The 115343-nt window shown below is 30.2% G+C and carries 90 protein-coding genes and 2 riboswitches (1 of these 92 running past the window's edge); of the genes, 67 read left to right on the plus strand and 23 right to left on the minus strand.

What is annotated here, in order from left to right:
- Together dnaA and dnaN are read left to right on the plus strand one after the other, a co-directional pair.
- Positions 1–1347, plus strand: a complete 1347-nt coding sequence (gene dnaA, locus CXP39_RS00005; protein WP_027048300.1) for a chromosomal replication initiator protein DnaA — start codon at positions 1–3, stop codon at positions 1345–1347.
- Between the two features lie 220 nt (positions 1348–1567).
- On the plus strand, positions 1568–2695 hold the full coding sequence (gene dnaN / locus CXP39_RS00010) for a DNA polymerase III subunit beta (RefSeq protein WP_027048301.1): 1128 nt from the start codon (positions 1568–1570) through the stop codon (positions 2693–2695).
- A gap of 47 nt (positions 2696–2742) precedes the next feature.
- Here the strand turns inward: dnaN and CXP39_RS00015 are convergent, their stop codons facing one another.
- Positions 2743–3711, minus strand: coding sequence for a rod shape-determining protein (locus CXP39_RS00015; RefSeq protein WP_027048302.1), 969 nt, complete (start codon positions 3709–3711; stop codon positions 2743–2745).
- Between the two features lie 74 nt (positions 3712–3785).
- Here CXP39_RS00015 and rnmV point away from each other — a divergent pair, with 74 nt between their 5' ends.
- Positions 3786–4325: a ribonuclease M5 gene (rnmV, locus tag CXP39_RS00020; RefSeq protein WP_027048303.1), complete on the plus strand. Its 540-nt coding sequence runs from the start codon at positions 3786–3788 to the stop codon at positions 4323–4325.
- A 1-nt stretch (position 4326) separates the two neighbouring features.
- Positions 4327–5133 carry a 16S rRNA (adenine(1518)-N(6)/adenine(1519)-N(6))-dimethyltransferase RsmA gene (gene rsmA / locus CXP39_RS00025; RefSeq protein WP_036256378.1) on the plus strand — a complete coding sequence of 269 codons (807 nt, stop codon included), beginning with the start codon at positions 4327–4329 and terminating at the stop codon, positions 5131–5133.
- A 280-nt stretch (positions 5134–5413) separates the two neighbouring features.
- On the opposite strand, the gene CXP39_RS00030 is transcribed toward rsmA, so the two are convergent.
- Entirely contained in the window at positions 5414–6787 is a 1374-nt protein-coding gene (locus tag CXP39_RS00030) for an alanine--tRNA ligase-related protein (protein ID WP_027048305.1), read from the minus strand.
- A 110-nt stretch (positions 6788–6897) separates the two neighbouring features.
- Between CXP39_RS00030 and CXP39_RS00035 the strand changes: the two genes are divergently transcribed.
- From CXP39_RS00035 to mnmE, 22 genes are all read left to right on the plus strand, one after another.
- Positions 6898–7647 (plus strand): MurR/RpiR family transcriptional regulator, encoded by a 750-nt coding sequence (locus tag CXP39_RS00035; protein ID WP_027048306.1) that lies wholly within the window; start codon positions 6898–6900, stop codon positions 7645–7647.
- A gap of 184 nt (positions 7648–7831) precedes the next feature.
- A complete protein-coding gene (gene gyrB, locus CXP39_RS00040) occupies positions 7832–9736 on the plus strand; it encodes a DNA topoisomerase (ATP-hydrolyzing) subunit B (protein ID WP_027048307.1) in 1905 nt (634 codons plus the stop codon).
- 26 nt (positions 9737–9762) lie between these two features.
- Positions 9763–10338, plus strand: a complete 576-nt coding sequence (locus CXP39_RS00045) for a nucleoside 2-deoxyribosyltransferase (protein WP_027048308.1) — start codon at positions 9763–9765, stop codon at positions 10336–10338.
- A 39-nt stretch (positions 10339–10377) separates the two neighbouring features.
- A complete protein-coding gene (gene gyrA / locus CXP39_RS00050; protein ID WP_027048309.1) occupies positions 10378–12858 on the plus strand; it encodes a DNA gyrase subunit A in 2481 nt (826 codons plus the stop codon).
- Between the two features lie 390 nt (positions 12859–13248).
- Positions 13249–14667, plus strand: coding sequence for a glycoside hydrolase family 1 protein (locus tag CXP39_RS00055; protein WP_027048310.1), 1419 nt, complete (start codon positions 13249–13251; stop codon positions 14665–14667).
- Positions 14668–14871: 204 nt separating this feature from the next.
- Positions 14872–15639 (plus strand): MurR/RpiR family transcriptional regulator, encoded by a 768-nt coding sequence (locus tag CXP39_RS00060; RefSeq protein ID WP_027048311.1) that lies wholly within the window; start codon positions 14872–14874, stop codon positions 15637–15639.
- A 104-nt stretch (positions 15640–15743) separates the two neighbouring features.
- Positions 15744–18467: a PTS glucose transporter subunit IIA gene (locus CXP39_RS00065; protein WP_027048312.1), complete on the plus strand. Its 2724-nt coding sequence runs from the start codon at positions 15744–15746 to the stop codon at positions 18465–18467.
- A gap of 52 nt (positions 18468–18519) precedes the next feature.
- Positions 18520–19386, plus strand: a complete 867-nt coding sequence (locus CXP39_RS00070; RefSeq protein ID WP_027048313.1) for an ROK family protein — start codon at positions 18520–18522, stop codon at positions 19384–19386.
- 195 nt (positions 19387–19581) lie between these two features.
- Positions 19582–21552 (plus strand): ABC transporter ATP-binding protein, encoded by a 1971-nt coding sequence (locus CXP39_RS00075; protein ID WP_245856633.1) that lies wholly within the window; start codon positions 19582–19584, stop codon positions 21550–21552.
- A 265-nt stretch (positions 21553–21817) separates the two neighbouring features.
- Positions 21818–23647, plus strand: coding sequence for an ABC transporter ATP-binding protein (locus CXP39_RS00080; protein ID WP_084497577.1), 1830 nt, complete (start codon positions 21818–21820; stop codon positions 23645–23647).
- Positions 23648–23828: 181 nt separating this feature from the next.
- Entirely contained in the window at positions 23829–24602 is a 774-nt protein-coding gene (locus CXP39_RS00085; protein ID WP_027048316.1) for a MurR/RpiR family transcriptional regulator, read from the plus strand.
- 85 nt (positions 24603–24687) lie between these two features.
- Positions 24688–26877 (plus strand): PTS transporter subunit EIIC, encoded by a 2190-nt coding sequence (locus tag CXP39_RS00090; RefSeq protein ID WP_027048317.1) that lies wholly within the window; start codon positions 24688–24690, stop codon positions 26875–26877.
- A 5-nt stretch (positions 26878–26882) separates the two neighbouring features.
- Positions 26883–28283 (plus strand): glycoside hydrolase family 1 protein, encoded by a 1401-nt coding sequence (locus CXP39_RS00095; protein ID WP_027048318.1) that lies wholly within the window; start codon positions 26883–26885, stop codon positions 28281–28283.
- Positions 28284–28725: 442 nt separating this feature from the next.
- Positions 28726–30567, plus strand: a complete 1842-nt coding sequence (locus CXP39_RS00100; RefSeq protein ID WP_036256383.1) for an ABC transporter ATP-binding protein — start codon at positions 28726–28728, stop codon at positions 30565–30567.
- A 15-nt stretch (positions 30568–30582) separates the two neighbouring features.
- Complete coding sequence (locus CXP39_RS00105; protein ID WP_245856634.1) at positions 30583–32400, plus strand: ABC transporter ATP-binding protein; 1818 nt, start codon at positions 30583–30585, stop codon at positions 32398–32400.
- A 103-nt stretch (positions 32401–32503) separates the two neighbouring features.
- Positions 32504–33259: a MurR/RpiR family transcriptional regulator gene (locus CXP39_RS00110; RefSeq protein ID WP_027048320.1), complete on the plus strand. Its 756-nt coding sequence runs from the start codon at positions 32504–32506 to the stop codon at positions 33257–33259.
- A gap of 106 nt (positions 33260–33365) precedes the next feature.
- Positions 33366–34988 (plus strand): PTS transporter subunit EIIC, encoded by a 1623-nt coding sequence (locus tag CXP39_RS00115; RefSeq protein WP_036256385.1) that lies wholly within the window; start codon positions 33366–33368, stop codon positions 34986–34988.
- A complete protein-coding gene (locus tag CXP39_RS00120) occupies positions 34988–35482 on the plus strand; it encodes a protein-tyrosine phosphatase family protein (RefSeq protein ID WP_027048322.1) in 495 nt (164 codons plus the stop codon). Before CXP39_RS00115 ends, CXP39_RS00120 begins: the two co-directional genes overlap by 1 nt.
- Positions 35482–36237 carry a hypothetical protein gene (locus CXP39_RS00125; RefSeq protein ID WP_027048323.1) on the plus strand — a complete coding sequence of 252 codons (756 nt, stop codon included), beginning with the start codon at positions 35482–35484 and terminating at the stop codon, positions 36235–36237. The genes CXP39_RS00120 and CXP39_RS00125 overlap by 1 nt, the downstream gene beginning before the upstream one ends.
- Position 36238: 1 nt before the next feature.
- Complete coding sequence (locus CXP39_RS00130; protein ID WP_027048324.1) at positions 36239–36445, plus strand: hypothetical protein; 207 nt, start codon at positions 36239–36241, stop codon at positions 36443–36445.
- 82 nt (positions 36446–36527) lie between these two features.
- Entirely contained in the window at positions 36528–37793 is a 1266-nt protein-coding gene (gene serS, locus CXP39_RS00135) for a serine--tRNA ligase (protein WP_027048325.1), read from the plus strand.
- Positions 37794–37841: 48 nt separating this feature from the next.
- Positions 37842–39200, plus strand: coding sequence for a tRNA uridine-5-carboxymethylaminomethyl(34) synthesis GTPase MnmE (gene mnmE, locus CXP39_RS00140; protein WP_027048326.1), 1359 nt, complete (start codon positions 37842–37844; stop codon positions 39198–39200).
- Positions 39201–39303: 103 nt separating this feature from the next.
- On the opposite strand, the gene CXP39_RS00145 is transcribed toward mnmE, so the two are convergent.
- Positions 39304–39906 carry an FMN-dependent NADH-azoreductase gene (locus CXP39_RS00145; protein ID WP_027048327.1) on the minus strand — a complete coding sequence of 201 codons (603 nt, stop codon included), beginning with the start codon at positions 39904–39906 and terminating at the stop codon, positions 39304–39306.
- An 83-nt stretch (positions 39907–39989) separates the two neighbouring features.
- On the opposite strand from CXP39_RS00145, the gene CXP39_RS00150 reads away from it, so the two are divergent.
- The 6 genes from CXP39_RS00150 (at position 39990) to CXP39_RS00175 (ending at position 47078) form a co-directional block, all read left to right on the plus strand.
- Complete coding sequence (locus CXP39_RS00150; protein ID WP_027048328.1) at positions 39990–40790, plus strand: TatD family hydrolase; 801 nt, start codon at positions 39990–39992, stop codon at positions 40788–40790.
- A 71-nt stretch (positions 40791–40861) separates the two neighbouring features.
- On the plus strand, positions 40862–43774 hold the full coding sequence (locus tag CXP39_RS00155) for a cation-translocating P-type ATPase (RefSeq protein WP_051591883.1): 2913 nt from the start codon (positions 40862–40864) through the stop codon (positions 43772–43774).
- Positions 43775–43856: 82 nt separating this feature from the next.
- Complete coding sequence (locus tag CXP39_RS00160; protein ID WP_027048329.1) at positions 43857–44666, plus strand: TatD family hydrolase; 810 nt, start codon at positions 43857–43859, stop codon at positions 44664–44666.
- 41 nt (positions 44667–44707) lie between these two features.
- A riboswitch (TPP riboswitch) is annotated at positions 44708–44799 on the plus strand.
- A 24-nt stretch (positions 44800–44823) separates the two neighbouring features.
- Positions 44824–45714 carry an energy-coupled thiamine transporter ThiT gene (locus tag CXP39_RS00165; RefSeq protein WP_027048330.1) on the plus strand — a complete coding sequence of 297 codons (891 nt, stop codon included), beginning with the start codon at positions 44824–44826 and terminating at the stop codon, positions 45712–45714.
- Positions 45715–45893: 179 nt separating this feature from the next.
- A complete protein-coding gene (locus CXP39_RS04005; RefSeq protein ID WP_027048331.1) occupies positions 45894–46343 on the plus strand; it encodes a hypothetical protein in 450 nt (149 codons plus the stop codon).
- A 78-nt stretch (positions 46344–46421) separates the two neighbouring features.
- On the plus strand, positions 46422–47078 hold the full coding sequence (locus CXP39_RS00175) for a PD-(D/E)XK nuclease family protein (protein ID WP_027048332.1): 657 nt from the start codon (positions 46422–46424) through the stop codon (positions 47076–47078).
- 30 nt (positions 47079–47108) lie between these two features.
- Here CXP39_RS00175 and CXP39_RS00180 read toward each other — a convergent pair whose 3' ends face one another.
- The 7 genes from CXP39_RS00180 to CXP39_RS00210 form a co-directional block, all read right to left on the minus strand.
- Entirely contained in the window at positions 47109–48554 is a 1446-nt protein-coding gene (locus tag CXP39_RS00180; RefSeq protein WP_027048333.1) for an amino acid permease, read from the minus strand.
- A 25-nt stretch (positions 48555–48579) separates the two neighbouring features.
- A complete protein-coding gene (ald, locus tag CXP39_RS00185; RefSeq protein WP_027048334.1) occupies positions 48580–49689 on the minus strand; it encodes an alanine dehydrogenase in 1110 nt (369 codons plus the stop codon).
- A gap of 15 nt (positions 49690–49704) precedes the next feature.
- Positions 49705–50079 carry a Rid family detoxifying hydrolase gene (locus CXP39_RS00190; protein WP_027048335.1) on the minus strand — a complete coding sequence of 125 codons (375 nt, stop codon included), beginning with the start codon at positions 50077–50079 and terminating at the stop codon, positions 49705–49707.
- A 3-nt stretch (positions 50080–50082) separates the two neighbouring features.
- Positions 50083–51324 carry a threonine ammonia-lyase gene (ilvA, locus tag CXP39_RS00195; protein WP_027048336.1) on the minus strand — a complete coding sequence of 414 codons (1242 nt, stop codon included), beginning with the start codon at positions 51322–51324 and terminating at the stop codon, positions 50083–50085.
- Between the two features lie 155 nt (positions 51325–51479).
- Positions 51480–52406: an HU family DNA-binding protein gene (locus CXP39_RS00200; RefSeq protein WP_027048337.1), complete on the minus strand. Its 927-nt coding sequence runs from the start codon at positions 52404–52406 to the stop codon at positions 51480–51482.
- A gap of 1 nt (position 52407) precedes the next feature.
- Complete coding sequence (locus CXP39_RS00205) at positions 52408–56148, minus strand: hypothetical protein (RefSeq protein ID WP_027048338.1); 3741 nt, start codon at positions 56146–56148, stop codon at positions 52408–52410.
- Between the two features lie 154 nt (positions 56149–56302).
- On the minus strand, positions 56303–57838 hold the full coding sequence (locus tag CXP39_RS00210; RefSeq protein WP_027048339.1) for an ABC-F family ATP-binding cassette domain-containing protein: 1536 nt from the start codon (positions 57836–57838) through the stop codon (positions 56303–56305).
- A 164-nt stretch (positions 57839–58002) separates the two neighbouring features.
- Here CXP39_RS00210 and CXP39_RS00215 point away from each other — a divergent pair, with 164 nt between their 5' ends.
- The 6 genes from CXP39_RS00215 to metG all read left to right on the plus strand — a co-directional run bounded on the left by CXP39_RS00215 (position 58003) and on the right by metG (position 64077).
- Positions 58003–59895: an MATE family efflux transporter gene (locus tag CXP39_RS00215; protein WP_027048340.1), complete on the plus strand. Its 1893-nt coding sequence runs from the start codon at positions 58003–58005 to the stop codon at positions 59893–59895.
- Positions 59896–59927: 32 nt separating this feature from the next.
- On the plus strand, positions 59928–60404 hold the full coding sequence (locus CXP39_RS00220) for a hypothetical protein (protein WP_027048341.1): 477 nt from the start codon (positions 59928–59930) through the stop codon (positions 60402–60404).
- 126 nt (positions 60405–60530) lie between these two features.
- A complete protein-coding gene (locus CXP39_RS00225; protein WP_027048342.1) occupies positions 60531–61565 on the plus strand; it encodes a ribose-phosphate diphosphokinase in 1035 nt (344 codons plus the stop codon).
- Positions 61566–61567: 2 nt separating this feature from the next.
- A complete protein-coding gene (gene pth / locus CXP39_RS00230) occupies positions 61568–62140 on the plus strand; it encodes an aminoacyl-tRNA hydrolase (RefSeq protein WP_027048343.1) in 573 nt (190 codons plus the stop codon).
- 107 nt (positions 62141–62247) lie between these two features.
- Positions 62248–62484, plus strand: coding sequence for a hypothetical protein (locus CXP39_RS00235; RefSeq protein WP_027048344.1), 237 nt, complete (start codon positions 62248–62250; stop codon positions 62482–62484).
- Positions 62485–62550: 66 nt separating this feature from the next.
- Entirely contained in the window at positions 62551–64077 is a 1527-nt protein-coding gene (gene metG / locus CXP39_RS00240; RefSeq protein WP_027048345.1) for a methionine--tRNA ligase, read from the plus strand.
- 44 nt (positions 64078–64121) lie between these two features.
- Here metG and CXP39_RS00245 read toward each other — a convergent pair whose 3' ends face one another.
- On the minus strand, positions 64122–64619 hold the full coding sequence (locus CXP39_RS00245; protein ID WP_027048346.1) for an isochorismatase family protein: 498 nt from the start codon (positions 64617–64619) through the stop codon (positions 64122–64124).
- Positions 64620–64754: 135 nt separating this feature from the next.
- On the opposite strand from CXP39_RS00245, the gene mnmG reads away from it, so the two are divergent.
- Complete coding sequence (gene mnmG, locus CXP39_RS00250) at positions 64755–66638, plus strand: tRNA uridine-5-carboxymethylaminomethyl(34) synthesis enzyme MnmG (RefSeq protein WP_027048347.1); 1884 nt, start codon at positions 64755–64757, stop codon at positions 66636–66638.
- Between the two features lie 35 nt (positions 66639–66673).
- Here the strand turns inward: mnmG and CXP39_RS00255 are convergent, their stop codons facing one another.
- The 8 genes from CXP39_RS00255 to CXP39_RS00290 are packed head-to-tail and all read right to left on the minus strand — an operon-like array spanning position 66674 to position 76133.
- Positions 66674–67861 (minus strand): acetate/propionate family kinase, encoded by a 1188-nt coding sequence (locus CXP39_RS00255; RefSeq protein WP_027048348.1) that lies wholly within the window; start codon positions 67859–67861, stop codon positions 66674–66676.
- On the minus strand, positions 67861–68832 hold the full coding sequence (gene pta, locus CXP39_RS00260) for a phosphate acetyltransferase (RefSeq protein WP_027048349.1): 972 nt from the start codon (positions 68830–68832) through the stop codon (positions 67861–67863). The genes CXP39_RS00255 and pta overlap by 1 nt, the downstream gene beginning before the upstream one ends.
- 9 nt (positions 68833–68841) lie before the next feature.
- Positions 68842–70299 (minus strand): dihydrolipoyl dehydrogenase, encoded by a 1458-nt coding sequence (gene lpdA, locus CXP39_RS00265; protein ID WP_084497579.1) that lies wholly within the window; start codon positions 70297–70299, stop codon positions 68842–68844.
- A gap of 21 nt (positions 70300–70320) precedes the next feature.
- Complete coding sequence (locus CXP39_RS00270) at positions 70321–71631, minus strand: dihydrolipoamide acetyltransferase family protein (protein ID WP_027048350.1); 1311 nt, start codon at positions 71629–71631, stop codon at positions 70321–70323.
- Between the two features lie 20 nt (positions 71632–71651).
- On the minus strand, positions 71652–72635 hold the full coding sequence (locus CXP39_RS00275) for an alpha-ketoacid dehydrogenase subunit beta (protein ID WP_027048351.1): 984 nt from the start codon (positions 72633–72635) through the stop codon (positions 71652–71654).
- A gap of 2 nt (positions 72636–72637) precedes the next feature.
- Positions 72638–73747 carry a thiamine pyrophosphate-dependent dehydrogenase E1 component subunit alpha gene (locus CXP39_RS00280; RefSeq protein WP_027048352.1) on the minus strand — a complete coding sequence of 370 codons (1110 nt, stop codon included), beginning with the start codon at positions 73745–73747 and terminating at the stop codon, positions 72638–72640.
- 20 nt (positions 73748–73767) lie between these two features.
- A complete protein-coding gene (gene lplA / locus CXP39_RS00285; protein WP_027048353.1) occupies positions 73768–74763 on the minus strand; it encodes a lipoate--protein ligase in 996 nt (331 codons plus the stop codon).
- Complete coding sequence (locus CXP39_RS00290; RefSeq protein ID WP_027048354.1) at positions 74763–76133, minus strand: FAD-dependent oxidoreductase; 1371 nt, start codon at positions 76131–76133, stop codon at positions 74763–74765. The genes lplA and CXP39_RS00290 overlap by 1 nt, the downstream gene beginning before the upstream one ends.
- Positions 76134–76331: 198 nt before the next feature.
- Here CXP39_RS00290 and CXP39_RS00295 point away from each other — a divergent pair, with 198 nt between their 5' ends.
- The 18 genes from CXP39_RS00295 to CXP39_RS00380 all read left to right on the plus strand — a co-directional run bounded on the left by CXP39_RS00295 (position 76332) and on the right by CXP39_RS00380 (position 99743).
- Positions 76332–76856 (plus strand): GNAT family N-acetyltransferase, encoded by a 525-nt coding sequence (locus CXP39_RS00295; protein ID WP_027048355.1) that lies wholly within the window; start codon positions 76332–76334, stop codon positions 76854–76856.
- A gap of 67 nt (positions 76857–76923) precedes the next feature.
- Positions 76924–77018, plus strand: a riboswitch (purine riboswitch).
- A gap of 61 nt (positions 77019–77079) precedes the next feature.
- Positions 77080–78378, plus strand: coding sequence for an adenylosuccinate synthase (locus tag CXP39_RS00300; RefSeq protein ID WP_027048356.1), 1299 nt, complete (start codon positions 77080–77082; stop codon positions 78376–78378).
- Positions 78371–79663 carry an adenylosuccinate lyase gene (gene purB, locus CXP39_RS00305; protein ID WP_027048357.1) on the plus strand — a complete coding sequence of 431 codons (1293 nt, stop codon included), beginning with the start codon at positions 78371–78373 and terminating at the stop codon, positions 79661–79663. Before CXP39_RS00300 ends, purB begins: the two co-directional genes overlap by 8 nt.
- A gap of 74 nt (positions 79664–79737) precedes the next feature.
- The gene (locus tag CXP39_RS00310) at positions 79738–80733 is read left to right on the plus strand and encodes an HU family DNA-binding protein (RefSeq protein WP_051591884.1); all 996 of its coding nucleotides are present in this window, start codon (positions 79738–79740) and stop codon (positions 80731–80733) included.
- 133 nt (positions 80734–80866) lie between these two features.
- Positions 80867–81622, plus strand: coding sequence for a polysaccharide deacetylase family protein (locus CXP39_RS00315; RefSeq protein WP_101305110.1), 756 nt, complete (start codon positions 80867–80869; stop codon positions 81620–81622).
- 402 nt (positions 81623–82024) lie between these two features.
- Positions 82025–84697: an HAD-IC family P-type ATPase gene (locus tag CXP39_RS00320; RefSeq protein ID WP_027048360.1), complete on the plus strand. Its 2673-nt coding sequence runs from the start codon at positions 82025–82027 to the stop codon at positions 84695–84697.
- Between the two features lie 90 nt (positions 84698–84787).
- The gene (locus CXP39_RS00325; protein WP_051591885.1) at positions 84788–86365 is read left to right on the plus strand and encodes an APC family permease; all 1578 of its coding nucleotides are present in this window, start codon (positions 84788–84790) and stop codon (positions 86363–86365) included.
- A gap of 79 nt (positions 86366–86444) precedes the next feature.
- Complete coding sequence (pgsA, locus tag CXP39_RS00330) at positions 86445–87104, plus strand: CDP-diacylglycerol--glycerol-3-phosphate 3-phosphatidyltransferase (protein ID WP_027048361.1); 660 nt, start codon at positions 86445–86447, stop codon at positions 87102–87104.
- Positions 87105–87141: 37 nt separating this feature from the next.
- Complete coding sequence (rsmG, locus tag CXP39_RS00335) at positions 87142–87840, plus strand: 16S rRNA (guanine(527)-N(7))-methyltransferase RsmG (protein WP_027048362.1); 699 nt, start codon at positions 87142–87144, stop codon at positions 87838–87840.
- The gene (locus tag CXP39_RS00340) at positions 87841–88041 is read left to right on the plus strand and encodes a DUF951 domain-containing protein (RefSeq protein ID WP_027048363.1); all 201 of its coding nucleotides are present in this window, start codon (positions 87841–87843) and stop codon (positions 88039–88041) included.
- Positions 88042–88044: 3 nt separating this feature from the next.
- Positions 88045–89139 carry a redox-regulated ATPase YchF gene (gene ychF / locus CXP39_RS00345; protein ID WP_027048364.1) on the plus strand — a complete coding sequence of 365 codons (1095 nt, stop codon included), beginning with the start codon at positions 88045–88047 and terminating at the stop codon, positions 89137–89139.
- A gap of 60 nt (positions 89140–89199) precedes the next feature.
- A complete protein-coding gene (locus CXP39_RS00350; protein ID WP_245856635.1) occupies positions 89200–89886 on the plus strand; it encodes a M48 family metallopeptidase in 687 nt (228 codons plus the stop codon).
- A gap of 150 nt (positions 89887–90036) precedes the next feature.
- On the plus strand, positions 90037–91686 hold the full coding sequence (locus CXP39_RS00355) for an APC family permease (RefSeq protein ID WP_027048366.1): 1650 nt from the start codon (positions 90037–90039) through the stop codon (positions 91684–91686).
- Positions 91687–91716: 30 nt separating this feature from the next.
- On the plus strand, positions 91717–93294 hold the full coding sequence (locus CXP39_RS00360; protein WP_027048367.1) for an amino acid permease: 1578 nt from the start codon (positions 91717–91719) through the stop codon (positions 93292–93294).
- A 503-nt stretch (positions 93295–93797) separates the two neighbouring features.
- Positions 93798–94610: an ABC transporter ATP-binding protein gene (locus CXP39_RS00365; RefSeq protein WP_051591886.1), complete on the plus strand. Its 813-nt coding sequence runs from the start codon at positions 93798–93800 to the stop codon at positions 94608–94610.
- The gene (locus CXP39_RS00370) at positions 94591–96534 is read left to right on the plus strand and encodes an ABC-2 transporter permease (protein ID WP_027048368.1); all 1944 of its coding nucleotides are present in this window, start codon (positions 94591–94593) and stop codon (positions 96532–96534) included. Before CXP39_RS00365 ends, CXP39_RS00370 begins: the two co-directional genes overlap by 20 nt.
- 220 nt (positions 96535–96754) lie before the next feature.
- Positions 96755–98293: a PTS transporter subunit EIIB gene (locus tag CXP39_RS00375; protein ID WP_027048369.1), complete on the plus strand. Its 1539-nt coding sequence runs from the start codon at positions 96755–96757 to the stop codon at positions 98291–98293.
- A gap of 25 nt (positions 98294–98318) precedes the next feature.
- Positions 98319–99743 (plus strand): glycoside hydrolase family 32 protein, encoded by a 1425-nt coding sequence (locus CXP39_RS00380; protein ID WP_169733718.1) that lies wholly within the window; start codon positions 98319–98321, stop codon positions 99741–99743.
- A 35-nt stretch (positions 99744–99778) separates the two neighbouring features.
- Here the strand turns inward: CXP39_RS00380 and CXP39_RS00385 are convergent, their stop codons facing one another.
- Complete coding sequence (locus CXP39_RS00385; protein WP_027048371.1) at positions 99779–101728, minus strand: type IA DNA topoisomerase; 1950 nt, start codon at positions 101726–101728, stop codon at positions 99779–99781.
- Positions 101729–101908: 180 nt separating this feature from the next.
- Here CXP39_RS00385 and CXP39_RS00390 point away from each other — a divergent pair, with 180 nt between their 5' ends.
- From CXP39_RS00390 to CXP39_RS00415, 7 genes are all read left to right on the plus strand, one after another.
- Positions 101909–103666, plus strand: a complete 1758-nt coding sequence (locus CXP39_RS00390; RefSeq protein WP_051591887.1) for a YfcC family protein — start codon at positions 101909–101911, stop codon at positions 103664–103666.
- 61 nt (positions 103667–103727) lie between these two features.
- Positions 103728–104651, plus strand: coding sequence for a ribokinase (gene rbsK / locus CXP39_RS00395; protein WP_027048373.1), 924 nt, complete (start codon positions 103728–103730; stop codon positions 104649–104651).
- 38 nt (positions 104652–104689) lie between these two features.
- The gene (gene gltX / locus CXP39_RS00400) at positions 104690–106144 is read left to right on the plus strand and encodes a glutamate--tRNA ligase (protein ID WP_027048374.1); all 1455 of its coding nucleotides are present in this window, start codon (positions 104690–104692) and stop codon (positions 106142–106144) included.
- 77 nt (positions 106145–106221) lie between these two features.
- The gene (locus tag CXP39_RS00405) at positions 106222–107430 is read left to right on the plus strand and encodes an HD domain-containing protein (RefSeq protein ID WP_027048375.1); all 1209 of its coding nucleotides are present in this window, start codon (positions 106222–106224) and stop codon (positions 107428–107430) included.
- 28 nt (positions 107431–107458) lie between these two features.
- On the plus strand, positions 107459–107857 hold the full coding sequence (gene rpoE, locus CXP39_RS03945; RefSeq protein WP_036256386.1) for a DNA-directed RNA polymerase subunit delta: 399 nt from the start codon (positions 107459–107461) through the stop codon (positions 107855–107857).
- A gap of 53 nt (positions 107858–107910) precedes the next feature.
- Entirely contained in the window at positions 107911–109515 is a 1605-nt protein-coding gene (locus CXP39_RS00410) for a CTP synthase (RefSeq protein ID WP_027048377.1), read from the plus strand.
- Positions 109516–109732: 217 nt separating this feature from the next.
- Positions 109733–110077 carry a hypothetical protein gene (locus tag CXP39_RS00415; protein WP_027048378.1) on the plus strand — a complete coding sequence of 115 codons (345 nt, stop codon included), beginning with the start codon at positions 109733–109735 and terminating at the stop codon, positions 110075–110077.
- Positions 110078–110176: 99 nt separating this feature from the next.
- On the opposite strand, the gene CXP39_RS00420 is transcribed toward CXP39_RS00415, so the two are convergent.
- The 3 genes from CXP39_RS00420 to CXP39_RS00430 form a co-directional block, all read right to left on the minus strand.
- Positions 110177–111646, minus strand: a complete 1470-nt coding sequence (locus CXP39_RS00420; protein ID WP_036256387.1) for an MFS transporter — start codon at positions 111644–111646, stop codon at positions 110177–110179.
- An 11-nt stretch (positions 111647–111657) separates the two neighbouring features.
- Entirely contained in the window at positions 111658–112353 is a 696-nt protein-coding gene (locus CXP39_RS00425; RefSeq protein WP_027048380.1) for a glycerophosphodiester phosphodiesterase, read from the minus strand.
- A 207-nt stretch (positions 112354–112560) separates the two neighbouring features.
- Complete coding sequence (locus tag CXP39_RS00430) at positions 112561–113391, minus strand: aldo/keto reductase (protein WP_027048381.1); 831 nt, start codon at positions 113389–113391, stop codon at positions 112561–112563.
- 131 nt (positions 113392–113522) lie between these two features.
- Between CXP39_RS00430 and fba the strand changes: the two genes are divergently transcribed.
- From fba to CXP39_RS00445, 3 genes are all read left to right on the plus strand, one after another.
- Positions 113523–114422: a class II fructose-1,6-bisphosphate aldolase gene (fba, locus tag CXP39_RS00435; RefSeq protein WP_027048382.1), complete on the plus strand. Its 900-nt coding sequence runs from the start codon at positions 113523–113525 to the stop codon at positions 114420–114422.
- A gap of 135 nt (positions 114423–114557) precedes the next feature.
- Complete coding sequence (gene rpmE / locus CXP39_RS00440) at positions 114558–114839, plus strand: 50S ribosomal protein L31 (protein WP_027048383.1); 282 nt, start codon at positions 114558–114560, stop codon at positions 114837–114839.
- 99 nt (positions 114840–114938) lie between these two features.
- A protein-coding gene (locus CXP39_RS00445) for a hypothetical protein (protein ID WP_027048384.1) crosses the window boundary here: on the plus strand, positions 114939–115343 show its 5' end (the start). 1473 nt of this gene lie beyond the right edge of the window; the window shows 405 of its 1878 coding nt (coding positions 1–405); its start codon is at positions 114939–114941; its stop codon lies off the right edge, out of view.

Genomic DNA, 115343 nt, shown 5'->3' on the forward strand with positions numbered 1-115343 from the left:
ATGAATGAAACTGAATTATGATTGAAAATTAAAGAATCGCTTTCAACAAGTGAAATTGTCGATGAAGAAGTTTATAACGATTACATTACAACTGCTAAGTTAATTAAAAACGATCAAGACGAATATAACTTAATTGTAAAATCACAGTTTGCTATTAGAGTTATTACTCCTTTAAAAGATGTCATTGTCAAAGCAATCAAAAAACATTTGGGTCATTTGGTAATTTTTAATTTTATTACTGCAGCTCAATATAAAGAAAATCAAAAACAACTTAAAGAAGTTGTCGCATCAAAACCTGTTTCACCATTTGCTACTAAAAAATACTCTGCGATGTTTGAAAATTTTATTGAGGGTGAAAGCAATAAGCAAGCATTTCTTGCCTCAAAAATGATTGCTCATAATCCTGGAAAGCAGTACATTCCTTTATTTATTTATGGTGATTCGGGACTTGGAAAAACTCATTTATTGCAGGCTATTTATAATGAAGTAACTGACAAAAAACCTGAGTTAAAAACTTTGTTTTTGACTAGCGAATCATTAATTAAGCGTGTTGTTGATGTATTGTATAAAGATCACGATGCAATTGAATCTTTTAAAGAGGAACTAATGTCATATGATGTTCTTTTAATTGATGATATTCAATTTTTGGCAAAAAAGGAAAAAACAAATGAAATTTTCTTTACAATTTTTAATCATTTTATTGAAAATAATAAGCAATTGGTTTTTTCAAGTGATAAGTCTCCCGATAATTTAAATGGTTTTGATAAGCGAATTATTACTCGTTTCGATATGGGATTAACAACTTCAATTAAAACTTTGGATTTTGAAACAGCAGTTTTAATAACTAAAGCAGAAATTAAAATTCAAGGAATTAGGCAGTCAATTTCTTATGAAGCTTTAAATTATTTGGCAACTTATTATGCCGATGATGTTCGTAAAATTAAGGGATCAATTTCTAAAATTAGTTTCTGAGGAATTCAAAATGAAGTTGTTAAAGAAATAGATATGGATGTTATATCAACACTGTTCAAAGATGTCTCAACAGCAAATTTGGGAATTTTGAATGTTAAAAAAGTTAAGGAAATTGTTGGTGAAAAGTATGGTGTTTCTGTTAAATCAATTGATGGTAAAGCTCGAACAGCAAATATTGCCAATGCTCGCCATTTATCAATGTATTTAGTTAAAAATATTTTAAATCACTCATTGTCACAAATCGGAACTGAGTTTGGAGGCAAAGATCATACAACAGTAATTAATGCTGTTAATAAAATTGAAAATTTAATGAATACTGATAAAAATTTCAAATTGGTTGTTGAAGTTTTGAAAACTAAAATCTTATCGAAATAAGATTTTAGTTTTTTTTTTTTTTTTGTGGGCAAAACTTTTTAAAATTTTCATTAACTGCCTTACTCATATTTTGTTATCCACATATCCACATCATAATACTAATAAAGTATAGTAATGTAATAAGAAATAGCGCATAGGTCTTGCTACTAAAACTTGAGATTTGCATAAAATGTCCTTAATATTTGTGAGATAATATTTTTAATAAAGCGGAGTATACAAAATGAAATTTTCAATTAATAGAGCAATCTTACTAGAAGAAATTTATAAAGCCAATAAAATTTTGGATCTCAAAAACCCAAACCCAACAATCGGGGGAATTTTTTTAGAATTGACAATGGATAAATTGACTATAATTTCAACAAATACTGTTTTGTCTTTTAAAAGTGTTTTAACAAATAATAATGCAGATTTGGATATAAATGAGCCAGGTAAAATTTTAATTAAGGGACGCTATGTAATTGAAATGTTAAGAAGATTAGATGATCAGTATGTGAATTTTACAGCTGTAGAAAATTCGGAGTTACGAATTTCAACAACGTCTTCAGAGTTTAACATTAACATTTTGGATGCCGAAGATTATCCAAGTTTAGGTTTTAGAGAAAAAGGAACAATTTTAGAACTTGATGGTCAAGAATTTAAGCGCACATTGGCACAAACTTTAATTTCAATTGATGAATGAAGCAAAAAATTATCGTTATCAGGGTTGAATGTTCATGTAACTAACGAAAGTGTAATTTTTTCGGCAACGGATTTGTTTAGAATTAGTCAAAAAACAATTAGTCTAACTGATAAAGAAACTGAAGAAATTAATATAACAATTCCATATAAGACTCTTTTGGAATTGCCCAAGTTATTGGAGAATGCTGAAAAATTAAAAATTGTTATTTCAGAGGGGTATGTAACATTTGTAATTAATAATGTTTTATTTCAGTCAAATTTAATTGATGGGCAGTTTCCAAATGTAAGTGCAGCATTTCCACAAGAATTTTCAGCGGTTATTTTTGTTGAGTCTAAAAAACTTTTGAAAACCTTAAACAGAGCAGATTTACCAAATGATGATGGGTTGCCACAAATTATCAATTTGCGAATTGAAGATGATAGTATTTATGTTAAATCAACCGTATCTGAAGTTGGGAATTACGAAGAAGAGTTTAAAGATTTTAAACTTGAAGGAACAGGAAATTTGGTTATTAGTTTTAATTCTAAATTTTTACTAGAAGCTTTAAAAACTTTTGATAACGAACCAATTAAACTACAATTTGTTAATCCAACAAGACCTGTTGTAATTAGTAAGCAAAGAAATGATAAATTAAAGCAAGTTGTTTTACCAACATATTTAGGAAATTAAAAAAATACAAGTTTTTATCAACTTGTATTTTTTAATCTTGATACCAGTTATTGAATCTTTTTATACTTTAAAGCCCCATCAATAACGGCATATCCACGATTTTTAGCTGTTTTAACTGGAACATCAAAGAAGTCAGCGAAGAAATCCTTAACCCCAATAATTCCTGCCAATTCACCGGTTATTTTAATCCCATTTTTAATAATACTTGTACGAATGTACATTGGACAACTTTCCAATACCGTTGTCACCAATGCCTTATAACTTGTAAAAATTTGGGTAAAAATTTTCTTAAACTCCGAATCATTAACAGTAACAGTACGACGTTCGTTTGTAATCATATCTCTTCCATTAAGGATTAATTCTAAATCATCACGTAGTTTAATAACTGAGCCAAGTGATCATTTAATTTTCTCAATAATCTCTTGTTCTACGACTAGACCAAAATTTTCTTTCAGAATTTGAATAAGCAAATCATCTAAATGTTTTTCCGCAAAAGTTGTCTGTTTATATGCCAAAATTTCTCGTTCTGCAATTACAGCTACAGTTGCCTTAAAATAATCAATATCCAAAATTATAGTTCCATATTCATCATCAATATCAGTATTTGCACCAACAGCTGCAAGGAAAATCTTTGGAACAAATTCAACGGAATCATATTTAAAATTATCAATAATGTTTAAAATAATTTTTTGAATTTGCTCATTTTCAATTGTTGGGGCAGATATAATCAACTCCGCTCCTTGAAAATGAACCTTAAAATTATCCAAAATAACTTTAACCATGTCCTTAAAAATTTCCAAATTTTGTACTTCATCGTTTTCTAAAGGTGCTACAACACGTAAAGGTTTGTCAACTCTGTCTATCATTTTTTTAGCATCTTTACCTAATACAACAACTTCGGTTGTTAAATCATTTCAGCATACTAATGATAAATCATCATAAAGCGTTCCGCTTTCGCTGGAAATAATTCTTGTGTATTCACCACCAAAAACAATTCCAATTCTTTTATTACTCATAATTTACCCCTTTAATTGTTATATTTATAATAATAATTTATCATTTTTATAAGTACTTAAAAAGGAAATGCGATATGAATGAACAAAAAATCAAACAAATAATCATAGTTGAAGGCAAATCCGATACTCAGAAACTTAAAAAGATTTATGGCGAGAATTTGAAAACAATTGAGACTCAAGGATTAAGTTTGAGCAAAGAGACGTTAGAATTTATTAAAAAAGTAAATGACGAAATTGGTGTTATTATTTTTACAGACCCTGATGGTCCGGGCAAAAAAATCCGTGAGCGTATAATTAATTTTTTAGATGGAAAAGTTGTAAATGCCTTTATTACCAAAGAAAATATTGAATTTAATAGTAAAAAAATTGGAGTTGCAGAAGCAAATGAAGTAGCTATTAAAAAAGCACTTGAGGACCTAGTAATTTTCGACAAGACAAAAGAGTCTTTAACTTGAAAACAATATTTAGATAATGATTTTTATTTAAAAGAAAATCGCAGTATTATTTGCAAAAAAAATGGCTGAAATCAACAAATTAGTTCAAAAACTTTATTTAAGTGATTAAATTGAATTAATTTGAATGTAGAAGATATTAAGGCGATATTAGGAGAATAAAATGGAAATACAGGCAAAGAAAAAATTCGGTCAAAATTTTATTAGTGATGAGAATTTAATTAATAAAATAATTGCGACATTAGGAAATAACCAAGATCAATTAATTATTGAAATTGGACCAGGAACTGGGGCATTAACAAAAAAGTTAGTTGAAAAATTTTCTAAAGTAATTGCAATAGAAATTGATTCAGACATGGAGCCAATTTTAAAAAATAAAATTCAAAATGATAATTTTATTTTTTTCTTGTCTGATGTTCTTGAAGTTGATTTTGAGGAACTAATTAAATCTTATCGAACTTCGCCGCAACAAAAAGTTTCAATTATTTCTAATATGCCATATTACATTACAAGTGAAATTTTATTTAAGACGTTTAAATTGCATAGCTATTTGGAAAAAGCGGTTTTTATGATGCAAAAAGAAGTTGCAGTACGGGTTTGTGCAAATAAGGGAGAAAATAACTACAATAATTTATCAATTGCTGCAGAGTTTTTTGCAGACAAAAAGTATGAATTTACAGTTAGTAAAGGAATGTTCAGACCAATTCCAAAAGTTGACTCGGCCATTATTTCATTAACGTTCAAAAATGAGAAAAATGATCTAGTAAAAGACAACGAAAAATTTATAGCTTTTGTTAGAAAACTATTTAACAATAAGCGCAAAACGATTCTGAATAATTTGTCTATGCTGACAAACGATAAAGAGCAAGCTAATAAACTTTTAGATGAAGTTATGCTCAATAAAAATTTGCGTCCTGAAGCAATTGGAATTGATGATTTTATTAAGCTTTATAATGCATATTCAAAGTAGTTTAATTTGATACTTAGTAATGCGAATCCGCAATAAAACAATCGTGCTTGAACTCCGATATTGTAGAGTAACTACAATTTGGATTTATTTTTTTAAAGCGAATGCCATCAAATTTTAGTTTCATTATTAAAGACAAATAAATACTTATTTAAATTTAACCACTTAGTTAACATTTTATAAAATTCAACCATACTATGCAAAGTTTATTTCAAAGTTAATATTAAAAGACACTAATTGCTTAGTGTCTTTTTGATCCAAAATTTTGCAGTGAAGTGTTTTTTTATTCAGATAATAATATTTCTTTGATAGTTTCGATGTCTTCTGGACTTTGAGAAGTCAGCTGAATCATTGAACTAGTGCCTCCACCTCTAAAAGTTGTTTTTGGCATAATTATATTAGTGCTCAATTCTTTAAGATCAATATTTAATTCTTTATTGCGAATAATTATTGCGTTAGCTCCATTTTGATGCTTGTTTGTTATAACAATAACAAGATTTTTTTCCACGCTTGCTTCTTGTGTTACTTTAGGTAGCAAAATTTTATTACTATACATTTCACCGCTTAAAGAAAATAACTTGAATTTGTTATTAATAATTTCAAATGGTAAAACTTCAGAGGCCAAATTTTTAGTCATCTCAGCTTCACGCTCTTTTAAAAATTTATTTACAAGCATAGTCACATCATTGTAAATTAAATTAATTTCTTTAATTGAAAGTGGATTTCAAATTTTAATTAGATGCTCACAACGAGTTAAAATTTTTAAAAAATCGTAATTTATACCATAACTTAATCCTTTTTTGATGAATGCTTTGATTTCGCTAAAACGATCAACTAGCTTTTCATTGAAAAATTTAGCTGCATATTGCTCATTTGCTGTCAACTCTAACAAAATTCGTTTCGAATTTTTATCGTAAATTAAAAATCATATGTTTCCAAGTTCTTTAGTCCTTTTTGCATGAGTTCCGCTGCATGGTTCTATTACGATTCCAGGAAATTCTACCATTCTTACCATTTCGTCGCCAACAAGTTTTGTAAACTCAAGCAAATAATTTTTTTCAATCGCTTCTTGTTGGGTAACTTGGAAAATGTTTACTTTAATGTCTTGAGGAATAATTTGCTTATTGATTTTGTCAACAACTGTTAAAATTAGTTCCTCCGTAATTGTTTCATCCACAACAAATTGAATTTGGTATTTTTCATTATTTAGCTTGCTACCCAATTCTTCAACATAATGGCCAACTTCATTCAAAGTAGTTTGTCATGTTATATGCATAGCTGAGTGATTAATTGATGAGCAGTCTCGATATTTTTGGTCAATTTTTAAATGCAACTGATCACCAACTTTTAATTCACAATTATTTGTGTTTATTTGATGAATATAAAAGCCATAAATCAAGTCTTTACGAACCTCTTCCAAATCAAATTTAATCTCATTAAATATCAAAAATCCTTTATCACTATCTTGTCCGCCACCCATTGCATAAAATGGAGTCTGATCAAAAATAATAAATCCTTTACCCATTAATGAATTTACTTCCTCATTATTTTCGTTAAATATTTTTAAGATAGTCGCATCAATTTCTGAAACTTCATGGCCAACAAATCTTGTTTTTCTTATATTCAATAATTTTGAATAATGTTTAAAATTTTCCATATAAAACTCATTCTCATTTCCATTTTTTTAATAATAACATTTATTTGCTCAAAACCCTTTTTTTGCAAAAACATTAAGTATAATTTTTTATATAAAAGGAGAAGTTTGGTATGAACTCAATAATTAACAAAATAATCATTATTAAGGATGAAAGTAAAGAATCATTAAATAAGAATATTGCAGTTCAACTTTTTGAAAACTTCTTACAAAAAAAGTTTTTATCTTCAAAAAAAATGGCAGCAAAGTTATTCATAAGCCAAGCCACATTGACAAAATTTGCTAAAAAAGTTGATTGCAAGGGATATAATGAAGTGATTTTGCGTTTGCAAGTAGAATGCGAAAATGTGAAGCCCTCATATGTTTCTGAAGTTCATGATTTGTCAACGCTAAACGACTTATTAAAAAATACAATTGCAGATTTAGATAAGGTTATGGGCGATATTGAAAAATTAGCTAAGAAAATTAAGTCCGCTCAAACTGTGCATATTGCTTCTGCTCACAATTCTTGAAATGAGGCACAATTTTTTCATAGTCTAATTGTAAAGCACCAGGAAAATACTCGAATTTATAATCCAAGTTTTTTTGGCGATGATACTACTTATAAAATAAATGCCAACGACTTAGTTATTTTATTTGTTTCGGGAAACGAAAATGCTAGCGCCCAGAAGTTATTTGAAACCGCCAAAAAAACTAAAAATGCTCAAACAGCAGTTTTCGTTTCCTCAAAAATGGGAGGAAAATTTCAAGAAGCAGATTTCATAATCACAGCGTCATCATCATTGTTATCAAGCAATTTACTATATTGGAAAATTATTCTGGACTATATTTTTGCAGTAATTGAAATTTTTTTTAAAACTTAGCAAGAGTTAAAATTTTATACAAAAATGGGCAAATCACATAATTGCCATAAAATTTGCTATATGTGGCTTTTTGAGCTTGGCAACACTATCTTTATTAGGCTAATGTAAAAACACCTAAAATGACCTTTTAAATTCAAAATAAGATATAATTAATATAGTTATTTAGAAAAAAAGGGTGAATAATATGACAGAACATTATGGAGCAGGATCGATTAAGGTTTTAAAAGGTCTTGAAGCTGTTAGAAAACGTCCCGGAATGTATATCGGATCAACTTCAAAAACTGGATTGCATCATTTAGTTTGAGAGATTTTAGACAATTCAATCGATGAAGCAATGGCTGGTGAAGCAAATACTATTTCGGTAGTTATTACAAAAGAAGGCGAAGTTATCGTTGAAGATAATGGTCGTGGAATTCCAGTAGGTATTCAAGAAGATTCAGGAAAATCTGCATTAGAGTTAGTTTTTACTCAACTTCATGCAGGTGGAAAATTTGATTCTGACTCTTATAAAATTTCTGGAGGACTGCACGGAGTTGGAGCATCAGTTGTAAATGCTTTATCATTGTATGTAGATGTTTTAGTTATGCGTGAGGGTAATGTTTATCATCAAATTTTTAGTGAAGGTGGAACAAAACAGTCGCCACTAGAAATTCTTGAAACAACTGATAAAAGAGGAACAATTGTTCGCTTTAAACCAGATCCAGAGATTTTTCAAGAAACAGTTACTTTTGATTATGAAACAATCAGGAATAAGGTCAAACAACTTTCTTATTTAAATAAAGGAATTAAAATTCATCTGACTGATCAAAGAATTGATAAAGCAGTCGAGTATCATTTTCCAAATGGAATTTTAGATTATGTTAAAGAAAAAAATGAAACAAAAACGAAAATCAATCCAAGTGTTTATTATATTGATGGAAAACATGATGATATTGAAGTTGAAGTTGCATTACAATACAATGCTGAGTATCAAGAAAATTTAATTACATTTGTAAATAATATTAATACTCACGAGGGTGGGTCACACGAGGATGGTTTACGTCAAGCTTTGACTCGTGTAATTAATCGTTATTCTGAAAAAGTTGCCAAAGGTACAAAATCGCCAAGTAAATATTCTTGAGACGATATAAAAGAAGGAATGGTATGCATTGTTTCAATTCGCCATACTGATCCCCAATATGAGGGGCAAACTAAAACTAAATTGGCAAATCCGGATGCTAAAAAAGCAGTTGATGCAGTTGTCGGAGATTCATTTGAAGAATTTTTATTGAAATCTCCAGAAGATGCAAAATCAATTTTGGATAAAAATGCAAATGCTCAAAAAGCTCGTATTGCTGCTCAAAGAGCTCGTGAGGAAACTCGCCGTAAATCTGCATTAGATACCTTTTCGTTGCCAGGAAAATTAGCTGATTGTGAATCTAAGGATTCGACAATTGCTGAATTATACTTGGTCGAAGGGGATTCTGCTGGAGGAAGTGCTAAAACTGGACGTAACCGTAAATTTCAGGCAATTTTACCATTAAGAGGGAAAGTTTTAAACGTTGAAAGAGTTGCTGAAGCTCGTGCTTTTGCAAACAATGAAATCAAGTCAATTGTTACAGCAATTGGTACCGGTATTAAAGAAGATTTAGACTTGTCAAAATTACGCTATGGAAAAATTGTTATTATGACCGATGCGGATGTTGATGGAGCCCATATTAGAACTTTATTACTGACATTCTTTTACCGTTATATGAAGGATTTGGTTAAAAACGGAAACATTTTTATTGCTCAGCCCCCTTTATACAAAATTGAGTCTGGGAAAAAAGTAGCTTATGCATATTCAGATGCCGAACTTGAAGAATTAAAAACTAATGAATTTAATAGTAGTCGTTACACAATTCAGCGTTATAAAGGACTTGGAGAAATGGATCCAATGCAATTATGAGAAACAACAATGGACCCAGAAACAAGAACAATGTTAAGAATTGATCTTGAAGATGCTGCAGTTGCTAATGAAGTATTTTCCGACTTAATGGGAGAAGACCCTGAATTGCGTAAAAACTATATTCAAGAAAATGCTGAATTTGTTGAAAATATTGACTTTTAGTAGTCAAAAAAAGAAAAGGAAAAAATATGAGAAATAATCAAAAAGTAATTTATAATGCTGGAAGCATGTTCACAGAAGCACAATGAGACGCTAGAAAAAACGAAGGAGCTGCCCTAAAAGCAATGTTCCCTGATTTCTGAATTGGAAATCCTGTTGATTTTGATACCAACCAAACAGAAAGACCAACAAATAAAGCAATTTTTGAAATGGATTTTGATGGTTTAACTGATGCTGATTATGTAATTTTAGAAATTGATGGATGAGACTCAGGAACTCATATGGAATTTGGACTAGTTGTTCAACAAGCTATTGCTAACAAAAAGAAATATCTGTTCCCAATCATTTCTGATTTTAGATTTAAACAAGGAATTTTACATGGAGAAATTCCTGGTTTGGGAATTAATGAAATGATTACTGGAGCATTCTACTATGATGCTTTAAATCAGGGAGAAGTACCACAGTTAATTGTTTGTGATTCTCATAAATCAGCTAGAGAAGCTATTAAAGCAATTGAAACTGGGGATACAAAAAACTATAGAGAACGTTTTGACATTAAAGATTTATATGCTCAAGATTCAATTTATCATGGTTTTAAAAAATAGTTTTTAGTTGTTGCTTATCAATAGAATGTAGGTGTAAAAATGAGTAACGAAAATAAAATAGAACATAATCACGGTACGATCAAACCAATGGATATTTCAGCTGAAGTTAGAAAAGACTTCCTAGAATATGCTATGAGTGTTATTGTTTCGCGTGCTTTACCAGACTTAAAAGATGGATTAAAACCAGTTCACCGTCGTATTATTTATGCGATGAATGATTTGGGAATTACTGCTGAGAAGCCACATAAAAAGTCAGCTCGTATTGTTGGGGAAGTTATTGGTAAGTACCACCCTCATGGTGATTCTGCTGTTTATGAATCAATGGTGAGAATGGCTCAAGACTTTTCTTATCGTTATCCATTAGTTGATGGTCATGGAAACTTTGGTTCAATTGATGGCGATGGCGCAGCGGCAATGCGTTATACAGAAGCAAGGCTGTCAAAAGTGTCTAACTTTATTATTAAAGATATTGATATGGATACAGTACCTTTTGTTGATAATTATGATGCTTCTGAAAGAGAGCCAGCTTATTTGACAGGATATTTCCCTAACCTACTAGCTAATGGCGCAATGGGTATTGCTGTAGGAATGGCAACTTCAATTCCACCTCATAATTTAAGAGAAGTTGTTAGTGCAATTTCTGCATATATTGATGATAACGAAATTACAATTGATGAAATTTTAAATAATCATATTAAAGGACCTGATTTTCCAACAGGAGCATTAATGACAAATGGTGCAAGAATGCGTGAAGGTTATAAAACTGGACGTGGTGGAGTAATTATTCGTGCAAAAATTGATATTGAAGAAAATGATCGTCATTCACGTCTAATTATTACCGAAATTCCGTATCAAACTAATAAGGCAAAGGTTATTGAACGAATTGCTGAACTTGTTAAGGATAAGGCAATTGATGGAATTTCAGATTTGCGTGATGAATCTAATTACGAAGGAATTCGTATTGTTGTTGACTTAAAACGTGATGCTAATCCAGATGTTGTTCTTTCGAAATTATATAAATATACGAACCTGCAATCTAGTTATTCTATTAACTTATTATCATTACATAATAACATTCCATTGTTGTTAGACTTAAAAACGATTATAAAAAATTATGTCGAATTTCAAATTGCGATCATTATTAAAAGAAGCATTTACGAAAAAAACAAATTGGACAAGCGTCATCATATTTTGGGTGCTTTACATAAAGCACTAAGTAACATTGATCAAGTCGTAGCAATTATTAGAAATGCAAAAACTTCCGATCAAGCAAAAGAACAATTGACTGCAACGTTTGGTTTTGATGATGAGCAAAACAAGGCAATTTTGGATATGCGTCTGCAACGTTTGGTTGGTTTAGAACGCGAAAAAATTGCAGAAGAAATGGCAGCGATTCAGGAGAGAATTACATATTTAAACTTCTTAATTGCCGATACGGCAGAACAAAATCGTGTTCTTAAAGAACAATTATCAGATATTGCTCTTAAATTTGGTGATAATCGTAGAACAGAAACAATTAGTGAATCAGTAATGAATATTCAAGACGAGGAATTAATTCCTGATGAAAAAACAATGATTCTTTTGTCAGAGCAGGGATATATTCGTCGTGTTGACGCTGAAGAATTTAGAATTCAGAAACGTGGTGGACGAGGTGTTAGTGTTAATTCAGCTAACGACGACCCAATCTCAATTGCAACAATGGGAAAAATGCGAGATTGAATTTTATTCTTTACAAATTCTGGAAAAGTTTTTAGAACCAAAGCATACAATATTCGACAATACTCAAGAACAGCTCGTGGGTTGCCAATTGTTAACTTTTTAAATGGACTGACAAATGAAGATAAAATCACAGCTATTTTGCCATTGAGAAATGTTAAAGAGAAATTTAAATATTTGACATTTATTACTCAAAACGGAATGATCAAACGTACAGATATATCTTTATTCGATAGTATTAATCAAAATGGAAAAATTGCGATTACTTTAAAAGAAAGCGATCAGCTGATAACAGTAATGCCAACAACTGGTGAAGACTCAGTATTTATTGCTAATAAATCAGGAAAAGTGATTCGAATCAATGAAAATATTGTTCGCCCATTGTCAAGAACAGCATCTGGAGTCAAAGGAATTAAACTTGACACTGATGACATTGTTGTTGGTGCTGTTTCATCGTTTGGAATTGAAAATATTACAACAATTTCTTCAAGAGGAAACTTTAAGAAAACAGCTTTATTAGAATATCGTATTTCTGGACGTAATGGTAAAGGAATTAAAGTCATGAATCTAAATGAAAAAACTGGAGATTTCAAAGCAATTATTGCTGCTCGTGAGACGGACTTAATTTTAATTATTTCAAGTGATGGTAACTTAATTAAATCTAAAGTCGCTGATATTCCAACATTGGGTCGCTCAGCTGCTGGTGTTCGTGGAATTAGATTATCTGGTGTAAATGAAATTAAGGCAGTTACACTACAATATCGTAAAAACGGTGAAGAAAATCAAGAATTCGAAGAGGATTAACTGATATTAAAATTTAGTACCGCAGATTGAATATAAGCATCAAATGAGTTTTTTGATGTGATTGCTTAGATGTTCATATTCAGCTATAGCCTAAATAATTAAAAAGCACATGACTTATTGTCTGTGCTTTTTAATTATTATATTTTTTATTGATAATTATTTTTCTAATCACCGATAAAACTTTTATGTTTTCTGGAATCTCATTTTTAATAATGCGTACTATTTTGGATTTTGTACTGATTTATATTTCTAAAGATTATAAAGTTATTGTGCATTTTATGCTTCCTCACTTTTAAATTTTAAAAGTACTTTTTTAATGATTAGAATTAATTCACATTGCATAATGTTGATCCATAATATGACATATAAATAATAAATAGGAGTTTCATTATGAAAATTAAAAATTTGAAAAAATTTCCTGAAGGTTTTCTTTGGGGAGCCTCAAGTTCAGCTTATCAATGCGAAGGTGGTTGAAATCAAGATGGAAAAGGTATGTCTGTTCAAGATTTGCATGAAGGTACTGCAGAAATAAGTGACTTCAAAGTAACATCAGATTTTTACAATAGATATAAGGAAGACATTGCAATGATGAAGGCAATGGGTTTCAAATCATATCGTTTTTCTATTTCATGAACGCGAATAATTCCTAATGGCGATGGGGAAATTAACCAAAGTGGTATCGATTTTTACAATAAAGTAATTGATGAACTGCTTGATGCAAATATAGAGCCAATTATTACTATGTATCACTTCGATTTGCCTTTAGAATTGCAAAAAAAAGGTGGATGACTAAACAGAGATGTCACAGTTCCGGCTTTTATGAAGTTTGCAAAAGCTATTTTCAAAGCCTATGGAAAAAAAGTGAAGTACTGACTGACAATTAATGAGTTAAATCTTTTAGTGTTAATGAATATGTTTGGTCAAGACTTTTTAAGTCCAACTGATAAAAAATACACAATTGGAGAAGCCTTTCAAATTGGCCATCACTTGTTTATAGCGCAAGCATTGGCAATGAAAGAATTACATGAAACATTTCCGAAATGTTTAATTGGGCCCGCTCCAAATATATCATCAGTTTATCCTGCATCAAGTAAGCCCGAAGATGTTTTGGCAGCTCAAACTGCAGCAGTTTTTAGATCATGATATTGACTAGATGCTCCCGTTCGTGGAGAACATAATCCAATTGTTATTAAGTGATTGGATGAACTTGGATTTAACTTGGAAATTCGTGATGGTGATGATGAAATTCTTAAAGCCGCTAAACCAGATTTTGTGGCATTTAATTATTACAGCACAATGACAGTTAAGGCTTGAAACAATGAATCAACAACATCAAAAAAATCTGATCAACAACAAGGTTTGGGAATTCCTAATATGTTTATGGATGCGAAAAATGAGCATTTAGGCAAAACTGAATTTGGCTGATCAATAGATCCAGTTGGATTTAGAGTTACTTCAAGAGAAATTTTTGAAAGATATCGTTTACCTATGCTATTGACTGAAAACGGTATTGGTGTTCGCGAAGAGCTAAATTCTGATATGACTGTTAATGATGATTATAGAATTGAATGATACAAAGATCATATTATTGAAATGCGAAAAGCAATTTCCGAAGGAATGGAGTTTATTGGTTTTAATCCCTGAAGTGCAATGGACTTAGTTTCAACACATGAGGGATTTCAAAAACGTTATGGATTTATATTTGTAAATCGTGATGAAAAAGATTTAAGAGATCTAAAACGTTATCGTAAAAAGTCTTCATATTGATATGAAGAATTAATTAAGAATAATGGAAACAACATTACCTAAAAACAAAAATCTTTAGCCATTGCTAAAGATTTTTAGTCTAAACTTAAAGATATATATATAAAAATTACAAAGTTTTAAAAAGAATTAAAAACGGCAAATTGTCTTTGATATGTAAATTTTTTTATTGCTGAATCTTATTTTACTTTAAAGGCAATAAATTTGAAGGCATTTTTGTTTAAAATATTACTATAGATAGAGAGTTATATGAGCAAAATTATTAATAGAATTGAAAATATTAAGGAAGAAGAAAATAAGATAGGCAGCTTAATTGCAAGATCACTTCACAATTCGTACTTGACCGGAAAATTTTTAAGTTTGAAGGAAATAGCTGACGCTTGCTTTGTTTCTCAATCAACTGTTACAGTTTTTGCTAAACACTTGGGATGTAGTGGATATCGTGAATTGATTACAACGTTAAAAATTGAATCTAATAATTTGCGCGCGAATTTACCTGATAAGGTTGATGATTTTGATCTATTAGCAGAATTTGAACGATCAACTATTAAGACATTTAAAGATCAAATACTTTATAATGAAGAGCTAGTTAAAATATCAAACATCATTAAAAAATCTAACAATACTTTTGTTTTGGGTGCTCCTCAACTTTTAGATGAGACTCAGTATTTTTGTGAGCTGTTATCAGTTAAAATATCAAACATCTTTTTATTATCAAGACGACTTTCTACTTACATGTTTGATAAAGTTAACACAATTAGCAGTGGAGATACAGTTGTTTTATTTGTAGCAGGCAATGGAACAAAAACTGAAGTGGAACTTTATGATATGGTAACCGGAATTGAGGGAGTCAAAGCACTTGTGTTTTGCTCTGAATCACAATTGTGAAAGTTTGAAAAAAAAGCCAATGATGATACAATAATTATAAATATTGATTCGGATTATTTTCCGCACCAACCGTTATTCAGAAAGTTACAAGTCAATTATTTTTTAATAAAATTGTTTTTACTAATATAAAAGATATAAAGTACTTTTTCTATTTGAAAGTACTTTTTTAAATATGTTTTTTCTTATTTTGCACTTCTTTTAAAAATATTATTTAATTATGAAAGGATAAAAATATGAAAAATAGTATTATAAAAATATACGCCCCCGTAAATGGTGAAATAGGTTTAATTAAAGATCTAAACGATGGTGTTTTTAGTGAAAAAATGCTAGGTGATGGGTTTTATATAACATCAAATCAATCTGAAAATGCTACTTTTTACTCTCCGATTGAAAAAGGAAGTTTATCGCTGGTTACAGAAACAAAACATGCCTATTTCTTTGAAGTATCAGATGGTATAAGCATTTTAATGCATATTGGATTAGACACTGTGGCTTTAGGTGGAAAGCCCTTCAAGCAAATAATCAATGTCAATGATGTAGTTACAAACAAAACCGAAGTTGTAAATGTTGACATTAAAAGTATTATAAATGCTAATTTAAATGTGGCATGCCCGGTAACAATTAATTCGGAAAAAGGAGATTACAAATTTAACTTATTAAATGAGTCAAAAAATGTTAAACAAGGAGATCTGATTGGTGAGTTTATTTTGTTGTCAGAAAAAGAGGTAATTAAAGATGTAGTTCCCAAATCTCCGACAGCTTTTTTCTTACGAAAAAATAAATATGAAACTGCAGCTGAAGAAATAAATAAATTTGTTGGTGGTAGCAGTAATTATGATGAAGTGTACAATTGTATGACGCGTTTGAGATTCAAAATTAAAAATAAAAAAAAGGTTAATATTGATGCAATCACATCGTTATCACTTTCCAAGGGTGCAATCTGAAATGGCGATGAGTTACAAGTAATAATAGGTCAAGATGTTTATAATGTCAAAAATGCTGTCGATTTGGATAATAAGCAAAAATCACAATCTGAAATTGAATTTAATTTAGAAGCCAAGCAAAAACTTCCCCCGTTTAAAGCTTTTCTAGCAATGTTTGGTGGCATAATGACTATCGTAATTCCTGCAATGGTAGGAGCCGGAATTATACAGGCTATTATTGGAATTTTAACTCTGACAGAAGTAATGCCATCATTTGCAATCAATTCAGGAACAATTGGTCAAATATTAGCATTAAAAGGCGCAGACGTTTGATGATTTTTGCTGTTTAGTATTGGTAAAACAGCTGGTATGTTTATTGGAATTACAATTGCCTATTCTGCTTCAAAGTATTTTAAATTGCGAGGAGCAATCGCAGTTCCATTAGGTGTAATTTTATGTTCACCTTTATTATTTGCTGGTGGAGGTGCTCTTGGTTTAGGAGGAGAATGAGTTATTCTTTCCTTAGGTAATGTTGATAATGTTGCAGATCCTCAGTTGAAATTAATATTAAATAGACTTTTAAATATTTCAATAACTCCTGGAAACATCAAGATATTTGTCATCATTGCTGCAATTTTTGTAGCCAAAAAGTTAGATGATTGAATTATTACATGAGTTCATCCAATGCTAGAACTTATGACTAGACCATTTTTAGTAATTTTACTAAGTTCATTTTTTGCATTGGGTTTGTTTACACCAGTTTGAAACTTTTTTGAGGGTATACTATCAGTAATAATGTTTTATATTGGTAAAGCACCTTTGGGGATTGGATTGGGTGTTTATACTGCACTATGACAGGTGTGTGTTGTTTTAGGAATGCATTTAGCATTAGGTATAGTAGGAATGGTTCAAAGTATGGCCAGTGCTCAGTCTGGACTTGGTGGTTATGGAACTTTTGGACTTGGTGGGTCTATATCGGTATACGCTCAAATTGGAGCATTGGTGGCTATTATAATTATGACTAAGAATGCTCAGTTAAAAAGACAAGCGATATCTTATGTACCCGTCGGATTGTTGGGAATTACAGAACCGATAATATATGGAATTAACTTGCCTAGAAGAAGACCTTTAATAGCTGGTGTAATCGGCGCATTTATTGCTGGTTGTTTTGCTGGAGCTTTTGGAGTAACTCAAAGAATTGGAACTGGAATTGGTCTTTTTGAGATTATTGGATATTTCCAAAATACTATTTTAGATCCAACAGGATCAATTGCTGCTAGTACAGGTCAACTTTCAAATGTGGCAAATGGGTTACTATATATTCTTTCTTGTATTGTAGCGCTAGGAGCTGGAATTGGATTTGGTATTTTGCTGCATGAAGAAAGAAAATCTGAAAAAAAATCAATGAACGCTCTTTCAAAATCAATTTATAAATTAATTATTACTGCAAATAAGGCAAGCGGCGTTGCTTTATCAAAAAATGAAATGAAAAACTTAAAAAATGAGTTGATTGAAGTAAGCAAAGTATTTACAAAAGAAGAGTTAATTGAATTAAAATCTGTAGAAGATACAATTATTAAAGAACTGAAATTGAAAACTAAGTTAGATTCATTAAATGATTCAGAGGCCAAAGCAAAAGAAAAGCTAATGAAAAATGGTAAGAAAGCTGTGAACAAAGGAAAAATGGTCAAAGCTGAAAAACTTATGTGTAAGTATAATGCTATTAATAATGCGCAGCTACGTTTAAATATAGAAAATGAAATTGAAAAAGCATCACAAGAAATTAATTGGAAATATATTTCTGAATTTAATAACAAATTGACAAAAGAAATCTATAAGCTGCTTCAAAAAATACAAAGCAAATATGAAAAAAATATGAAAAATACTTTGAATATTGATCAGTTGAAACCTAACATTGAAAATGTAGTCAATTTACTATCAATTTCATACAATATTGAAAAACCAAAGCCAGAATTTAATATTTCTAAAGAAATCTTAAAAAATCAAAACTTATTGAAACAAGTGAAAATATAAGTATCCACATGAAGAGTAATAAAATTTTAATTATAAAAAAAAGGGGACTACTATGAGATTATGTTTAGATATTGGTGGCATGTCAGTAAAAGCTGCTGTTTTTAGTGGAACAAAAATTGTATATAGAAAAAATGTGGTTTATGGTAAAATTATTGACAACGTTGAGCTGCTAAAAATCATTAATAATTTGATAACGGAAATTACGAGTCTTTATAGAGAAATTTCAGATATTGGAATTTCCTCTCCTGGAGTAATAGATGTAGCAACAACACAAGTTCATGGGTTTGCTGCAATTACAAATATTAACAAAATAAATTATCGTCGCGATTTAAATACCGATTTGCCAATTTTTGTTGAAAACGATGCCTATGCTGTTGGACAATCACAAATAGCTTTTAACAAAAAAATAAGAGATAAGACTGCATTAATTTTTATTATTGGTAGTGGTCTTGGTGGAGCAATGATTATTAATAATAAAATACACAAAGGAGCAACTTCATTAGGTGGGAATTTTGGTTTTATCGTTCATAATCTTGATTTAAAGAATCCGAGAATTGGAAATACAACATCAACTACTACAGTACTAATTAAAAATTATTTAGAAAAAACAGGCACACATTTAACCGGAAAAGAAATTGTTGAAGGTTATTATGAAGACGAAGCTAAGAAAAACGCTGTCAATGATTTCATTGATGAACTAGCAATAAATGTTCTTACTGCTAATGCTATTGCTGCAGCAGATATTGTCTTACTTGGCGGAGGCATAAGCCAAAGCAAGTTGATATTAGAATTATTGACAAAAAAACTTGATAATTGTTTAAATTTGGTTGGTGAACCATACACAAGAAAATTTAAAGTGGAGCAATGTCTTTATGCTCAAGATGCAAATCTTTATGGAGCCTTGGTCTTAAAGGAGTAAGCGAATTAAAATTACCGAGTTTAAATATTTCGTGTAAATATTATTTGAAACATTGACAAAAAGTAAAGAAACCTATTGGGGTTCTTTTTTTGTTAAACTTTTTGATTTAATTCTTTGTCGTAAAATAAAATTATAAAATCTATTTTTAGGTATAATTAAGATAATTTTTAAATAAAATTTTGAAAGGAAATGCAAATGAATAAGACAACACACAAAAGTAAAGATAAAAAAATAAAACCAGATCATAAAATAAAAAATGAAGAGTTTCAAAAAGAAGTTAAGGTTTTAGATGCAAGATTGCATAATGGGCAAATTACTCAACAAGAATATACTGACGGAGTTGCAAGTCTGGTTGCAAAAGATATTGAGTGATCTAAAGGGCAGGGAACTTTTTTTGCCATGATTGCCAAGTATTTCAAATTGGAATGAAAGTTAGCCTTAATTATTGTTTCGTTAAGTGTCATTTCCGTATTGGCTTCAATTGCCATACCTTTGCTGACAAGACAAATGACGATGGATATCTTTAGTAAATATGGAACTCCAGCTGATTCAAGTTTTTGAGGTTTATCATGACAAACTACTTTAGCAATTGCACTTGGAGTTGTTCTTGGAAATGCTGTTATATCATTTTTGACTCAATACTTTTCTGTGCTAATGTCTAAGCGTATTGAAATTGACTTGCGTAATAAATCTCTAGAAGCTCTTGTTCGTCAAGATATTTCATATTACTCTGACAAAAAAATTGGAGAGATTATTACAAAAGTAATATCTGATACGCAAATAGTTGGTGACCAGTCAGCACAAGTTCCGGTCACATTGTTAAGTGCTTTTTTAACAATCATTGGTGCATCTGTAATGATGTTTGTTTTTGAAGCAACCCTAGCAGCATCAGTTTTAGGGATGTTTTTCTTAATCCTAGTAGCCATGATGATATCATTTAGTTTCACAAAAAAACGTATAACAAAAGTTCGTGAGATTGTTACAGATATTAATGGAAATGTAACAGATCGTATTTCAACAGTACGCTTAGTAAAATCAACTGGAACAGAAAATTATGAGACACAAAGATTTAAAGAACTGCACAAAGATTATTATAGTGAATCTACTAAATTAGCAAAAGTTCAAGCTTTAATGATAACAATTCTTTTTTCTGGAATTAGCTTTATTCAATTTATTGCAATTGGAGTGGCAATGCTTAAATATGGAAACGTTGACCCACAAGTTGGGATGTTATTTTTTGGAACAACGTTTGCTTCATTTACACTGGCGCAAGGAATCATGGTTGGACCTTTATTTCAAGTTGTTATGTCAGCTGTAGGAATTGCTCAAGCATCTGTTGCATCACAAAGAATTGATTCAACAATTAAATCAACTTCAATCTTGAATCCACACTACTTTGATGGAAAAAAAGTTGATTCAATTGATGGTAATATTGAATTTAAAGGTGTTAGCTTTGCGTATCCGGAAAAACCATCAAAACAAATTCTACCTAAATTTGACTTTACTTTTAAAAAAGGTCGCTCATATGCTTTTGTTGGAGAAACGGGGTCAGGAAAATCGACAATCTCAAGATTGCTATTAAGATTTTATGATCCGACTGAAGGTGATGTCATTGTTAATGGCAAAGATAACTTAAAAGATATTAATCTTGCAAGTTACTTATATAATGTTGGGTATGTTGAACAAGACCCACAAATTTTATTTGGAGATGTTTATGAAAATGTTCGTTATGGGCGTTTTGAAGCCACAAACGAGGAGGTAATTGAAGCATGTAAAAAAGCTGAATTGCACGATCTTATTATGACTTGACCAGATGGATATGACACTATTTTAGGGGAACGTGGGTTTATGCTATCTGGAGGTCAAAAACAACGCATGATTATTGCAAGAATGTTTTTAAAAGACCCTCAAGTATTGATTCTTGATGAAGCAACTTCTGCCTTAGATAATATTGTGGAAAAGGAAATTCAAGAAAAACTTGAATTGCTAATGGTTGGTAGAACTACCATTTCAATTGCTCACCGTTTGTCAACAATTCGCAATGCTGATGAAATTATTGTTCTTGGAGCCGATGGAGCAGGAATTGTCCAAACAGGGACTTTCGATGAACTAAAAAATAAACCAGGTCATTTCCAAAAGCTTTATAAAGCAGGATTAATGGACTAATTGCAAATCTGAAATACTTTAATTGATTAAAGTATTTTTTTATGTAAAGTTTTTGTTTACCAAGTTAAGTTGATATAATTAAAAAATAGATGGTAGTCTTTACTCCTAGGAAAAATTCACATATGAAATACTGTATGTACTAAAAAATTCTACTATCGGATAAGAATATATAATTGTTAAATTGAAAAGTATATAAGTAAAATAATAAAATTTAAGGCTTTTGCTTCAATACATATAAAAAGTAGTTAATTTAGAGAGGTTAACAATGAAAAAACAAATTAAAAATAAGTCTCAAAAATCGAACAAGACTTTTTGAAAAATGATTTCGAAATTTTATATCAAAGAGTGAAAATTTGCAATTGTAATTGGAATTTTAATGATCTTTATTGTAGCTTGTGGGCTAATGATTCCACTACTTACAAATCAAATGACAATGTCTATTATGATTGAAAAAGTCAACAAAGCTACACCTTCAGCAAATTTTTGAGGTGTTAAATGAGATAAGTTAGTTTATATTGCTATCTTAGCAGTCATTCTTAACTGCATATGTTCTTATTTATTCAATTATGTTGGATATTTAATGGGTAAAAAAATTGAGATTGAGTTAAGGAATAAATCGCTGGAGCGACTTGTAAGACAGGATATATCATATTATTCTGATAAAAAAATTGGGGAAATATTGACAAAAGTGGTTTCTGATACTCAAATGGTAGGAGACCAATCTGTCATGATACCAATGCTAATTGGTATTTCTGTTTTTCAAATTGTTGCAGCCCTGATTATGATGTTTGTTTTGCAATGACAATTAGCTTTGGTAGCATTCGTTACATTTGTAACGATTATGATAATCATGTATGTGACATTTAATGTAACAACAAAACGTTTTCATAAAGTTCGCGCAGTTATCACTGAGATTAATGGTAATGTTATTGATAGAATCGCGACAGTTAGACTAATTAAGTCAACTGGAACTGAAAATTATGAAACAAGTAGATTCAAAGAAGTACATCAAGAATATTATGCAAAATCTGAGCTGGTTGGAAGGATGCAAGCACTGATGCTAACCACTTTGTTTGGAGGAGTTTCACTTTTGCAATTTTCAACGATTATTGCAGCAATGCTGATTTTTGGTAATTCAGGAAATGATAAACAAGTGGAAACATTCTTTACAGTTACGTTTGCTGCTTTTGCTTTAGCTCAAGGAATGATGATTGGGCCTTTATTTAATGTCATGAATGCAGCATTTGGATTGGCACAAGCAAGTGTTGCTGCATCAAGAGTTGAAGAAACAATTAACTCTAAATCAATTATGGAGCCGCATTATTTTGATGGTAAAAAAATTGTTTCTATCGAGGGAGATATCATTTTTAAAGGTGTAAGTTTTGCGTATCCAGAAAAGCCGACTAAAAATGTGCTTCCAAAATTTGACTTTGTTTTTGAAAAAGGAAAGTCTTATGCTTTTGTAGGGGAAACCGGATCAGGTAAATCGACTATTTCAAAATTGTTATTAAGATTCTATGATCCTACCGAAGGAGAAGTCTTAATAAACGGAAAAGAAAATTTAAAGGATCTTAATTTAGCTAGCTATTTAAAACATATCGGATATGTTGAACAAGAACCACAGATTATGTACGGCGATGTTTATGAAAATGTTCGTTATGGAAGTTTTGAAGCTACTGACGAAGAAGTAATTGAGGCATGTAAAAAAGCTGAATTGCATGATTTAGTGAAAACCTGACCAGAAGGCTATGAGACAATTCTTGGAGAGCGTGGGTTTATGTTATCTGGAGGTCAAAAGCAACGTTTAGTAATTGCAAGAATGTTTTTAAAGAACCCTGAAATTTTAATTTTAGATGAAGCCACTTCGGCATTGGATAATATTGTGGAAAAAGAAATTCAGGAAAAACTTGAAACATTGATGGTTGGAAGAACTACAATTTCAATAGCCCATCGATTGTCAACAATTAAAAATGTTGATCAAATTATTGTATTGGGAGCAGACGGTGCAGGTATTGTTCAGATTGGAACTTTTGAGGAACTAAAAAATATCCCAGGGCATTTTAAAAGGCTTTATGAGGCAGGTTTAATGAATTAAATGAAATTTGAAGCTAGCAACATGAGTGCAAAATTAATTCAGAATAAAAATACTGATGCTATTCTGATGCTATTTTATCAGTTTCAAAACCAAATGCAGGAAAGTTCTTGTTCGGCTAATAAAGCGATGTAAAAAATGTATAATATTTTAAATAAAAGCTTTTGAAAAGGAAATATATAAAATGGCTTCTGCAGTATTAGCGCTTTGCAAAGTAATTGAATACAGAAAAAATGAAACATTTTATCAAATATCAAAAAAGATTTTGAAGCTTTATAATCAAGGAGTTTTTTTGTCTCAAAAAGAATTAGCTGTTCAGTGTTTTGTATCAGAAGCTTTGATAACACAATTTGCGCAGCGCTTAAAATTTTCTGGTTATAGAGAATTACATTTGAGATTAGAAATTGAATATGAGACAGCTTTGTTAAATAAACAGGATAAAATTTCTAGCCAAGGCGAAACTTTTGATGACATATTGGTCATTCATAATTTCATCAAAAAAAATTTAAAAATAATCACCAAAATAGCTGACGCAATTTTGGCAAATGAAAGAGTTGCTTTTATAACATCAGGTCAAGCTAATGATGCATCAAGAATATTTATCGACAGTATAAAAAGTAAAGGATTTTTAAATATCAGTTTAATTAACCCTTATGCATCTGGAAGATCTTCAAGATTTAATGAACCGCTTTTTGGCTGTGACAAATATTTTTTTATTTTCATTGGAATGATTAATCCAACCGAAATATCTTTTTATGAAGAATGCTTACAAAAGGTTGACCATAGTAAAATTTTTTCGCTAATAACGAAGGGCAAGAAAATTGATACCCTTAATGAAAATAATATTAATCTTAATCTTGATGTTAAGTTTTCTGACACAATTTATAGAAACATAATACTTAATTTCTTGTTCTTAGAAATCATTAATTCAATTAATAAAATGTTAACTACTTTATAAATACTTAAGTACTTAACATTAAATAAAAAACACCCCTTGTGGTGTTTTTTTTATTTTAGAATATAAATTGTAGAAGGAAATTTTTATGAATCTATTTAAAAAAAATACACAAGAAAACGGTTTATACGATCTAGAGATTAGGGAGTTTAAAAGTAAGTATAGAGTTACGGCAGAACTTATATTTGATGCTCTTGGTGAAGGCAACTACATCAAACCCTACAATTGCATGACTCGTTTTCGAGCTAACATAAAAGACAAAAAGAATGTAAAAGTGGATGAAATTTTGAAAATACCTTTGGTAAAAGGAGTTAATTGAAATGGACCTGAACTGCAAATAATTATTGGTGGTGAAGTTCAAAAAGTCGTAGATGAATTTAAAGCATATGAAATTGAAGGTAAAAAGAAAAAAGAAAGTATACTTGAAAATCGTATTGTCAAAAAGCCTACTTTAAGTAAAAGATTTATGGCTGCAATTGTTGGAATAATCCAACCGGCCATTGCCGTAATTATAGCTGGAGGAATGCTAGTCGCACTATATTCGTTGCTTTCTATGGATGGCGGGCCTCTTCAAAATTCAATTGAAATAGTTACAGCAACTGGAGAAACTGAAAAAGTCTTAATTAGTATGCAAACTTTATATCTATTTGGAGTTTGAGATTCGCTATTTTTTATTTTGGCAAACACCGTTATGCCATCAATTGGTCTGTTTTTTATTTTTAATACGGCAAGATACTTTGACGCTAATCCATGATTTGCTATAACTGTAGGATTATTTTTATTATCCCAAGGTTTTTTTCCGCTAGTTTTAGGAGATAAATACGATATTGCAACTAATATATCAGATGCTCATTTCGGTGAATGAATTAGTGATAAGGCATCAGGTAAAAGTGGTTTTTTCCTTTTTGCATTAGGAAGTTTCCCTATTGTTATAATGGGTTATCAAGGCTCAATCATTCCGTATATTGTGGGAGGATTATTAGTTGTATTTATAGATAAATGAATTAAAACATGAATGCCAGCAGCATTAGATATTACTTTTCGAGGATTATTAGTAATTTTAATGACAATGATGTTATTATGATTTGTTTTGGCACCAGTATCTAGTTTAATTGAATTTGGATTATTTAAGTCAATGACATGATTGGGGGCTATCCCATATGGGTTTGGAACTGCGTTGTTTACTATGCTGTGGCAACCATTAGTTATTATTGGTTGTCACACGCCATTGGGTGTAATGATTGATACAAACATTTCCAACGGAACGCCTCAATTATTGGGAACAGCAAATGTGACGGCATATTGAGGACAATTAGGAGCAGTAATAGCAGTTGGTATAACAACAAAAAATATGAGTCTTAAGAAAATGGCATTTGCAACTGTGCCAGCGGGTATTTTTGGAATAACAGAACCAATCATTTATGGAGTAAATTTACCCAGAGTTAAACCCTTTATTTATGGCTGTATGGGCGCATTGGCTGGTGGATTTCTTATTGGTATTCTAGATATTGATATGGATTTATTTGGTACATTTGGTATTCTAAGCGCTTTGAGGTTTAATGATCATGCAAGCATTATTAATCCAAGTTTTGAACACCGAATAACTTATAGTCAAGCAACTGAAGTAGGATTATTATTTATGGTTTGAGCGATAACATTTGGTGTTGGATTTGTTATTACATTTTTATGCTATAGAGAAAGAACTAATGAACTAAAAGGATTTAAAAAAAGCTTAAAAGTAATGGCAAAATGATTAAATGTTAAAACTGAAATTTTGTATATTGAATTTAATTCGGAAATTAAACAATTGCAAGCGATGAAAAATCAATATAAAGAAATTTACAACTACTATGGTGATTTATCAAAAATTGAAAGCAAAATGCTAAACATTGAATTAAAAGAAAACGTTAAGCGAAGTAAAATGTACCGCAAATTAGTTAGAATGCAAAAGAAAGTAAAGAAAATTGGTAATAACGAAATATACGCCAAATTTTTAAATTTAAACAAAGAATATGAGTCATTTGCGTTGTATCAAGAAAAAGCCAAGGAAGAAAAACATAAAGCTGACTTAATTGAATCAAAGGCACAAACATTGAAAATTTTTAGTTCATCGAAAGAGCAAATTTACAACAGTATTTTATTAAAAATTAATAAAAAAAATATTAGCAGTGATGAAAAAGTAGTTTCATTAAATAAAATTTGAAATTCGCTTGAATCAGTTGAAATTGCTTTTGATTCAGTTGAGTCAAGAAATGTGAGATTGAAAATTAAGGAGTAAAATATATGAAAAAAATTGGAAAAGATTTTTTGTGAGGAGCATCAACTAGTGCTTATCAATGTGAAGGTGCAACAAATATTGATGGGAAGGGTAAAAGTGTCCAAGATCTAACATTACCTGTTAAAGATAAAATTGACTTTAGAAATGCTTCGCATCACTACTTTCACTATAAAGAAGATGTAAAGCTTATGGCAGAAATGGGATTTAAGTCATATAGGTTTTCTATTTCATGAAGTAGAATATTTCCAAAAGGGACTGGTGAAATTAATCAAAAAGGTGTTGACTTTTATAATAACTTACTTAATGAATTATTAAAATATAATATTGAACCAGTTGTTACTGTTTATCATTTTGATCCACCGCTGGATTTAGAAAATCAAGGTGGATGATTAAATAGGGATTTAATGGTTAATGCTTTTGTTCAATATTCAACAAAGTTATTCGAATTGTTTGGAGACAGAGTTAAATATTGGCAAACAATAAATGAGCATAATATGATTATTCAAGTGGGCCATGTTATTGGTGTTATAAATCCTAAACAAGATAATTTATTCAAAAAGTTATATCAGATTAATCATAATATGTTAATAGCGCAGGCTTTAGTCACAAGAAAATATCATGATATGAATTTCAAAGGTATTATAGGACCAGCTCCGAATATTAGCTATGTGTATGCTGAAACTTCAAAACCAGAAGATTTTGATGCAAGTTACAAAGCGAATGCCTGAAGAAATTGATTATATTTGGACGCAGCGTGCCTTGGAGAATATAATACAATTGCATGAGAATGAATGGTGAAAAATGGATATGAACCTGAACTTAGAGAAGGTGACTTAGAAATTTTAAAAAAAGGTAAAGCCGATTTTATAGCGTTTAATTATTACAACACTTCAACAGTTAGAGCCTCAACAAAAATTGGGTCAATTAAGTTTAGTGAATCTGATCAACAAACTGCTTATGATATTCCTGGATTATTTGATTTGTGTGATAACAAGAATTTACCTAAAACAGAGTTTGGTTGGTCAATTGATCCTCAAGGATTTTTGCATACAATGAGAGCAATGTGAGATAGATATAGAATGCCTTTGATGGTGACAGAAAATGGACTAGGAGCATATGATATTGTAGAAGAAGATGGTTCAATACATGATCAATACAGAATAGATTACATTAAAGCCCACTTGGAACAGCTAAAAGTTGCTATTAATGAAGGTATTGATGTTATTGGTTATCACCCCTGAAGTGCTATTGATTTAGTTTCAACTCATGAAGGAATAAAAAAAAGATATGGTTTTATTCACGTTAATATAAACGATAATGGTGAAGGTGATTATAAACGTTCAAGAAAAGATAGCTTTTATTGATATAAAAAAGTTATCTCAACAAATGGCGAAGATTTGGATTAAAAGATCACAAATATTTGGAACAACTGATAGTATGATATGGTCGTCTGTTTTAGTTTCAATTTAACGTTATAGTAAGGACATTTTATTTTTGGAACTATGATATTTATTTTAAAATTTAATAAAACTCAAAAAATGGAGCAATCCATTTTTTATGTCATTTTTTTTGAGCATATGAAAGGTTTTGTTGACATGTGAAAATAAAAAAGGGAAAGTTTTTTACTAATAATTGAGAAACATCATTTTTCAAAAATCCCAATATTCTCTAAAACTATTTTTACCCGTAAAGCAATTTATTTTATATTATGATAAACTCGTTATAAAGCCGCTAATTGGTAATGATGTGCCTTGGGACAGCAAAATAAAAAGAAGTAATTAGGCTGAAGAAAAAATAATTTCAATACCAATAGTAGTTTCAAAGCGTGTCATATTATAAAGGAGAACTATGAGTAAGAAAAAGAAAATATCAAAAAATAGTGAATTCTTTAAAATTATTTGAAGTTACTATTTAAAAGAATGAAAATTAACGTTGCTAATGTTGGTGATGATTATTTTGTTTGCTCTAACAAGAATCATGGTTCCAATGCTAACTCAGCAAATGACTATGAGTATTAGGAATGAAGCAAATATAAATGTAGGAAATAATGAAGCAATACCGTCAAATTTTTGAGGGTTACACTGAGTTGAATGTATTTATATAGCGGTTGGAATTATTTTATTGGATATTGTAGCAACATTTATTTTTAGTTACTATGGCTATATTTTAGGACGTAAAATTGAAGTTGATTTACGTAATCGTATTTTGGAAAAATTAGTTCGTCAGGATATTTCATATTATTCAGACAAGAAAATTGGAGAGATTTTGACGAAAGTTGTTTCTGATACTCAGGTTGTTGGAGAATGAGCCGTGACAATACCATCTTCAATTGGAATTTCGGTTTCTCAAATTATTGTTGCTGTAATTATGACATTTGTTTTTGATTGACAAATAGCAGCTGCTGGATTTACAATATTCGTAATAATCTGTGTAGCATTTGTATTTGCTTATCAAAACACAGTCAAGAAATACGAAAAAATCAGAGAAGAAATTGAAAAAGTTAATGGAAGTGTTACTGACCGCGTAGCGACAGTTCGTTTAATTAAATCAACTGGAACTGAAAGCTATGAAGCAAATAAGTTTAAAGAAACTCATCAAAAATATTATCAACTGCAAAAACCCACTGCAATTAGTTTGTCTTGAATGTTAACAATTATTTTTGCCGGTGAGTGTATTATTCAATTGTCAACACCAATTTTTGCTGGAATTTTTTATGGATTAGGTGATAATCCAGAAAAAGCAAAAATATTTTTTGAAACAATTTTTCCTTCTTATATGTTAGCTCAAGCAATTCTAATTGGACCCCTATATAATTTATTGAATTCTTCTTTCGGATTAGCAATGTCTGGTGTTGCAGCGTCACAAATTTCAGAAACATTTAGAGTAGAGTCAATTTTAAATCCAAACTATTTTGGAGAGAATACTGTCAAATCAATTAAGGGAGACATAGTTTTTAATGATGTTGAATTTAGATATCCAGAAAAACCTGAGCAATTAATCTTGCCAAAATTTAGCTTTAAATTTGAAGAAGGAAAATCATATGCTTTTGTTGGAGAAACAGGGTCAGGAAAATCAACAATTGCTCGATTGCTTCTTAGATTTTATGATCCAAGTAGTGGAGAAATTATTATTAATCAAAATCAAAATCTTAAAGATGTCAATTTGGCTTCCTATTTAAGACATGTTGGATATGTTGAACAAGAACCTCAAATTTTATTTGGTGATGTTTATGAAAATGTCCGCTATGGACGTTTTGATGCCACAGATGAACAAGTAATTGCAGCATGTAAAAAGGCGGAAATTCATAAGTTGATTTCAGGATGGCCAGAGGGATATAAAACAATTCTTGGAGAGCGTGGATTTATGCTATCTGGCGGTCAAAAACAACGTTTGGTAATTGCAAGAATGTTCTTAAAAAATCCTGAAATCTTAATTTTGGATGAGGCAACTTCAGCATTGGATAATATTGTAGAAAAAGAAATTCAAACTAAGCTAAATGAATTAATGAAAAACCGTACTAGTATAACAATTGCGCACCGTTTATCAACAATTAAAAATGTTGATGAAATCATTGTGCTGGGAGCAAATGGTAAAGGAATTGTTCAACAAGGAACATTTGATGAATTGGTTCAAAAGCCTGGACATTTTAAAAATCTTTATGATGCTGGGTTAATGAGTAAACAGAGTTAAGAAAGGAGTTAAATTATGGAAAAAAGAAAAATATCTAAAAATAGTGAATTTTTTAAAATTATTTTTCGCTATTATGTAAAAGAATGAAAGTTAAGTATTCTAATGATTCCTTTAATTTTGATTTATGGTGTTACTGTAATGATGATTCCTTTATTAACTCAGCAAATCAATTTGGATTTGACAAACTCAACAGCAAATACTTCATCATTTCTTACGGGCTACTGAAATTTATCTTGAGAGTACCTAGTGTTAATTGGGATTGTATCTATTGTAATCAACACAATTAATACTTTTGCAATTAATTATTTGGGGTATTTAATGGCAATTCGTATTGAAATTGATTTAAGAAATAAAATTTTAGAAAAGCTTGTTCGCCAAGATATTTCATATTATTCAGATAAAAAAATTGGAGAGTTATTGACAAACGTTATTTCTGATTCAAAGTTTGTAAGTGACTGAGCAATAAATATTCCTGTTGGGGGTATTATTTCAGTTTTTCAAATTATAATTGCTGTCACAATGACATTTATTTTGGATTGAAAAATTGCTCTTGTTGGAACAGGAATATTTATTGTTATTTTATGTGGATTTGTATTTGTTTACATAATGTTAGTTAATCGATATGATAAAGTTCGTCAAACTTTGGAAAAAACTAATGGAAATGTAATTGACAGGATCGTGTCAGTTAGATTAATTAAGGCTTCAGGAACGGAAGCCTACGAGACTGAAAACTTTAAAGCGAAGCATGTGGATTATTTTGAGCAGACTAAGCCAGTTGCGAGTTGATTATCACTGTTATTTACGGTTGTATTTGCAGGAGATTTCATTATTTCGTTTACTGCTCCAATTTTTGCTGTAATCTTTTATGGATCTTCAGGCGATTCGCAAGAAACATTGGATTTTTTTAATAATACGTTTGCAGCGTATTCTTTATCACAAGGGTTATTGATTGGTCCACTATTTACTTTACTAAATATGTCTGGAGGATTTGCTTCAGCAGGAGTTGCTTCAGCCAGAATCAGTACAACTTTGCAAGCTGATTCAATTATCGATTTTCACTATTTTAATGGAATTAAAATTAAAAAAATTACTAGTGATATCGTTTTCAAAGATGTTGAATTTAGTTACCCAGAAAAACCTGAAAAGCTAATTTTGCCAAAATTTAATTTTAAATTTGAGCAAGGAAAATCATATGCTTTTGTTGGAGAAACAGGGTCGGGAAAATCAACGATTGCTAAGTTATTATTAAGACTTTATGATCCAAGTAATGGGAAAATTATTATTAATGAAAAGTATGATTTGAAAGAACTTAATTTAGCAAGTTACTTAGAGCATTTGGGATATGTCGAACAAGACCCACAAATTCTTTTTGGAGATGTTTTTGAAAATGTTAAGTATGGAAGTTTTGGGGCGACAGACGACGATGTTGTTATGGCATGTCAAAAAGCTGAATTGCACGGATTAATTATGAGTTGACCAGAGGGATATAAAACGGTTCTAGGTGAACGTGGGTTTATGTTATCTGGAGGTCAAAAGCAACGTTTGGTAATAGCAAGAATGTTTTTAAAAGATCCGCAAATTTTAATTTTGGATGAAGCGACTTCAGCATTGGACAATATTGTTGAAAAAGAAATTCAAGCCAAATTGGATGAATTAATGAAAAATCGTACTAGTGTAACAATTGCTCACCGCTTATCAACAATTAAAAATGTTGATCAAATTATTGTCTTGGGAGCAAATGGCAAAGGAATTGTTCAGCAAGGAACATTTGACGAATTAATAAACACACCTGGACATTTTCAAAACCTTTATCATGCAGGCTTAATGAGCTAAAAAAACTAACCCACAAGTGTGGGTTTTTGTTTTTCAGTGCAAAATTTGTTTGATAACTTAGTCTCTTTTATTTATAAGATTAACTTTGAAAGAAGGCCCTTTTATGAATTTACTGAAAGAAATTAAACATAGTTATCACAAATTGACAAAGCAACAAAAAATGATTGCAGATTATTTTGCAGTTCATTACAAAATTATTGATGCCATTTCAATTAAAAAAGTAGCTACAGATTGTAACGTTAGTCCTAGTACTATCACGAAAGTATGTAATAAAATTGGATTTGAAGGATTCAAAGATATGATTAAAAAAACTTACAATTCAACTGTAAATGATGATGACAAAGAGAGTTTCAATGCTCGTATCTATCAAAAAAATTTGTGTGATCCAATTATTAAGACTTTAAGTGAAATTAACTTAAAAATAGTTAAAAAGGTTTCTAGAGAAATCATTAAAGAGAAGCGTTTGGTAATTATTTTTGCTTCTGGTAAAACTTTGATTTTGGCAAAATATATGTTTTCAACTTTTTTGGATATGCATATTAATGTCAAATTAATCTATGATAAATACGATCCGCAGCTATTTGATATTGAAGGGAAAATAATTTTCGTATTAAGTGCATCAGGTTTCAATAGTCAAATTAAGGAGTATCTTAAAAAAGTTGCCTTATTTAAGCCCTATACAATAATTGGAATTACGGGTTCTCAAAAAACTAATTTTGAAAAATATCTTGATTATCATTTGCACGGTAGTTATCAAGATGAGTTTGTTTTAGAAAGCAAAAGATTCCCGATGACAGCAAAATATATTTTACTCTTAATAATTGATCAATTTATTTTAGATATCCTAAATTATATTTAATTTCTAATACTTCTAGAAAATATTTTCCATAAAAAAAGAAAAAGTGTAAGGTAATTCTACCTTCTTTTTTATCGTCAAATTAATAAAATATTTTCAAGGAGGAAAAATGAAAAAAGCACAAATTATAAAAAATAAAATTTTCAGCGCGCAATCTTCGCTGGAAAGCTTTGCTCGTGCAATTTTAATTCCAATCTCGATTATTCCATTGTTGGCCTTAATTGGAGCAATGGGATACGCTGTTCAAGCAATTGCGGTGTCTGCTGGCACATATTCTGGAAATACCAAAATTGCTGCAGATGCTATTAAAAATATAGGAATGATTGCAATTACAAATATCGACTTTTTGGTAGCTGTTGGATTAGCTGCAGGTTTAGCCAAAGAAGAAAAAATTGCTGCTGCTTTATCTGGGTTAATGGCCTTAGCTGCACTTTATGTTTCAGGCAATATGATTATGTCAATTGTTTCCCCAAAAATGCTTGTTGGCAATGGACCAAAAGAAAATGGCCTAATTACCAGATTTGGAGTAATTGGATTTCAATATTCTGCATTAGGAGGTATGACTGCTGGGATGTTAGGATACGGAGTTCACCGCTGAACTTACAAATTAAAATTTCCAACATACTTGGCCTTTTTTGGTGGTCCCCGATTTTCGCCAGTAGCTGCAACCTTGGTAGCTTGATTATTTGGAATGCCATTAGCCTTAACATGAATTCCCATTTCCGGAGCTATTAAAAGTTTTGGAGAGGGTCTCACTAGCATGGGAGTTGCTGCACCATTTATTTATGGGTCATTTATTAGAATGTTAATTCCTTTTGGTTTGCATCACGTTTTGAATTATTTTTTGTACTATACAGAAGTTGGAGACACCTGGGTAAATCCGCAAACCAATGAAACGATTAAAGGAATTTACAGTATTGCTATTGCTAAAATAGGGGCTGGAGAATTTGTTACAGCAAAGTCTTCCTGAATTATTAATGGAACATTTCCTACAAATATGTTTTCTTTAACCGGAGCTGGTTTTGGAATGTGAATTTGCATTCCAAAAGAAAATAGAAAAGTCGGGGGGAGCATAATTTTTTCAGCGATGTTGTCTTCATTCCTATCAGGAATTACAGAACCAATTGAATTTACGTTTTTATTTTCAGCACCAATTCTATATGTTATTCATATTATTTTTACAGGTTGCACATATATGTTCATGTATATAGGAAATTTCGCTCAAGTTTCAACAAGAGGATCAGGATTGATTACATGAATTATCGTAAATGGAATTAATTTTAAAAATATTGAGCGAGTATGGGGGATTTTTATAATTGGCCCTATGATGTTTGCAATATATACAACAACCTTTGTAGTTCTTATTAAAAAGCTAAGGTTAAGAACACCTGGAGTTAATGGAACTGAAATTAAGTTACATTCTAAAAAAGATTTCAAAGAAAAAATAAATCCAGAGCTAAATTTTGTAAAAATGAATGACGATCAAGAATTAAACTTAATAGTAACAATAATTGAGGGTTTTGGAGGAAAAGAAAATATTTTAGTACTAGCAAATTGTGTTTCGCGTTTGCGAGTAACAGTTGCTAATGAAAAGTTAGTTGACGAAAATATCTTAAATTCTACTGGAAATTTTGGTATTAAAAAAATGCAAAATAAATATCAAGTAATTTATGGTCCTAAAGTAATTAATATTGCTACAGAGCTAAAAAAATACTTAAAAATGGAGGAATAATGACACGTAAATTAATTGTCAATAATTTAACTCTTGGGGATCAATTTTCTGCCCCAAGCAATATAGCAAAGGAAGTAAAAATTAGCGATATCTATTATAATTTTTTTAAAAAAAATACAAACATAATAATTCGAGATAAGGACTTTATTTTGCTACCCGATAAAATTATTTTAAATATTGTAGATATTCATGATGTTAATACTTTATCAGAAAGAACGTTTATTGCTGGATTAAAATTTTTAATTGAAAATGAAGATGCAGATACATATGTTCATTGTCAACTTGGAGTAAGTAGGAGCCCATCGCTTGTATTTATTTATTTAGTTTCACAAAAGTTTATTAAGGCTGATAATTTTTCAGATGCTATTGCTGATTTTATAGATAATTTTTATCCGTATATGAAATTAAATCAGGGAGTTTTTGACTTTTTAAAAACAAAATTTCCTTTTGTTGATATAGCCAAAAAAGCCAAACAGGAGTGAGGTAATTTTTAATGAGCAATAAGATTATTAAATTTGGAAATTATTTTGTAGAAATTTTTCAAAATGACAAATGTATTTTTCGTGAATCAAATTTGGTTGCATATGATTTGAAATCTTTAAAATTGATTGGGGCAGGTTTATATGCTGAGAATAAAATTCGTGAAGAGGGTAACTTTTTGTCAACGCGATTTTTTGAGAATGATAAGATGATCAATATTGAAAGTTTCATTTTTTACTTAAGATATTTAAAAAATACAAATATTTTGCCTAAAGATGAAGAAATCACATTTATCAAAATGAGCAAATTTTTGCAAGAAATCTGTAAAATGGAGTTTCCAAAAGCTCAATTTATAACTCAAAGAAAATTTTATAAAAATATAATTAGTAGTAATGCAGATTTTTATGTTGATTTAGAATATCATGCAACTTGAATCTATGAAAAAAATTATGGAAAAATATTTAAAATTGATTTTGGAATATTAAAGATTCAGAAATCTTTAAATGAGTATTTGTCTGTTAATTTTAATGGTCTTTTAAATACAAAGAAAACACTTGCTTTGCTAGATATTATTTCTAAAAAAGATTTTGACTCAACAGAAGTTGAATTAAGGGCAATTGGTACAGGTAGACCATTTAAAGTAAAAATTTTAAAAAATTCTGAATCGCTAAAACCTATCGAAGACCTAAAATCTCAAATTATGAAAATTACTAATAAAAAAGTAGTCGAAGGTAATATTGATTTTTTGAAAATTATTGAGAGACAATAACGTGTTAGCAGATATTATCTTAATTATTTTTGGTTTGTTATTGATTATTTTTGGAACATTAATTTACTTTAAATATAATAAACGAAAAAATAAAAACTTTACTTCTAAGCAAATGTCACTTACATATTGATTTAAAAAATCAATTTGATTAATTTTTATTGTGAGTGGAATTATCTTGTTAGCTCTTTGTATTGCTGTTAACATGTAAAATTACAAAACTGTAAAAGTAATTTTTTTGTCTTTAAAATACTTAAGAAAGTATATAATTAAATTAACAAAAGAGGTATTTTATGATAGATATAAATTATGTTGAACAAAATTTAAAGGAAGTGACTGAACGGTTAAATTCACGAACACAAGATTATACAAACGATCTTATTTTTGCAGTTGAAAAAAATATTGCGAGAAAACAAATTCTTAAAGAAGTAGAAGAAGTCAAATCTTCTAAAAACTTATTGTCTAAAGAGATTGGGCAGCTTTTGAAAAATAATAATCATAAGGAAGCAAAAAAAGCTAAAGAAAAAGTTTCTCAAATGAATATTGTAATTGAGAAATTGGATAAAGAATTAAAAAAAGTTGAAGCAGAATTAGAAAACAAATTACGCTATATTCCTAATATTCCAAATTTAAATATGCCAATTGGAAATGATGATAATGATAATGTTGAAGTTCGTCGTTTTGCAGATGATAAAATTATTAAACATCAAACTCCTCATTGAGAAATTGCTTCAAAATTGAATCTTGTTGATTTTGAAGCAGGACCAAAATTAAGTGGATCGAGATTTTTAGTATATACTGGGTTAGGTTCTAAGATTGTTAGAGTTATTGCAGATATTTTATTATCAGCTCATACAAAAAGGGGTTACAAAGAAATGTTTGTACCAGTAATAGTAAATTCCGATGCAATGTTTGGAACAGGAAATCTTCCAAAGTTTGAGGATGATGCTTATAAAATTGGTGATCAATATTTAATTCCAACTGCAGAAGTTCCGTTAACAAATTTACATGCTAATGAGATTTTAGATAATAATCAATTACCAATTAAATATACCTCTTTTACGCAATGTTTTAGACAAGAGGCAGGATCAGCGGGACGAGATACTAAGGGAATGATTCGTTTACATCAATTTAATAAGGTAGAGCTTGTAAAACTAGTTCATCCAGAAACTTCTGATATTGAGTTAGAAAACTTAGTGAAAGATGCGGAAAATGTTCTTCAACTATTTGAATTACCATATCGTGTTGTAGAATTATGCACTGGAGATGTTGGTTTTTCTTCAATGAAAACTTATGATTTGGAAGTATGATTTCCAGAGCAAAATAAGTACCGTGAAATTTCATCATGTTCAAATTGTGGTGATTTTCAATCTCGCAATATGTCAACAAGATTTAAAGATAGTAATGGTAAAACAAAGTTGGTTCATACTTTAAATGGTTCTGGAGTTGCAATTGATCGTTTGTTTGCAGCAATTTTAGAAAATTATTGAGATGGAGAAAAACTGGTTTTACCAAAAGTAATGAGACCATATTTTGACAACCAAGAATTTTTAAAATAAGACTTTACGTCTTATTTTTTATATAATAGTATTTAAGCGAGGTATAGAATGGCAAAATTAAATGACACAATTGTTGCGCCAGCAACCAGTATTGCAACACAGGCCATTGCCTTAATTCGAATTAGCGGTGATGATGCATTTGTAATTATTAATAATTTATTAAAAAAGAAAATTCTTACTCAAAAAGGTGTTTTTGTTCGCAAACTTTATGAAAATAATAATTTAGTTGATGAAGTGGTTCTAACAACTTTTGTTAACCCTCAATCATTTACTGGCGAAAATGTTGTTGAAATTGCTTGTCATGGAGGAATTTTAAATACAAATAGAATTATTAGATTAATTTTAAATTTAGGTGCTCGAATGGCAATGAAAGGTGAGTTTTCGCAACGTTCATTTTTGAATGGTAAAATTGACTTAATTCAAGCTGAAGGAATTAATGATTTAATTCACGCAACTAATGATTTAGCTTTAAAAGTTGGAATTGATAATATGAGTGGAATTAACAACAAGGCGATTGTTGAATTAAAAGCAAACTTAATAGATATTATTTCACGAATTCAAGTGTCAATTGACTATCCCGATTATGATGACATTGAGGGGTCTAGTGTTGAAGATTTAATTAAACTGTTGACTTTAATAGAGCAACAAGTTACAAAACTACTAGTTCGTTCAAAAATGGCTAATAAATCTGTTGAAGGAATTAAAACTGCAATTGTTGGTCAAACAAATGTTGGAAAATCGTCAATACTTAATACTTTATTAAACGAAGATAAGGCAATTGTAACTGATATTCCGGGTACGACTAGAGATATTGTTGAAGGTCAGATAAGTTTGGGAAATGTCACTTTAAATTTAGTTGACACTGCAGGGATTCGTCAAACTGACGATGTTGTAGAATCTTTGGGAATTAAGAAATCTAAAGATCTAATTAATAAAGCTGACTTAGTGATTTTCGTTATGACAAAAAATAATCTTGATAGCCCAGAAAATGTTGAAATTTTAAAGCTTTTAAAAAATAAGTCACATATTCTGACAGTCAACAAAAATGAGTTGTTAACTAAAGAAGAAATAAAATTAATTGTTTCAAAATATCCACAAGCCGTGTTCACGAGTGCAATTAATAATGAAATTGATGATTTAATTTTTAAGATTAAAGAAATGTATGTAAACGAAGAAATTTTAGCTTCTAATGAGCTAATTTTGATTAATATTAATCAAATAGCTTTAATCGAAAGCGTTCAAGAAAAAATTAAGCAGGCATTACAAGCAATTCAAAATTTTATGCCAATTGATATTGTGAATGTAGATTTGTATGAAGCCTGAAACTATTTAAATGAATTAATTGGGGAACAATATGATGAAGAAATTATCGATAATATATTTAGAAAGTATTGTTTAGGTAAATAAAAAAACTAGAATATTGTTGCTTAATTGGTTATTAAACATATTGGTACATTAAAAATGACAAAGAAATTAAAAAAAGTAAGTAATTAAATTACTTACTTTTTTATTAAAATATTTTAGCTGCAGCTTGAATTTCTTTTTCAATTGTCTTGACTGCATCAACTGGTGTTAATTTGTTTAAAGGTTCAGTTTTTGTTCCTGCTAGCAAAACTGGTGTGTTAACTTTAGCAGCAACAAATTCTCAAGTACCTTTTAAATATTCAGTATGATTACCTCATAAATATCAACCATAAGGTGCTCCTTGTGTAGTTAATATTTGAACTTTTAAATGATCTAATAATCCAATTGCATCACCCTTTTTTGAATACTTGTAAGAAAAAGTTTCGTTTGCTAATAAAATATGATCCAAATAATTTTTTATTAACGCAGTTACATTAAAGTTATGCATTGGACTTACCATGATAACCTTATCGACACTTTTTAATTGACTAATGTATTTTAATGAATCCTCTTCATTAAAATATGTTCCCATGTTTGATCTTGTCAGTGTTTTTGATGCCATAGCAATTTCATTCAAATCCAAATACTCAAAAGTATCATCTTTGTTTAATTTTTTATATTCTTCAATAAATTTTTTTGCTAGTTCAGCAGAATATGAAGCTTCAACAGGGCTAGCAGAACCTGAAACAACTAATATTTTATTACTCATATTAATATACCTCCTATGTTGTATATGTAATTATTATAACTTTATTTTTGATAAGATATAATTTAATAAAGGGATGGTGTAAAATGATTGACAATAAAAAAATTTTTGATGCTCATATTCATTTTAACGATGAAACTTTTTTTAATGATGAAATGATTGCCGATTTGCTTGAAGATGGATATGAAAATAATGTGGGTGGATGGTTATGTGCTTCATTTGATATTGCCTCTTCATTAAAAGCCATTAGATATGCTGAAAAATACGATGATATTTATGCAGCAATCGCGATTCACCCTAATGAAGTTAGTAATCAAGATTTTAGTAATTTTGAAATATTGAAAGACCTTGCTACTAAATCAAAAGTTATAGCAATTGGTGAAACAGGGCTTGATTATTTTTACACCAAAAAAGATATGGAATTGCAAAAAGAATGGTTCATTAAGCATATTCAGCTTGCCAATGAAAATAATTTAGTGTTACAAATGCACATTAGAGACGAAAAAGATCAATATCAAGCGTATGATGATACTTTAGAAATTTTAAAAGTTTATCAACCCAAAAAAATGATCGTTCATTGTTTTTCAGCTAACATAGAGTATGCTAAAAAGTTTTTAGAAATTGGCGCATATATTAATATTGGGGGAGCCGTTACTTTTAAAAATGCTAAGGATTTACAAGCTGCCGCTGAGTATATTCCGTTAGATAAAATTTTACTAGAAACTGATGCACCTTATTTAACACCGCACCCTCATAGAGGAAAAACTAATTACCCAAAGTATATTTTTTTAACTGCTCAAAAAGTAGCAGAATTGAAAAATACTAGTCTTGAAAATATAATTGAGGCTACAACAAAAAACGCAAAAAAAATTTTTGAAATAGAGTAAATGCCTAATGAAACTAAAAATTAGAGTGTTATAATTAAATAATGTTTTAAAGCTCAGGAGGAATTATTATCATGAGTACAAATAATACTGTCAAATTTAAAAAAGATTTGAAACGTTGATATGCAATGTCAAATAAAGAAATATGTAATAAATTTGATGTTGATCCAAATGTTGGATTATCTTCACAAGAAGCTCAACGTCGTTTAGAATTAGAGGGCCCAAATAAACTTGAAGAAGCCAAGCAAACATCAAATATAGTTATTTTTCTTAAAACTTTTTTAGATCCGTTAGCAATTTTAATGGTTTTTGCAGGTATCCTATCTGTTATCTTACCTTTAGCTTTGAAAATTACTTTAAAGGGAGAAAATATAGCTGGAATTTGTGTAATTTTTGGAGTCGTGTTGGTTAACTCTTTAATTTCATCAATTCAAGAAATTAAAGCACACAAATCTTTAAATGCTCTTAAATCGTTGGCTGAACCAAAGACAATTGTTATTCGAGATGGTAAACAAATTGAAATTCCCGTCGAAAATATTGTTAGAGGAGATATTGTATGTATTGAAACAGGAAAATTTATTCCTGCTGATATTCGTATTATTGAATCGCCAAAGTTAAGAGTTGATGAATCTGCATTGACAGGAGAATCATTACCAGTTGAAAAAATTACTAAATCTTTAATGAATAAAGAAATGGTGTTAGGAGATCAAATTAACTTAGGCTTTATGTCTACTTTCATTACCGATGGAAGGGCAGTTGGTGTGGTATTTGCAACTGGTAAATATTCTGCAGTTGGTCAAATTGCATCAAGTATTGCTAATACGAAGCAAAAAAAATCTCCGTTACAAAATAAGTTAAGTCAGTTAACATTATGAGTTTCAATTTTTGCTGTTTTGTTAGGAAGTTTAATTTTTACAATTATGTTTTTAGAAAGTAATCGTACTCCTGAAAATTTAGTTGATGCTTTAATTTTCTCAATATCTGCTGCGGTTTCTTTAATTCCTGAATCAATTATGATTATTGTTACGATTGCTTTGTCTATAAGTGCTCGAAAAATGGCAGATCGTAAAGTTATTGTAAAAACATTTAATGCAATTGAAACATTGGGAGCAGTTAATGTAATTTGCTCAGATAAAACAGGAACTTTAACTCAAAATAAAATGACTATTTTAAAAGTTTTTAGTAATAATCAAATTCAAGATCAAAGACTATATCGCTATAATAAAAATGATCCACAATCATTCCATTTTATAAATGCTTTAATGTTATGTAGTGATTCAATAAGTGAAGGTGGAGTTCAAATTGGTGATCCGACTGAGTTAGCGTTAACTAATTGAACACAGTTATTAAAGCTTAATGAATTAAAGTATCGTGAAATGTATCCAAGATTAGATGAAATTCCCTTCAATAGTGATAAAAAATTAATGACTACTGTTAATGAAGTTGATGGAAAACGAATTGTTTATACAAAAGGAGCATTGGATGAGTTGTTAAAACGCTGTTCAAAGACTTATGTTGATGGAGAAATTGTTACGCTAACTAAGGCAATGAAAATAGAAATCCAAGAAAAATGTACTCCTTTATTGGAAGAAGCATTACGTGTTTTAGGTTTTGCATATACTGTACAAAATCCCAGATTAGACGAATATGATCAACATGAAGTTTTCTTAGGTTGTGTTGCAATGATGGACCCACCTAGAAATGAAGCAAAAACTGCCATTAAAAGAGCAAATGATTCAGGAATTCGTGTAATTATGATTACAGGTGATCATAAAATTACAGCGTTGGAAATTGCAAAACGTTTGGGAATTTCAAATACAAAATTTTATGAAGGCTTAACTGGTGAAGAAATTGATCAGCTAAATGATGCTGAATTTAATGAAAAATTAAAGACAACAAATGTATTCGCAAGAGTTAACCCAGAACATAAAACCCGAATAGTTGAAGCTTTACAATCTCAAGGAAAAATTGTCGCAATGACAGGAGATGGAGTAAATGATTCACCATCACTTGCAAAAGCTGATGTTGGAATAGCAATGGGAATGAGCGGAACTGATGTTGCAAAAGAATCGGCAAAAGTAATTTTAGCAGATGATAATTTCGCAACAATTATTTCAGGAGTTCGTGAAGGACGTAATGTTTATGAAAAAATTAAGCGTTCAATTGCCTTTTTATTGGGAGCAAATTTATCTCAAATATTAACAATTTTAATTGTTTTATCAATAACAGCTCTTAGTGGTGAAAAATATGGAACGCCAGATGGAATTATTAAAGCATTGGGAGATATTAATGTTTTATGACATATTTTAGCTGTCGAGACAATTTTGGCAATTCCGATTGGAATGGCTCATTCTAAAGAAACATTAATGGCTTATGCTCCTCGTAATGCTAAAGAATCTGTTTTCAAATGGATTTTGTGAGAAATATTATCGATGGCAATTATACATACAACTTGTGCAGTAGCAGCTTTCTTTATAGCAGCTGTTTCAATGGATGACGCACAAGCTGGTTCTACTGCTGCTTATGTTGTAATTATTTTTGCCCCAGTATTTTATGTATGAACTACACAAACTCGTAATTATAGTGTTAAGGTTGCTCGTGATAAAGCAGAAAAAATGCGTATTAATGAATGAATGATTGCTGCAATGGTTTTTGCATTTATCTTAAACATTGGAACACTTGTAGTTCCAGGAATTAACTCAGGGTTTAAAATAGCAATGAATATGCATTTCTGAATATGAGGTGTTTCATTTGCTTTAGCTTTTGCAACATTTCTGTTAAAATGATTTGAAAATTATTGCTTCCGTAAAATTTATCAACACATCCATCGTGATGAGTTGACAGTTGCAAGTTTTAACTTTAGAAAAAAACAAATTCGAGATGAAAAGAAAAAACTTCGTACTGCTAAAAAACTTCGTGTTCAAATTCGTAAACAAAAAATCAAATCAAAAATTGCAAAATTGAGCAAAGAGCTAAGAAATTCTTAATAAAATAGAAATCTTTAGGGTTTCTATTTTTTTTGACAAAATTAACACTTATAATTAATTTAATAAGAAAAGAGGACTACTTATGCCATCAGGAATTTACGATATTCATTGTCACTTAAATGATAGTGCGTATGCAGAAATGGAAATTACATCATCAGAAATTGTTAAAGAAGCAAATAGGGTTGGAGTAGCTCTTATTAATAATATTGGTTTCGACATTAAATCTTCAAAAGTTGCTATTATTCAAGCAGAAAAAAATAAAAATGTATTTGCAGTTGTTGGGATTCATCCTAATGAAGCTCACTTGTTTACAGAAGAAGCGTATGAATTTTTAGAAGATTTAGCTCATGCAGATAAAGTTGTTGGAATTGGGGAAATTGGCTTAGATTATAATCGTTCAACCAAATATATTAAACAACAAAAAGAATCTTTCATACATCAAATTAAAATTGCTCAGCAATTAAACCTACCAATTATGTTACATATACGTGATATCAATGGATCGACTAATGCTTATGATGACGCGCTAGAAATTTTAAAAAAACAAAAAGTTACTTCTGGTGTTGTTCATTCTTTTGAAGGAACTTGAGAAATTGCTCAAAAGTTTATTAAGCAAGGAATTTCGATTTCTTTAAATGGTGAAGTTACCAAAGTAGCAGAAATTCAGCGAATTGCTAAGAATATTTCGCTTAATTACTTAATGGTAGAATCAGATGCACCATATTCAGCACCAATACCTTTTGATAAACGTATTAACCATTGTAAATATTTACCATTAACGGTCCAAAAAATTGCTGAAATTCGTGGAACAACAAGTGGGGAAATTGCAGCAGCTACTCGTGACAATGCACAAGAATTATTTAGAATTAAAAACAAATTAATATTAGAGTAAACATCTTTCGATGTTTTTTTATTTCTTAGGTTATAATGAAAGAGAAAAGGCAGAGGTAACTGAAAAGTTTGAGAAATACTCTTAGAACCTGATCTAGTTAATACTAGCGTAGGAAGTCCTTATAATTTTATATTCTGTCTTTTCGAGAGGATAAAATATGCAAAGAAAATTATTTTTTTGGGCAAGTGTCGCATACAGTATTTTATTTGTAAGTGCATTTATTGCTTTGACAACAATTTATATTAAAGAAAGATTAGCCAATGATTCATCGGGTAATTTAGTTATTTTAATTTTTGCAATGGTAGTATTAAATATTATTATTATAGCAGTACAAATTTTGTTAGGATTTTCTTTTTTTGAGGATACTGATATTGAAACAACAGATGCTAAACAATTTTTAATTTTATCATTCATAACTTTAAATTTTGTTTCTATTATTTGAAATAGTTTGAACATTAATTGAAGATGAAAAAAAATAAGAATTCAAAAGTTTAAAGTAATTGATATTACCTTTATGGGAATGATTGTTGCAATGTTTATAATTTTGGATTATCTTATGGGATTTGTACAATTGCCAGCGTATACATCATTGTCATTAAAATTTTTACCATTATTTTTTATGGCTTATAGTTCAGATTTTTTTAAAACAAGTTTAGTTTGTATGATTTGTGGAGTAATCTCTTGATTTATGCCAGGTAATTTAGATGCTGGAATGCCAGGAGCATTTATGTTTGACTACTTCTTACCAATTATGGCTATTTCTGGTTGTTGCTTTTTGAGACCAGTTAAAACCACTTCAAAAATATTAGATTTTACAAGTTGATTTATTTTTGTAACTGTTCCAACTATTTTAATATATCTATTTAGAGTTATTGCTGGTGTCTTGTTTTATGGAGCCTATGTTTGAGAAAATTATAGTATTTGAATTTATTCATTAGCACTAAATGCTATTAATACGACTGTCGATTATGTTTTATTTTTAATAACTGTTCCGTCAATGTGTAAAACTTTGAAATATATTGTAAATAGGTTAAATCAAAATCACTAATTTGGATAAAGATTATTTAAGTCATAATAAAAATAAATAAACACTTTTATAAATAACCATATACAATTACATAAGAGATACTAAAACGTGAATAAGTTGCCAAGAGTTATTATGTTGTAAGGTCTTGAAAAAGAGAGATCCCGTACCAAAAGCTGGACGTAAGAGATCGTAAAGGAAAAATGGAAAAAAGAGATAGAAATTCATCAGATAGAAATTCTGATAGAGGATTTTCACGTGATCGTGAAGATAGAAGAGATAGAGACCGTAATGGCGATAGAGATCGCGGTGAAAGAAATTACGGCGGAGATCGTGGATCAGATAGAGATCGTGGATCAGATAGAGATCGCGGCGGAGACCGCGGTGGAAGAAACTTTGGTGGAGACCGTGGTGGCAGAACTTACGGTGGAGACCGTGGAAATAGAAGCTATGGTGGAGATCGCGGTGGAAATCGTGGCGGTGGAAGAAGCTTTGGCGGAGATCGTGGCGGAAACCGTGGTGGTAGAAGCTTTGGTGGAGACCGTGGCCCAAGAAGAGAAGGACCAAGTTTTGGAGAAAGAATTGAAGCTTTAGAAAAACAAGTAGCTCAATTAGTGGCAATTATTAGTGGAGAAACAGAAGTTTCGGAATAATAAAAATAAAACGTCATATTTGACGTTTTTTTATAGTTTTTTAGCCTTTTAAGATAAAATTTAAATGATGAGGTAAAGATGAAAATTAAAGAGTATTACGCAAATCCACTTGTAAAACTTAATGAAGCAACACATGAATATTATTGAACAGCAACTAATGAAATTATTCAGGGTCCAAGCATTACAAAATTAATTGAAGTTGTTTATCCTTTTAATGTTAAAGATATTCCAATTAAGGCTTTAAAAGCTGGAATTGAAAAAGGAATTTGTGTTCATAATCGATTGAGTGAATACATAAAAAATAATAATGAAGGCACTTGCGACCATAAATACAATGGTTGACCAATTCAAACACATACAAGAGAATATTTATGAATTAAAGAAAATTTATCAAATGTATTACCTAAAGAAATTTATAGTGAAGTTTCACTTTCAAATGGACGTTATAATGGAACATTTGACTTACTTTATTTGGATCAAAATGATAAATGACATTTGGTTGATTTTAAAACTACTGCTCGACTAAATAAACAAAAAGAAATTTTGCAACTCAAGTTTTACGAAGATTTGATTACTACTGCTTTTGAAGACATTGATGAAATTCATTATTATGAAATTTATAATTCTAAAAATCAGGAACATTATAATTTTGATGAGTTTATGCATAAGCAAGCAATCTTTGAGAAAGAAAAAATTATGAAAGAATCAGAATTTAGTTATTTATTTGAGGAATAAAAAGTTAGAGTAATCTCTAACTTTTTTTATTTATTTTGCAATTAATTGATTAATAACAGGGAGGTTTAATGTACCAAATTGCTTAATTTTAGATTCATTATATAAAAATAGTCCTACTAATATAATCATAGTTACTATAAAAATTGTTGGCTCTATCATTGTTTTGGAATCAACAACTTTTGAAAATAAGTCGTAATAAATATATGCAAGAGATAATGAAAGAGCAATTGAAGGTAACAGAGCAATACCAAATAAATATTTCATTTTATCAACTTCTATTTTCTTTGTAATGCGATTTTTAATCACTCCAAAAATAAGTAGTAGATATATGGTAAACGTTGCAATTGCTACGCTATTAGATATTAAATCAACAACTTTAATAATATCTTTGTAAAAAATTCAACCCAAAATAATATAAATTATGGCATGAAACACAGTAACTAATGATTGAATAACTCCAGCTTTAATTAATGAAACTTTGAAACCTTGCTTAGCATAAAATAAGCCATCTTCAAAACTAGAAAGAATTCCTTTTGTTCCAGTTATAGCATATCCATTAACAACGCTTGTGGCTGTTATAGCGACAATAACTTTGAAAAACATTGCTCATCCTGGAGTTTTTTGAAATAGATTGTCAAATAATGTAAACACGTTGCCATCTTTGCTTCCGAAAAAGATAGCAATTGAAATTAATACATAAAATAGTGAAACTCCGATGACTCCAAAAAATAATGCGGGCGCAACGACTTCCTTATTTTTAATGTCTTTTTGCAAACTAGCAGATTCAATAAAGCCCATAAATGAAAACATAATGGGAGTGACTGTTAAAATTATATGACTTATTTCCCACTTCCCGCTTGAGTTAGTAAAAGCATTCTCATTTCCTTGTGAACGAAGAATGATACCACCAATAATTACTAAAATTAAAGGAACAAATTTTAGTAAGGCAGTGACTGTTTGAACTATTACACCTGGTTTTGTTGTAAAAATGTTCATAATCATAAACCCTAGCAATACTGCTAAAGTAAAAAGAGTCCTTAATGTTAAACGTAAAGATTCTCCGGCTCATTCTTTACCGTAAAGTGCATCGATTCCATCAAAAACAACTTTTACTGATAAGAAAGCTCCAACACAAGTTAATACAGGAGTGAAAAATATCACAAAAAAGAGAGAAAAGAATGAACCAGTTTTTCGTCCCAAAAATTTTGATCCTCAGTTTTGTAAAGTTGAATGGCCCTTGTTTTTTGTAGACGATGCGATTTCAATAAAAACTAATATAATCATTGTGGCGATGACACCAAATATCGATCACATCATAATTGCAATTCATGGATTGTTTCCGGCATTTCCTAATATTCCACCAATGCCAGAATGATTTTTAATGTATATTCCTGATCCAATCATCATTCCCATTACCATGGTAATAAGAGTCATAAATTCATATGCTTTATTTACTTTTTTTGCGTTTTTTAGCATATTCCATTATTCCTTTCTATAACTATTAAATAAGATCAACAAAATCTATAAACTCTTCTTTAAACGCTTTAGCAACCACTTCCAAAGTTATATTATTTTTAAAAATATTGATTCCAGTCTTAATAGTTTTATTCTCTAATGCTGCTGCAACTATTCCTCTATTAGCAATTTCTAATGCATAAGGAATAGTAGAATTTGTCAAAGCGAAGGTCGCTGTTTTTGCAACTGCACCTGGCATATTAGGAACAGTATAGTGAATGACACCATGTTTTACAAAGATAGGACTTTCGTGACTTGTAATTTTTTCAGATGTTTCAAAAATTCCTCCCTGATCGATGGGGATGTCAATTACTACCGATCCAGGTTTCATTTTTTTAATGTATTCTTCTTTAACAATTTTTGGGGCAACATCTCCGGGAATTAAAACGGCTCCAACCACTAGATCTGCCTGAGCTACTGCTTCTGAAATGTTTGTTGAGTTAGAAATTAGCAATCTCACACGGCCATTAAAAATGTTGTCAAGTTCTCGTAGGCGATTTGGATTAATGTCTAAAAGAGTTACTTCGGCGCCTAATCCAACAGCTGTTTTTGCGGCATTGTACCCAACTATACCTCCTCCAATAATCGTTACCCTTCCAGGTAGTACTCCAGATATTCCACCCAAAAGAACTCCACTACCCCCATTATTTTTTTCTAGAAAGTGAGCTCCAATTTGAACTGACATGCGACCTGCCACTTCTGACATTGGAGTTAGTAATGGCAAGTCATTTTTTGTTCCAACCATTGTTTCGTAAGCAACTCCAATCGCTCCTGATTTTTTTAAAAAATCAGTTAACTTTTTATTAGCAGCTAAATGCAAGTAAGTAAATATTATTTGGTCCTTTTTAATATACTTAAATTCTTCTTCTAAAGGCTCCTTAACTTTAATTATCATATTTGCATCTCATACTTTAGAAATGGAAACAATTTCTGCTCCAGCTTCGGCATACTCGCTATCTGTAATTCCAGATCCTAATCCTGCTTCTGTTTGAACAAAAACAGTATGGCCATTTTCAACTAATGTACGAACTCCGGCAGGAACAATTCCAACTCTATTTTCGTTATTTTTAATTTCTTTAGGTATTCCAATAATCATATATTCTCCTTAACCTTAATATTGTGCGATTACTTCTATTTCAATTAATGCTTCTTTAGGTAAATTACTTACTTCAAAACAACTACGTGCCGGTTTGTGGTCCTCAAAAAAGTTAGCGTATATTTCATTGACAATTATGAAGTCGCCAATATTTTTTAACATAATTGTTGTTTTAAAAATATCGCGCTTAGTATAACCAGCGTCATTTAAAATGCTATTAATATTTTCTAAGATATTTAATGTTTGTTGCTCAACATGTTCGGGTAGAATCATAGTTTTCATATCAAAACCCAACTGCCCTGAAACAAATATTTTTTTGTCATCTAAAATAATAGCTTGTGAATAAGGCCCAACAGCTTGAGGGGCATTTTTTGTATTGAACATTTTCATATTTTATAAAATTGCTTTTAAATAACTTTCATTATTTAAAACAAATCCCTTCTCTTTAATTTGATTTATAATACTTATCAATTCTTGAGGGTCGTTTATATCAACACATACATGATATGTTTCTTCATTTATTTTTAAATAATTTTCTTGTTGCGATTGAAATATTGAATGAATTTGAACTTTGTTATGAGAAATGATAGTTGTTATATTTGCCAAATTATTTTTATCAATAGCTGCTTTAATTTGCAAAACAACACGACGATGTAAATCAATTAAAGCACGATTAGTAATATTTAAAAATGAAGTGACATCTATGTTTCCGCCCGACAAGACGCACATTATTTTTTTATTCTTTAACGCTAATTTGTTAAACAAAACTGCGGCAATAGCAGTAGCTCCCGCTCCTTCTGCAACAATTCTGCAATGCTCAAAAAGAAGTAAAATAGCTTGAGCAATTTCTTCTTCAGAAACTAATACAACGTCATCAACTACATCTTGAAGAATTTCAAAAGTTAAATTTCCTGTTTCTTTTACAGCAATTCCATCAGCAATTGAGGTTTTGCCTTTTATCAAAATTGGTTGCTTCAAGTTGCGAGCTTCAAAATAAGAAGGAACGTTTGCACTTTCAACAGCAATAATTTTACAGTTTGGATTAACTAATTTAACATACTGTCCGATTCCAGAACAAAGGCCACCACCACCAACGGGAATGAAAATGTATTCCAAATCTTTAACAGCTTCTAAAATTTCAATTCCGATTGTTCCTTGACCTTTAATTATGTCCAAATCATTGAAAGCATGAACTAGGGCTTTTCCAGTTTCGTTTGCTATCTCTATAGCTTTATTATTTGCATCATCAAAAAACTTTCCATGCAAAATAACTTCCACTCCATATTTTTTTGTACCTTTTATCTTAGCATTTGGTGCATTTTCAGGCATTACGATAGTTGTCATTTTTTCAATCCCAAGCATTTTAGCAGCGTAGGCTACTCCCTGAGAATGATTTCCAGCAGAAGCAGCAACAATTCCCTTTGCCAAAACTTTTTCATCAATTGAAAGAATTTTTGCTAAAGCTCCACGAAGTTTAAAAGAACCCGCTTTTTGCAAGTTTTCTAATTTCACATATACATCATTTTCAGTAATATTGCTTAAATTAACAGCGTGAATAGTTGGGGTGATATTTATAAAATCGCATATTTTGTCATATGTCGACTCAAAATCAAGTTTTGAAATTTTTGGTTTCATATTGTGTAATACTTTCCTTTAATCAATTCTTTTTACACCTTAATAATTAATTTTTTTAAAGATGCAGTCAATTTTTTTCTTGCCTTTGGTTCAAAAAAAAAAAAAAAATGGGGGACCAATTTTGGTCCCCCATTTTTTTTAATTAAAGTCAAATTTTAATCGTTGTATTCAATTACAATAGTTTTTTCAACTTTTCTTTTAACTTTATACTTACCAGTTCAACTAGCATCAGTCATCTTTTTACGAAGTTGCTTTGATGTTTTGAATTTGACAGTATTTTTTGCAGGCACAAAAATTGGTTCTCCAGTTAAAGGATTAACTTTTTCACAAGGATCAGTTCTTACAAAATTTAATCTTCCAAAGTTTGAAATAGTTATTTCTTCACCATTTAGTAATTTTTTTTCAAAAATTTTAAAAGTTTTTTCAAATACTAAGTTTACTGTCTTTTTGGTTTCATTAGGAAAAGTATCATATAGCTGATTTAAAATATATTTTGTAGAAACTCGTTGATAATGCTTTTTGTTTACAACCTTATTTTCAAAAATTGTTTCATTTTTGTATTTAGTTATTTTTTCAGTGTCTTCAAATACTTCAGTTGCGTTTAATTTAAGCACATTGTTTTTTTCAATTTTAGAAGTCTTGTTTTCATTAAAGATATAATTAATTTCAATATTAGCACCTTGAGCTTTTTGATTTTCAAGCTCTTCTTTTGCTTCATCTTTTGTAAAAAAAATAATCTTAGTAAAGAAAGCAAATCAAGCAACAAGAGCTATAATAAAAAATCAATTAATCAGCAGATCTCAAAAAACAGGTTCAATAAAAAGACCATTATAATTTAGATCAAACTGTGTAAATGACTTAAAACCAATTGGTCCCGTTAAATAGCTGATAGCCCCGCTTTGAGAATTAAACCAGTTTTCCCTTAGGACATTTGGAAACGCATCACCAAATAAATTTATTGACTCAGGATTTCCAAAATACAGGTGATTAATTATTTTAAAAACAATTGTCAAAGTTATTATTAAAAAAAATAATACAAAAATCATTCATCATCTATAATTCTTGCTAAAATTTAACTTCATATTACTTTTCTTCCTTATCTTTTTTTTGTTTTCTTACAAATAAAGTGGCAGCAATTATTCCCAATATATTAATAGCTGCTATTCCTCATAGGAGCCCCAAACTAACCTTATTATTGCTATTTCTTATACCTTTTTCAATCTTCATATCTGATGTAAATGTGACTTTTTGAATTCCACGATAAACACTTTGATTTGTTGATCTAACAATCGCAGAATACTTATATGGCTCATTTTTTTCAGAACTTTGTTTAGTGATTTCGCTAATTGAAATTGAGTCAATATCAAGTTCAGGGTTATTTTGCTTTAAGACTTTTAAGTAAGCTTCAACACTTGGCTTACCACTTAATTCAAAATGAGTTTTCGTAATAACATCTTTTAAATTTTTTGAAACAACGTAAACTAATTCGACGCTTCCTGTATATAAAGTGTTTTCATTTTTTGCAGAAACCAAAATCTTTTTGGTATCGCTATTAATATTAATTTCAAATGTTTCTCAGTCAAAAGTATATCCATAATTTTTCAAAAATTCTTGAACGTCTTCATCTGTTGGCTCTTGCTCTAATATTCCTAAGTCAAGACTATCTCCAATAATTACCTTAGCAATTTCAGATTTTATAGTAAACGATATATTTACGTGACTTTTATATAATTCTGAGTCTTTATTAGCAATAATGATTGCAGAGTTGTCACTCAACAGTTTTATAGTAATATCTTCAATCTCAAACTTTGGCATTTTTTTCTTAAGTCTTGATAACATATCCTTTTCAAATTCTTCAAGAGTGGTTTCTTGGTCATATTGAGTCTTATCAAAGTTTCCCAGATCACGGTCAAATTCATTAATAACATTTCCTAGTTCTTCTCTTTCCAAATACAAATCGATTTGCTCAGCCGCACCGCTAACACGAGCGCTTTCATTTTTAGCTCTGATAATGATTTTTCCTCGTTTTTCGATTGTTGATTTTTCTTGAATTTCAATTTCCAAATCTGAAGAAACAATATTTGTTCAATTCTTAACTTCAGTTAAGTATTCTAAAACGTCATCCTCAGTTGTTTCATTAAAAAACTTAGCATCCTTAAATAAGTCTCTGTCACTTAAATCGTAAACTTTTTGAATTACAATTGTCTTTCGTCCAAATAGGTGATTTGGATTTGTGTCATTATTGGCTTCAATAGTTATTGATCCTTCAGATGCGGTACTTGCCTTGGTTAACGTAAAATTAAACTCGTCAAGAGTTACCATTTCTAAGCCAATAATACCATGAATTTTTTCTAAGAAATTTTCTTTAGTCGCAGCATTAGAGCTTATAGTTTCATCCAATAATGCCAAGTTAAATTTAAGTCATTCAGTCTTAAATTCATAGTCATACTTAACAATTGTGGATTCAGGTTTGGCAATAATCGAAATGCTTCCTTTTGAACCATATTTTGGCAATACTCTTACAATTTCAATATTTTCCTTAAACTCTTCAGATTTGATTTCCTGAGCATCGGGATATTGTTTTTTAATTGCATTGTTAATAACAAAAAGGATATCATCTTCGCTACTTTCGTTAGTGATTTTGTCAACTTCATATTCCAGCGTTGAAAGATCAATTGCATTAAGCGCTGGTAAAATTACTTTTTGTGAACCAACTAATAAATTAGAATCTTCTATCGCCTTTATAGTAAATGATCCATTGGTTTTTTCCATTGGTTGCAGTAAAGATTCGACCTCATATTGGTCATTAATTGACCCTTGATAATTGGTTTCTTTTTGAATTTTTTCCGTTACATTTTTTTTAATCTCTGTTTCACTTTTTTCCTTCAATATTTCAGCAATTTTGCCAAGGTTCAAATTTGCTAAATCATATTTTAATGGTGGAATAGTTAAGTTTTGTTTTCCCTGAACTAATTTAGAAGTATCAATTGCCTGAATAAGTATCTCACCAGAAACCCCATAATTAGCATTTTTCTCTCTAGTTATCTTAATGTCTTTTTCAATAGCTAAATTTTGTCCTACTTTATTTTTTAATACTGCCAATATTTCCTCGTCGCTTAAAGAATTAGTTAAACTTAAATCTTGGTCAATTCAATATTTCCTTTCAGATATGTCAATTCGCGTTTGTACAATATTTGCAATCGTAATTTTTCCTACACTCGTAAAACCAGCATTTTCAGAATCAAAAAATTGTATATATAAGTCATATCCGTTCGTTTCTGATTCTTTAGGAATTGGAACAACTCATCCCTTATTCTTATCAAGTTTAACTCCCTGAATTTCTTCTTCAGTTCCAGATTTCAATAGTTGAACTTTTGTAATGTAAGAATTCGGACTAATTATTAAAGCTGCATTATTATTACCTACTTGGTATACATTTATACGCCCGTTTTCATCAATTGTATAATCAACGTCCCCAGGCTCATGCCCAAGATTTGTAAAACGCAATACTTCTTGAAATTTGTCACTCACAACACGTTGTACCATTCCACGTTCACGATTTTTTGTTCCAAATGATTCGTCTGACTGAAACATCAAACCGTAATCGAACATTCCACTATAACCCTCTAAATTATGAACAACAACATCTGAGGCATTTTTTTGAACGTAAGTGTATTTCGATTGAGTACTAAAGTTTGATTTTATTTCTGCTCAATGGTTAAAAACAGTATATTTAGTTGTATCGTTAATTCAAATAATATCCCTTAGCCATGAATCTCTTCCATTTCCCTTAATTTCAATAACTGTTTTATCAAGATTGTTCAAGAAAAAGGTTTTGGGCTCAGCTGGATTATTTTCGCCGTTAAAAAGCGAAGAAGTTCCAACTCAAAATCCGTCTTTTTCACTAACAAATTTATATACATGATCAGAGTTAGGAATTGCACCTATTTTTTCGATATCATCTTTGTCGATAACTCGAAAAATATTACCTGAAATTGTATAAAAAATGTTTTTTGAAGTTGAGTTATTGTCAGTTGCCAATTTTGGTGACAAGCTTTTACCGTTAGCGGCTTTATTAATGACACCTTCAGCAATTACTTCATTTTTGCTACCATTTTCGTCGCTTTTGTTTATTCTTCAAACATTTTCAACTGAATTCTCTGTTACGTAATAAAGTGATTTATTATTTATTGAATAAATTGCATCAGTAATTTTTTCTTGATTTGCTCTATACAAGATAACTTCTTGCCCACTATATTCAACTGGTTTTGGTTTAGCAGGAGTTAAAGCGCTACCCAAACCTGATAATACAAGACCAAGGCCACCAACAATTCCTCCCAAAAGTCCACCAAGACTTCCAATTAATCCGTCAGTATTTGCATCATCATCTCAGTGAAATCTAGTGATACCATGTTCACTGAAATAATAAGTATTAAAATCGTTACCATAAAAAATAGTTTGGCCTTCCATATTAATACCTTTTTTCTTTTCTCGTAAACTGTTACCCGCTCATCCTAAGGTGTTAGTTCTAGAGTCGATTGCCTTTCTCATTGTTGATCCAGAAAAATCTGATTTCATTTTAGATGAGACTAGAGCTTGGCGGGTCCCTAAAGTTCCTGATCAATACGTTGTTCCACTGTTTTCGTCAAATATTGATTGCTTAATTTTTGTACCATAAGCAATGTTTGCTCTGTTGATTGCTTCATACTCAGTAATTTCATTGGTGTCATCTTTAACAACGTTTGAAATATTGTTGGATGCTAAAAATTCAGCTGGCAATTGACCGGCTGTTACTGCTGCTAATAAAGATAAATATAATTTCATGGTTCTCCTTTGTTTTTACCATTTTTATTTTTTATAAACATGTCTTTCATTTAAAAGACGGCAAAAGAATTTTAGAACAAAAAAAAAAAAAAAACAAGAAATATTCTCGAAAAGAGAAAATTTCTTGTTTTCAAACATTTATTTTTTTGAGTATTTATTGAACTAAATCTTCAAAATTTAATACTTTATCTGCTCAATTTGTTTCAAAGTTAATATCGTGAGTTGTTATTAGAACTGTACCCTCAAAGGCTTGAATTGCTTCAAGCAAAGCGTCTTTTGCTAACACATCAATGTGATTTGTTGGCTCATCCAAAATTAGCAAACTTGCTGGTACCAAACTTAAAGCAGCTAACCTAACTTTAGTTTGCTCTCCTCCAGATAGTAGTTTCATAGGATTCATCATTAATTCTGATTTGACTCCAAATTTACCAATTGTGGCGCGAACTTCGCCTTCCAACATTTGAGGGTAGAGACTCATTAAATAAGCAATTGGCGTCATTTCATTATTTTCTTCAACTTGATGAAAAAATGCAGTTTCAACTCCATTTCCAACCATTACATTTCCGCCAACTTTGGGTATTTCACCAGCCACAGTTTTTAAAAAAGTTGTTTTACCGATTCCATTATAACCTTTGACAATACATTTTTGACCTTCACGAAGCTCAAAAGTTAGTGGTTCAGTTAAAGCAAAACCATAACCAATTTCCAAACTTTCGGCTTTAACAATTACTGCTGAATTTGGACGTTTATATTTAAATGACATTTTCGGCTTTGCTAGTTTACGTCGTTCATCTAATACGTCCATTTTATTAAGTTGTTTTTGACGCGACTGGGCGCTTCGAGCCGTTGATGCTCGAGCAGCATTTTTTGCGACGTATTCTTTCAATTTTGCTATTTGTTGTTGCTGCGACTCACGTGCTCGGTCATATTGATCTGCACGTTGTGCAGAAAGCTCTACATACTTCTCATAATTTCCGACATATCGGTTAATTTCTAAGTTCTCGATCGCATAAATTACATCAACAGTTTTATTAATAAAGTCCTCATCGTGAGAAACTAGTAAAAAAGCATTTTCATATTGCTGCAAAAATTTTGCCAATCATTCCACTTGTTCAATGTCCAAAAAGTTTGTTGGTTCATCTAGTAAAATAAAATCATCTTGTTTCAAAAGCAATTTTGCCAACAAGACTTTTCCCCTTTGACCACCAGATAATTGTCCTAGTTGCTTTTTAAGGTTATCAGCGTTAATTCCTAAACCAGCAACCAAATTTCCAATTTCCTTTTCAATAGTATCAAAACCCCGTAAACTCAAATCTTCTTGCATTGCCAAAGCTTTAACAAGATCTTCTTCGTTATACTCGATCGCCATATTTTCATATATTTTATGAATTTTAGCTTCGATTTCGTAAAGTTCTTTATAAGTGTCCTTTAAATAATCTTCAACAATAATTGTCATATCCACATCTTGGTGTTGATCAAGGTAACCCATTTTTGAGCGAGGGTGTAACTCTATAGTTCCATGATCAGGAATATTTTTTCCGGCGATAATATTTAATAATGTTGTTTTCCCAGTTCCGTTTGCTCCTAATAAGGCAATGTGCTCACCTTTATTAATGCGCATTGTTGAATCCTGGTATAATTTTTTTCCACCGTTTTGGTGCGTTAATCCTTCAATTAAAACAATACTCATAATTGGGTTCCTTTCTAAAATATATTTCTTTTTAAGAATAATTTTTTTTCATAATATTAATTATATATTTTTCTTTTAAATATTCAAAAGTTATATAATAAAATAATAAAGTTTAGAAGCACAAAAGTATGAATGTAAATAATAAAGTTTAGGAGCACAAAAGTATGAATGTAAATAATAAATTTTGAAATTGACTGTTTGAAGTTAAAAGACCTTCTACAAAAATTATTTCTCATACAAATTTACCTAATCAATCCTTAGAAGAACAACAAGAAAAATTAATAGAGCCAATGACTAAACGTGAAGTAATGCTTCGTTATTCAAGTGTTTGAAAAACAATCATCTTTTTTTGTTTGCCAACCGTAATTTTAATGCTTGTTCAGGGCTTGTATAATATTTTGGATAAATCATTGGCATTACAATTTGCAACTCCACATGCAATTAAAAATTGGAAGTATATTGAACTAATGATAATTGGTGATGGACAAGGAAATCATAGTATTTTGGCAGATTTTTTGCAAACTAATACTCACGAGCAAGCTGTCAATAAACTATTTGGTCCCTTGAATTCTGGTGATTACAGCAAAGTACTAAACATTATCAAAAGTTATGATCCTCAGGACCCTTATTTAGCTTTTGAGCAACTTAAAGAAATTTCAAGTTTAACAATTAATGAAGAATTGATGAAAAAGTACATTAATATTACAACTCAATATACAGCACAGACATATAATTTAGCTTATTCGTTTAATCAAATTATGGCAATTGGTGCTGGAATGGTTTTTGCGATTGAATTTGGTCGAGGAAATAAACGAGAACTTGGAAAAATTTCAGGAAATGGATTAACATATAGTTTTTTGGTTTCTCTATTTGTAGGAGCGCTACTTTTTTCACTATCATTTCGCCCTTGAGGCCAGGTCTTAATTAGTTCACAAATGGGTAATCACAAAAATTTAATAATTGAAGAGTTGGCTTGAAGAGATGTTGAACCATTAATTTATGGAATTTGAGTCTTATTTATGGCTAATTTCTGTATGAATATGGTTCGCAGTGAGGGCAAAATGGTTCATATTATGATTATGACAATTAGCTCATTGGGAGTTAAATGCGTAGTATCAATTTTTTCAATGGATATTTTGGGTTGAGAATTAACTGGAGCACAATTAGGAACAGTAATGGCTTATTTTTATCAACTAGTTTATTGTTTAATTGTGATATTTTTTTCAAAAATAACTTACTCCAATTTTAGTTTTAGGGACTTATATATACTAAATCCCAAAAACTTTACCGAAACTATTAAAGCGGGAGTTCCCAATTTTGTAATTTATTTTGCTGTTTTCATAAATGCATATGTAGCAACATCATTAGTTGTTCAACTTCCGATTCCAAATGGATATCCAAGCATTGAAGACAGTGGAGGGACTTCAATAGTCCAGCAATTAATTTCTTCGATGACTCCATGAAATGAATTTATTTTATCAGCAGTAATTGGTTTAAATCAAGGAGTTAGAACTATTATTGCTTTCAACTATGGAGCAGGAAATAATAAGCGTATTTTGGATATTTTAAGAAAATCATCATGACTAATGTTTGGATGATTTATGTTTATCTTCGTGCTAATTATTGTTGCAGGACCATGAATGTTAACAATGTTTGCTTTTCCATCAGAGCATGTTGGTTATGGGACCACATTCTACTGATATCAATTTGTGAATTTCATGACATATCCATTAGCATGCCTAACATATATATCTTTAGGATTATTTCAAGGAACAAAACGTAGTAAAGTTGCTACCTGATGTACATCACTAAGAACTATGACTATCTTATTACCAATGATCGGAATTGGGTTCGCAGTTTCAAAATCAACGAATAATGCTTTTTGGTTTTTCTTTTTTTCGGGACTAACTGATTTAATAGTTGCTATATTAATTGCACCATTGCTATATGTATTTTATAAACGAACAAAAATTAATGGAAAATTAGTAACAAGAGAAGATAGCGAAGATATTAAAGCGTCTTATGCTTTGTATTTACAAAATCAAGGAGTAAAATAATATTTGATAAAAGTTATTTACAAAGGAAGCCTATGACACAAGATATAAAGTATAAAAAATCAAAACGAGTTATAACTGAGCTAAGAATTGCAAAATGAAGTAACGATACTTTGTCACCGTTGTCAATTAAGCGTTACTGAGAATTAGCATCAAGATTGATTCCTGAAGATGAGAAATGTAAAACTGCATTAATGGCAAAATCCTTTGCCTCATCTTTGTCACCAAAATATTTTTTGTTAATTGCAACAGAAAATAATATATATATGGCTAGTTCAACCGGAGAGCGAAGATTATCTAATCGTAATTTTGATTTTAGCAATTTTAAATATATAAACTTAAAGCAAGACTTAAAATTGAAGTCGCGAATTTATATTAAAATCAAAGTTTCATGATGAAAAACAGTTTTTCTAGAAACAGCTGATCCGACAAGCGCGATTCATTTTAAAAAGTATATTGATAAAATTAACAAAATTGAAACTGAAAGACAAAAAAATGCACTTAATGCTTAAAAACATAGTTTTTATTTAGCACAAAAAAATATTTCTATAAAGGTTTGTATTTAGAAACATCTTTATGGTTTTTTTTATATAAAGTATAAAAAGTTTAATGATATTATTTATTCAAAGGGGTTTAAAATGAACAATAAAAATGAAATAAGTATTTTTGGGTTAAGTTCAAATCAACGTTTAACAAACGAGGTTTGTAATGCATTAGGTATTACACAACAAAGAATTCAGACTGTAACATTTGCAGACGGGGAAATGCTTGTAGAAGCGCTAGATTCAGTCCGTGGGAAAGAAATTTATGTTATTCAGTCTACATCAACGCCAGTTAATGATAACATCATGGAACTTTTAATTGCAATTGATGCCTTTAAGCGTGGTAGCGCTGAAAAAATTAATGTTGTAATTCCATATTTTGGCTATGCAAGACAAGATCGTAAAGCAAAAGGACGTCAGCCAATTACTGCAAAATTAGTAGCAGATTTGCTGACTAAAGCAGGTGCTGATAGAGTAATTACAGTAGATATTCATTCACAACAGTCAATGGGCTTTTTTGATATTCCGATGGACAATTTTCAGACATCGCAAATTTTGGCAAATGAAATTATTGATACAATTATTGCGAGCAAATTTGACAGAAATGAGTGTATTTTGGTTTCTCCCGATCATGGAGGGTTGACTCGTGTTCACAAAGTTGACTCATACACAGGAGCAATGACAAATGGTATTGCTGTTATTGCAAAACGTCGCCCTGAACCAAATAAAGCAGAGGTTGAATTTGTTTTGGGAGATATTGATGGGAAAATATGTTTCATTGTCGATGACATGATTGATACTGGTGGAACAATTATCAATGCTGCTAAAGCATTAAAGGAAAATGGTGCCAAGAAAGTTTATATTTTTGCTTGCCATGGATTATTTAATGGTATTGCAAAAAGTCGTATGGAAGAAGCAATTTCTGCTGGTTATGTTGATCAAGTTGTGGTTACGAACACAATTAACATTCCTGAAGACCGTAAGTTTAAAGGTTTAAAAATTATTTCAGTTGCGCACTTAATTGCAGATATGATTCAAGCTTCAGTAAATCATGAATCACTAACAAATGTTTATAATCAAAAAAAACAAGCAATTTTAGACAAAACTGAAGAATACGTGAGAAATAACTAATTATGAAAATGGTTGTTGGATTAGGCAATCCGGGTAAGGAATATTCAAAAACTCGTCACAATATTGGTTGAATTGCAATTGACTTATTTTTAGAAAAATATGGTTTTTCAGTTCAAAAAAACGAACACCATGCTGAAGTGTTTTTTTCTAATATCAAAGGAGAAAAAGTTTTATTTGTTAAGCCACAGACTTATATGAATAAATCCGGAATAGCAGTAAGAGAATTGATAGAATATTACAAAATTTCTAAAAACGATGTAATTATTATGCACGATGAAAAAGACTTTCCAATAACAAAAAATCAATTCAAAATTCAAGGTTCTGCTGCAGGTCACAATGGAATCAAATCGATTATTCAATATTTAAGTGGCGAAGATTTTAAACGTTTTCGAATTGGAGTTGGAAGTCCTGAGCCCGGTTGAAAAATTGTTGATTGAGTATTGTCAAAATTTACCGATGCGGAATTAGAAGAGATAACATTAAGCATTGCTAAAAGTTTAAATTTTTTATCTGAATGAAATGATGATCAAGATTTTAATAAAATAATGAGTAAATATAATCTTTTGTACAAATAAAAACAAAAAAGATGGTTTCGCTACTTTTTTTTGTTTTTCAATTACTTTTTTAGAAAAACATTTCCTGCATAAACTTACAAAATATAATTTAACTTAGGAGGATAAATATGAGTTACGGAGAAAAAACATTGCTTATAGTCGGAATTTGCGGATTACTTTTCGGAATAGTTGTTTTGTTTTTATTTAGTTTTAGAAAAGTTCCGTTAGTAAAAACTGTTCTTTTGGGGTTGACTGCAATTGTCATTTTGCTAGTGATTGCTCTATCACTTTGAGCAATATTGCAGTCTACTGGAGTTGTAGATCAGGTTTTCTTAGAATGATTCAAGAAAGTTGTTGCTACATAAAAGGACTTAGGTCTTTTTTTATTTTAAAATGATAAAATATTTTTATTGTAGAAAGAGGTATCATATATGCCCAAAAAATTTTATGTAACAACACCAATTTATTATCCAAGTGGTAATTTACATTTAGGCCACGCCTATACAACAACATTGGCTGATGTTTTAAAGCGTTACAAGGATATGCAAGGATTTGAAACATTTTTCTTAACTGGATCAGATGAACATGGACAAAAAATTGAAACTAAAGCAAAAGAAGCCGGTTTGGAACCAATGATTTATTTAGAAGATAAAATAGAAAACTTTAAAAATTTATGAAATAAATTAAATATTGATTACTCTAAATTTATTAGAACAACTGATGAATATCATGAACAAACGGTTAAAAAAATCTTTTCGCTGTTAGTTAAAAAAGAACTTATTTATAAAGGTGCTTATGAAGGATTATATTGTATATCTTGCGAAGAGTTTTTGAATCCTGATCAAATCGATGATAATGGAAATTGTAAAATATCAAATAACAAACCTGAACTCATAAAAGAAGATACTTACTTTTTAAAGATATCTCAGTTTCAATCTTTTATTGAAACTGTTTTGGAAAGCAATTTTTTGATTCCTGATTATCGTCGTACTGAAATGTTAAAAAATTTTGTTGAACCTGGATTAAAGGATCTTTCAGTTACTAGAATATCATTTAAGTGAGGAATTCCGATTAATGAAGATCCTAAACATGTAGTATATGTTTGGTTAGACGCGTTATCAAACTATATTACTGCATTGGGATATTTACAAGAAGACGATAGTTTGTTTAAAAAATTTTGAGCTGATCCAGAAACAGAGATTTTGCAACTTGCAGGAAAAGAAATTATTCGATTCCATGCAATCTATTGACCGATAATTTTAGAAGCTCTAAATTTAAGACAACCATCTCATTTATTGGGTCATGGATGAATTTTGAGTAATAGTACAAAAATGTCAAAATCATTGGGTAATGTAATAGACCCGATTGCTGTTATTGATGAATTTGGAGCCGATAGCTTGCGTTTTTATATTTCTTATGAACTTCCAACAGAAAAAGATGGAAATTTTACAATGGATTTATTTAAAGAATCTTTTAATGCTCATTTAGCAAATAACATTGGAAATTTAATTTCACGAACAAATAATATGATTACAAAGTATTTCAATGGATATATTGAAAGTGATATTAATGATGTTGATAAAACAATGATTGATTTAGCTAACAATACAATTGAGCAATATCAAAGTTTAATGGACCAATATAAAATCAGTGCTGCTATTAGAACAGTACTTGATTTAAGTGCCGCATGTAATAAATATATTGAAGAAACAACACCCTGAAATTTAGATAAAGAAGGAAAAAACAAAGAGCTTGCAACAGTTCTTATGACTTTACAACGTTGTATAGCAATTATTTCGTTTTTATTAAAACCAATTTTAGTATCAAATTATTCTGATATGATTGAGCAATGTGGATTAGAAAATATTGAGATTAGTTTCGAAAATTTGCAAACATTTAAAAACATTAAATTCAATAGGCTGGGTAATAAAAAAATTCTATTTCAAAGACTTAAATAAATAAAAAAGTTGATGCTTTAAGGCATCAACTTTTTTATTTATTTTTAAAATGTTAAAACATTTGAAAACCCAGCACAACCTTCAAGGTCCAAGTGTACTTTATAACCTGATTTTATAGCACTAGAAACGGTGTTGGCAACACAAATATCGGTAGCTACACCTACAATTGTTAATTCGCTTACGCCTAAGTTTTTAAGTAGCTCATCTAAGCCGTTTGAATTGTTCCTTTCATCATAAAAAGCACTATAACTTTCAATATCTTTATTTTGACCTTTTAATATTACGTGATCAAGGTCAGCCTGATTAATCATTAAATTTGAACCCTTTTTATTTTGTTCACAATGGTTTCCTCATTGAGCAAAAGAATAATGATCTGCAGGATGTCAATCTTGAGAAGCGATTATTAAATTCTTTTCCTGTTTAAATTTATGAATTAAATTTGTGATGTGTTGCAACTTAGTTTCTGCTTCAGGAACATATAAACTTCCATCTGGACTAACAAAATCATACTGATAGTCTACAATTAGTAATGCATGTTTCATTTCAATCTCCTTTTAAATTTACTAATAATATTCTATAATATAAATTAGTTAATAATTGTCAAAGAATTAATAACTAAACTTTATTGTTTATATGTCAAAGATATAACAAATCTACAGAAAGAAGATTACTATATTATGAAAAATAAAAACTATGATGTTTTAGTTGTTGGTGGTGGACATGCTGGAGTAGAAGCTGCATTAGCTTCTGCACGAATGGGCAAAAAAACAGCTTTAATAAATCTTTATGAAGATAAAATCGCAGCCATGCCTTGTAATCCAAGTATTGGGGGTCCGGCAAAAGGGATTGTTGTTAGAGAAATTGATGCTTTAGGTGGAGAAATGGCAAAAGCAGCTGATGCTACAGCTTTGCAAACAAAACTTTTAAACTCATCAAGAGGGCCCGGAGTTTGAGCACTTCGTGTTCAATCTGACAAAATTGAATATTCAAAATATATGCAACGAAAAGTTAAGGAACAAAAAAATCTTGAGTTAGTTGCTAGCGCAGTTCAAAAACTGCTATTTAATGATTTAAAAGAGGTCTATGGTGTTGGATTAGAAGATGGAGCAGAATTACACGCTAAGGCGGTTATTTTGACTACAGGGACGTATCTAAAATCTGAAATTCTTAAGGGAGTGGAACGATTTGAATCGGGACCAAATCAAGAGCGAACAACTACAGGTATTAGTCAATCCTTAAAAGAATTAGGTTTAAAACTTTTGCGTTTCAAAACTGGAACTCCTGCACGTGTTTATCAAGATTCAGTTGATTTGAGTCATGCAATTAAAGAGCCTGGCTCAGACGCTCCTCTAGCCTTTAGTTTTTCAACAACTAAATTCACTCCATTGGCAGAACAACAACTATGTTACCTGATCCATACTACAACTGAAACTAAAAAGATTATTGAGGATAATTTGCAAAAATCAGCAATGTACTCGGGAACAGTTGAGTCAATTGGACCAAGATATTGTCCAAGCTTTGAGGACAAAATTGTTCGCTTTAAAAATAAGGAAACTCACCAAATTTTTATTGAACCAGAATCGCTAAGCGATGATGTTTGATATATTCAGGGATTTTCAACTTCAATGCCAATTGAAGTCCAAGAGCAAATGTTAAAGTCTTTACCAGGCTTTGAAAATATGCGTGTTAAATCATGAGCATATGCAATTGAATATGATTGTTTGGACCCAATGCAATTAAAACCTAGTTTGGAACTAAAAGCAGCTAAGAACTTATTTACCGCTGGACAAATTAATGGAACAAGTGGCTATGAAGAAGCAGCTGGGCAAGGTTTGTTAGCAGGAATTAACGCAGTTAGAAAAATAAATAATGAACCGCCTTTAATTTTAAGACGTGATGAAGCTTATTTGGGAGTTTTAGTAGACGATTTGATTAACAAGGGAGTTTGAGAACCATATCGTTTGTTGACATCTAGAGCAGAGCATCGTTTATTGTTAAGAAATGATAATGCCGAGCTAAGATTGAAAGAATATGGATATCAAATTGGTTTAATTAATGAGCAAGAATGAATAGAGTATAAACAATATATTAGGGAAATGGAAAATGCTGTTGAAGAATTGAAAGCAATTCGCTTCACTCCCAAATCTGAATTAGCAGCTAATTTAAAAGCTAAAGGGCAGGCAAATTTGACTCATGGTTATAGTGGCTTAGAAATTATTAAAATTCCAACTGTCGATATCAACGAATTAGTACCATATGTTAAAACACTACAAAATTTAAAAGTAAATCAGTTGCAATCAATCACAATCGAAATTCGTTTTGAGGGATACGTAAAAAAAGAGCGTCAACAAGTAGAAAAATTAGTCAAATTAGAACGTAAGCAAATTCCAGAAGATATTGATTATAATAAAGTAGAAAATTTAGCAACAGAGGCTCGCCAAAAACTAGTTAGGGTTCGTCCCTTAAATATTGGTCAGGCATCAAGAATTACTGGAGTTAATCCAGCAGACATTCAAATGCTGTTATTTTACTTAAAATCAGCTTATGCAAATGCAAAATAAAAAGTTGCGACCTAATCGCAACTTTTTTAGCGCTCTTATTTCAAAAAACTCAATGTGTTTTGATAAATCATACTTTCTTCGTCAGTTCTAATTACATATACTGGAATAGCTGAACTGTTGGCACTAATAAGTTTAAAACTATCATTTTTTTCATTATTAGCCGTTTGATCAAGATTAACATTCAAAATCTTAATTTTGTCAATTATTCCTTGACGATTTTCAGGAGAGTTTTCACCAATTCCTGCTGTAAAAATAATAGCATCAACATAAGGTAATCTATTAACAAAAGTCACAATGTTATCAGCTACTGTTTGCTCATATTTATTAACAGCCAATTTAGCGTTATCATTACCTTTTGCGCTAGCAAGAATTAAATCACGCATATCTGCAGAAATTTCACTCATTCCCAACAAACCAGATTTTTTATTTAGCATTTCAGTAACTTCTGAAATTGTCATCGACAGTTTTTTAGTTATAAATTCTAAAATCGAAGGATCAATATTCCCCGAACGAGTACCCATCATTAATCCACCTAAAGGTGTAAATCCCATTGTTGTGTCTAATGATAGTCCATTTTGAATACAAGCCATGCTAGAACCACTTCCCAAGTGGCAAATAACTAAGTTAAGATTTTCCTTATTTTCTTTTGCCAATTCGGCAAATTTCTCAACAATATATTGATAACTTAAACCATGAAATCCAAACTTTCTAACGTTATATTTTTTGTATCATTCAATAGGTAAAGGATACAAAAAATTACTTTTTGGTATTGTATGGTGGAATGCATTATCAAAGTTTCCTACAAGAATAGCATTGGGAGTGATTTTTTTAAAAGCATCAATTGCTACTAAGGCACCTGGATTATGAAGAGGCGCAAATTCAATACTGTCAAATATTGCCTTATATACTTTATCATTAATAATTGTTGGTTCAGTAATTGAACCTCCATTTACAATTCGGAAACCGATAGCCACGATTTCATCAATTGTTTTAATAACCCCTAAATCTTGAAATTTACTTAAAATTCCTTTAACAGCGCTTTCATGATTTTGAAAATCCATATTTCAAGTGGTCCTATTATCCTTGTACTTAATTGTCAAAATTCCATCAAGAGTAATTCTTTCAGCAATTCCTTCCAAAACTGTTTGATTATCTTGTGAAGGTTCCTTTTTATAAAGTTTAAATTTGATTGAACTGCTACCTGAGTTTATAACTAAAATCATTAAGCCACCTCGCTTGCTTGAAAAATTGTAATAATGGCTGTACTAATTATATCTTCTAGAGTTGCTCCACGACTTAAATCATTAACCGGCTTGTTAAGGCCCAAAATAAATGGACCAATTGCGTTTCAATTACCCATTCTTTGAGCAATTTTGTAGCCGATATTTCCTGCGTTAATATCTGGAAATACAAATACATCTGGAATCAATTTAGTTAAAGTATTAGTGGGAAATTTTTTTGAGCGCACTGTTTGGTCAAAAGCAGCATCAAATTGAACTTCACCTGCAAAATTAAAGTCAACTTTTTGTTCCTTCAAAATTGAAACAGCAGATTGAACTTTTATAACATCCTCACCTTTGCCAGATCCATTTGTTGAATAACTTAACAAAGCCGCCTCGGGCTCTTTTACATTCATTGAACGAGCAAATTCAACAGTCATTTTTGTAATATCAACAAGTTGAGCAGCATTAGGTTTGATATTAAAACCACAATCAGTAAACAATAAACTTTGGTCATCTTTTTGCATTATTAAAACAGAACTAGCCAAACTATAACCAGGAGCAGTCTTAATAATCTGTAAAGCAGGTCTTAAAGAATCTGCAGTAGTATAAGTTAAACCTAACAACATACAATCTGCTTTACCTAATTCAACAAGTAAAGTACCAACATAGTTTGGCTGCTTAATAACTGTATTAGCGATTTCTAAAGTGGCTTTTTCTTTTCTAATTGCAAGAAAAGCATCACGCAGTTCGCTTAAATCATAAGAGTCCAAAATAATTTTTTCGACTTGAGAATTTAAGTCAGAAGAAATATTTTCGCTAGTCTCAAAAATCACAATTGGAATTGCTAAATTATTTTCGACTAAGTAATTTGCTGTCTTAATTATTGAAGGTTCATTACCCTCAGGTAAGACAATTCTTTTTTTAACTTTCGAGTTGCTAATAAAATTTTTAATTTCATTAATTGTATACATGTATTTCTCCTATAGATTTAATGGTTTTCCAGATTCCAATGCCTCAGCAGCTTCACCAATAGCTTCACTCATTGTTGGGTGAGGATGTATAGCACGAGCAAGCTCATAAATTGTACCTTCGCATTCAATTAAAGTTGTTATTTCAGAAATCATTTCTGTTGCACGATTACCAATAATATGCGCTCCCAATAAAGCCTTTGTTTCGGGATCCATAATTAACTTTACAAATCCAACGCTATCATCATCAGCTAAAGCTTTACCAATTGCCGCAAAAGGAAAATTAAATTTTTCATATTTAACATTGTCATCTTTCAATTGCTTTTCAGTTTTACCAATTGCAGCAATTTCAGGAGATGTATAAATACAACTTGGAATTCGATCATAATTCATTTTTAAATCAAGATTTTTTGCAATACGATTAGCAACAACCAAACCTTGATGACTAGCAACATGAGCCAACATTGATTTACCTGTTACGTCTCCAATAGCATAAACTCCATCAATATTAGTTTCACAATAATCATTAACCTCAACAGCATTACGTTCTGTCATTTTAAGATTCAAGTTATCAAAACCTTTAATCACAGTTTTACGGCCAACTGACTGTAAAATGTAGTCGGCACTAACTTTTTGTTCTTTGCCATTAGCTTCATATACTAATTCGTTATTTGATAGTTCTTTGACTTTAGCATCAGTTATTAAGTCAATTGCATATTTATTAACAATCACCTTTGTCATTTCAGCAATTATGTCCTCATCCAACATTTCTAAAATAGTTGGTAAACCTTGCAATAAAGTCACTTTTGCTCCAAGTTGAGCATATAAACAAGCAAATTCAACACCAATAACTCCTCCTCCAATTATGACAATTGATTTAGGAATTTTTGGTAATGCCAAAGCCTCAGTTGAGGTAATAATTTTTCCAGCAGCATAGCCTTTCTCAAAGCCAGGCAAATTTAGAGTAATTGGCACTGAACCAGTAGCGATAACGATATTTTTAAATTGATAGTTCTTATCATTAATTGCTAAGATATTTCTACTAGCAACTTCAGCTTCGCCCTTGATTATTGTTACCTTATTTTTTTTCAATAAATATTCAACTCCTGTAGTCAATTTTTTAACCACAGCATTTTTACGATCTTGCGCTTTAGATCAATTTAGTTTAGGCTTAGGATCATTTTCAAATTCAATTCCAAATTTTTCAGCCTTCATGATTTGGTCGAAAACTTTAGCCGTTTTTAATAAAGCTTTTGTGGGAATACATCCAATATTTAAACAAACACCACCAAAACTATTTTTTTCAACAATCATTGTTTTCAAACCTAATTGTGCACATTTAATAGCACAAACATACCCACCAATTCCAGCACCAATAATAACAACATCGAATGTATCTTCGATGTTGCTTGTTTTTGCTTGAGAATTAGAGTTTAAAGGGCATGTTCCATGATTATTTTGTAAGTTCATAGAATTTTCCTTCTTTCATAACTATGTTAATAAAATAATTGGGTTTGTTAAGTATTCTTCTACTTTTTGTAAGAAACGTCCAACATCGGCACCATCAATTACTCTGTGATCAGCTGTAATTGAAAATGGCATAATGTATCTTGGTTTAACTTCATCACCAATATAAACGGGCTCTTTTTTCATAATTCCAACTCCCATAATTGCAGATTCTGGAGAATTAATAATTGGAGTTGCATATTCCAAACCAACACTTCCAATATTTGAAATTGTAAAGGTTCCATTAGTCATATCACTAACAGCCAATTTTTTGTCTTTAGCTTTTGAAGCAATGTTGCTAATCTCTTTAGCAATTTCAAATAAACTTAAATTGTTAGCATTGAAAATAACAGGAACTACAAGTCCATATGGAGTATCTACAGCTACAGATATATTAATATTTTTAATATATTGAATTGCGTTGTTTTCTTCATCAATACGAACATTAATATTTGGATTATCAACTAAAGCTTTTGCAACAGCCTTAACAACAAAAGCTAAATATGTTAATTTAATATCGCTTTGCTTTGCGAAGTCCTTTAAATTGTTACGCAAATCATAAATATTAGTAATGTCAATTTTCTTAAATGATGTAAATGAAGCATTTGTTGAGTGTGAATATTTCATTGCCTTAACAGTTGCCTTACGAATTCCTGTCATAGAAATTGCTTCGACTTCTAAACCTGTCGTTGATAAATTAGAACGAACGGGTTGTTGAGCTGTAGCAGGTTGAACAGAAGCAGAAGCTTGGTTATTATAAGCCTCAATATCTTCAATTGAAATTCTTCCACTTGGTGAGGAAGCAATAATTTTGGACAAATCAATGTTCAATTTAACTGCCATTCTTCTTGCTTGTGGAGTTGCACGAATTTCTGCTGCTGGCTTTTTAATATCTGATGGTTGCGGAACTTGACGAGTAATTACATGATTTGAAACAGGTGTAGAACCAACAACACTCGCATTTTCTTCTTCAGGTTCTGGTAAATTTGGAACGCATGATCCTCCACTAATTTCAGGCTCTTTGCTGGCTGTTGAAACGTTTGAATCAGCAGCAGTAGTAGAGCCGTCATCAATTATGAAAACAACGTCACCAACATTAATATCTTGATCTTTTTTAATCAATATTTCAGACACTTTTCCATCAACAGGAGAAGGAATTTCGGCATTAACTTTATCAGTTTCTACGGCAAATAAACTTTGTCCCATTTTTACAGAATCACCGATGTTAACAAGAACTTCGGTTACTTTTCCTTCATGTAAACCTTCTCCGATATCGGTAAATTTAACTTTAAACATATTTTCTTCTTTCTATAGTTCTAATATTCTAAAACTTCATGAATTTTATCCAAGATTTTGTATGGATTAATATTAAATCAACGTTCTCCTTGAACAAAAGGAATATTTACATCATATCCAGTACAACGTGTTAATGGAGCTTTCAAATAATCAAAACAGTTTTCATTAACTGACGCAATAATTTCGCTTGCAACACCAAATGACTTAGCTGCTTCATTAACAATTAATAGTCTTCCTGTTTTTGTTACAGATTTAAATACCATATCGCGATCTCAAGGATTAATTGTTCTTAAATCAATTAAATCAACAGTAACCTCAGGATGAGTTTCTTTTAAAAGTTCAAGTGCTTTTTGACAATCCACAGTTGGTGCTCCGTAAGTTACAATTGTTAAATCATCTCCCTCTTGAATTTTATATCCTACTCCAATTGGAACAGTATAGTATCCTTCAGGAACTTCTTGTTTAAACGCACGATACAATTTAGTTGGTTCTAAAAAGATTACGGGATCTGGTGAATCAATTGCAGCAAGTAGCAATCCTTTAGTGTCATATGGTGTTGACGGAATAATTACTACTAAACCTGGTGTATGTGAATAAATAGCTTCAAAAGATTCAGAGTGATGCTCAAGAGCACTAATTCCTCCACCCATTGGAGTTCTAATTACTAGTGGACATGTATATTTTCCACGAGTTCTGTTACGCATTTTTCCTAAATGAGTTGTAATATTTTGCAAGGCTGAACGCCCTAATCCTTCAAATTGCAATTCCACAACTGGAGATAGACCATTAATTGCCATACCAATTGCTGCACCAATAAATAAATTTTCTGAAATTGGCGCATTAAATGATCTTTCAATTCCATATTTTTGTTGAAGTCCTTCAGTAGCTCTGAAGACTCCTCCTTCGAAACCAACGTCTTCTCCATATGTTACGACGTTTTGATTTCTTTCCATTGCGACATCAAGTGCTTGGTTAACAGCTTTAATATTATTAATTAATGGCATAATTAGTGTCCTCCCTTAACTGAATTAGGATATTTTTCATAAAATCTTCGTGCTTCTTCAAATTGTTCTTCAAGCTGATCATTTTTTTCAGCAAATGTGTAATTAAAGATATCTTCAAGTGGGTATGCTTTGTTTTGCTCCATTCAATCAAATTGTTCTTTAACATACTGATCATGTTCATTATCCAATGCTTCTTGTTGAGCATCGCTTCACACTTTATTTTTAATTAAATAAGTTTTTAATCTAATTAGAGGATCACGACTTTTAGCATCTTCAAATTCTTTAGGATCACGGTAAACATCAGGATTATCAGCACTAGAATGAGGTCCTAAACGATAAGTTTCACATTCAACAAGGAATGGCCCTTTACCCTCGCGAACTCATTGAGCAACTTCTTTAAATACTCCATAACATGCTAAAAAGTCGTTACCATCAACTTTTAATGAAGGAATTCCAACAGCAATACTTTTAATAGCAAAGTTAAGTGATTTAGTTTGTTCTCCTCTTGGAGTTGAAATGGCTCATTGATTATTTTCACAAACAAAGATCACTGGAGATTCATGAACTTTTGCAAAATTCATTGCCTCAAAAACTTCTCCTTCACTCATTCCACCATCACCAGTAACTGTTAAAGCAATTGCATCAGACCCTTTATATTTTTCAGCAAAGGCAATTCCTGTAGCATGACTGAATTGACTACCAATTACGATGTTTGGAGGTAAAACATTAACCCCATCTGGAGATTTTGCTCCATACTCATTTCCTGCTCAATATAACATCACATTTTTAATTGGCACTCCGCATGTAATTCATGCAGCATTATTTCTGTATCCAGAAATAAATCAGTCTTTGCCCTTAATTAAGTTTAAAGAATAGGCAACTTCACAAGCTTCTTGTCCTGTAGAACTTAAAAATGATAGCAATCTTCCTTGTCTTTGTACAAGATTTTGAAAAATATCTTGTCTTCTTGAAAGATTCATAATTTTATATGCTTCCAAAGTTTCTTCCAAACTAATTTCGGGCATTAAATCCTTGTTAATAATTTTTCCAGAACTATCCATTACACGAATAATTTCATCTTTTGTTACATCAAATTTTTCAATATATTTCATATATTCCTCCTTAAATTTGATTAGAATAATAAATTAGTAATATCGTCAATTTCAAATGTATCACCAAATATTTCTGCCATATTGATGTGGCGTATTACATTAGTAATTGCATCTTTTTCATATTTTTGGCCTATTAATAATTTTTCCAAATTTTCTGTTCCTAAATAACCTAAAAAATCCCCATAAAATTTAATATTTGAAATGTACCCTTCAGATGTTGAAAATCTTATTTCCAATAAACCTTTATTTGGAAGATAAACTTTTGTAGTCTTAGCAAACGAAGCATTTTTTCCAAACGTTCATTCCCAAGTAGAATACTTTTCTTTTGCAAGCTTATCAATTACAGCTAAATCTTCAGAAGACAAATTGATTTCTTCTACATCTTGGTTTTTTAAATAAGAATTTTTCAAATCATTAATAAATTTCTTTAAATCTTTAGTCTCATTCAATAATGCTGAAATATTGGCAACTCTAGAACTAACTGAAGCAATTTTTTTGGATTCCATTTTTGTACGATCAACAATTAAATAGTCGTTAATTTTAGCTAAGTCAACATCATATAATAATGTTCCATGCTGAAGTACTCGGTCATTAGTTTTTAACTGCGCATTCCCAGAAACTTTAAAACCATCAATTTCAATATCATTGCGACCTGAAAAACTAGCATTTAAATTTTTGTCTCTTAAAAAATCTACAATTGGATTTAAAGTTCTTTGAAAGTTTTCATTAATGCTTTTTTGATCATTTTCAACAATTAAAGAAAAACATATATTTCCCAAATCTTGATAGACTGTTCCACCACCAGTGTTTCTTCGAACAATAGTAACTTCATTAGCATTGGCTTTTTCAATATTTATTTCCGAATAGGCATTTTGATTACGACCAACGACAATTGTATTTTGGTTTTGTCACAAAAAGAAAATTGGTGTTTTAAAATTTTTATTGTAGGTTAAATATTCTTCACATGCTAAATTTCAATAAGGATTCGTTTGCCTTGAAACAATTAAACTTATCATTACTTTTTGTCACTTTTTTTAAAATAATTCAATCCCAGAACTTCCAACCCAGCCAAAGTTACAAAGTTATAAGGTTTATTAAAGTGAGGTAAAAAGAACATATCAACTAATGGTAATTCATCAATTGTAAGTCCTTTTCAAATACCAAGTGAAAACATATGAATAATTTCTGTGTGGTTATTTTCTCCGGCAACTTGTGCCCCAATAATTTTTCTTGTCGTTTTATCTCAAATGATTTCCAAATAAACTGGTTTTGTTGATGACATAAATTCTGGGCGGTCATTGTCAGTAAAGAAAATTTTGTCATAATCAATATTTAGTGATTGAGCAACTTTCTCAGTAATTCCAACAGATGCCATTTTCATTCCAAAAACATCAATTGCGTTTGATCCACAAAATCCTGGTGATGGCAATGAATTTGGTTTAATAATATTCATAGCTGCTAAAATTCCTGTACGAACTGAAGTAGTTGCCAAAGCAATTGGATGATTCTTTGCAGTAGCATTGTCGTAGACTTCAATACAATCTCCAATAGCATAAATATCAGAATTAGAAGTTTGCATGTATCGGTCAACTTTAATACTTCCATTGCTGGCTAAATCTACTATTCCTTGTAGCATTCCTGTTTGAGGTTTAATTCCTAAACAAAATACAACGTAATCTGTGTCAATAACGCTATTTTCAGTAACAACCTGTATTACCTTATCTTTTTGACCAACAAATTCAACTACTTTTTCACCAAGAACTAAAGATACACCAGCATCAGTCATTCTTTTTTCAATTAAAGAAGTGAAATTTTCTCCATAATAGTTAGGCATGATTCGATCAGCGACATCAATTAAGGTTACTTTTTTGCCAGCTTCATGGAATGCTTCTACTAATTCTACTCCAATATAGCCAGCGCCAACTACTGTAATATTTTCAATATTTTTATCATTGTTAACTTCTTTTAAAATTTTTCCGTGATGATAGTTTTTACAAATTTGAACTCCGTTTAAATTAATTCCTGGAATTGGTGGTTGCACTGGTCATGAACCAGTAGCAACAATTAATTTGTCATAACTATCTTCAAAAGTTTTATCTGTTTTAAGATTCTTAATTAAAACGGTTTTTTTATCGGGATTAATTCCGACTCATTCATGCTGCATATGAACTTCAATGCCTTCAGCTGCTAGAGTTTCTGGAGATGCATAAAATAACCCCTGAGGGTCTTTAACTTCATCTTTAACTCATAAAGCAATACCACATCCTAAAAAAGAAATGTTGTCATTTCTATCATAAGTTGTCACGGTAACACTTGGATCCAAACGTTTTAATGTTCGGACGGCAGTCGTACCTGCATGATTGGTTCCAATTACAATTACTTTCATTATTTGTAATTCCTCCTATTTTGTTGGAGTATTTCTCCATATATAATTTTATGTTCTTATCACAAAGAGTTAGTGAGAATATAGTAAATATAATCTGGAAAACATTTTGTGAATTACCAACCTAAATGGAAAAATTTCCACACAATTATTATAAAAAAGAGTATAATAATTAAATGCATTAATTTTTTTGGAGGCTTTATGAAAAAAATTGTTTTAATTAATCCAACTATAGCATATGAAGCTGAGATTAAAAAATATGTTGAAGAATTTGATAATAAAGTTATTGAAGGAAGTTCTCAACTATTTGCTATGTCGAATATTAAAGAGTGATTGCAATATTTAAAAAATCAAAAGGACGCCAAAAATTTGCCGCTTGGCAGAGTACCCTCACTGGAATTTCTAGTAGTTGATATAGAAAGTACTGAATTAGTTGGTTTAGTTAATATTCGCTTAAGTTTAACAGAATATTTATTAAATTATGGTGGTCATATTGGTTATTCTGTTAGTCCAAAACATCGCCGCAAAGGTTATGGAACTGAAATTTTAAAGTTGGCTTTACAAGAAGCAACAAAGCACGGGATTAAACAAGTTTTGGTAACTTGTAAAGCAGATAATATTGGATCAATGAAGGTTATCCTTAACAACAAGGGTATACTAGAAGACCAAAGATATGAACCAGAGCAAAAACTAGTTTTTAATCGTTACTGAATTTCTGTGGAGTAACAAAAATCAAAAAAACTTTGAATATTTTTTTTAAAGTTATTATGTGGATATAGAGTATAATAATTTATGTAATTTAATATAGAAAACTTATATAATTCTGCATAGTGGGCAGGAGTCTCTACCTTACACCAATGTAAGATTATGAGTTATTAAAACTAGCAAAAAAGCTATGGGTTTTCGTAATCTTTTTTTGTTAGTTTTTGTTTGTTTTCAAGGAGGAAATATGGAAAGAAAATATAAATCATTAGTCGTAGTTGGAACACAATGAGGTGATGAAGGAAAAGGTAAAATTACAGATTATTTTGCTCAGAAGGCAGACATGGTTGTAAGGTTTGCTGGTGGAGATAATGCTGGTCATATGATTGAGTTCAACAATAAACGTCACAAAGTTACAATTGTTCCTTCAGGAATTTTTAACCCAGAAGTTCTAAATGTAATTGGTAATGGAGCGGTTGTCAATTTGGAAAAACTAGTTTTGGAAATGCAACGCTTACAAGAATCACATATTAATACTGATAACTTATTTATTTCTGATCGCGCACATTTAATTTTTGATTGACACTGTCAAATTGATGAGTTACAAGAAGAAGCTCGTAAGGCTCAAAAAATTGGAACTACGAAGCGAGGAATTGGCCCAACGTATGCAGATAAGGCGTCTCGTTATGGGATTAGAGTATGCGATGTTAAGCAACCTAATTTTAAATCTGTTTTGCAAGAGAATTTGGATTATCATAATGAAATAATCACAAAAATCTATAATGGGAATAGTTATTCATTTTCAGAGGTTTATGAAAAACTAATGAAGTACTATAACTTTATTGCTGATAAAATTGTTGATTCTGGAGAAGTAGTCGCAAGAACAATTGAAAATAATAACTTTGTCTTATTTGAGGGAGCGCAAGGAGTATTACTTGATATTGATCACGGAACATACCCATTTGTTACATCTTCATCATGTTCTGCGAACAATGCCTCAATTGGAACTGGAATTCATGCCAAACATGTTCAAAAAGTTGTTGGTGTTGCAAAAGCATATAATACTCGTGTTGGAGCTGGAGGAATGCCTACAGAAATTACAAATGAGGTTTGCTTAAGAATTCGCGAACGTGGAAATGAATATGGATCAAACTCAGGACGACCAAGAAGAATTGGTTGATTTGATGCAGTAGCTATGAAATACGCAGTTAGAGTTGGTGGAATTGATGAACTATTTTTAACATTATTTGATGTTTTGGATACTGAAAAAATTATTAAAATTTGTGTCGCTTATGAACTTGACGGAAAACAAATTCAAACTATGCCAGCTAATGATAATGATTTATTGAGATGTCAGCCGATTTATATTGAAATGCCAGGATGACAAACAGATATTACTAAAGTACGAAGCTATGAAGAATTGCCTCAAAATGCTAAAAATTATATGGCAAAAATTGCTGAAATTACCGGAGCTAAATTTTTGGGATTTTCTGTTGGTCCAGATCGTACGCAAACAATTCTATTAAAAGGAGAATTTGATGATTAACAGATATACGATTGAAGATGTTGAAAATATTTGAAGTGATCAAAATAAATATAATATTTGATTGAAGGTTGAACAGTTAGTTTGTGAGGCTTGAGCTAAAATTGGTGTAATTCCTGAAGAAGATGTTAGATTAATTAAGGAAAAAACTTATGTTGATTTAAAGCGTATGGCAGTAATAGAAGAAGAGACTAAACATGATGTTGTTGCATTTACTAGAATGCTTTCTGAGCAATTAAATGTTGAAAGTAAATGAATTCATTTGGGAATTACTTCAACAGATATTGTCGATACAGCTCAAAACTATATGATCAAAGAATCAAATCAAATTATATTTAAAGAGCTATTTGAAATAACAGAAGTTTTGAAAAAATTGGCAATTGCCAATCAAGATATTTTAATTATGGGACGTACTCATGGAATGTATGGTGAACCTACATCACTAGGACTGAAATTTGCTTTATGATATGAAGAATTTATGCGTCAAATTGAGCGTTTTGAATTGGCAGCAGCGCATATTGAAGTAGCGAAAATTTCTGGATCAATGGGAAATTATGCGAACTTGGAATTAGAAATCGAAGATTATGTGGCTGAAAAATTAGAACTTGGAATTGATACTTTATCAACACAAGTAACTCAACGTGATCGTCATGCATTTTTGATTGAAGTATTTGCTAACATTGCTTCGACTTTAGAAAAAATTGCAACAGAAATTAGACTATTCCAAAGATCTGATGTTAATGAAATGGCTGAAGGTTTTGCTAAAAATCAAAAAGGTTCTTCATCAATGCCTCATAAAAAAAACCCAATTTCAAGTGAAAATATTTCAGGATTGGCTCGTTATATTCGTGCTCAAGTTATTGTAGTTCTAGAAAACAATAATTTATGACATGAACGTGATATTTCCCATTCATCAAATGAGCGAATTATTTTTCCAGATGTATATAATGTTTTAGTTTATGCTATTCGTAGAATGAAAGATACATTAGAAAATTTGGTAATAAATTACGATGTAATACAACAACATATTATTGATGCTAAAAACATTTATTTTTCTCAAAGAGTTTTGACATACGTTTTAATGTTCAATAAAAAGGTTACTCGTGAAATTGTTTATGACATAATTCAAGAGGCAACATTGGAGTGTTTAAGAGAACATACTGACTTTAAAGATGTTATTTTGAAAAGTCAAATAGTCAATTATATTTCTAAATCAGAGCTATCACTTTTATTTGATGACCAGTTTTTTAACCGTCAAACAAAAAAAATATTTGAGAAAATATTTTAATTTTAAAGATTATAATGACTTTTAAAGATTTTATAAATATAATAAAATATAGATTAAAATCATATGGAGGCATTATGGAAATAACTGTAGTAGAAAAAAAGGGTAATAGAAGAGCTATTAATTATTGATTAGTATTCTTTTTAATAATTTTCTTAGCATCATTTGCTGTTGCAATGTTAATTAAAATTTTAAACCCAGTATTTAACCAAGAAGAGGGGCTTACAAAAGACTTTTTGTTTGGACCTGCAGGAGTAATCAACTTTAGTTTGGCAAATTGAAATAACGGAGTCGCATTTAGAGTAGATTTTATTGCTAACATCTTTTTATTAATTGTGGCACCAGCTTCATTTTTAATATGAGTTCTTTTATCAATTCTTGCGATTTATACAGCAAATGACGAAATTGTAATTGAACAAAACGAAGAGATAATTGCTGAAGAATCAAAATGTGAGATTAAAGATTTTTCGCCAATTTTTAATATTAATTGTGTTTGTGGAAAAAATGAAGAGACAACCCTTGCTGAAAGTAGCCAAATAGATGAAAATCAGATAGTCATAGAAAAACTAATGATTGAAGAAAAGATTGAGGAAGAAGTGTTTGAAAAAAATCAAGAAGCTCAAGAGAACAATGAAGTTTTGAGTGGCGAAGAAGTTATTAATGAAAAAATTGAAATTGAAGAGAAAACGAAAAGAAAAGTAGCTAGTAAAAAAGCTGAGCCAATTGTAGTTGAAGAAACAACTAAAGAAATCATTAAACCAAAAGCAAATAAGACTCCTAAAATTAAAAAAGAGCAAGTTTCTAAAAAAATGATTTTGGATGAACTTATAGCGAATAATTCAGACATTTCTAAAAAACGAGTTAAAGCAATTATGGACCATACTTTTGCAACTATGCAAAGAAAACTACAAGAATCTGAAGAAGTGACAATTTCAGGTTTTGGTAAATTGGTAACAGTTGCTAAGCCTTCAAAAGTTTCTCGTAATCCTTTAACTGGTGAAACAATTAACATACCAGCTCAAACTGGGGTTAAATTTAAGCCGTCAAAAACTTTGAAAGAAAAAATGAAATAATTATCAAATATAATATTAAATAAAAAATACTCAAATATAATTTAACAAAATTTTAAATTTTGCCTTTATCTTAATATTCGAGTATTTTTTCTTTTTAAATAATGCTGGCATTAGTTTATTAGTAGGAGATATTATGAAAACAAGAATTACAAAAATTATTGCAACATGTTTTTTATTTGTTAGTGTGATTACGTGTATCTTTAATATTGCAACCATTAAGCAGGGATATGAAGTTAATCGAATTAAAACAGATCAAAGAGTTGTCATGCTTACCTTTGATGATGGGCCTACAACTGACGATTTAGATATTCTAAATATTTTGAAATCAGAAAATATTCATGCTACATTTTTTATGACAGGTGTAAACTTAGCAAAATATAAAACAGATCAAAACGTAAAAGTTGTTGTTGATAGGATAATAAAAGAGGGCCATACAATTGGTAATCATACATACAACCATAATGAATACATTCATAATGAAAAGAAACTGATTGAAGAAATTCAAAAGACTAATCAGCTAATTGAAAATGCTTATGTTGAAAATAATGTTTCAATTTTGAAAAAAGAAATTCCAGTTCGCTTATCGTATTTGCAATATTTTAAAGGAATTGACTTTGTTGAAAAACAAGTCGGCATTAAATATTTGGTAAGAGGTTATTTAGGAACTGATTATAACGAAGAAATTACTGGCAAAAATAAAATAATCAATCAGTACATGTCGCATTTATCTCCAGGAAAAATTTTTGTTTGTCATACCCGAAGCTACGCTAAAGTTTGACTTCCCAAACTTATAACTAATTTAAAAGAAAAAAGCTACAGTTTTGCGGCATTTAGAGATGACGCAGGTCAAATGGATTCGTATAAAAAATATGGAAAGTTGGTGTTTTAATGCACTTTTCAATCGTTGAGATTTTTCACCTATTGCTTAATAGTATCTGCGGCATATTTGGCTTAGTTTTTAGTATATATTTATTGACAAGGGTAAACTTTAAAAGAAAAAGTGAAGACAGTAAAGCGCTTAAAATCTTATTTTTAATTGGGCTATTGATAAGTTCATTGCTAATATTAGTTTTTTTGATTATAAGCTTAACAATTCTGAAATCATCATGGGCAGTGGTCGTTTTGGCTCCAACAATTTTATTAGGTTTTTCATTATTATTTTTTAGTGGATACCTTATTACAAGTTGATTTAGTACAAAAAACCTTAAGGAATATTAAGTCCTTACATTTTGAAGCATTTATTTCATTGGAAATGCTAAAATATTTTTAACAACTTTGGAGGCAAAATTTTGTGAAACAATATCATTATACAGAATCTAATAAGGTCATTGCAGTTGCTAATACCGATATTGAAAATTTATCATTGCAACTAGATACTAGCATTGGTATTAAGGAAAATTTTAGGTCACAGCAGAAAAAGAAATATGGTGGGAATGAAATTATTGTCCCCAAATTTCATCATGTTAAGAAATTTTTTGAAGCTCTAACAGAGCCCTTCAACTTATTATTATGGTTAATTGCAATCGGTGAACTGCTTATTTATATTTTCATAACAGATGAAGGTAAGCACGATTTAATTAATTTAATTTCCTCATTAATTGTTTTTTTCATGATTTTTTTGGCAGCGGTTATTGATTATATTCAAGAATTCAAAGCCTACAAAACAAATATTGAATTGAACAAAATCATTGAAAATAGCTTTTGAGTTTTAAACGGCTCAGTGACAAACTTTAACGATCTTAGTTTTTTAAATATTAAAAATAAGCTAATTAGTTGTGATCAATCTCAACTTTTATATGGAGATGTCATAGTTTTGCATCAAGGAGATATCGTTCCTGCGGATGCAAGAATATTGTGAACAAACAATTTTACAGTTAATCAGTCATCACTAACTGGCGAAGCAGAACCAGTTGAAAAGCTAATATCAAATTCAAAAGAGCGTTTAATTGAGCTGGACAATATTTTATTTGCTCAAACAGTAATAGCAACCGGAACTTGCATCGCCGTTATTATCAATGTTGGCGAAAAAAATTATGCTTCATCAATTTTGCAAATGGTTAATGATGATGAGCCAAGTGAGTATGAAAAAGGTTTGACTAAAATTACCCGTATTTTAGTGGCCTCAATTTTAGTAATGGTTCCAATAATTATGATTGCTGCAGGACTGCGAAGCGGGGGGACAAGTCAAGATTGAGTTTCTGCATTAATCTTTGCTTTGTCAATTGCTGTCGCTTTAACACCTGAAGCACTGCCGGCAATTATTTCTTCTAATCTAAAATTAGGAAGTAAAAAAATGGCCAAAGAAAAGGTTGTAATTAAAAAGCTTAGTGTTGTTCAAAATATGGGAAGCGTTGATATTCTAGCAACTGATAAAACTGGGACCTTAACTTTAGATAAAGTTCAATTAAATAGTTGCCAAAATTTCAATAATCAAGAAGACCCTTATTTGCTAAGAATGCTTTTCTTAAATGCAAGTTTTCAGCAAAATTTATCTAATAAAATAGATCAGGCTATCATTGATTTGCTTGCATCACAAATGGACTTATCAAATGTTGAACTTGTTGAAGACCAAGCCTTTAGTCATCAAACTCGAATTTCATCGGTCCTGGTTAAAGAAAACGATCACTACCTTCAAATTTCTAAAGGCTCTGTTGATGAAATCTTAAATCAATCAAAATTCATAAGACTTGGAAAAAAAGTTGTTATTTTATCTGATGAACTAGTTGATATGGTTAAACAAACAATTGACACATGAACAAAACAAGGATTTAGAAGCATTTTAATTAGTACAGCTGTAACGACCACACTTAAAGATACAGATTTGGTATTAGAAGGAATGGCTCTTTTTGAAGATGTATTAAAAAACGATGTCGTGGAAACATTGGAAATTATCAAGAAATACAGTATTGACTTAAAAATTTTGACAGGCGATGCCCAAGATATTGCTCTAAATATTGCTCATCAAATTAATTTAAAAACTTCCAGAACTTTGAGCGGCGAGCAGCTAGAAAATTATTCATCAGCTGAACTCCAAGAAATTTTAAAACTTTGCAATGTATTGGCAAAACTTTCTCCTACTGATAAAACAAAAATTATTGAAACTTTGAAAATTAATAATGTGATTGCATTTTTGGGTGATGGCATCAATGATGCTGGAGCTTTAAGAGCAGCTGACGTAGGAATTTCAGTTAACAATGGGACTCCGTTAGCAAAATCTGCTGCAGACGTCATTTTGTTGGAAAAAGACTTAAGAGTTTTGGAAAATGCTTTTGTTCAAGGTCGTGAAATTTTTGCAAATGCCATTAAATATATTAAAATTACAGTTGCATCCAACTTTGGAATGTTGCTAACTCTATTAATTTCCTCACTGTGACTTGAGTTTCCTTCTATGTCACCAATTCAATTATTATTGCAGAATTTGATTTTTGACTTTGCAAATTTAATTTTTGTATTTGATTCAGTTGACAATAGCAGTATTCGCAAACCACAAAAATGAAATGCTAAATCAATTATTCCATTTGGATTATGGAATGGGTTAGTTTTGACAATTATCAGTATTTTAAATTTTTTAATTTTGGGATTTGTTTTCGGTTTACTAACAAATGGAGTATATGCTCATGAAACAATTGATCAACAGCAATTTCAAACCGCATTCTTTTTAGAATCAATTTTGACGCACATTCTAATTATTTTAGTGTATAGAACAGAACATATATCATTTATTAAGGCTCGACCAACTAAAACATTAGTTTATGGTTTATTAGGATTTGCATTAATTCCGTTTTTGTTTATTGGGCTTGATAATCACTTAAATAATCTAGGATTTAAAATTATGAGTGGAACTCACCAAGGTGTCAATTTGGGTTGATGGTACCTTGTTTTAGTTGGACTTTTAGTATTAGCATGAGTACTAGCGGAATTGTTCAAAAAATGCTACAAGAAAGTTTTTAAATCGTGATTGTAAATTTTGCAAATCATCTCAAAACGAATTAGTTTTACTTTTCCGATTTATTATTATAAACTTATAGAAAATATGTCGAAAGGAAATCGTTATATGATAAAAAATAAAGCTAAGCTTTTTGAATTATTAACTTTATTTACAATGGTTGTTGGTACTGTTGTGGGAACGGGTATTTATGTCAAAAACAATGAGTTATTAGTTGAAACAGGTAATCCGATTATTGCGATTATTTTGTGATTTGTTGTTGGAATGGTATGTGTGGGAATTGTTTATGTCTTCATTGAAATTTCCTCTTCTACTAGAAAATTTGGAAATGGGACAGTTGGAAACTGAACAAAGCTATTTGTAGGCCGTAAAGCAGCATCAGTATGCAGCATGATGTATATGATTATTTATGTCCCAAGCTGTCAGGGAATTTTTACAGTATTGTTTGTTACCTATATTTTTAAAATTTTCAATGTCGTGTTGCCACCAGGTGCAATGTTTAGTCTATATTTGTTTATAGGAATTTCTATGATTGTAATTTTCTTATTTATTAATATGTATTCACCATTCAATGCTTCAAAAAAGATTTTAATTTTTGGAACCTTTTTTAAGTTTATTCCATTAATTATAGCGCTTTTTGCAGGATTTATTTTGGCTGGACCAAATGGTGCAATGAGTAACGGTGGGCTTAACGATCAATCATGGTCAACATCTGATTTTGATCCGGGATTATTTATTAGAGGTTTTGGTGGAATATTGTTTTCATTTGATGGGTTTATTTATATTGCAAATGCTCAAAAAACTGCTAAACATAAAGAAGTTGTTCCTAAAGCACTATTATTTGGAATGATCTTTGTAGCAATTTTTTATGTATTAATGGCCATTTCATTATTTTTAGGATCACCTGATGGAACAATTGAAAATATTCTGATTCAAGTATTTGGTGGTAAAGGAGCTGGCTCTCTAATCACTAACTTAGTGTCAATTGTAATTTGTTTTATAGGAATTAACATTTTTTCATATATCGGAGTTGTCGGAATGCAGTCTGATGCTCAATCTCGAGTTGTTTATTCAAAAGGAAGAAATATTGATTATATTAAAGCAGGATATATTCAAATGATTGCTTCTATTATTGTTTTCACATTGTTTCTAACATTAGGATTTGGTTTGTTCTCTGGAAATTGACATGGGTTTCAAACTAGTATAGATATTGATAATTATCAAAATTTAGTTTTCGGACATGCTGCTAAATATGTTGGAATTATGTCTTCAACTGCTGCTTGCTTTGGATTCTCATTTATAACATTGCTTATTTTTTCAGCAATTAGAAATCGCTGAACAAATAAAGTTGAAGTTTTAAAAATAAAAGGATTTTTGCCAGTTGCTTGAGTTTCAGGAATTCTTTTGGCAACATTTGTAATTTTAGGAATTTATACATTCTTAGTGCCAATTGATGTTTATAAGGGACAAACTAGTTGAATTGAGTCTTCAGGATTTATTTTCTTATTGCTTTTATTAGCGGGAATTTCAGCAATAGCAATTTTATACTTTATTCAAGAATATAAGTTTAAAAAAGACCCATTTGTTAATGGATTTGAAGGTGAAATTCAACCTGAAGAAGTTATTGCTAAGAAAAAAGTATCTGAAGTTATTAAGATAGTAAAGGCTAAAGTTCTAAGACGCTAAATAATGAAAAAACTATTAAAATCCATTTCTAATGGATTTTTTATTTATGATAAAATTATAAATGATAATGAGGTAAATTATGGATAAAAAGCCAATAGTAAATGCACCAAATATTTTGACACTTATTCGTTTAATATTAGTTCCAGTCGTGATTTGTTTAATCTTAGTAAGCTATTATGCAGAAATGCAAGATTCTAATTCTTTAAACTGACAATGAACACTTGGAACTTTTGGTAAGTATCAATACAAATTGCCAATTTTATGAATGGCAGCAGGAATTGTATTTATTTTGGCATCTTTGACTGATTTTTTGGATGGCTATTTGGCTAGAAGAAATAATCAGGTTACTGATTTTGGAAAGTTCTTTGATCCGATTGCAGATAAATTACTAGTAAATTCGGCTTTAATCTTATTAGCAGTTGCGGGAATTATTCCTTTATGAATGGTGTTAATTTTAATTTTACGAGATACTATTGTAGATTTTATTCGTATGATTTTATCTTCTAAACAAATTACATTAGCAGCCGGTATGGGTGGAAAGTTGAAAACATTATTTCAAATGGTTGGTTTATCATTACTGTTTTTTGTAAATTTCAAATTTTTTGCCAGCGTAGAGTTTTCTGCTACAGAATATGGTTGAATTAATCAAGTAATTATGATTCCAATGTACATTGCAACGTTTTTTAGTATTTATAGTGGAACAGTTTATTTCTGTAATGCTCGCAAAAATCTATTTTAATTTAAAGAGCTAGTCTCTTTTATAGAAAAGGAGAACTATGTTTACAAATTGAAAAATATTTGAAAATTATAACAATATTTGCGTAACATCTACTGTTAAACAACAGTTAAATAAATATTATGAATTTTTGGTTAAAGAAAATTCTAAATATAATTTGACAAGAATTACTAACATCAATGAAGTTTTTGAAAAACATTTTTTGGATTCTTTGTTGTTCACAGAAAATTATCCAATTAGTAATCAAAAAATTGCAGATATTGGCACTGGCCCTGGATTCCCTGGAGTCGTTATTAAAATCTTTTTTCCTGAAACAAAAATTACCCTAATTGAATCCAATAATAAAAAAGTTAACTTCTTAAAACAATTAATTAATGAATTAAACTTAACTGATATTGAAATCACTAATGAACGAGCAGAAAAATTTTCATTAAATAATATTGAAAAATATGATTTGGTAATTTCTCGTGCCGTTGCTTACTTAGATATTTTATTAGAAATTGGAGTTCAAATGATTAAAGTTAATGGACATTTCATAGCATTAAAAGGTCCTCGTGCTGAAGAAGAAATTAATAATTTAAAAGGCAAAGATGAACGCATAAAATTGAAGCTTGTTGATAAGCAGATCTTAAAAGATGTTGGATTTGGCACTAGAATTAACTTATTTTATTTAAAAACAGATACCACTAATAAAATGTACCCACGAAAGTATTCACAAATTAAAAAGGAATCTCAGTAAATGTCATGAGAGGATTTAGAGATTGGAGATCTGGTTGAATTTAAGAAACCTCATCCAAGCAAAACTGTAAAGTGAGAGTTAATTAGAATTGGTGCTAAATATAAATTTCGTAGCAAAGATATTTTTGATTTATTCATTGAATTAAAACGAGAAACAATAAATAAACAGTTAAAAAAAATAATAAAGAAAAAAGAGGAATAGTATATGTCATTTAAAGCAGGAATAGTTGGTTTGCCCAATGTTGGAAAATCAACATTGTTTAACGCAATTACAAATTCAAAAGTTGAAGCAGCAAATTATCCATTTGCAACAATTGAACCAAACGTTGGTGTAGTCGAAGTTCCCGATAAAAGACTTGATGATTTAGCAAGAATTTTTGAATCTAAAAAGAAAATCGCTACTACAATTGAATTTGTAGATATTGCAGGTTTAATTGCTGGTGCTTCTAAAGGGGAAGGACTTGGAAATGCTTTCTTAGCTAATATTCGTGAAACTGATGCGATTTGTGAAGTTGTAAGATGCTTTGACAACAAAGATATTACTCACGTTGAAGGAACTGTTGACCCAGTTCGTGATATTGAGATTATTAATCTAGAGTTAATGCTTGCAGATGAGGCAACTATTAAAAAACGTCTTGAAAGAATTGCACCAAAAGTTAAAAGCGGTGATAAAGCACACTCGTTTGAAAACGAAGTCTTGCAAAAATTACAGGTGTGTTTAGCTGAAGGGCAACTATTAAACAATTTAGAATTAAGTGAGGAGGAAACAAAAGTTTTAAAAGGTTTCCAACTTTTAACATCAAAAAAATTTATATACGTATGTAATGTCAATGATGATGATCTTCAAGAAGATAATAATTATGTGCAACAAGTTAAGGAGTTTGCTCAAAAATCTGGATCTCATGTAGTCAAAATTTGTGCAAAGATTGAAGAAGATTTATCAGAAGCAACTGAAGAAGAGAAAAAAGAGTTTTTGGCTGATTTGGGTGCTTCACAATCTGGATTAGATTCTTTAATTCAAGCAGCTTATGCAACACTGGGACTACAAACATACTTCACTGCTGGTCCGCAAGAGGCTCGTTCATGACAATTTCCAAAAGGAGCAACAGCTCCACAGTGTGCAGGAATTATTCATACAGATTTTGAAAAAGGATTTATTAAAGCAGATATTTATCATATTGATGATCTTTTAGATTGTGGAACAGAAAAGGCAGTTAAAGAATCAGGTAAAATGCGTCTTGAAGGTAAACAATATATTATGCAAGATGGAGATGTTTGCTTTTTTAAATTTAATAACTAAAATTGACCAATATAATTTTTTATATTAGATAAGCAAATGTATTATTAAATGGAGGATATAATGGCTGAAGTTAAAAAAACTTTGACATCCAATGGCAACAAAATTAACTATTATATTCGCTATGGAAATCAAAAAAATATTATTGTAAGAGTTAGAGAGGGATTAATTTTTGTTTCAGCACCACATAACTCTCCTGATTGAGAAATTGAGAAATTAATTTATAAAAATTTATCAAAAATAATTAAAGTTCAAACAAACTATGAGGTTCGTTCAAAACATGATTTTTATGGAACTCAACCATGAGTAAAAATTTTTGATAATTTTGTAAATGTAACATTAATAGATCAAAACATTCATGCAAAGCAAACGTCTGAAGGAATTGTTATGAAGGATTATCATGATCATGAATTACAATTAAACAAGCTTTATTCTTTTTTAGCAAATTCCTACAAAAACTGATTTATTAATCGTTCTTCACAGTGAGCAGTTAACATGAATGTCCACTTTAAAAATTTAAATGTGAGAGTTATGAATCTTAAATGAGGAGTTTGTTACCCTATTCAAGAAAAAATTATTTTTAATACTAAATTACTGCATTTTAGATCAGAAATTATTGACTATGTAATTGTTCATGAATTAGCACATTTGCGCCATCATAATCACTCAAAAGATTTCTGAAGGTTTGTTGAGCAACATTTGCCAAACTATAGAGAATTACAAAATGAGTTAAATGGCGCAGGACTTTAATGTTTATTTTAAAACAAATGAGTGATATCATTTGTTTTTTTTTTTTTTTTAAAATAATGTAAATTTTTTATTTTTTTAAAAAGTTTACATTATAATAATAAGAATATTTAAATTTGCTTAATTTGAATACTAAAAAGAGAGGATTATATTATGAAACTTAAAAAAATAAAAGCATCTGATAAAGACCATAAAATTGGTGTCAGGCATGGAATTTGGATGCTCTTTAGTTATATTGCTGGGATAACGTTCGTTATGCATTTTGGAGTATTTAATGGGGAGAGATCGGAAAACCACCAAGTAATACAACTTGGGTATCATATTGTATGAATTATGGCTGCCATATCAATAACAATTTTCATTACAGCCTGAGCTTTTATCAGATTAATAAAAACTCACCCAACAACTACAGGTGGAGGAGCTCAATATGCTAGAACTGCGCTTGGAAAATATATGAGTGTTTTATATAGCTGTTTTTCAATAGGAGTAATTAGTTTGCTATTTATTTCTATGATCGTTACTTTAAGAACAACATTATCAGTTGATAATTGATTAAAAGAACATGTATTTGGTAGCTGAACAAACTTTGTATTAGACTTTGGTGGTGTAATTTTTGCCGTAACAGCAGGAATCACATCATATTGAGGTGTGCATAGATTTAAAAAAGTATCAACATTTTTATCTTATGCTTCATGAACAATTACAGGATTAATTACAGTGATTGCATTTGTTTTAATTTTTGGGGGCAGAACAAACACAGACGGAAATGGAAATCCAATTACTCCAATCGAATCAAAATTAACCTTTAGTTGATTCCAATATGCGTTTATTGTTTTCTTCTTCAGTTATGGAGGATTTGAAACATTTATTAGTACGGGAAAGGCAATTAAAAATCGCAGAAAAAACTTGCCAATTATTGTAATGGTAGCTTTAGGATTAACATCACTATTTTTCGTATTATTTTCAGGATTATTCTTATTCACTTTGATAAGTAACTTTACTGATACACCAAACTTGGAAATCTTTAAAAGATTAGATATATTATTTAAAACAAAACAACAATACTTTTTTGGATTTGGAGTTACTATTATCATAGTTTACATGTTATTCAATAGATTTAACTCAATTACGCAAATGTCATACTATGGATCAAACAGCGTTGACTCTTTAGTTCAACAAAACTTTTTACCTAAAAAAATTGGAGTTACAAATGCTAATAACGTATCAACAAAAGGGCTACTAATAAGTATTTGCTTAAGCTTAATTTTGGCAGTGTTTTTCTTATTAATACCAGATTCTATTGAAGGCATAACAGGATCAACATCTTTTTTTAACTTTGATTCAGTAGCTGGAGCAGTTGGATTTATTTATATTTCAATGTATTCAATGGTTATTCTTTGTGCAATAACTTTATCACTTAAAAAGAAAATAACTTCAAAGTGATGAGAAATAGCATTATGAATTGGAACAGTAGTTTTCTTAATGGTCATTTTATTTTACCAAATTTATCAATTAATTAATCAAATGATTCCAAAAGAAAATCAAACAAACTCCGAATATGCTCAAGCATTAATTGGAGCATTGACGCAAATTTTATTCTATTGTGCAATAGTGGCCACATCACTATTCATACGTTTTGTAATTCATCCAAAACTTGAAACACAGCTATCACCACAAGAAGTTAAGCAACAAGATGAATTTATTAATCAATATTACTATGCATCTGATGTTATTGAAGATGATGAAGAGGAAGTGCTTACACAAAAACGAGAATCAAAAGCAATTCAAAAACGGGCAGTTTAAATTATTTAATAATAAATAAGGAGTAAACTAATGAGAAGAAAAAGTTTTACAAAATCAGCACTAGTATTTTTAGTGTTTGCAATTGTTTTTAGTTTTCGAAATATCGTTAACAATCAATCCCAATTTGGAGTGATGACTTTGGTTTTATTCTTAATTGGAGGAATAATTTATGCAATTCCCATTACGTTCGTTTCAATCGAGTTTAATAGTATTAAAAAACTTCGTAATAATGAAGCGGGTCTTGGAGGATGATGCATCTATTCTTTAGGAGAAAAAAATGGTTTCATCGCGAGCTGATCATCTTATTTTGCTAACGTGTTCTTTTTTGCAACACTAGCACCATTTGCTGTAATATCAGTATCATTTGTAATTATGGGAAACAATGGATTTGATATTTTAGCAAGTCAATTGGTTGCAAAAGGCATTAGTGAGAATAACGCCACAAGATATTCAACTATGTTATTGTCGCTATTTGCAATTTTACTATTTTGGTTTACAACTTACCTTTCAAAAAAAGGGCCGAATTGAATTAAACATGTAACCAATATTGGCGGAATGGCTTCTTTATTCTTAGGGTTAATATTCGTAGTTGTTGGTTTGTGCATATCATTACCGATTGTTTACAAACAAGTTAGCCATAGTTGAAGTTGAGAATTCTTTAATCCGTTAAATGAACATTTTTTTAAGGGAAATACTTGAGCATTCATGTCAGCACTTCCATGAGTATTTTTTGCTTATAATGGAATTGAAACAATTGCTGTATTCCAAAAAGATTTAAAAGGTGATCATAAAGCATTTAAGGTAGCAGCTATTTTAGGAAATGTTTTTACAATTATAATTATGGTTCTTTGTGGTTTAACAATGAGCCTAGTTATTGATCAAGACTTGTTACAAAAATGGGGAATGTCTAATTCTTACTATAGAGTCTTTCCAGCTCTACTTAATTTAGATCCGGCAACCTCAGTATGAGGACAAATTATCTTAAGACTCACAGCATTAATTTTTGCAGTTAATACTTTTGGAGCTTTAGCATTTTGAACTGTTGGGCCTGCAAAAGTATTCTATTCTGAAAATCCTAAACAAGCAACAGGTAAATGATTATCAAAATTAGATCATAATGGAATTCCTACCAATGCTTTAAACTTTCAATTTATTACCGTTGTAGTTTTACTAGTTCTAGTAGGAACAACAACAGAAGGTAAACCTGGAGAAGGAACTTCTGATTTCTTAGTAACTATTACTCAGGCAACAACATCTTTAGCAATAGTCCCGTTCTTATATTTATTTGTAGGATATATAAGAATTAGGCTAAAAGACAAAGTTGAAATAGAAATGTGTTTTATTAAAAACAAATATGTAGCAATAGGATTCGCAGTCATGATTATAGCTATTTTGGGAATGGCATTATTCTTTGGAGTTATTCCGTCTCCACAAAGCTGAGAAGAAAATTGAAAATCGTCACTAATTTCATTAACACTATCATTCTTAGGAACTGTTGTATCAATGGCGTTCGCATACTTTATGTGATATTGAAATGTCGACAGAAAACAAAAGAAATTTTCTTCCACAACCAAGGGCAAAGAAAAATCTGTAAGCACTCGAACATAACTGTAATTAAAAAAAGAGATCAAATTCTAGTGGAATAATCTTTGCCTTTGAAAATACTCATACGTAAGAACTACTTGTTTAATCCTTCAGGCAATAGTACTAGGCAGCAGGACCAAATCATTATTTTTTTGGTGTAATAAAAGTAGCCGCGTTTACAAATGCTGATTCTTTGCTTATCTTAACTGTGATTTACCGAATTGGTCAGCTATTTAATACCAAATGAAAGCCAAATTAAAGTTATGAATAAAGTGATAGTACATCGTCATATATTAAAGAATAATAATTTGCTTTGAAAATAACAATATCAAAAGTTAAAGTAGCGTTATTGTGTATTTAATTGACAAACAGGAAACTTATCATGTGTTAACTAAATTGAAAAAGCGGATGAAATCTTCAAGAATTTTTATTAGCAAAGAGTTTAAAACAATTAATCTTAAAAGAGAACATTATTCTCTTTTTTTGTATAAAATAAGTGTAGTCGTTTGACAATAAAAAGGATATTTATGAGAAAAAGTAATAAAGAAGAAACTGCCTATTTTGAAGTGAAAAACTTAACAAAAATTTTTAAAACAGGTGTTGGGGTAAAAAATGAAAGTTTCACAATTAATAAAGGTCAAATTGTTGGTTTTATTGGTGACAATGGAGCTGGAAAAACTACGACAATTAAACTTATTTTTGGGGAATACAAAAAGGATTTGGGGGAAGTTTTTCTAAAAGGGATTTCTACTGAAAAACCTGAAGCTCTTATTAAAATAGCATTTTTTCCTGATCAAAATAATTATCCGCATCAATATAAAATTAAAGATTATGCTTATTATTGTGCTAGTTTAAAAGGAATCACCAAGCAGTATGTAGATCAATATTTTAATCGATTTTTGGAAGCTTTAAGTTTGGAAAAATTTCATAAAAGTCGATTTGATGAATTGTCTGCAGGAATGCAAAAGCGAGCATTATTATTGGCAACGTTAGTAACAGACCCAGAAATGATTATTTTAGATGAGCCAACAGCTAATTTAGATGTCAAATCACGTTTAGAATTCATGGAAGTTTTAAGATTTTTGGCTCGTGAGTATGATAAAACAATTATGATAACAAGCCATAATATTGATGAATTAAACTTATTAATTGATAAGGTGGTATTAGTCAATCATGGCGAAATCATTTATGAAAATGACTTTGATAAAACAAAAGAAAATTTACGTGATGTTTATATGAAAGCAATTGGAGATAAAGAAACAACTATTAATTATGAGAAAATTAAGGCTATTGTAAAAGAAGAAAGCGAGAATAAGAAAAATGATAAAACAAATTTCTAGTTTTGATAGATCAACTAAATTTCCAATTTTTAAACGACTTACATTTGGTTTTTTAAAGTCTAAAACATGAATTATAATGACTACTTTATGTTTTTTGGCGATATTAATGATTAATATAGGATCAGCGTTCATTTTTGTAAAAGAAGGGAACCCAAGTAAAACCGCAGCTGTTTTTATTCCGATAGCAATTATGATTTTTTACTTAACATATTTTGAAATTCATAGTATATCCTCATCATTTGCCAAGGAAATTCGTAATGGAGTAATGAATTTAGAAATACGTAGTGGGATATCTAAGTCCAAACTATTTTATGAAAGAATTTTAGTAAACAAAATGTTTTCGCTTAGTGCAATTGGAATTTTTATTTTCTTATTTTTCTTAATTCATATAGTCTCTCCTTATGAGGCTAGTAAACTAATTGCGCTTAAATCAACAGCAGGATTATTTTTTGTTTTATTGTTTGATATGTTTTTGACTGCCATTTTGTTGTTACTCGTAACTATGAGAAGTTCAATTTTAATGGGTGTCTTTGGAACTATTTTATTTTGCTTAACAGCAATTACCCCAATTATGGGGAGTGTGTCGACATTAACAAATAAAAGTAATATTCAGAATTTATCTGAAATCAGCTTGAAATATAATTTGATTAGTAGAGTTAATGAGCTTAGTTATAAGTATGGGAAAAACTCAAAGATTGAAGAAATGTTAGTTGATATTTCTAAATTTGAAAATTCAATTGAGAAATATATAGATATACAAGGAAATGATATTTCAAAAGATGAACTTGAGGATAAAAATTTTTATAGTTTTGATGTGAGTACATATAAATTGGCGCAAGGAAAAGGAAGCAGATATGAATACAATTCACTAAATAACAAGTATATCTATGATCTTTTAAGTGAGGGTTTATTTACAGAAATTGAGAATAAACCATTAAAATATATTCCAAGTAATTCTGAAAGTGGCTATGATTATAAAGAAATTTATCCAATTTTAAAGCCTGAAATAAAAAACTTGGCAACTTATAAATTAATGGAAAATTTAACTAAAATTGTCAATTTAGATAAAGAGTTTTTTAGCGAAAAAAATAATTATGGAGCAAATGTTATTCATAATTCTATTTTTGTAGAAGAAGATAATCAAAACTACTGAAATGTCTCAAAAAACTTAAATCGAAAAAATATTTTCAAAGGTGATTTTAATTACAATAATGATTATCAAAAAATAAGCAAAATCGCAAACTCTGAGCTTAGAGACTTTTTAAAAATTGTTGATGATTTTGTTAAGTCAAAGTATTTGACAACCAATCATCCTTTTAGTGAAAGAAATTATCGTGATGAGCAAATTTTTACCTTTATTGTCAATGAACAAGTTAGTTCTAGTGGAATTAGTGGAAGTTGAGGCTTTACAGTAACTGATTTTAGTTGGGCAGAGGGAATGAGAACTTCTCTTGGACAACGTACAATTCAAAGAGCTGCTTTTAAGCTATTAGAATTAGCAATTCAAATTGAAGATTCAACATATCCATATCGTTTAGATTCAAATTCTGAAAAAAAACTTACAGGTAAAGAAGTTCAAAAAAATCTATTATTGAAGAATATGACCAATCCGTTTGACATTATATGAAAACAAATATTTAACGTTCAAACTAACAAAACTTATAATCTAGCTTGAGATCGCTTTTCTTTGTCAAGTTCAATTGGTTCAAGTAACCCATTGTATATTTACGATGTTGAAGGATATAAAGAACCTAAAACAAATTCAGAAGGGTTTGCAAAATTTTCTGAGGGACGTAATTATAGTCAAGTGATTTTAGTTGGAAAAACATTTAATGTTGCTGCAAGTTACATTATTATGCTGTTCGTATATTTATTATTGGGACTTTTGGGATACTGAATGTTCTATCGAAAAATTATTAAATAAGTAGTACATTAAAAATCTTCAGGTTTTATAACCTGAAGATTTTTAATTATAATTTATTTTTTTTAAAAAAATCTTTGTAATTTAAATTTCCTATAACTATAAGTTATTACAATTTTTTTTAAAAATTTTGTGATTTCAGAAATGGAGTTCTTATAATAAAAATATGATTATTTCCAAAAATAAATATTAAAAATGGAAATAATTCTAAACAGGAGAGAGTATGAAGATTACAAAAAAAGAATCTCCCTATGCAAAGGACTGCTCTATTTTAAAAGAATCAGTAGGGGGAGTTAAAAATATTGAAAACATCAATAGATGTTCTACAAGAATTAGAATCACACTTAAGGATACAAGTAAGGTGAATCAGAATGCGTTAAATAATACAATTCTTTTTAAGGCTTTTTTAATAAAAGACAATACACTTCAGCTTATTGTTAAGTCCGATATTGAAAATATTTTTATTACATTTATTAGAAGCTTAAGAATCTCGTTTACAAGTTTACCCAACACGTTTGAAGTAAATTTGCTGAACACCAATAACAAAAGTTTCTTCAAATGGTTAACAGATGGGATTGCTGTTATTATGAATCCGATTATTCCTTTACTGATAACATTAGCAATTGTTTCGACTTTATCTAATGTCTTTAATGGTATTGATTTTGGAGGTGGAACATTGGCTTCAACAAGTGAAGTTGCCCAAACTGTCGGAAGCATGCTAAAAACTTTACAATCAGGCGTTAATTTGGCTTTTACAATTTTGATTCCCTGATCAATTTTTAAAGTAATGAAGGGTAGCCAAGCAATTGGAATCACAATTGGAATTGTTCTTTGTTGTAAAGATTTAATGATGACTGACCAAATCATGGGTAATGGTGATCCAATTTTCAAATGAGACATTTCCTTTAGTCAAATTGTTGGTTCTTATCCTTGAAAAATATCTTATGAGGGACAAATTTTACCCATTGTTTTTATGAGTTTTATTGGTGTTTATTTAGAAAGATTTGCTACAAAGAAAATGAATTATCCAGTTATCAAAGAAATGGTTGCTATTCCAATGATCACTATTGCGACTTTTTTTATTGCAATGTTAATAGTAGGACCAATTGGACTAATAATAACTTACGGGATGAATATTGGAATTGTTTGAGCAACAACAAACAGTATTGCTAAATATATTTTTAATCCAGCATTTGGATTGTTATTGCCCTGAATGGTAGTAACTGGATTTATTCAAATATTTGTTGTAATAAATATGCAACAATTTACAAATTTTGGTGGAACAACAATTATGCCAATGTTCACACAACTGAACATCGCTGTTGCAACAAGTTTAATAGCTTTAATGATTATTAATAGAACTAATAAAGAATTACGTAAAACAGGAATTCCCTCATCAGCATTAGCATATATTAGTGGTTCAACAGAACCAGCATTATTTGGAATAACATTACGTTTTATGTTTCCAGTAATTGCCGCAAGTATTGGAGCAACAGTTGGAATCTTAATTACTACTTTTTCAGGAGTTGTATGTACAATGGGAAATGCATCGTTATTAGTATTCTTATCAGTTACGTCAGATCCAAACACCCTAAGCAACTTGAATGTTGAAACAATTTTTGGAGGACCATATTTATGAATGGCAGTTGCTATTATGGTTACATTTCTAGTCACATTTGTAAGCACGTTAGCATTATCAAAATTGAAAGTATTTAAAGAAATGAATCAAAAAGTTTTAGAAAGAGATTTTTCGGTAAATTAAAATGAAAATAAATAAAGAAATACTAATGAATAAAATTAGTCAGCATGAATTAAAAAATATTAAAATAGCCAATGACTTAGTAGCTCAGGACAAGTTTTATCGTCCCCTATATCATGTTGCTCCACCAAATGGATTATTAAATGACCCGAATGGATTAATTTACAAAGATGGCTATCATCATGTTCATTACCAATGAAGTCCAATTCAACCATATCATGGAATGAAACATTGATATCATTTAAAAACTAAAGACTTTGTTAATTATTTAGACTTAGGAGTATCAATTATTCCTGATCATGAAGGGGAAATCACTGGTGCATTTTCAGGTTCTGCATTTGAAACTCCTAAAGGGACTAAAATTTATTACACTGGTAATATTGAAGATGGCAAAGGAAATATGATTCGAGAAGTTCAAATCAGTGCTGATTTAATTGGCGACCAAATTGTTAATAAGCGAATTGCAGTTGAACATGATTCGACATTGTTTACGCCTCATGCTCGAGATCCAAAAATTTTTAAATATGAAGATCAAATTTATATGATTTTTGGAGTTCAATGTCAAGATGATAAAATGGGAGGCTTAGCCCTTTATAAAACAACTGATTATGAAACATTTACTTTTGATAGAATCTTAAAACCTTCTCTAAAAAATGAAGACTATGGTTACATGTGAGAATGTCCTAATTTAGATTCATTAGAAGAAAAACTACTATTTATGATTTCTTCTGAGGGATGATTTAATTTTAAAGATGATTATGAGCTTAATAACTCACGTAATGTTGTCTATACTGCAATCAAAAATTTAGATTTAGAAAATTATAAATTGGGTGAAACTTCAATTATGAAAACAATGGATTATGGACATGACTTTTACGCACCTCAAACATATTGATATAATGACAAATTATTGATGATTGGATGATTAGGAGCAGTTGATGTTCAATATCCAACAGATAAGTATTCATGACATTCCATGTTAACAATTCCCCGTGAACTTTCATGAAATAATGACACTCTTGTTCAAAAACCGTTCAATGAATTTAAGAAAAATATTTTAATAAAAACTGAAAACCAAAAGTCAAAAAGTTTAAAAATTGACAAGGCAGTTCATTTAGAATTTGAACTAGAGAATGATTTAAAAATCGAATTATTGAATTCAAAAGGTGAAAACATTAAAATTAATTTTACAGATAAGGAAATTATTTTGGATCGCTCACAACAAACAGCCAATCCAACTTGAAATTTTGAGACGATTAGAAAAGCATGCAGAAAATTTAAGCACCAAACTGTTGAAATTTATGTTGATTCTTCATCAATTGAAATTTTTGCAGATAATTATCAAACTATTTTTACTTCAAGATTTTTTGTTGAAAATTTTGACACAATTGTTTTTAACAAGTCAACTGAGGCCAAAGTCTCAAATTTAAAAACAATAAATTATTTAAAATAAGAAAAAGTTAGAATTATTATTCTAACTTTTTCTTATTATTTTTTAGCTGGTTTTTTATTTTTAGTTGTCTCTGTAGTTTTTTCTGGAGTTACATATTCTTTTCAGGTTCCGTCAGGCTGTTCGTATTCACGGTAACCACATTTAGTCTTTGTAAAGTTTGAACATCCACGACCACGATTAAAACGGGACTTAATAAATACTAAAGTACCTTCGCCACATTTTGGACAAGGAATATCGCTTGTCTTGGCATTTTCAGTTTCCAATAAAACTCGGTCATTTAGTTTAGTATAAATATCTTTCAACCAATTAACATAGTTATAATCTCCATCAGAAATTTCATCCAGCGTTTCTTCCATTTTAGCTGTATAGTTTAAATTAAAAAAATCTTCAAATTTACTATATAAAAAGTTATTAGCAATATAACCCTTGTCTGTCATTTCAATAGCCTTACCTTTGTGATATATTGCATATTCTCGCTCTTTTAGTTTTGCCAAAATTGGATTATATGTAGAGGGTCGCCCGATTCCTAAATTTTTCAGTTCTTTAATTAAACTTGCTTGGTTAAACATATTTGGTGGCATAGTTTTGGCTTCATCATTTTTTATAAAATCTTTTGATATTTCTTTTGTAAACCCAGTTTTGAATTCCAATTTAGGTTTTGGATTTTTAGTATTTTGAGCAACTTCTTCATCGTCTTCATTCAATTCAATTCCTTCATCAAAAGTTGAGCGTTTAATTGCTTGATAACCAAAGTCAGTAATTTCTTGCCAAGATTGCTTAAATTCATAACCATTATTCATGAAAGTCCAACGATGATTTAGACCAGAAGGACCACGCATTAATGATTTAACTGTATTTCATCAAATCAAATTGTAAATACGTTTTTGCAATTCATCTTCGATAGTAACTTTTTCAGGAGTAATAAATAAATCCGTTGGGCGAATTGACTCATGGGCATCTTGCGATTTGTCATCCTTTTTAGTTTTGATAATAATTGGATCTTTGTATAAGCTATTTTCAAAATTTGTTTCAATGTAGTTTTTGGCTTCTTTAATAAATTGGGCACTATATCGAGTTGAATCTGTACGAATATAAGTAATCAATCCAGCTTCATACAATTTTTGTGCGGCAACAGTAATCTGAGCAGCACTTAATCTCAATTTTGAAAATCCATCTTGTAAGAGTCCTGCTGTTGAATAAGGTTTAAAACTTCGTGTTTCAAATTCTTTTGCTACGTATTCGCTACATTGATAAGAAGTCGAAAGACTTTTAATAATTTCATTTGCTTGTTCTGTTGAGATATATGAAGTTTTTTCTGTATTAACAACTTTTTTGTCTAATCCCTTATTCAGTGTTAATAAAATATTTTCAGCTTGGTTAATTACAGAAATCTTACGATAAATAACTTCCTTAAAAGCTTTAATTAATTTATCACGAGTGACTAAAATATTTAAGGCTGGAGTTTGAACACGTCCTGCACTCATCAATCCTGTTGATTTTTGTAGTGATTTAGAAACTAAGTATCCAATAATCTTATCTAACATTTGACGTGACAATTGAGCTTTAACCAAATCCAAGTCAATCTCTCTTAAGTTTCTGAAACTTTCAACAACTGCATCTTTAGTAATTTCATTAAAAGTTGCTCTTTTAATAATTTTACCTGTACCTTCAAAAATGTTTCCTAAATGTCAAGCAATGGCTTCTCCTTCACGGTCCGGATCTGAAGCAAGCACAATCACATCGGCGTTTTTTCCAGCTTTTTTAATTGCTGCAATATTCTTGGCTTTTGTTCTCTCATTTATAAATTTAGGAGTCATTGTTTCCAAATCAATTCCTAGACCTCAAGTACCTGTATCTGCAATTTTAGTAATGTGACCTCCACTTGCCAAAACTTCATATTGATTTTCAGAAAACTCTTCCTCCAAGAAATGCTGAATTTTTGTAACCTTAGATGGTGATTCCAATAGTACTAGTATTTTTGCCATGTGATTAGTTCTCCTCGAATTTTTTTGCTGCTTATATAATAATAGTAAAAAACAAATTAAACAAGACAATAAAACTATTTTCACACGTTATTTTTTTATTTTATTATCTTAATATTATAAATATTAAAGTATAATTTTATAAAAAGCACGAAATATTATATTGTAGAAAGGTACTCAGCTATGGATCAAAATAAGTTAGAAAGACTAAATGATCTTAAGAAAAATGTTGAATTAAAAATTCTCCAAGAAAATAATTTGCCAGATAATGGCAATGAAGAGAAAACTAAAACGATAGAACTTCTTAATATTTCTTTAGGAGAAATTAATAAACGTATTGATGAATACTATCAAGAAAATCCATCAGCTTCAGTTAGTGGAGTTGTAAAGAAACCAAAAGTTAAAAAAACTCGCAAAATGTGAGCTGCTGTAGTTATTTTATTATTAATTGTAGCTGCAGTTGTTTTTCTATCATGAATTTTGAAATTGACTGGAAAACAAGTAGTTTCAGGAGTTGATGAACAAGGTAATGAAATTTGAGTACCGATTAAAGCTTTAGGAATTCTCGATATTTTTTATTTACCATTAAAGGGATTTGAACGCCAAGTTGAAATTGTAATTTTTATTTTAATGATTGGTGCTTTTATAAATGTAGTTGTTCGTTCTAAAGCATTAGAAGGAATGGCTCAAAATATCACTCTTACTTTAAAAGGAAAAGAAATTTGAGCAACTGTTCCGTTAATGTTGTTTTTCTCTATTTGTGGATCAATTGAAGGAATGTGTGAAGAGTCACTGGGATTCTATGCCATTTGTATTCCACTGATGCTAATGGCTGGATTTGATACTTTTACAGCTTTTTTAATTGTTTTTTTGGGAGCAGGAATTGGAGTAGTTGGTTCAACCTTGAATCCTTTTGCTGTGACTGTTGCTGTAAATGAATTAAATGAGTGAGCAAAAGACCCAAACTTTATTTCATCAGGAGATGGTTTGGTTTGAAGATTTGGTACTTGAGCTGTTTTAACAATATTTGCAATTGTTTTTACAATTAAGTATGCCAAAAAGGTAAAAAATGATCCTCAAAAATCTGTAGTATTTGCTACTTTAGAAGGCGATAAAAAGTTTTTTCTCGCAAATTCTTATGAAAAAATTGAAATGAATTGAAAGCGTAAGATTACTGTTTGAGTTTTTTGTTTGACTTTTCTACTTATGTTAGTTTACTTAGTTAAATGAGATAGTATCTTTGGAATTACTTGATTTGAGACTGCTTCGCAATGAGTTCACGAACATTTGTGATTTTTCTCTAGCCAAATTCCAGGGATTGGAGTTGGATATTTAATTGAGGTTGCAGCCTTTTTTATGATTGCAACTGTTATTTTGGGTCTTGTAAATGGGCTAGGCCAAGAAAAATTTTTGGGACAATTTACAGAAGGCGCTGCTGATTATATTGGGGTTGTTTTTGTTTTGGCAACTGCGGCTGGAGTGTCAATTGGGATTGAAAATTCTAATATCAAATTTTTAATTACTGAGGTTGTTAAAAATGGGTTATCTGGAGTTCAAAGTTCATATGTAAAACTTATTTTGTTATTTTTAATTTTTATTCCAATTTCATTTTTGATTCCGTCTACTTCTGGATTTTCTGCATTAATTTTTCCACTAATTGCTCCAATTGTTGCAATTGAAGGTCAAACGCCAGGAACTTGAGTAGCTCACCCAGCATTAGCGTCAGGTTCAATTGCAGCTTTTGTCAATGCTAATGGGTTCGTTAATTTATTTACTCCAATGTCTGCTGCACTAATGGGTGGTTTGGCATTATCGAGAGTAGAATACGGAACTTTTTTGAAAAAAATGCTTCCTTTCTTTGTTGGAGTGTTAGTAATTATAATGACAATGTTATGTATAGGAGTTTATATTTCTGAAAATGTCAATCCAGTACTAGCATAATTTAAATCAAAAAAAGGCTTGTGCCTTTTTTTAATATATATAATTATCTTAAAGGAGTCCTATGCATAAGATAGTAGTTATTGGTTCACTAAATGTAGATTCAGTTTTCAAGGTTAAAAAAATACCAAAACCAGGAGCAACAATTTTTTCGAGCAGCTTTGAATATCATTTTGGTGGTAAAGGTGCTAACCAGGCATATACGATAGGTAAACTTGGTGGCGATGTTGAACTTTTAGGTGTTGTTGGAAATGATGAGTATGGAAGTAAAATTTTGCAGCATTTAAATAAAGAGGCAAATGTTAAGATTGATCAAATTAGAGTCAGTTCCAAATTTTTTACAGGAATGGCAAATATCATTGTTGATGATTTTGGTGATAATCAAATTATTGTTCATTCAGGAGCCAACTTTGACTTTGATTCCAAATATTTGGAAACTATCAAAAAGGTTATTGATTTAAAAGAAATTATAATTTTGCAGTTAGAAATTCCTCTCAATATTGTTGAGGATATTATCAATTATGCCCATGAGCAGCAAAAAATAGTTATTCTAAATCCGGCTCCAGTCCAAAGCAATTGTGAAAAGTTTTTATCAAAAGTGGATTACTTAATTCCCAATGAAACAGAGCTTGAAATTTTAATGAATCAAAAATTTGAATCGCAAAGTCAATTTTTAGAAGCGGCACAAAAATTTGTTAAAGAAAAACATATTAAAAACCTGATTGTTACTTTGGGGGCTGCTGGATCATATCTTATCACCCAAAACGTATGTAAGTTTATTAATGTTTACAAGGCTAATGCTGTTGACTCAACTTGTGCTGGAGATAGTTATCTTGGGGCATTCGCTACAAAACTTTCTCAAGGAATTGCCATAGAAGATGCTTTGGACTATGCTGCTTTAGTAAGCGCAATAGTAGTTACTAAAAATGGGGCTCAGAGTTCAATCCCTTCTCAAGAAGAAATTGAAAAGGTAAAGTTATTTAAATAAAAGTATTATAATTAAAAAAGTTATTTACAAGGAGAAAAATGAAAAAATATAGACTACGTTATGCCCCATCACCAACAGGGTATTTACATATTGGAAATACAAGAACAGCATTGATGGATTATCTTTTTGCAAAACATTACAATGGAGACTTTATTGTTAGAATTGAAGATACTGATATTGCCAGAAATGTAGAAGATGCAATTGATTCACAATTTAGCAATTTGAATTGATTAGGGATAATTCCTGATGAATCAATTCTTAATCCCGGTGCCTCAAAATATGGCAAGTATATTCAATCAGAAAAATTAGAGATATATCGTGAGCATGCGCAAACTCTGATCAATAATAATTTTGCTTATAAATGTTTTTGTTCAAGTGAAGACTTGGAAAAAGATTATGAAAAACAAGTCGCTCGGGGAATTGTGGCAACTAAGTATTCTGGAAAATGTGCCAACTTGGATATCCCAACAATTGAAAAGCTGGAAAGAACTCAAACAGAATACTCAATTCGTTTTAAAGTTCCCGCCAACGGAATATGAACCATTAATGATTTGGTTCGTGGACAAGTTACTTTTGAAGCAAAAGATTTGGGAGATTTTGTAATTATTAAATCTAATGGAATTGCTACTTATAATTTTGCAGTTGTAGTCGATGATCATGATATGGAAATAACTCATGTTGTTCGTGGAGAAGAACATATCTCAAATACTCCTCGCCAAATGATGATTTTTGATGCTTTTAATTGAGTTTATCCAGACTTTTGTCATTTAACACTAATTGTTGATTCGACAGGAAAAAAATTATCAAAGCGTAGTGGTAATTCATTGTTTTTTATTGAACAATACCGCAGTCAAGGCTATTTACCTGAAGCAATGTTTAACTATATTGCTTTATTAGGATGGTCCCCTCCCGGAGAACAAGAGATTTTAAATAAGGAAGAATTGATTAGTATCTTTGATGAAAAGCGTTTTTCAAAATCACCTTCGACATTTGATATGGTGAAAATGAAATGAATTAATTCTCAATATATGAAAAAACTGAGTGATGAAAAGTATTTAGATTTCATTAAAAATTTCATTGATAAAACTCGTTTTGATACAACTAGCAAAACAAAGGAATGAATTGATCAGGTCTTATTATTATTTAAAAAGGAAGTTGAATTTGGAATACAAATTAATGACCACTTAAATATATTCTTCAATGATATTCAAATTGATCAGGAAGTTCGCAATCAACTAGAAGAGCTGGAAAATTATGAAATTCCAATAACTATTTTTAAAAATAAAATTGCTAATTTGAAACATTGAAGCATTGAAGCAATCAAAGAAGTTATTAAAGAAACAGGAATTGAAGCTAACTTAAAAGGTAAAAATCTATTTATGCCTATTCGCATCTCTGCGTCTAAGTCTCAACATGGTCCATCATTAGCTGACGTTATCTTTTTGTTAGGGCAAACAAATGTTCTAAAAAATATAGACAGTTTTAAGTTTTAAAAGCGTGACAAGCGCTTTTTTGTTGATTTAACGGAATATTTGCATATAATTGATTTGAAAAGAGTAACGAGGTATATATGTTTGAAAAAGTGATTAGAGACAGTGTACATGGCGATATCTATATTAACGAAGAGGTTGTGTATCAAATTATGAATACTCCTGAAATGCAAAGAATGCGTCGAATTCTTCAATTGGGTGGCGCACAATTTGCTTATCCAGGAGCATCACACACAAGATTTTCTCATTCAATTGGCGTCTATCATATTGTAGGAATGTTTCTAGATGCTCCTGGTTTTAAAGAAGTAAATGAAAAAGATCGAATTTTAGTTAAGTTAGCAGGATTAATGCATGACTTTGGACATGGACCTTTTTCGCATACCTTTGAAAAAATCACTACTAAAAGTCATGAAGATTATACAGCTGATATTATTAGAAATTCAAACGGTAATATTGCACCAATTTTAAAAAGTTTTAATATTGACCCAGAAGAAGTTATTCAAATTATTGAAGGAGTTTACCCCAATAAAGCAGTTAATTTACTAGTGAGCTCGCAGCTAGATGCTGATCGTTTGGATTATTTAATGCGCGACTCATATAATTGTGGAGTTAATTATGCCGCTTTAGACATCAAGTGAATGGTTCGTCACGCACAAGTTATTGACGATAAAATTGTATTTCCTAAAAAACTTGTATATGCGATTGAGTCATATTTGCTAGGTCGCTATCATATGTATAAACAAGTATATAATCATAAACTATCAATTGCTTTTGACGCAATGTTCATTGTTTGATTTAAAAGATTAAAATATTTGTTTGATAAAGGTTATCAATTCAAACATTCTTACATTGGAGAAATGTTCAAAGAAATTTTTAACAAACAAGAAATTCCTCTAGAAAAATATCTGACCTTTGATGATTACTTTATTTTTGAAATTTTTAAAATGTGCGCAATTGAGGACGATCAAATTTTAGCTGATTTGTCTGATCGTTTAATTAATCGCCGTATATTTGCTTATTGTGAATTTTCAGATATTAAAGTAGGAGAGATGAAGACAAAACTAAAGGAGGCTGGATATAACTTAGATTATTACTTTATTTCAATAACACCAAAGCAGTCTTTAATTTATAAAGACGGAATTATTGATGGAAAAGATGAACGAATTTATATTCAAAATCACAACAAAATTCAGTCAATTCAAAAGTTGAGTTTATTGACTGATTCTATTAAAGAAATAAATGAAATTAAATTAGAAAAAAAATATTTATTTCCAAAAGAAATAGTGTAAAATAGATTTTTGTAAGGTGAGGTGCGAGATGAAATTATCCAACATTGATATAGCTTACGAATTTCTGAAACAGAAAAATGATGCATCAAAATTTGATGAAATTTGAAACTCTGTAGCAGAAGTAATCGGAGCTGCTGGTAAAAACAAAAACTCTGTGATTGCAGAACTATATAGTGACCTAGTTTTGGATAACAGATTTTCATTGACTCCAGAAGGAACATGAGCTTTAAGAGAAAACGTAAAGTTTGAAGATATTAAAAAACAATACGCTTACGTTGATGAACTTGGGAAATCAAAGAAAACAAAAATTAGAGAAGTTGAAGAAATTGAAGAGACTTTGGAAGTTGATGAATTAGACGTCGAAGAAGATGAAGAAGACATCGAAGAAGATGACGATTTTATTGACGATGACGAAGAAATTGATTAGTTGTAAAAACGTAAGTTTTTGCGACTTTTTATTTTTAGAAAGAGGGAATTGCAATGAGTAAATATATATTCGTAACTGGAGGAGTTGTTTCAGGATTGGGAAAAGGGATTACTGCCAGTTCATTGGGAACGCTATTAAAAAACAGTGGTCTAAAAGTTTATATGCAAAAGTTTGATCCATATTTAAATGTTGATCCAGGAACAATGTCTCCATACCAGCATGGAGAAGTTTTCGTAACTGATGATGGGGGTGAAACAGATTTAGATTTAGGACATTATGAACGTTTCATTGATGAAAATTTATCAAAGATATCATCAACATCTGCAGGAAGAATTTATTTAGATGTAATTGAAGCTGAACGCCGTGGAGATTGAGCTGGAAAAACAATTCAAGTTATTCCTCATATAACTGATGCAATCAAAGCAAAAATTTATGCTGCTGCTGAACGCAGTGAAGCTGATGTGGTTATTTCTGAAATTGGTGGAACTGTTGGAGATATTGAGTCTCAACCATTTATTGAAGCCTTACGTCAAGTAAGAAGAGAACAAGGACGTGATAATGTTTTATTCATTCATGTGGGTCTACTTCCGTATCTGACAGCTTCTAAAGAATATAAAACAAAGCCGATTCAGGCATCGGTAAAAGAACTTTTAGGAATGGGAATTCAACCTGATGTAATTGTTGCTAGAAGCGACAAACGTGCTCCAACAGAAATTAAAGATAAAATTTCTTTGTTCTGTAATGTACCGATTAAAAACGTTATTGAAGCAGTTGATATGGATTCAATTTATAAAGTTCCAGCAGAGATGAAGCGTCAAGATTTACATAAAATTGCAATTGAGCACTTAAAATTAAAAGCCAAGGAAACTCAATCAGCAGAATGAGATCAGTTTGTTAAAAAAATTAATGATGCTATTGAAGACTTTGAAGTTACATTTGTTGGTAAATATATAGAATTGCAAGATGCCTATTTATCTGTTATTGAGTCACTTAAAATTGCTGGATGAGAGTATGGACGCAATTTAAAAATTCGCTGAATTCAAGCAGATGAAATTACTGAAGAAAACTACAAAGAAAAATTTGCAGTTTCTCAAGGAATTTTAGTTCCCGGAGGATTCGGAAGTCGTGGTGTTGAAGGAATGATGCTAGCTTCCAGATTTGCTCGTGAAAATAATATTCCATATTTAGGAATTTGTTTGGGAATGCAAATTGCAACAATTTCAATTGCACGTGATATCTTAAAATTATCAGATGCAAACTCAACTGAATTTAATAGCGAAACTAAAAATCCTATATTTGATTTTATTAGAGGAATTGATCGTGATAATATTGGGGGAACTTTGCGTCTAGGAAAAATGCCAACCAAATTAAAACAAAATTCAATTGCAGCTAAATTGTATGAAAGTGATATTGCCTTAGAACGTCATCGTCATCGCTATGAATTTAAAAATGAATTACGTGAAAAATTTGAAAAGCATGCAGGAGTAGTATTTTCAGGAATCTATGAAGAAAAAGATTTAGTCGAAATTATTGAACTACCAAAGCACAGGTTTTTTGTAGCATCGCAATATCACCCTGAATTTACTTCTCGACCAAACAAGCCAAATCCTTTATTTAAAGGTTTTGTTGAAGCAATTATTAAAAATGTGAATAAATAAACACAAAAGTCCATTTTTGGACTTTTTTATATGCTTTAAAGAAATATGTAAAATTAGTTAAATGAAAGTATTCAATACATAAAGTTTGTAAATATTTTTTTTAGCTATAAAAAGCATAAAATCGTAGTTATTATTTTAGCACTTTTAAAAATATTAAAAAATCTTTTCATTTTGATGTAAAATTAATACTACAAACAAAAATTTTACGGGAGACAATATGATAGAAAAAACACGCTTATATAAAACTGCAATGAACTTTAATTTTTTTGCATTAGTTATCTGATTTTTAGTTGGATTATTATACGGAAATATTTTGGCTGGCTTTGTTTTATGTGGAATAAGTGCTTGCTGAATTATTCCAATGACTATAGCAACTAAAAAAGCTAAGGACGAAACTTTTCAAGGAATTGAAAGATCTCATTTAGCATTAGCTATTTGCTCAATGATATTTATTTGAATGATTTCAGGGCTATTAATTTTAATTGCATATACAATGTGCAGCAAATGTAAACAAAATGATACTAATATTATGCCTGTCTGACCTGAAAATCCCAACAAATAGTTTGATAAATAAAAAATGTACAACAAACCTTTTCTATACAGAAAGTGCACAAACTTATTGCACTTGCTACATATGGCTCGTTACACATTTTTTATTTAATTATTTAGATATTTCAGCAATTTTGTTACGATTTTTTTTAAAAATAAATTTGTCACTATTTTTGTATAATAGTATATACAATGCTGTTCCGCAAATTAAACCGAATACTGCAAATACTGCAACCACTAACAAAATTAGCTGATTTCCAGTTTGATTGGCAACTATTGTACCATTTTCTAAAACCATGTTATGTTTGGATTCAATAGCTGATCTTATTTGTTTAAAGAAAGCATCAGGAGTAAAAGCAATTACTGAAATTATATTAACTCCAGCTGCATAATCTTTATTGTCAACTTTTAATTCTGCTCCAATTGGGGTTCATCTAATTGTAACTAATGCTCATGTAACCATTCCCAAAAGAATTAAGTTAAGTCCAGCAGCAAACTGAATTATAATTTTACCTGTGCCAAAGTTGCCGGCCCCCTCTTTATTAAAATCGTTGTTAAATCCTGGAAGCATAATTGCTATACAAACAAGTACAATTCCAATAAGCAGTCCAACACAAATCAAAAATATATATGAATGCGATTTGTCAGCACGCTTTCCAAAAGGTGAAGCAATTAGAAACCTCATAACATAGGTTCTAAAGATTCCAATTATCATTACAGCAACAGCGGGAATTAAGAAAACATTGTTCATATAGTTTATATATGAACTTAATCCCATTTGCAGCATATAGACACCTAATACTAAAAATCCTAATAATCATATTTTTCATTGTTTAATTACAGCAACCAAAGATTTAACTGAAAATGATGTTTCAGGAATTTTAGGTTCTTTAATAACAAAGAAAATCATTATTAAAGAAAGAACAGTTAACAAAACATAAATTGTTACCAAAATAAAAAATCCTAAACTAATTTCGGTTTCTTTGATTACTAAGTTAGGTAAAAGGCCATTAGTTGATAAGGTTAATAGTAAAGTTCCAAACAAAGCCAATGTCAAACCAATTAGTCCATTCATCATTCCTTGGTAACCATTGTTAGCACCGACACGTTTTTCTTTTTCTTCTCCTAAAAGTTCTTCAGTTCCATGGTTTTTGATCACTTTTCATAATGGTGCTCAAAATAGTCCACATGTAGCAAAAGAAAATCCTCCAAAAATGAAATATAGTTGATATTTAATAACGTTAGAGTCAGGATTAACAGCACCAATAATTGGTAGCATTAAATATCAAGCACCTAAAATACTAGTAAGGGCCAAAGAAAGTACCATTAGATGCTTACTTTTAAATTTATCTCCAATATAGGCTCCTAGAATGTAGCATGGGAGTGCTACAAATCCATAAATTGCTCCAGCTTGAGAATACTCAGCCGCTGTCAAGTTTAAGTTACCATTAATATTTGGAATATAGTTTTCCATGTAGAATGGTATGGCCATAACAACAACATCTGCAAGAGCCAGAATTAATAAGGGAAAGTTTTTTTTGAAATCTTCAAAAAAACTTCATTTTATTTTTTTAGTTTTCATATATATTCTTTCTATATTTTAAGATCTTTTTTGTCGCTAATAAACGCATTTAGCAGTTTTTTTGGATAAATGCTTTTAATGATAGTTACATCTTCATTTTTTTTAAATGTTCAAATATTCATCGGCAAATTTATATTCAAATAAAACTCTGAACTACGCTTTAGAGAGCCAACATAAGGATGTAAATAATCAAATCCCTTAATTAAATTAGGATCATATTCTGATGGCTTCTCCATTAAGTAACCTTTCTTAAAGTCTTTCCCAAACTGAGAAATTCATTTGAGAGTTGAATGAGAAAAGGAAGAAACAATAATTTCAGCGGTTGTCGATTTTCTTAAGATGTCTAAAGCTTCCTTAATAGATTTATATTCCAAATCTGTATACCGATCAGGTTTTATTTCAACATTAATCATAATGTATTTCTTAGAAATTTTTTTAGCAAAATCATCGATAAAATGTGCAGGAACTCAATCAGGATTTTTAACAAAAAAATCTAAGTTTTTTAATTCATCATAAGTTAATGACCTAATCGTTTTATTTATTCCAGCAATTCGCTTTAGATTGTGATCATGAAAGATAATTATTTGCTTATCTTTTGTCATTCTAATATCAAATTCAACGGCTTTGCAAATTTTTAAAGCCTCAATAAAATCAATCATTCTGTTTTCTCCTGTTTTGCTTCTAAAACCACGATGTGCAACTAACATATAGTTCCTTTCTAACTTATTATTTAAAATAAGATAATAACTAAGTATTACAATCTAATTATAGAATAAGAAAACGGTATTTTTGGAAAAAATTCCATTTAATGATTGAAAAATAGAAAATAATCTAAATAATTACACAAATAAAAAAGTGCTAGACCTTTGGTGGTATAACACTTTGAGGATTTTTTTGATTGCTTGCGCATGAATTTATTTTTTAAATGGATTGACTGGTTGATAATTTAAGTTTAAATCCTGTGTCATTAAGTTAATTTGAGATATTTCCTGATCGGTTAATTCAAATTTTTCTAAATCTTGGTTTTCGTAAATTCTTGAAGGTGTCACAGATTTGGGAATAATAATAATACCTCTTTGTAAGGCTCATTTTAAGGAAACTTGAGCAGGAGTTATTGAATATTTTTTAGCCAAATGCTGAATTAGTTCAAAATCAGCTACTTGTCCTTTCATAATTGTTTGTCATGATGTTACTGCAATGTCACTTTCATTACAAAAATTAACTACGTCTAAACGAGGAACTGAAGGGTTTAATTCAACTTGATTCATAGTAGGCTTAATATTAACTTTTGGTAAAAAGTCTTTTAGATCCTCAACTGTAAAATTTGACACCCCAATAGCACGAACTTTTCCTTCTTTGTATAAATATTCCAAAGCTTTATAGCATGATAAAGCTTTTGGCGTTGGTCAATGAACTAAGCACAAGTCTAAGTAATCAGTTTCCAGCTCCTCAAGAATTTGATTAAAGTGCTCTAATGTTTGGTCATAATCATGATAATCATTTCAAATTTTTGATGTAATGAAAATTTCGTTACGAGGAACTGCTGATTCCTTAATTGCTTTTGCAATATGCTTGTGATTTTGATAATATTCCGCCGTATCAATGTGACGATATCCAATTTCTAATGCGTATTTAATTGAATCAACAGCTTGTTGCTCATTTTCCATACGATATGTTCCTAAACCAATGATTGGCATTGCGATGCCATTGTTTAAAACACGAGTGCTTTTTAATAATTTTTTCATATTTTTCACCTCACTTATTATTATAGTCCCAAAACAAAAGAAAAAAATGCCTGATATTTATTAATAAGACTACCAAAAAACAATAAAGATACTATAATTAAAAGAGTATAAAAGAAAGAGAGAATTATCACATGCCAAAAATTTACGGTAATAAATTAGTTAATGCTCATAATATGGTTCACGCTGCTTACAAAGGTAAATATGCAATTGGACATTTTAACATTAACAACTTAGAATGAACAAAAGCTGTTTTAGAAACAGCTCAAAAAACAAACACTCCAGTTATCATTGCTACTTCAGAAGGAGCAATCAAATATATGGGTGGGGCAAATGTTGTAGTTGGAATGGTAAACGGACTATTAGAAGATTTAAACATCACTGTTCCTGTAGCTTTACATTTAGACCACGGTCAATCAGTTGAAGCTGCTAAAAAATGTATTGAAGCTGGGTATTCATCAGTAATGTTTGATGGATCACATTTTTCATTTGAAGAAAACTACGCAAAAACAAAAGAAGTAGTCGAATTTGCTAAGCAATACGGAGTTTCAGTTGAAGCTGAAATTGGAACAATTGGTGGAGAAGAAGACGGAGTTGTTGGTAAAGGTGAATTAGGAGATCCTGAAGAAGCTAAAAAAATGGTTGACTTAGGAATTGATTTCTTGGCAGCTGGAATTGGTAATATTCATGGTCCTTATCCAGCAAATTGAGAAGGTTTAGCATTTGAACAATTGAAAAAAATTGAAGATGCAATTAACTTTCCAATGGTAATGCATGGAGGATCAGGGGTTCCTCAATCTCAAGTTGAAAAAGCAATTTCTTTAGGGATTTCAAAAATCAATGTTAATACAGAACTGCAATTGTCATTCCAAAAAGCAACTAGAGCATACATTGAAACTGGAGCGGATCAAGATATGGTTAAAAAAGGATTTGATCCTCGTAAATTATTGAAACCTGGTTATGATGCAATTGTTTCAGAAATGACAAACCTAATTACTTGATTTGGAGTAAAAGGGAAAGCTGACGAAATTTAAAAATAGGCTAATAAATTTAAAAGAACTGTAGTTGCAGTTTTTTTATTTTTTGCAACAAAATATTAATTTTTGAGTTAAAATTATTTAGTAATATTAAAGTATCTAATATGACAACATAGTAAAGGAGAAACAACTATGCCAAAAAAAGATATTCAACCAAAATACTTCGAAGAAGCAAAATTTGTTTGTACAACTTGTGATAACGAATTTGTTTGTGGAACTGTAAGAGGAGAAGAAGTAAGAATTGATGTATGTTCAAACTGTCACTCATTCTATACAGGAAACCAATCATTTGCAAATAATGCTGGACGTGTTGAACAATTTAAATCTAAATTTGCTCGTAAAGAAGCTATTAAAGCAACAGTTGAAAAAGAATCTGAAGCGCAAAAAGCTCAAAATTCTAAATCAGCCAAGTAGTTTTATAATTTAATTTAAAAGACCTTTTCGGGTCTTTTATTTTTGTTTATAAAAAAATCATTTAAAATATATATTAGATATTTTATGGAGGAGTAATATATGTCATACAAAATTGAAAATGTTACTTTTGCCAATAAAGTAGCAGATTTGGATAAAGTTAATTTACACGCTCAGCCAGGTAAGACAACTAATATTCTAATTTATAACAAAAATCAAATGTCTTTTATGAAACGAGTTTTAAAGGGGCAAGAAAAAAATCGTAGTGGTCGTTTTCAAGTTAACAACATTGATATTATTAATAAGAAGTTTGTAAAAAATCGTATCGAGTTTATTCGCAATGATACTTGAATTGAAAGAGTTATACCTGCTAAACTTGTATTATTTCTGTCATTATTATTTGACCCAAAGTTTTTACGAAAAGCTAGAATCAAAACAATTGATAAAAAGCATGACTATTTATCATTTATTAATTCAAAAAATGATGTTACTGACATGCGATTGCGT

It is taken from the genome of Mesoplasma syrphidae, from assembly GCF_002843565.1.
Classification (GTDB): Bacteria; Bacillota_I; Bacilli_A; order Mycoplasmatales; family Mycoplasmataceae; genus Tullyiplasma; species Tullyiplasma syrphidae.